At 67.1% G+C, this 109,544-nt stretch carries 94 protein-coding genes, 1 tRNA gene and 1 pseudogene (1 of these 96 only partly in view); 39 read left to right on the top strand and 57 right to left on the bottom strand.

Features of this window, described 5'->3' with window-relative positions; all coding sequences use genetic code 11:
- Positions 1 to 653, bottom strand: a 653-nt coding sequence (locus F627_RS0103485) for a transposase (RefSeq protein WP_019583289.1), incomplete at its 3' end; no start/stop codon positions are given.
- 93 nt (positions 654 to 746) lie between these two features.
- On the opposite strand from F627_RS0103485, the gene F627_RS0103480 reads away from it, so the two are divergent.
- The gene (locus tag F627_RS0103480; protein WP_019583288.1) at positions 747 to 1,016 is read left to right on the top strand and encodes a tetratricopeptide repeat protein; all 270 of its coding nucleotides are present in this window, start codon (positions 747 to 749) and stop codon (positions 1,014 to 1,016) included.
- A gap of 260 nt (positions 1,017 to 1,276) precedes the next feature.
- On the opposite strand, the gene F627_RS0103475 is transcribed toward F627_RS0103480, so the two are convergent.
- From F627_RS0103475 to F627_RS0103445, 8 genes and pseudogenes are all read right to left on the bottom strand, one after another.
- Positions 1,277 to 1,552 carry a BrnA antitoxin family protein gene (locus tag F627_RS0103475; RefSeq protein WP_018877646.1) on the bottom strand — a complete coding sequence of 92 codons (276 nt, stop codon included), beginning with the start codon at positions 1,550 to 1,552 and terminating at the stop codon, positions 1,277 to 1,279.
- Complete coding sequence (locus F627_RS0103470; RefSeq protein ID WP_019583287.1) at positions 1,527 to 1,838, bottom strand: BrnT family toxin; 312 nt, start codon at positions 1,836 to 1,838, stop codon at positions 1,527 to 1,529. The genes F627_RS0103475 and F627_RS0103470 overlap by 26 nt, the downstream gene beginning before the upstream one ends.
- 106 nt (positions 1,839 to 1,944) lie before the next feature.
- Positions 1,945 to 2,979 (bottom strand): transposase, encoded by a 1,035-nt coding sequence (locus F627_RS0103465; RefSeq protein WP_019583286.1) that lies wholly within the window; start codon positions 2,977 to 2,979, stop codon positions 1,945 to 1,947.
- A gap of 271 nt (positions 2,980 to 3,250) precedes the next feature.
- A pseudogene (locus tag F627_RS0103460) lies at positions 3,251 to 3,577 on the bottom strand (transposase); the annotation flags it as partial.
- A gap of 124 nt (positions 3,578 to 3,701) precedes the next feature.
- Positions 3,702 to 4,727 (bottom strand): RelA/SpoT domain-containing protein, encoded by a 1,026-nt coding sequence (locus F627_RS16220; protein WP_255349513.1) that lies wholly within the window; start codon positions 4,725 to 4,727, stop codon positions 3,702 to 3,704.
- 40 nt (positions 4,728 to 4,767) lie between these two features.
- Positions 4,768 to 5,751 carry an HNH endonuclease gene (locus F627_RS17115; RefSeq protein WP_196801151.1) on the bottom strand — a complete coding sequence of 328 codons (984 nt, stop codon included), beginning with the start codon at positions 5,749 to 5,751 and terminating at the stop codon, positions 4,768 to 4,770.
- Between the two features lie 451 nt (positions 5,752 to 6,202).
- Positions 6,203 to 7,441: a ribonucleotide-diphosphate reductase subunit beta gene (locus F627_RS0103450; protein ID WP_019583283.1), complete on the bottom strand. Its 1,239-nt coding sequence runs from the start codon at positions 7,439 to 7,441 to the stop codon at positions 6,203 to 6,205.
- A 109-nt stretch (positions 7,442 to 7,550) separates the two neighbouring features.
- Positions 7,551 to 10,445, bottom strand: coding sequence for a ribonucleoside-diphosphate reductase subunit alpha (locus tag F627_RS0103445; RefSeq protein WP_018866048.1), 2,895 nt, complete (start codon positions 10,443 to 10,445; stop codon positions 7,551 to 7,553).
- A 528-nt stretch (positions 10,446 to 10,973) separates the two neighbouring features.
- On the opposite strand from F627_RS0103445, the gene trxB reads away from it, so the two are divergent.
- The 5 genes from trxB to gloA all read left to right on the top strand — a co-directional run bounded on the left by trxB (position 10,974) and on the right by gloA (position 16,438).
- On the top strand, positions 10,974 to 12,089 hold the full coding sequence (gene trxB / locus F627_RS0103440; protein WP_019583282.1) for a thioredoxin-disulfide reductase: 1,116 nt from the start codon (positions 10,974 to 10,976) through the stop codon (positions 12,087 to 12,089).
- A gap of 4 nt (positions 12,090 to 12,093) precedes the next feature.
- Positions 12,094 to 13,332 (top strand): GNAT family N-acetyltransferase, encoded by a 1,239-nt coding sequence (locus F627_RS0103435; RefSeq protein ID WP_019583281.1) that lies wholly within the window; start codon positions 12,094 to 12,096, stop codon positions 13,330 to 13,332.
- A gap of 348 nt (positions 13,333 to 13,680) precedes the next feature.
- Positions 13,681 to 14,436 carry a leucyl/phenylalanyl-tRNA--protein transferase gene (gene aat / locus F627_RS0103430; protein WP_019583280.1) on the top strand — a complete coding sequence of 252 codons (756 nt, stop codon included), beginning with the start codon at positions 13,681 to 13,683 and terminating at the stop codon, positions 14,434 to 14,436.
- Between the two features lie 423 nt (positions 14,437 to 14,859).
- Entirely contained in the window at positions 14,860 to 15,534 is a 675-nt protein-coding gene (locus tag F627_RS0103425) for a hypothetical protein (RefSeq protein ID WP_026332013.1), read from the top strand.
- A gap of 403 nt (positions 15,535 to 15,937) precedes the next feature.
- Positions 15,938 to 16,438, top strand: coding sequence for a lactoylglutathione lyase (gloA, locus tag F627_RS0103420; RefSeq protein ID WP_019583278.1), 501 nt, complete (start codon positions 15,938 to 15,940; stop codon positions 16,436 to 16,438).
- A gap of 238 nt (positions 16,439 to 16,676) precedes the next feature.
- On the opposite strand, the gene F627_RS0103415 is transcribed toward gloA, so the two are convergent.
- From F627_RS0103415 to F627_RS0103395, 5 genes are all read right to left on the bottom strand, one after another.
- Positions 16,677 to 17,303 (bottom strand): peroxiredoxin, encoded by a 627-nt coding sequence (locus F627_RS0103415; RefSeq protein WP_018866042.1) that lies wholly within the window; start codon positions 17,301 to 17,303, stop codon positions 16,677 to 16,679.
- A 178-nt stretch (positions 17,304 to 17,481) separates the two neighbouring features.
- The gene (locus F627_RS0103410) at positions 17,482 to 18,138 is read right to left on the bottom strand and encodes a hypothetical protein (RefSeq protein WP_018876315.1); all 657 of its coding nucleotides are present in this window, start codon (positions 18,136 to 18,138) and stop codon (positions 17,482 to 17,484) included.
- Between the two features lie 169 nt (positions 18,139 to 18,307).
- On the bottom strand, positions 18,308 to 19,789 hold the full coding sequence (locus F627_RS0103405; protein WP_019583277.1) for a sigma-54-dependent Fis family transcriptional regulator: 1,482 nt from the start codon (positions 19,787 to 19,789) through the stop codon (positions 18,308 to 18,310).
- Between the two features lie 145 nt (positions 19,790 to 19,934).
- On the bottom strand, positions 19,935 to 20,939 hold the full coding sequence (gene cydB / locus F627_RS0103400) for a cytochrome d ubiquinol oxidase subunit II (protein WP_018866039.1): 1,005 nt from the start codon (positions 20,937 to 20,939) through the stop codon (positions 19,935 to 19,937).
- A gap of 3 nt (positions 20,940 to 20,942) precedes the next feature.
- Positions 20,943 to 22,349 carry a cytochrome ubiquinol oxidase subunit I gene (locus tag F627_RS0103395; RefSeq protein WP_018882803.1) on the bottom strand — a complete coding sequence of 469 codons (1,407 nt, stop codon included), beginning with the start codon at positions 22,347 to 22,349 and terminating at the stop codon, positions 20,943 to 20,945.
- Between the two features lie 368 nt (positions 22,350 to 22,717).
- Between F627_RS0103395 and F627_RS0103390 the strand changes: the two genes are divergently transcribed.
- The 3 genes from F627_RS0103390 (at position 22,718) to cydC (ending at position 27,491) form a co-directional block, all read left to right on the top strand.
- Positions 22,718 to 24,103, top strand: a complete 1,386-nt coding sequence (locus F627_RS0103390; RefSeq protein WP_018877664.1) for an NAD(P)/FAD-dependent oxidoreductase — start codon at positions 22,718 to 22,720, stop codon at positions 24,101 to 24,103.
- Between the two features lie 102 nt (positions 24,104 to 24,205).
- Complete coding sequence (gene cydD / locus F627_RS0103385) at positions 24,206 to 25,825, top strand: thiol reductant ABC exporter subunit CydD (protein ID WP_019583276.1); 1,620 nt, start codon at positions 24,206 to 24,208, stop codon at positions 25,823 to 25,825.
- Positions 25,818 to 27,491 (top strand): thiol reductant ABC exporter subunit CydC, encoded by a 1,674-nt coding sequence (cydC, locus tag F627_RS0103380; RefSeq protein WP_019583275.1) that lies wholly within the window; start codon positions 25,818 to 25,820, stop codon positions 27,489 to 27,491. Before cydD ends, cydC begins: the two co-directional genes overlap by 8 nt.
- Before the next feature lie 420 nt (positions 27,492 to 27,911).
- Here cydC and F627_RS0103375 read toward each other — a convergent pair.
- The 8 genes from F627_RS0103375 to F627_RS0103340 all read right to left on the bottom strand — a co-directional run bounded on the left by F627_RS0103375 (position 27,912) and on the right by F627_RS0103340 (position 35,288).
- Positions 27,912 to 28,002: transfer RNA gene (locus F627_RS0103375), tRNA-Ser, on the bottom strand.
- 93 nt (positions 28,003 to 28,095) lie between these two features.
- Positions 28,096 to 28,353, bottom strand: coding sequence for a carbon storage regulator CsrA (gene csrA, locus F627_RS0103370; protein WP_026279180.1), 258 nt, complete (start codon positions 28,351 to 28,353; stop codon positions 28,096 to 28,098).
- A gap of 68 nt (positions 28,354 to 28,421) precedes the next feature.
- Positions 28,422 to 29,666, bottom strand: coding sequence for an aspartate kinase (locus tag F627_RS0103365; RefSeq protein WP_018866033.1), 1,245 nt, complete (start codon positions 29,664 to 29,666; stop codon positions 28,422 to 28,424).
- A gap of 327 nt (positions 29,667 to 29,993) precedes the next feature.
- On the bottom strand, positions 29,994 to 32,603 hold the full coding sequence (gene alaS, locus F627_RS0103360; protein ID WP_019583274.1) for an alanine--tRNA ligase: 2,610 nt from the start codon (positions 32,601 to 32,603) through the stop codon (positions 29,994 to 29,996).
- Positions 32,604 to 32,790: 187 nt separating this feature from the next.
- On the bottom strand, positions 32,791 to 33,279 hold the full coding sequence (locus F627_RS0103355; RefSeq protein ID WP_026332012.1) for a regulatory protein RecX: 489 nt from the start codon (positions 33,277 to 33,279) through the stop codon (positions 32,791 to 32,793).
- Positions 33,254 to 34,300, bottom strand: a complete 1,047-nt coding sequence (recA, locus tag F627_RS0103350) for a recombinase RecA (protein ID WP_019583272.1) — start codon at positions 34,298 to 34,300, stop codon at positions 33,254 to 33,256. The genes F627_RS0103355 and recA overlap by 26 nt, the downstream gene beginning before the upstream one ends.
- Positions 34,301 to 34,444: 144 nt before the next feature.
- The gene (locus F627_RS0103345) at positions 34,445 to 34,978 is read right to left on the bottom strand and encodes a CinA family protein (protein WP_018877670.1); all 534 of its coding nucleotides are present in this window, start codon (positions 34,976 to 34,978) and stop codon (positions 34,445 to 34,447) included.
- A 7-nt stretch (positions 34,979 to 34,985) separates the two neighbouring features.
- Positions 34,986 to 35,288 (bottom strand): PilZ domain-containing protein, encoded by a 303-nt coding sequence (locus tag F627_RS0103340; RefSeq protein WP_019583271.1) that lies wholly within the window; start codon positions 35,286 to 35,288, stop codon positions 34,986 to 34,988.
- Positions 35,289 to 35,422: 134 nt separating this feature from the next.
- On the opposite strand from F627_RS0103340, the gene mutS reads away from it, so the two are divergent.
- Together mutS and fdxA are read left to right on the top strand one after the other, a co-directional pair.
- Positions 35,423 to 38,068: a DNA mismatch repair protein MutS gene (gene mutS / locus F627_RS0103335; RefSeq protein WP_019583270.1), complete on the top strand. Its 2,646-nt coding sequence runs from the start codon at positions 35,423 to 35,425 to the stop codon at positions 38,066 to 38,068.
- 453 nt (positions 38,069 to 38,521) lie between these two features.
- On the top strand, positions 38,522 to 38,845 hold the full coding sequence (gene fdxA / locus F627_RS0103330) for a ferredoxin FdxA (protein ID WP_018876291.1): 324 nt from the start codon (positions 38,522 to 38,524) through the stop codon (positions 38,843 to 38,845).
- Positions 38,846 to 38,915: 70 nt separating this feature from the next.
- On the opposite strand, the gene F627_RS0103325 is transcribed toward fdxA, so the two are convergent.
- Positions 38,916 to 40,442, bottom strand: a complete 1,527-nt coding sequence (locus F627_RS0103325) for a methyl-accepting chemotaxis protein (protein ID WP_019583269.1) — start codon at positions 40,440 to 40,442, stop codon at positions 38,916 to 38,918.
- Positions 40,443 to 41,058: 616 nt separating this feature from the next.
- Here F627_RS0103325 and F627_RS0103320 point away from each other — a divergent pair.
- The 4 genes from F627_RS0103320 (at position 41,059) to F627_RS0103305 (ending at position 43,764) form a co-directional block, all read left to right on the top strand.
- Positions 41,059 to 41,988 (top strand): hypothetical protein, encoded by a 930-nt coding sequence (locus F627_RS0103320; protein ID WP_019583268.1) that lies wholly within the window; start codon positions 41,059 to 41,061, stop codon positions 41,986 to 41,988.
- Positions 41,989 to 42,137: 149 nt separating this feature from the next.
- Positions 42,138 to 42,491, top strand: a complete 354-nt coding sequence (locus F627_RS0103315) for a hypothetical protein (protein WP_019558616.1) — start codon at positions 42,138 to 42,140, stop codon at positions 42,489 to 42,491.
- Positions 42,488 to 43,204: a C39 family peptidase gene (locus F627_RS0103310; RefSeq protein ID WP_019583267.1), complete on the top strand. Its 717-nt coding sequence runs from the start codon at positions 42,488 to 42,490 to the stop codon at positions 43,202 to 43,204. Before F627_RS0103315 ends, F627_RS0103310 begins: the two co-directional genes overlap by 4 nt.
- 80 nt (positions 43,205 to 43,284) lie before the next feature.
- Positions 43,285 to 43,764: a hypothetical protein gene (locus F627_RS0103305; protein ID WP_028484600.1), complete on the top strand. Its 480-nt coding sequence runs from the start codon at positions 43,285 to 43,287 to the stop codon at positions 43,762 to 43,764.
- Between the two features lie 29 nt (positions 43,765 to 43,793).
- Here the strand turns inward: F627_RS0103305 and F627_RS0103300 are convergent, their stop codons facing one another.
- From F627_RS0103300 to F627_RS0103275, 6 genes are all read right to left on the bottom strand, one after another.
- Positions 43,794 to 44,840 (bottom strand): transporter, encoded by a 1,047-nt coding sequence (locus tag F627_RS0103300; RefSeq protein ID WP_018876287.1) that lies wholly within the window; start codon positions 44,838 to 44,840, stop codon positions 43,794 to 43,796.
- Positions 44,841 to 44,959: 119 nt separating this feature from the next.
- Positions 44,960 to 46,306: a sigma 54-interacting transcriptional regulator gene (locus F627_RS0103295; protein ID WP_018876286.1), complete on the bottom strand. Its 1,347-nt coding sequence runs from the start codon at positions 46,304 to 46,306 to the stop codon at positions 44,960 to 44,962.
- Positions 46,307 to 46,674: 368 nt separating this feature from the next.
- On the bottom strand, positions 46,675 to 47,643 hold the full coding sequence (locus F627_RS0103290) for an arsenic resistance protein (RefSeq protein ID WP_018879578.1): 969 nt from the start codon (positions 47,641 to 47,643) through the stop codon (positions 46,675 to 46,677).
- Between the two features lie 33 nt (positions 47,644 to 47,676).
- Positions 47,677 to 48,066: a hypothetical protein gene (locus tag F627_RS0103285; protein ID WP_018866018.1), complete on the bottom strand. Its 390-nt coding sequence runs from the start codon at positions 48,064 to 48,066 to the stop codon at positions 47,677 to 47,679.
- 55 nt (positions 48,067 to 48,121) lie between these two features.
- Positions 48,122 to 49,012 carry an EamA family transporter gene (locus F627_RS0103280; RefSeq protein ID WP_018866017.1) on the bottom strand — a complete coding sequence of 297 codons (891 nt, stop codon included), beginning with the start codon at positions 49,010 to 49,012 and terminating at the stop codon, positions 48,122 to 48,124.
- A 40-nt stretch (positions 49,013 to 49,052) separates the two neighbouring features.
- Positions 49,053 to 49,559 carry a hypothetical protein gene (locus F627_RS0103275; RefSeq protein ID WP_019583266.1) on the bottom strand — a complete coding sequence of 169 codons (507 nt, stop codon included), beginning with the start codon at positions 49,557 to 49,559 and terminating at the stop codon, positions 49,053 to 49,055.
- A 123-nt stretch (positions 49,560 to 49,682) separates the two neighbouring features.
- On the opposite strand from F627_RS0103275, the gene F627_RS0103270 reads away from it, so the two are divergent.
- The 17 genes from F627_RS0103270 to F627_RS0103190 all read left to right on the top strand — a co-directional run bounded on the left by F627_RS0103270 (position 49,683) and on the right by F627_RS0103190 (position 68,216).
- On the top strand, positions 49,683 to 50,561 hold the full coding sequence (locus tag F627_RS0103270; protein ID WP_019583265.1) for a decaprenyl-phosphate phosphoribosyltransferase: 879 nt from the start codon (positions 49,683 to 49,685) through the stop codon (positions 50,559 to 50,561).
- Entirely contained in the window at positions 50,558 to 51,532 is a 975-nt protein-coding gene (locus F627_RS0103265) for a lysylphosphatidylglycerol synthase transmembrane domain-containing protein (RefSeq protein ID WP_019583264.1), read from the top strand. Before F627_RS0103270 ends, F627_RS0103265 begins: the two co-directional genes overlap by 4 nt.
- Before the next feature lie 375 nt (positions 51,533 to 51,907).
- Positions 51,908 to 53,206: an FAD-binding oxidoreductase gene (locus F627_RS0103260; RefSeq protein ID WP_019583263.1), complete on the top strand. Its 1,299-nt coding sequence runs from the start codon at positions 51,908 to 51,910 to the stop codon at positions 53,204 to 53,206.
- A gap of 5 nt (positions 53,207 to 53,211) precedes the next feature.
- Positions 53,212 to 53,964: an SDR family oxidoreductase gene (locus tag F627_RS0103255; protein WP_019583262.1), complete on the top strand. Its 753-nt coding sequence runs from the start codon at positions 53,212 to 53,214 to the stop codon at positions 53,962 to 53,964.
- A gap of 16 nt (positions 53,965 to 53,980) precedes the next feature.
- Positions 53,981 to 54,649 (top strand): HAD-IB family hydrolase, encoded by a 669-nt coding sequence (locus F627_RS0103250; RefSeq protein WP_019583261.1) that lies wholly within the window; start codon positions 53,981 to 53,983, stop codon positions 54,647 to 54,649.
- Positions 54,646 to 56,157 carry a glycosyltransferase family 39 protein gene (locus tag F627_RS0103245; RefSeq protein WP_019583260.1) on the top strand — a complete coding sequence of 504 codons (1,512 nt, stop codon included), beginning with the start codon at positions 54,646 to 54,648 and terminating at the stop codon, positions 56,155 to 56,157. The genes F627_RS0103250 and F627_RS0103245 overlap by 4 nt, the downstream gene beginning before the upstream one ends.
- A gap of 158 nt (positions 56,158 to 56,315) precedes the next feature.
- The gene (locus tag F627_RS0103240; RefSeq protein ID WP_019583259.1) at positions 56,316 to 57,275 is read left to right on the top strand and encodes an ABC transporter substrate-binding protein; all 960 of its coding nucleotides are present in this window, start codon (positions 56,316 to 56,318) and stop codon (positions 57,273 to 57,275) included.
- On the top strand, positions 57,275 to 60,184 hold the full coding sequence (locus F627_RS0103235) for an EAL domain-containing protein (RefSeq protein WP_019583258.1): 2,910 nt from the start codon (positions 57,275 to 57,277) through the stop codon (positions 60,182 to 60,184). Before F627_RS0103240 ends, F627_RS0103235 begins: the two co-directional genes overlap by 1 nt.
- 147 nt (positions 60,185 to 60,331) lie before the next feature.
- Complete coding sequence (locus tag F627_RS0103230) at positions 60,332 to 60,871, top strand: invasion associated locus B family protein (RefSeq protein ID WP_018877683.1); 540 nt, start codon at positions 60,332 to 60,334, stop codon at positions 60,869 to 60,871.
- Positions 60,872 to 60,910: 39 nt separating this feature from the next.
- On the top strand, positions 60,911 to 61,474 hold the full coding sequence (locus F627_RS0103225; RefSeq protein ID WP_019583257.1) for a Na+/H+ antiporter subunit E: 564 nt from the start codon (positions 60,911 to 60,913) through the stop codon (positions 61,472 to 61,474).
- Complete coding sequence (locus F627_RS0103220) at positions 61,471 to 61,797, top strand: monovalent cation/H+ antiporter complex subunit F (RefSeq protein WP_018877685.1); 327 nt, start codon at positions 61,471 to 61,473, stop codon at positions 61,795 to 61,797. Before F627_RS0103225 ends, F627_RS0103220 begins: the two co-directional genes overlap by 4 nt.
- Positions 61,787 to 62,083: a monovalent cation/H(+) antiporter subunit G gene (locus tag F627_RS0103215; protein WP_018866004.1), complete on the top strand. Its 297-nt coding sequence runs from the start codon at positions 61,787 to 61,789 to the stop codon at positions 62,081 to 62,083. The genes F627_RS0103220 and F627_RS0103215 overlap by 11 nt, the downstream gene beginning before the upstream one ends.
- Positions 62,080 to 63,075 carry a hydrogenase subunit MbhD domain-containing protein gene (locus F627_RS0103210; protein ID WP_018866003.1) on the top strand — a complete coding sequence of 332 codons (996 nt, stop codon included), beginning with the start codon at positions 62,080 to 62,082 and terminating at the stop codon, positions 63,073 to 63,075. The genes F627_RS0103215 and F627_RS0103210 overlap by 4 nt, the downstream gene beginning before the upstream one ends.
- Positions 63,072 to 63,500 carry an NADH-quinone oxidoreductase subunit K gene (locus tag F627_RS0103205; RefSeq protein WP_018866002.1) on the top strand — a complete coding sequence of 143 codons (429 nt, stop codon included), beginning with the start codon at positions 63,072 to 63,074 and terminating at the stop codon, positions 63,498 to 63,500. The genes F627_RS0103210 and F627_RS0103205 overlap by 4 nt, the downstream gene beginning before the upstream one ends.
- The gene (locus F627_RS0103200; RefSeq protein WP_018866001.1) at positions 63,497 to 64,981 is read left to right on the top strand and encodes a complex I subunit 5 family protein; all 1,485 of its coding nucleotides are present in this window, start codon (positions 63,497 to 63,499) and stop codon (positions 64,979 to 64,981) included. Before F627_RS0103205 ends, F627_RS0103200 begins: the two co-directional genes overlap by 4 nt.
- On the top strand, positions 64,981 to 66,501 hold the full coding sequence (locus F627_RS0103195) for a complex I subunit 5 family protein (RefSeq protein ID WP_018866000.1): 1,521 nt from the start codon (positions 64,981 to 64,983) through the stop codon (positions 66,499 to 66,501). Before F627_RS0103200 ends, F627_RS0103195 begins: the two co-directional genes overlap by 1 nt.
- Positions 66,498 to 68,216: a complex I subunit 5 family protein gene (locus F627_RS0103190; protein WP_019583256.1), complete on the top strand. Its 1,719-nt coding sequence runs from the start codon at positions 66,498 to 66,500 to the stop codon at positions 68,214 to 68,216. Before F627_RS0103195 ends, F627_RS0103190 begins: the two co-directional genes overlap by 4 nt.
- Positions 68,217 to 68,303: 87 nt before the next feature.
- Here the strand turns inward: F627_RS0103190 and F627_RS0103185 are convergent, their stop codons facing one another.
- Entirely contained in the window at positions 68,304 to 69,209 is a 906-nt protein-coding gene (locus tag F627_RS0103185) for an alpha/beta hydrolase (RefSeq protein WP_019583255.1), read from the bottom strand.
- A gap of 152 nt (positions 69,210 to 69,361) precedes the next feature.
- Between F627_RS0103185 and F627_RS0103180 the strand changes: the two genes are divergently transcribed.
- From F627_RS0103180 to F627_RS0103170, 3 genes are read left to right on the top strand one after another with little or no spacing between them, the layout of a single operon-like run.
- Positions 69,362 to 72,070 carry a cation-transporting P-type ATPase gene (locus F627_RS0103180; protein WP_019583254.1) on the top strand — a complete coding sequence of 903 codons (2,709 nt, stop codon included), beginning with the start codon at positions 69,362 to 69,364 and terminating at the stop codon, positions 72,068 to 72,070.
- Positions 72,071 to 72,091: 21 nt separating this feature from the next.
- Entirely contained in the window at positions 72,092 to 73,537 is a 1,446-nt protein-coding gene (locus tag F627_RS0103175) for a sialidase family protein (RefSeq protein WP_019583253.1), read from the top strand.
- Positions 73,513 to 74,445, top strand: coding sequence for an isoaspartyl peptidase/L-asparaginase family protein (locus tag F627_RS0103170; protein ID WP_019583252.1), 933 nt, complete (start codon positions 73,513 to 73,515; stop codon positions 74,443 to 74,445). The genes F627_RS0103175 and F627_RS0103170 overlap by 25 nt, the downstream gene beginning before the upstream one ends.
- 77 nt (positions 74,446 to 74,522) lie before the next feature.
- On the opposite strand, the gene F627_RS0103165 is transcribed toward F627_RS0103170, so the two are convergent.
- Both F627_RS0103165 and crcB read right to left on the bottom strand, forming a co-directional pair.
- Positions 74,523 to 74,939 (bottom strand): CrcB family protein, encoded by a 417-nt coding sequence (locus F627_RS0103165; protein ID WP_018879553.1) that lies wholly within the window; start codon positions 74,937 to 74,939, stop codon positions 74,523 to 74,525.
- On the bottom strand, positions 74,936 to 75,334 hold the full coding sequence (gene crcB, locus F627_RS0103160; RefSeq protein WP_018865993.1) for a fluoride efflux transporter CrcB: 399 nt from the start codon (positions 75,332 to 75,334) through the stop codon (positions 74,936 to 74,938). Before crcB ends, F627_RS0103165 begins: the two co-directional genes overlap by 4 nt.
- A gap of 179 nt (positions 75,335 to 75,513) precedes the next feature.
- Between crcB and ettA the strand changes: the two genes are divergently transcribed.
- Positions 75,514 to 77,181 (top strand): energy-dependent translational throttle protein EttA, encoded by a 1,668-nt coding sequence (gene ettA, locus F627_RS0103155; RefSeq protein WP_019583251.1) that lies wholly within the window; start codon positions 75,514 to 75,516, stop codon positions 77,179 to 77,181.
- 407 nt (positions 77,182 to 77,588) lie between these two features.
- Here ettA and F627_RS0103150 read toward each other — a convergent pair whose 3' ends face one another.
- Positions 77,589 to 77,903, bottom strand: a complete 315-nt coding sequence (locus F627_RS0103150) for a hypothetical protein (RefSeq protein ID WP_019583250.1) — start codon at positions 77,901 to 77,903, stop codon at positions 77,589 to 77,591.
- A gap of 96 nt (positions 77,904 to 77,999) precedes the next feature.
- On the bottom strand, positions 78,000 to 78,476 hold the full coding sequence (locus F627_RS0103145) for a hypothetical protein (protein ID WP_019583249.1): 477 nt from the start codon (positions 78,474 to 78,476) through the stop codon (positions 78,000 to 78,002).
- A 226-nt stretch (positions 78,477 to 78,702) separates the two neighbouring features.
- On the opposite strand from F627_RS0103145, the gene treY reads away from it, so the two are divergent.
- Genes treY through F627_RS0103130 form a run of 3 tightly spaced genes read left to right on the top strand, consistent with a single transcriptional unit; the run spans position 78,703 to position 85,012 of the window.
- Entirely contained in the window at positions 78,703 to 81,426 is a 2,724-nt protein-coding gene (gene treY / locus F627_RS0103140; protein WP_019583248.1) for a malto-oligosyltrehalose synthase, read from the top strand.
- On the top strand, positions 81,423 to 83,201 hold the full coding sequence (treZ, locus tag F627_RS0103135; RefSeq protein ID WP_019583247.1) for a malto-oligosyltrehalose trehalohydrolase: 1,779 nt from the start codon (positions 81,423 to 81,425) through the stop codon (positions 83,199 to 83,201). The genes treY and treZ overlap by 4 nt, the downstream gene beginning before the upstream one ends.
- Complete coding sequence (locus F627_RS0103130; RefSeq protein WP_019583246.1) at positions 83,198 to 85,012, top strand: glycoside hydrolase family 15 protein; 1,815 nt, start codon at positions 83,198 to 83,200, stop codon at positions 85,010 to 85,012. The genes treZ and F627_RS0103130 overlap by 4 nt, the downstream gene beginning before the upstream one ends.
- Positions 85,013 to 85,106: 94 nt before the next feature.
- Here F627_RS0103130 and F627_RS0103125 read toward each other — a convergent pair whose 3' ends face one another.
- The 23 genes from F627_RS0103125 to F627_RS0103005 all read right to left on the bottom strand — a co-directional run.
- Positions 85,107 to 86,153: an HlyD family secretion protein gene (locus F627_RS0103125; RefSeq protein ID WP_026332009.1), complete on the bottom strand. Its 1,047-nt coding sequence runs from the start codon at positions 86,151 to 86,153 to the stop codon at positions 85,107 to 85,109.
- Positions 86,137 to 88,212: a TolC family protein gene (locus F627_RS0103120; protein ID WP_026332008.1), complete on the bottom strand. Its 2,076-nt coding sequence runs from the start codon at positions 88,210 to 88,212 to the stop codon at positions 86,137 to 86,139. The genes F627_RS0103125 and F627_RS0103120 overlap by 17 nt, the downstream gene beginning before the upstream one ends.
- Positions 88,212 to 89,540, bottom strand: coding sequence for a glycosyltransferase (locus F627_RS0103115; RefSeq protein ID WP_018876257.1), 1,329 nt, complete (start codon positions 89,538 to 89,540; stop codon positions 88,212 to 88,214). Before F627_RS0103115 ends, F627_RS0103120 begins: the two co-directional genes overlap by 1 nt.
- Positions 89,541 to 89,545: 5 nt before the next feature.
- Entirely contained in the window at positions 89,546 to 90,814 is a 1,269-nt protein-coding gene (locus tag F627_RS17110; RefSeq protein WP_231366584.1) for a diguanylate cyclase domain-containing protein, read from the bottom strand.
- Between the two features lie 383 nt (positions 90,815 to 91,197).
- The gene (locus F627_RS0103095) at positions 91,198 to 91,764 is read right to left on the bottom strand and encodes an SgcJ/EcaC family oxidoreductase (protein ID WP_018876253.1); all 567 of its coding nucleotides are present in this window, start codon (positions 91,762 to 91,764) and stop codon (positions 91,198 to 91,200) included.
- Between the two features lie 97 nt (positions 91,765 to 91,861).
- Entirely contained in the window at positions 91,862 to 92,839 is a 978-nt protein-coding gene (locus F627_RS0103090) for a LysR family transcriptional regulator (RefSeq protein WP_018865985.1), read from the bottom strand.
- Between the two features lie 75 nt (positions 92,840 to 92,914).
- The gene (locus tag F627_RS0103085) at positions 92,915 to 95,236 is read right to left on the bottom strand and encodes a nitric oxide reductase activation protein NorD (RefSeq protein ID WP_019583241.1); all 2,322 of its coding nucleotides are present in this window, start codon (positions 95,234 to 95,236) and stop codon (positions 92,915 to 92,917) included.
- 18 nt (positions 95,237 to 95,254) lie between these two features.
- On the bottom strand, positions 95,255 to 96,058 hold the full coding sequence (locus F627_RS0103080; RefSeq protein WP_018865983.1) for a CbbQ/NirQ/NorQ/GpvN family protein: 804 nt from the start codon (positions 96,056 to 96,058) through the stop codon (positions 95,255 to 95,257).
- Between the two features lie 58 nt (positions 96,059 to 96,116).
- A complete protein-coding gene (locus F627_RS0103075) occupies positions 96,117 to 96,506 on the bottom strand; it encodes a hypothetical protein (protein WP_019583240.1) in 390 nt (129 codons plus the stop codon).
- Positions 96,503 to 97,138: a ParA family partition ATPase gene (parA, locus tag F627_RS0103070; RefSeq protein ID WP_018865981.1), complete on the bottom strand. Its 636-nt coding sequence runs from the start codon at positions 97,136 to 97,138 to the stop codon at positions 96,503 to 96,505. Before parA ends, F627_RS0103075 begins: the two co-directional genes overlap by 4 nt.
- Positions 97,139 to 97,197: 59 nt before the next feature.
- On the bottom strand, positions 97,198 to 97,479 hold the full coding sequence (locus F627_RS0103065; protein WP_019583239.1) for a 4a-hydroxytetrahydrobiopterin dehydratase: 282 nt from the start codon (positions 97,477 to 97,479) through the stop codon (positions 97,198 to 97,200).
- A gap of 35 nt (positions 97,480 to 97,514) precedes the next feature.
- Positions 97,515 to 97,937 (bottom strand): bacterioferritin, encoded by a 423-nt coding sequence (locus tag F627_RS0103060; RefSeq protein WP_018865979.1) that lies wholly within the window; start codon positions 97,935 to 97,937, stop codon positions 97,515 to 97,517.
- Positions 97,938 to 97,947: 10 nt separating this feature from the next.
- The gene (locus F627_RS0103055) at positions 97,948 to 98,262 is read right to left on the bottom strand and encodes a BMC domain-containing protein (protein WP_026181393.1); all 315 of its coding nucleotides are present in this window, start codon (positions 98,260 to 98,262) and stop codon (positions 97,948 to 97,950) included.
- 67 nt (positions 98,263 to 98,329) lie between these two features.
- Positions 98,330 to 98,623: a BMC domain-containing protein gene (locus tag F627_RS0103050; RefSeq protein WP_012982276.1), complete on the bottom strand. Its 294-nt coding sequence runs from the start codon at positions 98,621 to 98,623 to the stop codon at positions 98,330 to 98,332.
- Between the two features lie 31 nt (positions 98,624 to 98,654).
- Entirely contained in the window at positions 98,655 to 98,954 is a 300-nt protein-coding gene (locus F627_RS0103045) for a BMC domain-containing protein (protein ID WP_012982275.1), read from the bottom strand.
- Between the two features lie 41 nt (positions 98,955 to 98,995).
- Complete coding sequence (locus tag F627_RS0103040) at positions 98,996 to 99,328, bottom strand: carboxysome peptide B (protein ID WP_017940627.1); 333 nt, start codon at positions 99,326 to 99,328, stop codon at positions 98,996 to 98,998.
- Between the two features lie 4 nt (positions 99,329 to 99,332).
- A complete protein-coding gene (locus tag F627_RS0103035) occupies positions 99,333 to 99,584 on the bottom strand; it encodes a carboxysome peptide A (RefSeq protein WP_017940626.1) in 252 nt (83 codons plus the stop codon).
- Positions 99,585 to 99,601: 17 nt separating this feature from the next.
- Positions 99,602 to 101,017 carry a carboxysome shell carbonic anhydrase gene (locus F627_RS0103030; protein WP_019583238.1) on the bottom strand — a complete coding sequence of 472 codons (1,416 nt, stop codon included), beginning with the start codon at positions 101,015 to 101,017 and terminating at the stop codon, positions 99,602 to 99,604.
- 165 nt (positions 101,018 to 101,182) lie between these two features.
- Positions 101,183 to 104,128: a CsoS2 family carboxysome shell protein gene (locus F627_RS0103025; RefSeq protein WP_019583237.1), complete on the bottom strand. Its 2,946-nt coding sequence runs from the start codon at positions 104,126 to 104,128 to the stop codon at positions 101,183 to 101,185.
- A gap of 162 nt (positions 104,129 to 104,290) precedes the next feature.
- Positions 104,291 to 104,623 (bottom strand): ribulose bisphosphate carboxylase small subunit, encoded by a 333-nt coding sequence (locus tag F627_RS0103020; protein WP_018865976.1) that lies wholly within the window; start codon positions 104,621 to 104,623, stop codon positions 104,291 to 104,293.
- A 68-nt stretch (positions 104,624 to 104,691) separates the two neighbouring features.
- On the bottom strand, positions 104,692 to 106,113 hold the full coding sequence (locus F627_RS0103015) for a form I ribulose bisphosphate carboxylase large subunit (protein ID WP_018865975.1): 1,422 nt from the start codon (positions 106,111 to 106,113) through the stop codon (positions 104,692 to 104,694).
- 314 nt (positions 106,114 to 106,427) lie between these two features.
- On the bottom strand, positions 106,428 to 109,526 hold the full coding sequence (locus F627_RS0103010) for an efflux RND transporter permease subunit (protein WP_019583236.1): 3,099 nt from the start codon (positions 109,524 to 109,526) through the stop codon (positions 106,428 to 106,430).
- 13 nt (positions 109,527 to 109,539) lie between these two features.
- Positions 109,540 to 109,544, bottom strand: partial view of an efflux RND transporter periplasmic adaptor subunit gene (locus F627_RS0103005; RefSeq protein WP_018881619.1) — the 3' portion only. It continues 1,105 nt past the right edge of the window; only the last 5 of its 1,110 coding nucleotides appear in the window; its start codon lies off the right edge, out of view — the gene reads right to left on this strand; it ends in the stop codon at positions 109,540 to 109,542.

The following is a 109,544-nucleotide window of genomic DNA, read 5'->3' as shown; positions in this document are numbered from 1 at the left end:
CCCTGGCCCTCCCGGGCCAGTGCCCGGATGCGCTGCTGGATCGAGGTGAAATCGGAGGCCTCGGGCGCATCCGCCATCCCGGCGCGCACCGGGTTCAGATCCACGTAGCTCATGCAGGTCAGCACGGCCGCGTCGTCCAGCAGCGCCTGGCTCTTGTAGCGGCCTTCCCAGAAGCGGCCCTTGCAGCCATCCTCTGCATTCGCCCGCCGCGCCAGATGTTCGTTCAGGCTGCGCATGAACCACGACAGGTCCTGCAGTCGGTCCCGCCACTCGGCAATCTGTAGCTGCGCCCGCTCGCGCTCTGCCACCGTCTTGGTCTGCCCCGCCCGATAGCGGGCTACCAGCACCGGCAAGGAGAACAGCCGCTCCCAGCGCTCCATTACCTCGCCTTCGCTCCACGCCGCCGCCCGATCCGAATCCAGCCGCACCACCAGGTGATAGTGGTTCGACATCACCGCGTACGCGCACACGTCCAACGCGAACACGCCCTGCAGCTCACGCAGGCGCTCCAGCACCCAGCCGCGCCGGTGCTCGTAGTTCTTGCCCGAATAGGAATCCTCGCCACACAGGAACGCGCGGCGAACACAACGACAAATGCAGTGGTAGTACGGCGTCGTCTCGACCGAGACGAGCTCCTTCCTGGCTCGCGTCATCTCCGGACCCTCCCTGGTCCATGCACTCCCCCAAAAACCTAGACAGCCCGCCTCAGACCGTCAAGAAATCATGGGTGTCCCTTTCTTGCCCCGGTGAGCCCGGGCGCACTGTTTCCACCCTACGAGGCGCTCGGCGAGCTGCTGCTCGCACTGGACCGCCCGGACGAGGCGCTAACCGCGTTCGAGCAGTCCGACGGCATGTGGCCGGGACGTTACAACACGCTCTTCGGTGCCGTTCGTGCCGCCGAGGCAGCGGGTGATGCGGATGCGGCGGCACGCTGGGCGGCGCGGCTGCTGGAGATTGCGCCGAACACCGAGCGCAATACCATCGACCGAGCCCAGGTGCTGGCACGCCACGACTGAGCCGGTATCCGCGCTCGCGGTGTGATGCATCGAGGCCATCAATGCCTGGGACTCGGCGACGAGCCAGACCGGCCGCTGTTCCGGTGAGAACCCCAACTGAGAGACAGCGGCCGGTCGCCCACCACATGCTTGACGAAGACAAGAATCATGGGTGTCCTCTTCTTCCGGTTCGTGGCCAAAGAACCCATTCCAAGCCTCCAACAACTCCGGTTGCCGACGCTCGACAACCCCCGTATCTCCTCGCCCCGCTGTCATCGCCGTTAGCCCTTTTTGCGGGCCTCGTCCACGTCGTCCGCCAGCCACGCCTTGATCAGGGATTGGTAGGGCATGTCACGCTTGTTGGCTTCGATCTTGATGCGGTCGAGGAGCGACTCCGGCAAGCGCAGGGAGATCGTCCGGGTAGAAGGCTTGAGATTCGGGAGCTCAACCGCCGCGGCGCGGTTCCAATCGACGTAGTCGCTGGAATCATGACTCTCCCAGAACGCCCGCTCTTCTACCTCGTCCTGGAACTCAGGAATCTTCTTGGTCTTGCTCATAGATGGCTCGCTCTTTGCGGTGCATATCTCGGGCCGAAATCACACGGATTCTCGTGCTTCGCTCGCGCAGCGTGAACGTAATGTGCAGCCGGCGACCTTCATGAGTGATACCCAACGCGTGGTAGCGGGGCTCACTCCGACTGTGTACCACGTCCGCCAGAACCAGCAACGGGGTATTGAAGAACACCTGCTCCGCCTCTGACTGGCCCACACCATGTTTGTCCACGCTCTTCCGGGCATTTCCCTCGTCCCTGTCGAACCCGGTAATGTCCTTCCACTGGATCATCTGTGTATATTACCAACGTATACAGCCTGCCTCCAGAGACAGCCCGCTTTTCCGTGTATGCATGTCGGTCTGCAACGGCGCCAACCAGCGCGGAACAACCTGCGGCTTAAGGCGTACAAGCCCGTCCCCCCGCACCTGAAAAGAGGCCCGCCGACACCCCGAGACCCTTGATAAAACACCGACCTGCCGATACCGCCGCGCTCCTCATGCACTCCACTCGCCCCAGCGCTGCCACATGGTGGGTAGCCCGCCCCCTGCCGACATGCCGCACGAACTGCACCGGATCGATCTGGAGGCGCTCCAGGATCGGCGGTATATGCTCCGGGATGGCACCCCGCTTGTCCTCCCGGATCGCGCGCCCGGCCCAGTCCACCAGCTCCAGGTAGTCCTCCGTCGTAAACACCACCGCGTTAGCGTGCGGGTCAGCACCCTCCCGGCCCAGGACGCTCAGGCTGGGTTGGGCCTCGTCAGAACCCTCTCTCTCCTGCCTGTCGCACTTGGAAGCCAACATTCGGATACGTTGCTGGATCGAAGTGAAATCGGAGGCCTCGGGTGTGTCCGCCATCCCCGCGCGTACCGGGTTCAGGTCCACGTAGCTCATGCACGTCAGCACGGCCGCGTCGTCCAGTAGCGCCTGGCTCTTGTAGCGGCCCTCCCAGAAGCGGCCCTTGCAGCCATCCTCCGCATTGGCGCGCCGAGCCAGATGCTCGTTCAGGCTGCGCATAAACCACGAAAGGTCCTGCAAGCGCTCCCGCCACAGGGCGATCTGCGCCTGCGCCCTCTCGCGTTCGGCCACCGTGCTCGTCTGCCCCGCCCGGTACCGCGCCGCGAGAAGCGGCAGCGAGAATAAACGCTCCCAGCGCTCCATCACCTCGTCCTCGCTCCACGCCGTCGCGCGGTCCGAATCCAAGCGCACCACCAGGTGATAGTGGTTCGACATCACCGCGTACGCACACACGTCCACGGCGAACACGTCCTGAAGCGCGCGCAGACGCTCCAGCACCCAGCCGCGCCGGTGCTCGTAGTTCTTGCCCGAATAGAAATCCTCGCCGCACAGGAACGCGCGGCGCACACAGCGACAAATACAGTGGTAATACGGCGTCGTCTCGACCGAGACGAGCTCCTTCCTGGCTCGCGTCATCTCCGGACCCTCCCTGGTCCATGCACTCCCCCTGAAACCTAGTCCGACCCGCCCAGACCGTCAAGAATCATGGGTGTCCTCTTCTTTCCAAAGAAGATCATGGGTGTCCTTTTCTTCTCGTGGACTGAGAGCTTCCGCACCGGGACAGCCGGGAGATGAGATTATGGGTGTCCCCTTCTTCCCTCCTCAGAAACCCAACTGAGAGACAGCGGCCGGTCGCCCGCCACAGGCTTGACGAAGACAAGAATCATGGGTGTCCTCTTCTTCTGCGCCGATAGCGGGCTACCAACACCGGCAACGAGAACAGCCGCGCCCAGCGTTCCATCACCTCGCCTTCGCGCCATGCCGCCGCGCGATCCGCATCCAGCCTCACCACCAGGTGATAGTGGTTCGACATCACTGCATACGCACACACGTCCACCGCGAACACGCCCTGCAGCTCGCGCAAACGCTCCAGCACCCAGCCACGCCGGTGCTCGTAGTTCCTGCCCGAATAGGAATCCTCGCCACACAGGAACGCGCGGCGAACACAGCGACAAATACAGTGGTAATACGGCGTCGTCTCGACCGAGACGAGCTCCTTCCTGGCTCGCGTCATCTCCGAACCCTCCCTGGTCCATGCACTCCCCCTGAAACCTAGACAGCCCGCCTCAAACCGTCGAGAAATCATGGGTGTCCTCTTCTTTCTTCTTCATTATTGCTGCTCTCTTCTTCTACGATTTTCAGCTTTTTCCGCCTCCCAAAGATTCGTAAATCTCTTTTTTTGCTTGCATCAAAAGCCGAACAAAATCTTTTGCGTCAGAAAAATAATTCTTAAATGCCATTCTTATTTCTTCGCTTGAATCTGCCTTTACCAAAACTATATCTAGCTCTGGATTTTCATTTTCTAGCCTGAATAGGTCGTCTAGTGCATCAGTTGAGTCCCTATAAGACAAGACCTCCAAGTCTCCATTGGGCTTAAACACTAGAATGGTATTTCGATTTCTCGTGGCCTCAGTCTCAGCAGTGTTCAGGCCTGTCAGCGTCCGAATTAAATTCAGTTCATTGTCGAGGGCTTCAAATTCCTTCAGCAAATCACCGTCAGATAAATCCGGATGAGGACCCTTGTTATCTTCGTAAACCCTCGCCAAAATCTCACTTGCGAGCGACATGCAATTCAAATAACGCCTATCACCTTGCTGAAACTTTGGCTGGTTTTCCGTGATAAATCCAATAACCTCAACGGCCGTGGCCCAAGCATGCTGCACGAACGTCCTATACTGAATTTCGATCAATAACCCTCTATATTTGTCTCCGTTCTTGGAATTTACATCATAGGAATAGACATCATGAATTCCCCTGTATCCTGTGTCTTTCGGGCTCTTAATATAGTCATACTTATCACTCTCATTTTTCCGCTTATGCTTAAACCTTGCCTTGTGGAACTGCTTACGAAATTCATAAAGCTCGTCGACTGCATTAAAAATTAGCCTGCAGCCGGCAATATCGTCCATTCTGGACAATTCCATCTTCGGCAGGCGCTGTAATTTATTAAAAATTGTATTTCGACGCTTATGCCTCTGGGCAACTACAATCGACTGGTTTCTAGTCCTTGTTCGAAGACTTGCTTGAAAAGTATTAAGAACGGCTCGGTGGGCCGCTCGCCAATCCTCAATAGACCGAAGATCATCTGAGCTAGCCGTTCCCGCCCGGACGTTTGCGCCTGCTACATTTACGCGGCTCTTTGAGCCGCCGGGAAACTCAGACATATTCATCTTCCTAATGTGAATTGTTCGTCTCTCTTAGCGCTTAGCGCTCGTCACCACGCTCTCGTGGTGTGCATAGCAAGAAAGCATGGGTATATTTCAACTCTCGGATCTCACAGGGCGCAACTCGATACGCATACTCCACACCATCTTGAATCGCATGCACCAGCTCGTGACAGTTATGACATAAAGATACGAGATCCAGATCATTCTCACTCCCGAGCCGCTCATAAATCAAGTGATGGACACATTCTGCTGGCGCACCACAACTTTGACACACATAATCATCGCGCTCGAACATCCTTCGCCGTGTTCTTGCCCACTCATTCGACCGATAATAGGTTCCAAATTTGGATTTATCCGTTATTACCAAATCCCCCGTAGAAATCCTTTCCATAAGCTCGACTCTTCGTTTCTGCAGCTCTTCCGAAACGAAGGCTCGCTGCTCACGATACCAACGGCCCAACTCCTCCCGAACCGAACTTTCAAACGACTCATCGAACTCTGGACAATCATCGATATTTATTACGGAACTCTTAGGCACACTTCTCGTGTGTTTCCCACACGCAACACATTGCGCAACTAGCGCGACGGCGCCATTTCCATAAACGCGTTTTGTTAGCCGGGTCTTGTCATGCACGCATACGTCTGGAGACAACGGCTTTGCCGCAAACGATTCAAAATCGCGCACCGCCTTCTTATGGGCTGAACTAAGGTCGAAATCATCGTATCTCATTTCTTGCAAAACGAATCGATCTCTTTCAAGAAACCATTGATGTTTTTCCACATCGAATCGACAACCTAGCGACTCGTCAAATTCAGGAAACGTTCGCGAGTCTCTATGCTCTGATTTCTTCCCAGCCGGAATGCCGCGGCCACACTGCAAACATTGCTCCCAAACATGTGTTGAACCGCCCCTATACACTCTAATGCGAAGCTCAACGTTTTCGTGGTCACAAATTGGCCCTTCCGGAGGCCTCGGATTAGCCGCCTCGTAAGCGGCCTCCAGGCGTTCTCGTTCGGACACAAAGACATCGAAGTTTCTAGGCAAGAGCCTTTCAGAACGAAGGCTCTCGAGCGCCTCTAGCCCACTCCGAAGTTGATCAAGCAACCTTGCCTTAGCTGTCAACGGCGAATCTCGGAGCAGTTCTAGTTCATTACAGATCCGATGTTTCTTCTCGTGCAAAGCCCGAAGACGTAAAAGGTATCCATCTAAAGGGTTATTTTCAAACGGATAAGGCATTATAGTCAGTCCGAGAGTTGGTCCACACGCTTAGGTAATCCTTGGGTTTCCTATTCTTATCGGCGTCTCGATCTAGACGAGATCATTGCTGGCAGGAATCCAGGGGCAGGCCTTGTCTATTGCCCCTCATGTCCGAAGCGAGGGTACAAAAAAAGGCGCCAACGTTTGGCGCCCTCTTCTGTTGCTGCATGACCATTTCCCTGGCTCCGCTTCTTTGGGTCTCGGCCTCGCCGGGTCAGTCCCAGCTCAGCGCGCCCCCGGTCTGGTATTCGGTTACCCGCGTCTCAAAGAAGTTCTTCTCCTTCTTCAGATCGAGCACTTCACTCATCCACGGGAACGGGTTGTCGGCCCCCGGATACAGCTCGGCCAGGCCGATCTGCGCACAGCGGCGGTTGGCGATGAAGTGCAGGTATTCCTCGAACATCTGCGCGTTCATGCCGAGCACGCCGCGGGGCATGGTGTCGCGGGCGTACTGCGCCTCCAGCTCGACGGCATCCGAGATCAGGGTGCGCATCTCGTTCTTGAAGTCTTCGGTCCACAGGTGCGGGTTCTCGAGCTTGATCTGGTTGATCACGTCGATCCCGAAGTTCATGTGCATGGACTCGTCGCGCAGGATGTACTGGAACTGCTCGGCCACGCCGGTCATCTTGTTGCGCCGGCCCATGGAGAGGATCTGCACGAAGCCGACGTAGAAGAAGATGCCCTCGAACACGACGTAGAAGGCGATCAGTTCACGCAGCAGCTTCTGGTCCGCCTCCGGCGTGCCGGTGCGGAAGTTCGGGTCCGCCAGGTGCTTGGTGAACGGCAGCGCCCACTCGGCCTTGGTGGCCACGGAGGGCACCTCGCGGTACATGTTGAAGATCTCGCCTTCGTCCAGGCCCAGGGACTCCACGCAGTACTGGTAGGCGTGGGTGTGCAGCGCCTCCTCGAAGGCCTGGCGCAGCAGGTACTGGCGGCACTCGGGGTTGGTGATGTGGCGGTACACGGCCAGCACCAGGTTGTTCGCCACCAGCGAGTCGGCGGTGGAGAAGAAGCCTAGGTTGCGCTTGACGATGGTGCGCTCGTCCTCGGTCAGACCATTCGGGTCCTTCCACAGGGCGATGTCCGCGTTCATGTTGATTTCCTGCGGCATCCAGTGGTTGGCGCAGCCGTCCAGGTACTTCTGCCAGGCCCACTTGTACTTGAAGGGCACGAGCTGGTTGAGGTCCGCGTGGCAGTTGATGATCTTCTTGTCATCGACGCGGATGCGCTCGGCCCCCATCTCCAGGTTTTCCAGACCGGTGCCGGTCAGGGCGTCTTCGTTCGGCTCGGCCAGCGGCTGGCCGGCGTTTTCCGGGTCCGGCGAGACGCTGGGTGCGGCGCCGGCGGTGCTCATCAGCGCTTCGTTCTCCTGAAAGCCCATGCCGGGGCGGACGGCGGGTTCTTTCTGGCCTTCGCCTTTGATGGCTGCGATCGGATCGTCCCAGGAAAGCATAGTGTCCCCTCTTGTTTTCGGTGGCGGCCCGGCTCGGTGGTCGGGCCTTTTGTTCAGTGCGTTGTGATCGGTGCTTGGTGCGTATTCGGTGCCCGTGGGCGGGGCCGCCTTACTGGCAGGCCTCGCAGTCCGGGTCGAGGATGGAGCACGCCTTGGGCGCCTCGGGCTCGGCCGCCTGCTGGCCGCCGGAGACGGCGTTCAGCTTGTTGGCGCGCGAGGAGTCGGCCACGGTGCTCTTTTCCACGTGGGTCGCGCCCATGGAGCGCAGGTAGTAGGTCGTCTTCAGGCCGCGCACCCAGGCCAGCTTGTACAGGGCGTCCAGCTTGGGCCCGGAGGGCTCGGCCATGTAGAGGTTCAGGCTCTGCGCCTGGTCGATCCACTTCTGCCGGCGCGAGGCGGCCTCGACGAGCCAGCGGGTGTCCAGCTCGAATGCGGTGGCGTACAGGGCCTTGATGTCCTCCGGCACGCGGTCCAGCGGCTGCACGGAGCCGTCGTAGTACTTGAGGTCATTGACCATCACCTCGTCCCACAGCTCGCGGTCTTTCAGGTCGCGCACCAGGTACGGGTTGATCACGGTGAACTCGCCGGACAGGTTCGATTTGACGAACAGGTTCTGGTAGGTCGGCTCGATCGACTGGCTGACCCCACAGATGTTGGAGATGGTCGCCGTCGGCGCGATCGCCATGGTGTTGGAGTTGCGCATGCCGACCTTCTTCACCCGCTTGCGCAGCTTGTCCCACTCCAGGCGCTGGGTGGTGTCCATCTGCAGGTAGTCGCCGCGGGTCTCGGCCAGCTTGTCGATCGAGTCGATCGGCAGGATGCCCTGGCTCCACAGGCTGCCGGGGAAGCTCTCGTAGCGCCCGCGTTCCTCGGCCAGATCGGTCGAGGCCTTGATGGCGTAGTAGGACACCGCCTCCATGGAGGTGTCAGCAAACTCCACCGCCGCCTCGGAGGCATACGGCACGCGCAGCTTGTACAGCGCGTCCTGGAAGCCCATGACGCCCAGCCCCACCGGGCGGTGGCGCAGGTTGGAGCGCCGCGCCTGCGGCACGGAGTAGTAGTTGTAGTCGATCACGTTGTCGAGCATGCGCATGGCGGTGTTCACGGTCTGCTCGAGCTTGGGCAGATCGAGCTCGCCGGCCTCGTTCACATGCGCGGCCAGGTTGATCGAGCCCAGGTTGCACACCGCGATCTCGTCATCCGAGGTGTTCAGGGTGATCTCGGTGCACAGGTTGGAGCTGTGGACCACGCCGGTGTGTTGCTGCGGGCTGCGCAGGTTGCACGGGTCCTTGAAGGTCATCCACGGATGGCCGGTCTCGAACAGCATGCCGAGCATCTTCCGCCACAGGTCCACGGCCTTCATGGTCTTGTGCACGCGCAGCTCGCCGCGCGCGGCCTTCTCTTCGTATTCGCAGTAGCGCTTCTCGAACTCCGCCCCGACCAGGTCGTGCAGGTCCGGGGTCTCGTTCGGGGAGAACAGGGTCCAGTCGCCGTCCTCGGCCACGCGCTTCATGAACAGGTCGGGGATCCAGTTGGCGCTGTTCATGTCGTGGGTGCGGCGGCGGTCGTCGCCGGTGTTCTTGCGCAGCTCGATGAACTCCTCGACATCGATGTGCCAGGTCTCGAGGTAGGCGCACACCGCACCCTTGCGCTTGCCGCCCTGGTTCACGGCCACGGCAGTGTCGTTGGCGACCTTCAGGAACGGGACGACGCCCTGCGACTTGCCGTTGGTGCCCTTGATATGGGCGCCCATGCCGCGCACGCGGGTCCAGTCGTTACCCAAACCGCCGGCAAACTTGGACAGCAGCGCGTTGTCGCGGATGGCGCTGTAGATGCCGTCCAGGTCGTCCGGCACGCTGGTCAGGTAGCAGCTGGAGAGCTGCGGGCGCAGGGTGCCGGAGTTGAACAGCGTCGGCGTGGAGCTCATGAAGTCGAACGAGCTCAGCAGGTTGTAGAACTCGATCGCGCGCGCCTCGCGGTCGATCTCGTTGATCGCCAGGCCCATCGCCACGCGCATGAAGAATGCCTGCGGCAGCTCGAAGCGGGTGCCGTCAGAATGGATGAAGTAGCGGTCGTACAGGGTCTGCAGGCCCAGGTAGGTGAACTGCAGGTCGCGCTCGGGCTTGATCGCCGCGCCCAGCTTGTCGAGGTCGTAGCGGGTCAGCTCGCTGTCGACCAGCTCCAGGTCGGCGGCGCGGCGGATGTAGGCGCCGAAGTACTCGGCGTAGCGCTCGGCCAGCTGCGCCTGGGTGGCCTCTTCCGGGCGACCGTGCACGAAGCTCAGGGCCTCGCGGCGCAGGGCGTCCATCAGCAGGCGCGCGGTGACCTCGGAGTAGTTCGGCTCCTTCTCGATCATCACGCGGGCGGCCATCACCAGCGCGGTGGCCACATCCTTCTCGGCGACGCCGTCGAACAGGTTGCGGCGCGCCTCGGTCAGGATCTTCTGGCCGTCCACGTGCTCGATGCCGTCACAGGCCTCGGCGACGACCGCCTGCAGGCGCGCCTCGTCCAGCGGGGCCTGGGTGCCGTCGGCGCGGGTCACGTTCAGGCTGGCGGCAGCCTCCTGCTCTTCCGGGGACTGCTCGGCGGCCTCGGCGGCGCGCTTCTGCGCCTGCTGCTCGCGATAGATCACGTAGGCCCGCGCGACCTTGTGGTGGCCACCGCGCATCAGGGCCAGTTCCACCTGGTCCTGGATATCCTCGATATGCACCGTCATGCCCTGGGTGCCGGCGCGGCGGAACAGGCTGTCCACCACCTGCCCGGCCACTTCCTTGGACACCTCGTGGATGCGGCGGCTGGCCGCGGCATTGCCGCCCTCCACCGCGAGGAAGGCCTTGGTCACCGCGACCTCGATCTTGGAGGCGTCAAAGCCGGTCACCTTGCCATTGCGGCGAATCACCTGGTGCTGGCCCGGGCTGGTCGCCAGGACCTCGGCCGACGGTTCGGCCTGCGGCGGGTACTGGGTGCCCTCGGGGGCTTCGGCGGTGTAGGGTTCGCTGTTCATGACGGCCTCGCGCTGGTGTTGGATCGAACGTGAAGTACTATAGATCGGGGACCCGGAACTGCATAGCCACTAGATATAGTGGTTCGCGAAAGAACAAGCCGCGCACAACCCGTGAGCAAGCTGTGGATAAAAACGGCGATTCCCCGTCCTGCCGCCGTTCCCGGAGGGGCGCCCGGGTTATCCACCAAACGCCGATGTAGTGACTGCCCGGGCCGCGATCCGGCCCGCGCGATCATGAAAATGTTTTATCGACCGCGATTAACCAAATGCGTCCCGCCCTTCCCGCCGGCGCGGCGTTCCCCCGGTGCCCGTGACCGCGTTGGACAAAGCCGTCCGGCCTCCCAATAATCCCCGCCATATCGATCCCCGATCCGGGATGGCCCGCCAGCTGTGGGCGCACCCCGGATCCCGCTACCCGATTCATGGAACCCGGGCCCACGCCCGACGATCCGGTATCGTGTGCAGCACTCGCAGGGACGGCCCCGCCGCCCCCGCCACGGAATTCATTGTTGCGAGATGGAGAGCGCCATGAGCGACGCCAAGAAGTCCAAGAAGGACAAGAAGAACGCATCCGGCAAGGCCCAGGCCGAGACCCCGAAGATGGCCAGCGCCACCGGGGCCGTGCAGGCCGCCACCGGCGCCGTCCAGCTGGGCGGCGCCACCGAGTCCGAACCGAAAAAGGGCGGCAGCGGCAAGGAAGCGCGCCACTGCCCGCTCTTGATCCTGGGCTCCGGCCCGGCCGGCTGGACCGCCGCGGTCTACGCCGCGCGCGCCAACCTGAATCCGGTCGTGATCACCGGTCTGGAACAGGGCGGCCAGCTGATGACCACCACCGACGTGGACAACTGGCCCGGCGACAACGAGGGCGTGCAGGGCCCCGAACTGATGCAGCGCATGCAGAAGCATGCCGAGCGTTTCGACACCGAGGTGATCTTCGATCACATCCACACGGTGCAGCTGAAGGACAAGCCCTACCGCCTGATCGGCGACTCCGGGGAATACACCTGTGATGCCCTGATCATCTGCACCGGGGCCTCCGCGCAGTACCTGGGGCTGGAGTCCGAGACCACCTTCGCCGGCAAGGGTGTCTCCGCCTGCGCGACCTGCGACGGCTTCTTCTACCGCAACCAGAAGGTCGCGGTGATCGGCGGCGGCAACACCGCCGTGGAAGAGGCCCTGTACCTGTCGAACATCGCCTCCGAGGTCGTACTGGTGCACCGCCGCGATGCCCTGCGCGCGGAGAAGATCCTGCAGGACAAGCTGTTCGAGAAGGAAAAGAACGGCAACGTCACCATCGAGTGGAACCACACCCTGGACGAGATTCTCGGCGACGCGACCGGCGTGACCGGTGCCCGCCTGAAGCACGCCCAGAGCGGCGAGACGAAGGAGATCGACGTGATGGGCGTGTTCATCGCGATCGGCCACAAGCCGAACACCGACATCTTCCAGGGCCAGCTGGACATGGAGGGCGGCTACATCAAGGTGCAAAGCGGCCTGGAAGGCAACGCCACCGCGACCTCCGTACCGGGTGTGTTTGCCGCCGGCGACGTGATGGACCATGTCTACCGCCAGGCGGTCACCTCCGCCGGCACCGGCTGCATGGCCGCACTGGACGCGGAGAAGTACCTGGACAAGCTCGGTTGATCACGTGAGCGCCGAGGGCGATACCCAGGCACCGCACCCGCCGGAGAACGACTCGGGCGACGCGCCCGAACGTGTCGAACTGCGCGACGGCCTGGCCGACGTGGATCCGGCCGCCTGGGACGCCCTCACTGGCGGCACCGAGCCGTTCCTGCGCCACGCCTTCCTGGAAGGCCTGGAACGCCACGAGTGCCTGGGCCGCCAGTTCGGCTGGTTCCCGCAGCATGTGCTGATCTTCCGCGACGACCAGCTGGTCGCGGCCGCACCGGCCTACGCCAAGACCAACAACTACGGCGAGTTCGTGTTCGACTTCGCCTGGGAGAGCGCGTGGAACCGCCAGGGGCTCAACTACTACCCCAAGCTGGTCGTCTCCGTGCCCTACACCCCGGCCACCGGCCCACGCCTGCTGGTGCACCCGGAGGCGCCGGACTTCGATCACCTGCGCACCCTGCTCGTGCGCGCCCTGGTCACCCGCGGGCGCGAACTGAATGCCTCGGGCGTGAACATCCTGTTCCCCAACCAGGATGATCTGGACGTGACCCGCGAGCTGGGGCTGGCCGAGCGCATGGGCTGCCAGTACCACTGGACGAACGCCGACTACACAAGCTTCGACGACTTCCTGGCCGCGCTCAGCTCGAAAAAGCGCAAGAACATCAAGCGCGAACGCCGCCGCGTCAATGAGGCCGGCATCGAGTTCCGCACGCTGACCGGGGCCACCGGATCGCCCGAGGACTGGGCGCGCTTTCATCGCTTCTACGTCGACACCTTCGAGAAGCACATGGGCATCCCGACGCTGTCGGAGGCCTTTTTTGTGGAGACCGCTGCGGCGCTGGGCGACCAGGTGGTGCTGTTCGAGGCAAGACGCCCCGGCGAGACGGGGGACGACGAGACCATCGCCGCGGCGCTTTGCTACCGCAGCCACGACACCCTTTACGGGCGCTTCTGGGGCTGCACCGAGGAGCTGGCCGACCTGCACTTCGAGACCTGCTACTACCAGGGCATCGAATTCTGCATCCGCGAAGGCCTGGCCCGCTTCGAACCCGGCGCCCAAGGCGAACACAAGATCCCGCGCGGCTTCCTGCCCACGCCCACCTACTCCGCCCACATGATCCTGACCGAGGGCTTCGACCAGCCCGTCCGCGACTTCTGCGAACGCGAGGCCCAGATGATGCAGGCCCACTGCGAACGCCTGCACGAACACTCGCCCTACCGGCAGGTCCAACCCAACGATGCACCTCGCGCCTGAACCATCCCCCGTAGGAGGCCAGCCCTCTGGCCGATGGGGCCTATCCCTGCGCCCCATCGCGCAGGGGGCTGCGCTCCTACAACACCCCGCACGCCGGACCCAACCTGTAGGAGGCCAGCCCTCTGGCCGATGGGGCGTAGCCAATGCCGCAATCGCCGAGAGGGCTCGGCTCCTACAAGGCTTGGCATACCACCGGGGCCCGGGTCGCCCCGCAGAGACGATCTTCGTGGGAGCGGGCTCGCCCGCGAAGCCCCTGCCCGCGCGGGACACCGCCACAGGCCCTTCGCCTGCAAGCAGGCTCCTACATAACCCGGGCCTCCAATCTCGGGGCATGCACGGAAGCGCTCCATGAACTCCAGCCCGCAGATCACCCTGCCCTGGCTGGACCCGGAGCATCCGGAGGCGCCGTTCCCGGACCCGGCCCATGCCCTGGCCGAGCCGAACGGCCTGCTCGCGGCCGGGGGCGATCTGTCCGTGCCACGTCTGCTGAATGCCTACCGATCCGGGATCTTCCCCTGGTTCGAGGCCGGGCAGCCGATCCTGTGGTGGAGCCCGGACCCGCGCGCGGTGCTGGAGCCGGGCCACTTCCGCCTGCACCGCAGCCTGAAGAAGGCGATCCGCAACCGTGGCTACACGGTCAGCTTCGATCGCGCCTTCGAGGCCGTGATCGAGGCCTGCGCCGTGCCGCGCGACTACGCCGACGGGACGTGGATCACCGCCAGCATGCAGCAGGCCTACATCGCCCTGCACCGCACGGGGCACGCACACTCGGTGGAGGTCTGGGACGGTCCGCGCCTGATCGGCGGGCTCTATGGCGTGGCCGTGGGGCGGCTGTTCTGCGGCGAGTCCATGTTCTCGCGCGAGCGCGACGCCTCCAAGATCGCGCTCGCCTGGCTCAGCCGCCACCTGGTCGCCTGGGGCTGGCCGCTGGTGGATGTGCAGATGGAGACCGCCCATCTTCTCAACCTGGGGGCCGTGACCCTGCCCCGCCGCGAGTTCATCGCCCGCATCCGTGACATCGCGAACGAACCCGTCGAACCCGGCCCGTGGCAGACCGACCCTGCCCTGAGCCCCCTCGACCCCGGCTGGAACACCGCCGCATAACAACAGTGTCGCCCATGCTCTTTGTGGGAGCGGGCTTGCCCGCGAATGGCTTTTACCAAGTTCCGACGGGGGCAGGGGCTTCGCGGGCAAGCCCGCTCCCACAGGCCACTGCCACACCCCCCCCCGCTCCCTCCACAGAGCTCCCTCCCCGCTCGCCCCCGCCCCCGTCACTGCGAGGAGGCGCAGCCGACGTGGCAGTCTGCTGGGGGTATTCCGGCGCCGGGGGCTGCGTCGGGCGATTGCTTCGCGGCGCTCGCAATGACGGGATGGTGGAGCAACCGGGAACCCGTATGCCCGACACTGCGAGGCGCCCGCAGGGGCCGGGGCAGCCTCCGAAACCGGGCACGTCAGCCGGCGCACCCTTGGCCCCCGTTGCGGGTGCTTTATACTCCCGGCCACTGGGGAACCGAGCGGGAGATTCGGGTGGGCAAGGCAGATCAGGGGGAATGGCGAGCCATGGCGCTCAATGGGCTGCGGGCGGGCCTGATGCTGGCGCTGGCCGCAATCACGGCGGGCTGTGCGACGCTGGCGCCATCGCCACCCCAGGACCAGAGCAATATCTGCGAGATCTTCCGCGAGCAGCCGCGCTGGTACGACTACGCCCGCGACTCCGAACGCGAATGGGGCACCCCCATCGCCACACAGATGTCGTTCATCCAGCAGGAGTCCTCGTTCCGCAGCCACGTGCGCCCCGACCGCGAGCGGCTGCTGGGCTTCATCCCGTGGAGCCGGCCATCCTCCGCGCGGGGCTACGCCCAGGCGCAGGATCCGGTCTGGGGCGAATACCGCGAGGATGCCGGCAGCCGCTTCGCGCGGCGCACGCACATGAAACACGCCACCGACTTCATCGGCTGGTACAACGACCGCACCCGGCGCATGACCGGCGTACCGCTGTACAACGCGGAGCACCTCTACCTTGCCTACCACGAGGGCCAGGGCGGCTACAGCCGCGGCAGTTATCAGAACAAGCCGCAGGTGCGGGCCGCGGCGCGCCAGGTTGCCCAGCGGGCCGACCGCTACGAGTCCCAGCTGGCGAGCTGCGAATCCGAGTTCCGCTGCCGCCGCTTCTACCAGGTCTGGCCCTTCTGCCGCGGGTAGCCCGGTCGATAACGCCGGCTCCCGACCGGTAGATCCGGAATTACCGGTGCGCGGTTTCCGGGGCGACGATCCTTGTAGGAGCGGGCTCGCCCGCGAAGCCCCTGCCCGCGCCGGAGTCCATCGCAAGCCCTTCGCCTGCAAGCAGGCTCCTGCGCGGCCAGGCATGCGACCGGGGTCTGGTGGTCCATCATCCCGGCCACAGCGAAGCGCCGGGATTTCCCACCGCAGCCTCCAACGTCGGGGCAACCCGACAGACTGCCGCGTCGGCGGCGCCTCCTCGCAGTGACGGGGGAGTCGCGTTCCCGACCGCTCGATCTCAACACGTGACGGCGGCACTTGAGGGAACCCGGCCGGCCGTGTTCCAGTCTCCGGAGTACCCTCTTACGGACTACAAGGACGCACCATGAGCGACAATCCCACGGCCGGCTTTCGCTTCAACCACACCATGCTGCGCGTGAAGGATCCGCAGAAGGCGCTGGACTTCTACCAGCGCGTGTTCGGTATGCAGCTGGTGAAGACGCTGGACTTCCCGGAGTTCGAGTTCACGCTCTACTTCCTGGCGCAGATCGGCGAGGACGAACCGCAGCCGCCCAAGGACGCCGGCGAGGCCACCCGCTGGATGTTCAGCCAGCGCGGCATCCTGGAGCTGACCTACAACTACGGCACCGAGAAGGACGCCGGCTTCCACTACCACGACGGCAACGAAGAGCCGCAGGGCTTCGGCCACATCTGCTTTTCGGTCCCGGATCTGGACGCGGCCGTACGCTGGTTCGACCAGAATGACGTGGAGTTCGTGAAGCGCCCGGACGAGGGCGGCCTGAAGGACATCGCCTTCGTGAAGGACCTCGACGGCTACTGGATCGAGATCCTCGAACCCAGCCGTCTGACGGGGCTGGGGCGGTAGGCCCCACCACCAACCGAGCGGGTGGCGCCGCCAGGTGGTGCCCGCCACCGGCGCTGGCGGGGGCTTCGCGCGCGAGCGCGCACCTGCAGGGATGGGGCTAGCCCTGGCTCATCGGGCAAGACCAGCGATTCACCTCAACAAGCGCTGTACCCGGACATAAGAAAGGGCCCCATTACGGGGCCCTCCACTCTCCAGAGCGTTCCGGCGTTAGCGGCCGGTGCGATCGTCGCCCGATCGTTTAGACCTGGGTGTAGCGCAGGTAGGAGCGGATCTCCTCGAAGCCCTGCGGGAACTTCTTCTGCGCATCTTCGTTGCTGACCGTCGGCGGGATGATCACGCGAGCACCCGGGGTCCAGTCGGCCGGCGTCGCGATGCCGTGCTGGTCACCGGTCTGCAGCGCGTCGATCACACGCAGGATCTCGTCGAAGTTGCGGCCCACCGACATCGGGTAGGTCATCATCAGCCGGATCTTCTTGTTCGGGTCGATGATGTAGACCGAACGCACGGCGGCGGTCTCGCTCTCGCCCGGGTGAATCATCTCGTAGAGCTCCGAGATCTTCTTGTCGGCGTCGGCGACGATCGGGAACTCCAGCGTGGTGTTCTGGGTGTCGTTGACGTCCTCGATCCACTTGTTGTGCTCCTCGACCGTGTCGGTCGACAGCCCGAGCGGCTTGGTGTTGCGGTCCGCGAACTGCTTGGCCAGCTGCGCGGTACGGCCCATCTCGGTGGTGCACACCGGGGTGAAGTCGGCCGGGTGGCTGAAGAAGAAGCACCAGGAGTCGCCGATCCATTCGTGGAAGTCGATCTTGCCCTTGGTGGTGTCAATCTGGAAATTCGGTGCGGTATCGCCCAAACGCAGTGCCATGATGTACTCCTTGCTTTGAAAGTTTGATCGGGTCGTTCATGGGGTCGTGCCTCCATGTACGTCTTACTTTATCTGTCGACCCGAATATAGTGAATTACTTATTTCTTAACGCAACGATAGTTTTTCACTAAAGCGGGCCAGGCAAGACGGCCCCTGCCCCAGCCCGCTGACCACGGGCCTACATGCGACGGAACAAGTCCACCAGGTCTTCACGCATGTCCTGACGACCCATCTCCTCGGTCGTGAAGCCGTCGCCATCGAAGTTCACGCCCAGCATCACCGCCTGACCCGCCTCCAGGTCGGGCTGGAGCGCCACCATGCGGAGCCCTTCCAGATAGTCAGCCACCGCTTCGTCGGCCTCCGCGACAGCCTGGACCTGCTTCTGCATCCACGAGGAGATGTGCAGCACCAGGGTGCCGTCCCACTCCGAGGCGGCGAGCTCCTGCAGGTAGGCGTGGGCCAGCGCCACGTTCTCATCGCGATCCAGCTCGCCCCCCAGCGCCAGGTAGGCCACGTCCTTGTCCGCGGTCACATGCACCGCGGCGGCGGCATCCTCGCCGGAGCGCAGCGTCGCGATCTGGAAGCCCGCCCGCGGATCGGCCGAGAGCATGGATGCGCCCAGGCCACCCGCCAGGGCACCACAGATGGGTGACGGATTATTGATCACGGCCATCGAACCGGCGCCCATCTGGTTGACGATGGCCTGCCCGACCCCGGCACTGGCCATGGAGCGGATGGTCTGTTGCTCGCCAAACGAAAGGGGCTCGGCAGCGGCCAGCATCGGGGTCGCCAGGAGGGCGGCGGACAGGGAGAGGGTCATTGCGGTCTTTTTCATCAGAGACTCCGGTCTTTAAGCTGTATTGGAATATCGTGTTTTACTGATGCTTATGGCGGTATCTCACCACTCCCGTGCCTTGTGACAGGCAGTGGCCGGACGTCCGACCGCCCACGCGGACGTCGTTTAAACTCGGGCGAGACGCGTTACGCGGCCCGCCCGGGCACTTTCAGTCTTGCTCGTCGGCGTCGCCCTCCAGCTGGCTCAGACGGCGGTACAGGCTGCGCTCGCTGATCCCGAGGGTCCTTGCCAGCGCACGGCGGTCCCCGGGGTACACCGCAGCCGCGTGCCGCAGGTATTCGCGCTCGACCTCGTCCAGCGGGCGCAGTGACTGCGGATGCAGCAACCCTTCCAGTCCGCCAGTCCTGGCCCCGACCGGGGACGGACCGCCTTGCCGCACGCGGTCCGGCAGGTGTTCCGGACGGATCGCCTCGCCGTCTGCCAGCAAGGCCGCGCGCTCGAGGATGTTGCGCAGCTCGCGCACATTGCCGGGGAAGGAATACTGCTCGAGAACTCTCAGCGTCTCGTCTTCCAGGCGCGGTGGCACGACCAGATCCAGGCGCTCGCCAAGGGCCTCCAGCAGCAACGGGATGTCCTCCACCCGCTCGCGCAGCGGGGGCACCTCGATCGGAAAGGTGTTGATGCGGTAGTAGAGGTCCTCGCGAAACTCGCCGGCACGCACCATGGACTCGAGGTCGCGGTGGGTCGCGCAGACCAGGCGGAAATCCGCCCGCCGCGACTCGACGCCTCCGACCCGGCGATAGGCATGGGTCTCCAGCAGCCGCAGCAGCTTGACCTGCTGGCTCAGCGGGATATCCCCCACCTCGTCCAGGAACAGGGTGCCCCCGGCCGACGCCTCGACCAGCCCGGCCTTGGCCGACGCGGCGCCGGTAAAGGCACCGCGCTCGTGGCCGAACAGCTCGCTTTCGAACAGGGTTTCGGTCAGCCCCGAACATTCCACGGGCACGAACGGCGACTTGTGCCGCGGACTCGCCTCGTGAATCGCGCGGGCGATGAGTTCCTTGCCCGTGCCGGACTCGCCAAGCAGGAGGGCCGACGCATTGCTCGGCGCCACCCGGCTGATCATCCCCAGCATGGCATTGAAGGCCCTGGAGCGACCGACCAGCCCGCCGCTGCCCGCCTGTGGCGCGGACACCGGCAGGTGATGCAGGCGTTCGATCAGGTACCGGATCTCCCCGTCAGCATCCCGGATCGGCAGCAACTCGACGTCCACGTGCTCGCGCCCGGCCTCGGTGTGATGCACGTGCAGCACGCGTTCGCGGTGGCCACTGCCCAGCGCGGCCCGCAGGGGGCAGGACTCCCCCGCCTCGTCGCAGGGGCGGCGGAAGCCATGGGAGGCCTCGAAGCAGGTGCGACCGGAGCCATCGCGATCAGTCCCGTAGATGCGCTGGTAGGCGCCATTGGCCGCCAGGATCCGATAATCCGGGGACAGCAGGATGGCCGGTTCACGAAATACCTCCAGCACCTGGCGCAGGGTCCCCACGTGGGGGTCCAGGGGTGCCGTCTCCTTCTTCGGGATGCTGGTCACGTCGCCTCGCAACAAGGGGTCCTGGAAGGCGTATCCGACGCCGGAACCGACGCCGTCACGCTGTCCCATAGACACGTTCAGCCGAGCGATGTTCAACACCATGGCATCACCCCTTACTGGTGACCTGACGGCCCGCCATCCGGACCCTGCCCCGCTGCCGGCTCCCTGCAGCCGCGAGGATGGGTGTCCTGAATGGCGGACTCGCGCATTCCCGAACGGCCCTGTGGCACGCGCCGGACGCTCCCGCCTAGTGATACCCGGTCTCCGGGGTCACCTTTCCGCGGAAGACCCAGTAGGTCCAGGCGGTGTAGCCCAGGATGATCGGGATCACGAACAACGCCCCCACCAGAATGAACAGCTGCGCATCCGGCGAGGAGGCGGCATCCCAGAAGGTGTAGTCCGGCGGCACCACGTACGGCCACTTGCTCACCAGCAGTCCCAGGTAGGTGGTGATGAACAGGGCAATCGTGGCGACGAACGGGATCCCTTCATCTCGCCGGCGCACCGCGCGGATCAGGACCCAGGCGGAGAACAGCGCCAGCGCCGGGAGCACCCAGAGGTACTGCCAGGTCCCCATCCAGCGCTCCATCACCTTCGGGTCGATGAACGGGGTAATCAGGCTCACCGCGCCGAACACCAGCAGCACGACCGCCAGCATCCAGGGCGCCACCCGATAGGCAAAGGCCTGGGTATCACCCTCGGTCTTCACAATCAGCCAGGTCGCGCCCAGCAGGGCATAGCCCGCCAGCAGCCCGATGCCGGTGAGGACGGTGAACGGCGTCAGCCAGTCGAGCGGACCGCCGGCGAAGCTGAAGCCGTCCATCTCGAAGCCCTGGATATAGGCACCCACCACCGCGCCCTGGGCGAAGGCCGCCACCGCCGAGCCGATCGCGAAGGCGGCGTTCCACAGGCCCTTGGAGCGGTGCGCCTTGAAGCGGAACTCGAAGGCCACGCCGCGGAAGATCAGCCCCGCCAGCATCAGGAAGACCCCGATATAAAGCGCCGGCAGGAACACCGAGTACACCAGCGGGAAGGCGGCCAGCAGGCCCGCGCCGCCGAGGATCAGCCAGGTCTCGTTGCCGTCCCACACCGGGGCGACGGAGTTCATCATCACGTCGCGCGAGGTCTCCCCCGGGGCGAAGGGGAAGAGGATCCCCACCCCGAGGTCGAACCCGTCCATCAGCACGTAGGCGATCACGCCCACGGCAATGATGACGACCCAGATCAGCGTGATATCAATCGTGGTTTCCATCACTTAGCTCCTTGCACCGCTGACCGCGGCGTCATCGACGAAGGTGTCAGCGGCCGACAGCGGACGCTTGGCGTGCGCCGGCGCATGCACGGCATCGGCCGGTTCCGGGCCCTGACGCACGATGCGCACCAGGTAGTAGACGCCCCCGGTGAACACCGCCGCGTAGACCGCCACATAGCCGATCAGGGTGAACAGGGCCATGCCACCGGTCAGGGCCGGGGTAATGCCCTCGGCATGATTCATCACGCCGTAGACCAGCCAGGGCGCGCGCCCGGTCTCGGTCACGAACCAGCCCGCGACCACCGCCAGGAACGGCGCCGGGATCATCCAGGCCAGCCCCTTGAGGAACAGCGGCGAGGCATACATCCGGCGGCGGAAGCGCAGCCAGGCGCCCGCCAGCGCGAACAGGATCATCACCATGCCAATCGTGACCATGATGCGGAACGACCAGAAGGTGATGCCCACCGGCGGACGTTCCTCGGCCGGAACCTCCAGCAGGCCGGGCACTTCACCGTCGAGGTCGTGGGTGAGGATGAAGCTCGCCATCTTCGGGATACCGATCTCGAAGTGATTGGTCTCGTTGGCCGAGTCCGGGATCGCGAACAAGAGCAGCGGCGCCCCGCGCTCGGTCTCCCACACGCCTTCCATCGCCGCCACCTTGGTCGGCTGATGCTCGAAGGTGTTGAGGCCGTGGATATCACCGACCACCAGCTGCGCCGGTGCCGCGAACAGCAGCACCCACATGGTGGTGCCCAGGGCCTTGCGGTTCATCACCACGTCGCGCTGGCGCAGCAGGTACCAGGCGGAGACCCCGGCGACCACGAAGCCGGCGGTGAGCAGCGAGGCCAGCCCCATGTGGAAGAAGCGCGGCCAGAAACTCGGGTTGAAGATCGCCGTGATCCAGGACGTGACATGGAACACCCCGTCCTGCAGCTCGAAGCCGACCGGTGTCTGCATCCAGCTGTTGGCCACCAGGATCCAGAACGACGAGATGAAGGTGCCCAGCGCGACCATCAGGGCCGAGAACAGGTGCACGCCCTGCGGCACCCGGTCACGCCCGAACAGCAGCACGCCCAGGAACGCCGCCTCCAGGAAGAACGCGGTGAGTACCTCGTAGGACAGCACCGGCCCGAGGAAATTGGCCGTGGCATAGGAGAACGCACTCCAGTTGGTCCCGAACTGGAACGACATCACCAGGCCGGAGACCACGCCCATACCGAAGACCACCGCGAAGATCTTGATCCAGAACTTCGAGATCTGGGTATAGATCGTGTCACCGGTCTTCCAGGCGCGAAATTCCAGAAACGCGATAAACGAAGCCAGCCCGATCGTGAACACCGGGAAGATCGCGTGAAACGAAACCACGAACGCGAACTGGATTCGCGAGAGTAGTATGGGGTCGAGCTCCATGGCCTTTCCTCCGTTATCAGGGGCACGCCGGGATGACGTATCGATGAACCCCTAACAAGTACCGTGCCAGAGTTCCGGTCCGGACCCCGGCGGCGCGCTGCAGGCGACTGGCCCGTGTCTTGGCGCCTGGCCAACGCCCGCCAATGCCGCCCCGGGTCTGCCAGTTTTGGCAGCCAGACCGCAGATGACTGCCATTTATGGCAGGCCGTCACCACCAGCACGGGCGCCCAGGCCCCGACGGGGCGGTCTGCCGGTGTTGGCATGCAACTTGTAAGCATTCCGTCACACGAAGCGCCCGGCAGACGGCGCGACCCTCAGAACTGGCCCGCCCGGTCCCCGGAGCGGCAGACGGATACGCGGAGAGAGCCATGCATCAGCCCGAAGACCCGAAGCACCCCGAGATTGACCAGGCCCTGGCCCGGCAGGCCCGGGAGACCTTGCGAGGACTGTCCCGGCGCGATTTCCTGAAGATCGCCGGTGCCGCCGGCCTGATGTCGGCGACTGGCGTGCAGGCCGCCCCGGCCCGCGCGGCGGTCTCCAGCCAGGCGCGCATCGTGGTGCTCGGTGGCGGGGCCGCCGGCATGACCATGGCCGCCCGCCTGCGCGACCTGCTTGACGGCGCACGCATCACCATCGTCGAGCCCAGCGAGATCCATCATTACCAGCCCGGCTGGACTCTGGTGGCCGCGGGCGTTTATTCCGTGGGCGAGGTCCAGCGCCGCAATGAACGCTATATCCCGCGCGGCGTCGACTGGGTGCGCTCCGCGGTGGCGGCCATCGATCCCGCATCGCAACGGGTCGAGACCACCGACGGCGACCGGCTCGACTACGACTTCCTGGTGGTCGCCACCGGGCTGCACCTGGACTTTGAAGCCATCGAAGGGTTGCGCCGCGGGGATATCGGGCGTCCCGGCCTGACCAGCCTGTATGCCAGCGCCGAGGCCGCGCGCGATGCCTACGAACAGATCCATGCGTTCGGCGAGAACGGCGGGGTGGCGCGGTTTACCATCCCCAATACGCCGATCAAGTGTGCCGGGGCGCCGATCAAGGCGACCTTCATCGCCGATGACCTGCTGCGCTCGGCCGGTCAGCGCGCCGGGGCCGATTTCCACTACCACACGGGGTCGGACACCCTGTTCAGCGTGCAGCGCTTTGACCGCATGGTGCGCGACCTGTATGCAGAACGCGGCGTGAGCGTGAACGACGGAGGTGCCCTGGTGGCGGTGGATGTCGACGCCCGCCAGGCCCAGTTCGAGACCCGCGACGGCGGGCGCGAGACGGTGGACTACGACTATCTCCACGTGACTCCGCCGATGCGCGCGCACGACTTTGTGCGTGACGCCGGGCTGGCGGTGGAGGACGGTCCTCTGGCGGCCGGAGGCTGGCTGGCGGTGGATGACCGCACGCTGCAGCATACGGATTACCCGAACATCTTCGGCGCCGGCGACGTCGTCGCGACCGCGATCGGCAAGACCGCCTCCACCGTGCGCTCGCATGGCGCGGTGATGCCGGACAACCTGGTGGACGTGATCCAGGATCGCGAACCGTCGCGGCAGTTCGACGGCTACACCTCCTGCCCGCTGATCACCGAAGTGGGCAAGGCCGCACTGGTGGAATTCGATTACACCCTGCAGGAGGTGCCGACCTTCAGCTTCCTCGACCAGGGGGAACCCAGCTGGATGTGGTGGCGCCTGAAGGTGCATATGATCAAGCCGCTGTACTTCAACATGCTGCGCGGGCGCTACCTGCGCTAGTCAATGCCGCAACCGGGCGAAACAGGCGCCCCGCCGCCGGACCACCGTGCCGCGCCGGGGCCATGGCTGCGCGCACGGCAACGGCCACACCGCCACTGGCTGGTGCTCAGTGCCGCCAGCACGCTGGTGGCCACGCTGGCGACCATTGCGCTGGCGGGGCTCGTGGCCTGGGCGGTGCACGGCACGCTGTTCGCCGCCGCCCCCCCGTACCTGCCGGGCATCCTGCTGGGCGGCCTCGCCTTGCTCGGTCTGCGCTATGCCGCCCAGGCCCTGCGCGACCTGGCGGGACACCGCCTCGCCTTTGCGGTCAAGCAGCAGCTGCGCACCGATCTCCTGCAACAGGTCCGGCATGCCGGACCCGCGCGCCTGGCCGGACAGACCACCGCGGGCGCCTGGGCGGAGCAGTTCCAGACGCGGGTGGATGACCTGACCGGCTACTATGCGCGTTACCTGCCGGCCCGCCAGGCGGTCATCCTGACGCCACTGGCCATCCTGGCCGCGGCCTTCTGGCTGGACTGGCTCGCCGCCCTGCTGTTGCTGCTCGCCACCCCGCTGATCCCGGCCTTCATGGCGATCGTCGGCATGGGTGCGGAACAGATCCACCGGCGTCAGCAAGAGGAGGCCAACCGTCTGGCGGGGCACTTCCTCGACCGCATCCGCAGCCTGGACTGGCTGCGCCGGGCCCGCGCCATCACGGCCACCGAGATCGAGGTCGTCGAGCGCAGCCACCAGCAACGGCGCCTGACCATGCGCACCCTCCGGGTCGCATTCCTGTCCTCGGCGATCATGGAGTTCTTCAGCGCGGTCGCGATCGGCATGGTCGCGATCTACATCGGCTTCGCCCTGTTCGGCGCCATCGACTATGGCCCGGCCGGGGACATCACCCTGTTCACCGGGTTGTTCATCCTGCTGCTGGCGCCGGAGTATTTCCTGCCCCTGCGCCAGTTCGCCCAGAGCTACCATGACCGCGCCGGTGCGCTGGCCGCCGCCGAGAGCCTCGCTCCCGCGCTTGCTTCGCCCAACGGGGCCGAGGCTTCAGCCGCGGTCACCGAGGTCACCGGCGGGGACGAGACCGACCCCTTGCTGAAACTCGAGGATGTGATGGTGCACTACCCGGGTCAGCGCACACCGGTCCTCAAGCATCTCGACCTCGAGATTCAAGCGGGGGCGCATCTCGCACTGACCGGCCCCAGTGGCAGCGGAAAATCCACCCTTCTGGCGGTATGTGCCGGCTTTCTGCCCCCCACCGAGGGCCGCATTCAACGCCATGCCCGGGCCCGCCATTTCGCCTGGATCGACCAGGATGCCCATCTGTTCCACGGCAGCCTGCGCGAAAACCTGCAGCTGGCCCGCCACGCAATGATCCCCGATGCAGAGATGGCCACGGCACTGGAACAGGCCGGGTTACCCCTCGACGCGCCCGAGCTCCCCGACGGCCTGGACACCGCCATCGGCGAGGCCCGGCACGGCCTCTCCGGCGGCCAGGCCCAGCGGGTCGCCGTCGCGCGCGCACTGCTCTCCGGGCACCGCCTCTGGCTGCTCGACGAACCGACCAGCGCGCTCGACGTGGAGACCGAAGAGGCACTCCTGGACACGCTGTTCCGGCTGGCCGACACCCGTGGCCTGACGCTGGTGATCGCGAGCCATCATGCCGCCATCCACCGGCGCTGCCCGCAACAGCTGGAGCTGGCGCCGGTCACGCCGGAGACACCCCATGCGTGACGAAACCCGCGCCAACCTCGCCTTTCTGCACCGCGTCTTCCGCCGGCGCCGCGTCTGGTACTGGGGCGCCTGGGGCCTGCTGGCATTGACCTGGATCGCCGGGATCGCCCTGCTGGCGCTGTCCGGCTGGTTTATCACCGCGACCGCGCTGGCCGGCGCCGGACTTCTGGCCACCCTGGACCTCTACGTACCTTCCGGTGGCATCCGCACCGCCGCGATCAGCCGCACCCTGGCACGCTATTTCGAGCGTCTGGTCAGTCACGAGGCGGTGCTGCGCAGCCTGGCCGATCTGCGCGGCCACAGCTTCCGCGGGCTCGCCGCACTGCCCATGGCACGCGTTCGCGCCTACCGCAGTGGCGACCTGCAGACCCGCCTGACCAGCGACATCGACACCCTCGATGGGATGCCCCTGCGGGTGGTCGGACCGATGGTCGCCGCCGCCATCAGCCTCGTGGTCACGCTGGTCATCGCGATCTGGCTGGCGCCCTGGCCCGCCGCGGCCGTGCTCGCCGTCTCCGGTCTTGCAACACTTGCCGTCTCCGCGCTGCTCGCGCTGGCCGGGCAGCGCCGAAGCCATGCGCTGGTGCAGGCCCGGGCACGCGAACGCATCGGGCTGTTCGACTACATTGGCGGCCTGGCCGAGCTTCTGGCCTACAACCGGGCCCGCGAACACGAGGCCTCACTGCGCCGCGAGAACGCGACCTACGCGCGCCAGCAACGCGCCCAGGAGGCGTTCGGCGTTGGGTCTGAACAGGCCGTGCAGGCCGTGGTCGGCGCATCCGCGCTGCTGATGCTGGTCCTCGCCCTGGGCTGGTACCGCGACGGGACCCTGAGCGCGCCTGTGGCGGTACTGCTGCCGCTGATGACCCTGGGATTGGGCGAGGTCCTCGGCAGCCTGCCCGGGGCGTGGTGGCGTGCCGGCGAGAGCCTGAAGGCCGCCGGGCGCGTGCAGCATCTCGAAGCAGCCGGGCAGGCCCCGGCAGGGGCCGCACGCCCGGCCCCTGCCGGCCACGCCCCCGTGCTGCAGGCCCACGGCCTGACCATCGGCTTTCACCGCGAACGCCCGCTGCTCGGCCCCCTGGACCTCACCCCCGCGCGCGGCCGTCCGCTGGTGATCAGCGGGGCCAGCGGGCGCGGCAAGAGCACGCTGCTGGACACCCTCGCCGGCGAACTGCCGCCCCTGACCGGGCGCATCGCGCTTGGCGGCGACGATCTCGATCGAATCTCGGCCGACACCCGGTACCGCCATCTCAGCTACCTGCCTCAGGGGCTGCAACTGCCGGACACCTCCCTCCGCGACATCCTGGAGCCGCGTCACACACATCTCAGCGATGCGGCCCTGTGGGAGGCTCTGGAGCAGGTGGATCTGGCGGATGCCGTGCGTGGCACGGAAGAAGGCCTGCACTACCGCATCGGCGAAGCTGGCTCGTACCTCTCCGGCGGCCAGCGGCGCCGGCTCGCCCTGGCGGCGATCCTCCTTCAGGACCGTCCCGTCGTCCTGCTCGATGAACCCTTCGCCGGCCTCGACCCGAGGACCCTCGAGCGCGTACTGTCCCGCATCGGCCCGTGGCTGAACCAGCGCCAGTGCCTGCTCGTGACCCACGCCCCGGAATCCCTGCCGCGCGACTGGCCCCGCCTCGATCTCGGCCGCCCCGCCCCCTCCTGAACCCGGACCGAAGGGATACCCCGCAGTCGAAATGCGAACAGCGCCGCGCAGACCTCGTCGCCGGGGAATATAGAGAGTAAGGGTGTGACGGTCGGTTCCGCCGCCCGCCCTCCGGCGTGCTGGCCCCGCAGGGCGCCAATGGTCGAACCATCGTTCTCATATCTCGGGTTCGAATCCCGGAAACCTCGGGGGCCAGACGTGCAAAAGGGGCCACTTGGGCCCCTTCACAGGATTTGGCGGAGAGTGAGGATTACGCCCGGCTGCGCCGGTCGCCCTTCGGGCCGCCTTCGCTGCGCTGCGGCGTTCCGGTGTCGCTGCGCGCCACCGGTCGAACCATCGTTCTCATATCTCGGGTTCGAATCCCGGAAATCTCGGGGGCCAGACGTGCGAAAGGGGCCACTTGGGCCCCTTTGCGGTATTTGGCGGAGAGTGAGGGATTCGAACCCTCGATGGGCTTTTGACCCATACTCCCTTAGCAGGGGAGCGCCTTCGACCGCTCGGCCAACTCTCCGGAAACGCGGCACAGGATACGTTCTTGGGCAGCCAAATGAAAGGCCCGCAGGCGGTGATCCGCCTCCGGGCCCTGACATTGCCTGCCGAGGGTTCAGTCGTCGCGTGCGCCTGCGGCCACACCCCCGGCCCCGGTACTACCACCGCCACCGGAGTTCTCCCCGCCGCCGTCACCGCCGGCGACGTTCGATTCGCGCTGGATGCGCTGAAAGATCTCCTCGCGATGGACCGCGACGTCCTGGGGCGCGTTGATGCCGATGCGGACCTGATTGCCCTTGACCCCCAGGACGGTGACGGACACATCCTCGCCGATCATGAGGGTCTCGCCCACACGTCGAGTCAAAATGAGCATGCTCTTCTCCGCAGTGCCTGTGTCGGACGGAGTCGGTCGTCCGGTAACCGTTTTACGGTCTGTCATCCTTAACCGTCCTCCTGTTGACCGGCTGGGTCGTGTTCGAGTTCAAATGCATCGTGCAATGCACGTACCGCAAGTTCGAGGTACTTCTCATCCACCACCACGGAGATCTTGATTTCCGAGGTGGAGATCATCCGGATGTTGATGGTTTCGCGCGACAGGGCCTCGAACATCTTGCTGGCGATGCCGGCGTGCGAGCGCATGCCGACGCCCACCACCGAGATCTTCACGATGTGGGTGTCGCCTGCGACCTCGCGGGCGTTGAGGTCCCTGGCCGCCGCCTGCAGGATCTCGAGGGCCTTGTCGTAGTCGTTGCGATGAACCGTAAAGGTGAAGTCGGTGGTCTGATCCGCGCCCACGTTCTGCACGATCATGTCCACCTCGATATTGGCCTCCGCGATCGGGCCGAGGATGCGATGCGCGACCCCCGGCTGATCGGGGACGCCCTGAATCGTCAGCTGGGCCTCGTTCTGATTGAACGCGATACCCGCAACCAGCGCCTGTTCCACCTGCGCATCCTCCTCCGTGGTAATCAGGGTCCCCGGTCCTTCCTCGAACGAGGACAGCACTCGTAACGGGACGTTGTACTTGCCGGCGAATTCCACCGCCCGGATCTGCAGCACCTTGGAACCGAGGCTTGCCATCTCCAGCATCTCCTCGAAGGTGATGCTGTGCAACCGGCGGGCATTCGGGACCAGGCGCGGATCGGTGGTGTAGACGCCGTCGACATCCGTGTAGATGCGGCACTCGTCGGCCTTGAGCGCCGCGGCCAGCGCGACTGCGGTGGTATCCGAGCCCCCCCGGCCCAGGGTGGTGATCGCACCGTGTTCGTCCACGCCCTGGAAACCGGCCACGACCACCACGCGCCCGGCGTCCAGGTCGCCCCGCACGCGGGCATCGTCGATGCTGCGGATGCGCGCCTTGTTATGCGCGCTGTCGGTGCGGATGGTCACCTGCGCGCCGGTGTAGGAGCGCGCGTCGCAGCCGCGCGCCTCCAGCGCCATCGCCAGCAGCGCGATGGTGACCTGCTCGCCGGTGGACAGCAGCACGTCCAGCTCGCGGCCATCCGCCCGCGGGTTCAGCGCGTGGGCGAGCCCCAGCAGACGATCGGTCTCGCCGCTCATCGCGGAGACCACGATCACCAGCTGGTGCCCTTCCTCGCGCAGTTTCAGGGCGCGTTCCGCGACCGCCTGGATGCGTTCGGGCGAGCCCACCGAGGTGCCGCCAAATTTGAGTACCAGCAACGCCATTTGAAGATTCCGTTCCGTGCCCGGCCCTTGCGGCCGTCCGGACAGGGCGCACCCCATCCATTAGCGTTTACTTAAAAGGCCACCATTAGACAACAAAATATCCGTCGTTGCGAGGCCCGTCAGCGGCGGCGCTATCCCAAGGAGATCGCCGCGGCGCTGCGCGCCTCGCGATGAAAAGACCACCGTCGTTGCGAGGCCCCGTCAGGGGCCGCGGCAACCGCCGTCCGAAACCACCGGAACCACCCGCCTTCCAGCGCCGGGGCAACCCCTGGAGATCGCCGCGGCGCTGCGCGCCTCGCGATGACGGCTGCGCAGACTCGTGGCCGATCAGGCGCGTTCGCGTACCCAGTCGGCGACCGAGGCCAGCGCGGCATCCAGCTTGTCCGGGCTCTGACCGCCAGCCATCGCCATGTCCGGGCGGCCGCCGCCCTTGCCGTCCACCTGCGCGGCGACATGACCGACCAGGTCGCCGGCCTTGAACTGGCCGGTCTCGGCCTTGGTGACGCCGGCCACCAGGCTGACCTTGCCCTCGCCGGTGGCGGTACCCAGGACCACGACCGCCTTGCCGAGTTTCTGCTTGAGCTGGTCGACCATGTCGCGCAGGGCCTTGGGCTCCACGCCTTCGACCTTCGCGGCCAGCACCTGCACGCCGCCGACCTCCTGCGCCTGCGAGGCCAGATCGCTGCCGGCCTGGCTGGCCAACTTGCCCTTGAGCTGTTCGATCTGCTTTTCCAGTTCGCGCGAGCGCTCCTGCAACTGGGCGACCTTGTCGGCCGCCTCGCCACGCCCGGCGCGCAGGCGATCGGCGATCGCATCCAGGTACCCGAGCTGCTGGTCGACCCAGCGCAGCGCCACCTCGCCGGCCACCGCCTCGATACGGCGAATACCGGCCGCCACCCCGCCCTCGGAGGTGATGCGGAACAGGCCGATGTCGCCGGTACGATCCACATGCGTGCCGCCGCACAGCTCCACGGAGGTGCCAATCTTCAGCACCCGGACCTGATCGCCGTACTTCTCGCCGAACAGCGCGACCGCGCCGGACTCCATCGCCGACTCGATGTCCATCACGCGGGTATCGGTGGCCTCGTTGGCCAGGATCTCGGCGTTCACCTGGGCCTCGATGGCACGCAGCTGCTCGTCGGTCAGCGGCTCCATGTGGGTGAAGTCGAAGCGCAGGCGCTCCGGGTCCACCAGCGAACCTTTCTGCTGGACGTGGTCGCCCAACTGGTCGCGCAGGGCCTTGTGCAGCAGGTGGGTCGCCGAGTGATGGCGACGGATGTTCTCGCGGCGCGGGCCTTCGACCGCGGCCTGTAGCGTCTGGCCGACCTCCAGCGTGCCGGCGCGGACCTGGCCGACATGGATGTGCGCCGCGCCCTGCTTGCGGGTATCAGCGACCTGGAAGCGCACCCCGGAGCCACTGAGCGTGCCGACATCGCCCACCTGGCCGCCGGACTCGCCGTAGAACGGCGTGCGGTCCAGTACCACCAGGCCCTCGGCCCCGACCTCGAGTCGTTCGACCGGCTCGCCGTTCTGGTACAGCGCGACCACGCGACCCTCGTCGTCGACGGTCTCGTAACCGGAGAATGTGGTCTCGAGATCGACCTGCGGCAGGCCGCCGTCGTCCATGGAGAAGTGGCTGGCGGCGCGGGCCCGGGCGCGCTGGTCGGCCATCGCGGACTCGAAGCCCGCCATGTCCAGTTCCAGGCCACGCTCGCGGGCGATATCGCCGGTCAGGTCCACCGGGAAGCCGTAGGTGTCATACAGCAGGAAGATGGTCTCGCCCGGGATCACCTGGCCTTCGAGATCACGCAGGTCGTCCTCGAGGATCTTCATGCCCTTGTCGAGCGTCTCCAGGAACTTGCGCTCTTCCTTCTCCAGCACCTTCTCGACCTGCGCCTGCGCCTCGGCCAGCTCCGGGAAGGCCTCGCCCATCGCGCGCACCAGGTCGCCGACCATCTGATAGAGGAAGGCGTCCTGCGCGCCCACCTTGAAGCCATGGCGCGCGGCGCGACGGATGATGCGGCGCAGCACGTAGCCACGGCCCTCGTTTGACGGCAGCACGCCGTCGGTAATCAGGAAGGCGATGGAGCGGATGTGGTCGGCGATCACGCGCAGCGAGGCGGAATCGCTCTCCTTCGCCCCGGTCACGCGCGCGGCGGCCGCGATCAGGTCCTGGAACAGGTCGATCTCGTAGTTGGAGTGCACGCCCTGCAGCACGGCGGCCAGGCGCTCCAGTCCCATACCGGTATCGACGGACGGGCGTGGCAGCGGGTTCAGCGTGCCGTCCGCGTCGCGGTCGTACTGCATGAACACCAGATTCCAGATCTCGATGTAGCGATCGCCGTCCTCGTCCGGGGAGCCGGGCGGGCCGCCCTCGACCTCCGGACCGTGGTCGTAGAACACCTCGGTGCAGGGGCCGCAGGGGCCGGTGTCACCCATCTGCCAGAAGTTGTCGGAACCGCCATCGGGGTCGTCGCCGATGCGGATGATGCGCTCGGCCGGCACCTGGATCTCGTTCGCCCAGACGCTGTAGGCGTCGTCGTCGGTCTCGTAGACCGTGACCCACAGCTTCTCCGGCGGCAGGCCAATGGACTCGGTCAGGAACTGCCAGGCGTAGTGGATCGCGTCGCGCTTGAAGTAGTCGCCGAAGCTGAAGTTGCCCAGCATCTCGAAGAACGTGTGGTGGCGCGCGGTATAGCCGACGTTCTCGAGGTCGTTGTGCTTGCCGCCCGCGCGCACGCAGCGCTGCGTGGACACCGCCCGGGTATACGGACGCTTCTCGCGCCCGAGGAACACATCCTTGAACTGCACCATGCCCGCGTTGGTAAACAGCAACGTGGGATCATTGCCCGGTACCAGCGGGCTGGACGGCACGATCGTATGGCCATGCCCTTCAAAGAATTCGAGGAAACTCCGGCGAATGTCGGCGCTTTTCATGCGGTTCCGGTGAGCGTTGGGGTCAAACCCGGAATGCTATCACGCAAGCGCCCCAGCCGCGTATCGCCGGGCCCGCCTTCGGGCCATGCTTCCGGTGCTCGGGAAGTGCATTGTGGGAGCGGCCTTGGCCGCGAAAACGCCAGCATAACCATCGGCGGGAGCATTCGCGGGCAAGCCCGCTCCCACATCAATCCCTGGATGATGCGTCTTTCCAGGCGGCGAGGGCCTGGTGGGCGACGCCGCCGGGGAAGCCGCGGCCGGCCAGGTGGCGGAGCATGCGGGCCTCGTCCTCACGGGTCTCGGGGGGGTGGCGGAAGTGGCGTTCGAGCTGGCCGCGGGCCTGATCGGTCCAGTCGACCTCCAGGGCATCGAGGGCGGCATTGACGGTATCGCTGCCGATACCGTTGTGGGCGAGTTCGGCGCGGATGCGCTGTTCGCCGTAGCCCTGCTCCGTGCGGTGGCGGGCGATGAAATCCGCGTAGCGGGTGTCGCTCAGGTAGTCGAGCTCGCGCGCGCGCTCGAGCGCGGTATCAACCGCATCCCGCTCGAACCCACGCTCGGCCAGCTTGCGGCTCAGCTCCAACGCGGAGTGTTCGCGCCGGACCAGCAACCGCAGGCCCGCCTCCAGCGCGGCCTCGGGGTCGGCCGGGTCAGCCCTGCTCCTCGACCGGGGCATCGACCGGCTCGTCCTCCGCCGCGGCCTTGTTGCGCTTCGGCAGCAGGCGGTCGCGCAGGGTCTTCTCGACTTCCTCGGCGATGTGCGGGTTGTCCTTCAGGTACTGGCGGGCGTTTTCCTTGCCCTGACCAATCCGCTCGCCGTTGTAGCTGTACCAGGCACCCGCCTTGTCGATCAGGCCTTCCTTCACACCCATCTCGATGATCTCGCCGACCCGCGAGATACCCTCGCCATAGAGGATCTCGAAGTAGGCCTCCTTGAACGGGGGCGCCATCTTGTTCTTCACGACCTTTACGCGGGTCTCGTTGCCGATCACCTCGTCGCCCTTCTTGATCGCGCCGATGCGGCGGATATCCATGCGCACGGAGGAATAGAACTTGAGCGCATTGCCGCCGGTGGTGGTCTCGGGGCTGCCGAACATCACGCCGATCTTCATGCGGATCTGGTTGATGAAGATCACGAGCGTGTTGGAGCGCTTGATGTTGGCCGTGAGCTTGCGCAGCGCCTGCGACATCAGCCGCGCCTGCAGGCCGACGTGCGAATCGCCCATCTCGCCCTCGATCTCGGCCTTGGGCGTGAGCGCCGCCACCGAGTCGACGATCACCACGTCCACCGCGCCCGAACGCACCAGCATGTCGGCGATCTCCAGCGCCTGCTCGCCGGTATCCGGCTGCGAGACCAGCAGATCGTCCACGTTCACGCCCAGTTTCTCGGCGTAGGTCGGGTCGAGCGCATGCTCGGCGTCCACAAACGCGGCGGTACCGCCGGCCTTCTGCGCCTCGGCCACCACCTGCAGGGTCAGGGTCGTCTTGCCCGAGGACTCCGGGCCATAGATCTCGACCACGCGCCCGCGCGGCACGCCGCCAATCCCGAGCGCGATATCCAGCGCCAGGGAGCCCGTGGAGATGGCCGGCACATCCACCGCCTGCTGATCGCCCATGCGCATCACCGCGCCCTTGCCGAATTGGCGTTCGATCTGCCCCAGTGCGGCGGTCAGGGCCTTCTTGCGATTCTCGTCCACGGTTTGCCTCCCGATACTTGCAGCGATGGTTTCCGACCCGTTGCGGGCCGGATACGGGGCCGCAGTATCCCACAGGGCGGGGAACGACCCAACCCGGGATCCTGCGCGGATCAATGCCGGGCACGAAACCCGCCCCGAGCGGCGTCAGGCCGCCTCGTGGGCGAGCAGTTCGCTCAGGGCGTGGAGCATTGACTGCAGACGAACGGCGTGGCGTTCGCCGGGGAAATGGCGGGTCGCGACGCGCACCTCCTGGCCGCGCGTCTGCCAGCCGAAGCAGACCGTACCGACCGGCTTGTCCGCGGTCCCGCCACCGGGCCCGGCGATCCCGGTGACCGAGAGCGCATGATCCGCATCGCAGCGGGCCAGTGCGCCCTCGACCATCGCGCGGGCCACGGCCTCGCTGACCGCGCCGTGTTCCGCGATCAATTCGGCCGGGACCCCGACCATCGCCGTCTTGGCCGCGTTGGAGTACGCCACCCAGCCGCATTCGAACCATTGCGAGCTGCCCGGAACATCGGTCATCGCCTGGGCGATGCCGCCACCGGTGCAGGATTCCACGGTGCATAGACGCTCGCCCCGTGCCATCAGGCGCTCGCCCAGGTCGTACACCAGCGCGGAGAGGCCGGGGGCGTCGGTTTCCCCCGAAGTCAGGATCGTGCTGCTGGATGCGGCGGTCATGGCGCGATCATCCCTCCGTATCGAAGGCGACCGCAACCCGCCAGCCGCCGCCATCGGCTGGATCGACGGCGTCGCAGCGCACCACGCGGCCGTGGCGTTCCAACCCCGCCAGGCGGCCATCGGGACTTGGCACCACCACGCTGACATCGACCCCCGGGTCGGTCTCGCGCTGGACCACGAACGCACAGCCCGTCGCCGACAGGTCCTCCAGCCGCACCGCGACCGACTCGCCGCTGGAGCACCAGGTCATGCGCGCCTCGCCCTGCACCTGCATCCGCCGGTGATTGCGCCGATCCTCTTCCCCGATCATGTTCGCCCCTCCCTGACGTGGCGTCCGCCGCACGGCCTCGAGTGTGGCACAACATGCCAGGCCAGACCCACCTGCCATGTGGCGCGCTGCATCCGTATACTGCGCGTTTGCCCGGATCGAGCGCAGCCGAACCGATGAGCACCGCCGAACCCCTTTCCGCCCATACCCCGATGATGCAGCAGTACCTCGGCATCAAGGCCGAGTACCCGGACACGCTGCTGCTCTATCGCATGGGCGATTTCTACGAGCTGTTCTACGACGATGCCGAGCGCGCGGCCTCGCTGCTCGACATCACCCTGACCCGGCGCGGCGAGTCCGCCGGGCAGCCGATCCCCATGGCCGGGATCCCGGTGCACACCCTGGAGAGCTATCTCTCGCGCCTGCTGAAGCTGGGCGAGAGCGTGGCCATCTGCGAGCAGACCGGCGCGGTAGGCGCGCAGAAGGGCCCGGTCAAACGCGAGGTGGTGCGCATCGTCACCCCCGGCACGGTTACCGAAGAGGCCCTGCTGGAGGCCCGCAGCATCAACCGGCTGGTCGCCGTCTGCCCCGCCGGCTCGGCCGCAATCAAGGGCCGCAAGGAGGGCTACGGGATCGCCAGTCTGGAGTTCGCCAGCGGCCAGTTCCGCCTGCTGGAGGTGCGCGACGCGACCGAACTGGCCGCCGAGCTGGCGCGTCTGGACCCGGTGGAATGCCTGATCCCCGATCAGGCCGCGCCGATCCCCGGGATCGACGGATTCGCGCCACAACGCCACGCGGACTGGCACTTCGACGGCGTCTCCGCGCGGCGCGTGCTCACCACACACTTCGGCACCCGCGACCTCTCCGGCTTCGGCTGCGACGGCCTCGACCTCGGCATCGCCGCCGCCGGCGCCCTGCTCGCCTACGTGCAGAACCGCTATCGCGGCGATCTCGCCCACATCACCGGTCTGGCGCACGAACTGCGCAGCCAGATGCTGGTGCTCGACCCGGCCACCCGCCGCAACCTGGAACTGACCCGGACGCTCGGCGGCGAACGCCAGGGATCGCTGCTGGCCCTGCTGGACACCACCCGCTCGGCGATGGGTTCGCGCCGGCTGCTGCAGTGGCTGCACCAGCCGCTGCGCGACCGCGCCATTATCCGCGAGCGCCAGACCGCCATCACCGCGCTGCTGGAGGCCGGCGCCACCACGCCCCTGCGCGAGGCCCTGGCCGGTAGTGCGGATGTCGAACGCATCCTGTCGCGCATCGTCCTCGGCAGCGCGCGCCCACGCGACCTGACCGCCCTGCTCGCGAGCCTCGAACGCCTGCCGCCGCTGCACCAGGCCCTGACGCCCGTGGCCGGGAACAGCGACGCCCTGCAGGCCCTGCATCAGGCCCTGGCCCCGGAGGCCGACCTGAGCACCACTCTGGCCGCCGCGCTGGTCGAGGAGCCCCCGCTGCGCGTCACCGACGGCGGCATGATCCGACCGGGCTTCGATGCCGAGCTGGACCGCCTGCGCGCACTGGAGCACGACGCCGACTCGTTCCTGCGCGAGATCGAGGCACGCGAGCGCGAGGCCACCGGCATCCCCACCCTGAAGGTCGCCTACAACCGCGTGCACGGTTACTACATCGAGGTCTCGCGCACGCGCTCGGCGGAGCTGCCCGGACGCTTCATGCGCCGCCAGACCCTGAAGAACGCCGAGCGCTACACCACCGAGGAACTCAAGCGCTTCGAGGACGAGATCCTCTCCGCCCGCGAGCAGGCGATGGCCCGCGAGCGCGCCCTGTTCGACGGCCTGATCACCGAGCTTCAGGGCCGCGCCCCGCGCCTGCGCGCCATCGCCGACGCGCTCGCCGAACTGGACGCCCTCGCCTGCCTGGCCGAGCGCGCCCAGCGCCTGGACTGGCACTGCCCGGAACTGGTGGAGAATCCCGGCATCCGCATCGAGCAGGGGCGCCACCCGGTGGTGGAGGCCGGTCTGGACGCGCCGTTTGTCGCCAACGACACCGAACTGGACCCCGAAGAGCGCCGCCTGCTGGTGATCACCGGGCCCAACATGGGCGGCAAGTCCACCTACATGCGCCAGACGGCCCTGATCGTGCTGCTGGCCTGCATGGGCAGCTTCGTGCCGGCCGCGCGGGCGCAGATCGGGCCGGTGGACCGCATCTTCACCCGCATCGGGGCCTCCGACGACCTGACCTCCGGGCGCTCCACCTTCATGGTGGAGATGACCGAAGCCGCGAATATCCTGCACAACGCCGGTCCCGAAAGCCTGGTGCTGATGGACGAGATCGGGCGCGGCACCAGCACCTTCGACGGGCTGGCGCTCGCGCTGGCCTGCGCCGAACGCCTGGCGCGCCACAACCGCGCGCTGACCCTGTTCGCCACGCATTACTTCGAGCTGACCGCACTGGCCGAACGCGAAGCGGCCGTGGCCAACGTGCACACCGACGCCATGGAGCACGAACACAGCATCGTGTTCCTGCACCAGGTCCGCGAGGGGCCGGCCAACCAGAGCTACGGGTTGCAGGTCGCGCAACTGGCCGGGGTACCGGCCGACGTGCTGAAACTCGCCCGCACCCACCTGCGCGAGCTGGAGGACCGCGCCGCGGCCGCCGACTCGCCCCAGCTCGGCCTGTTCACCGCGCCGCCCGGGCCAGCGGCCGCCGAGCCGGAGCCCGAGGCGCGCCCCGCGCCGGCCCCGGAAGAACGCGCCCTGAAGGCCCTGTTCGACACCCTGGACCCGGACGAGATGTCCCCGCGCGAGGCCCTGGACGCGCTCTACCGCATGAAGGACGCGCTGCGCAACCCGGATTGACGCGCTCGTTGTGCGGTCCTGAAGGGGCCGTGGCAACCACTTTCGGAACCATCGGAATTCACCGAGGGACCCCGCGCCGGGGGTCCACCGAGAGATCGCCACGTCGCTTCGCTCCTCGCGATGACGGAGAAGGGGATGGCCGCTCCTGGCAATGATGGATTAAGGGGAGGGTTGCGCCCTGCGATGAGGGGTTGAGGAGTGACCACTCCTTGCGGTGACGAGATGGTTTCCCTGTCATTGCGAGGTCCCGGAAGGGCCGCGGCAATCGGTCCGCCGCTGGCGCGAAGCCCCCGAATGTGGCCAGGGTTCGCCCGGGATTCCCGACAGCCGCGGGGGAGGCGTTACAATGCGGCGAAATCCTGCCGGCTGTCGGTGCCACGGCCGGTTCACGCTCGGCCAGGGCGGTCAGCGGAAACGACCGGTCACAAGACTGAACAAAAAGGGAGAAACACCATGACGTTCGTCGTTATCGATAACTGCATCAAGTGCAAGTACACCGACTGCGTCGAGGTCTGCCCCGTCGACTGCTTCCACGAAGGCCCGAACTTCCTGGCCATCGATCCGGACGAGTGCATCGACTGCACCCTGTGCGAACCGGAATGTCCGGCCGAAGCCATACTGCCAGAGGACGACGTACCAGAGGACCAGATGCATTTCATCGAGCTGAATGCCGAGCTCTCGCGCACCTGGCCGGTGATCACCGCGCGCAAGGACCCGCCGGAAGACGCCGAGGAATGGGACGGCGTCGAGAACAAGTTGCAGTACCTGGAACGCTAATCCGGGAACGGACGGCTGCGGGCCCTCGCGCGTGCGGCCGTCTTAACCGCTTGCAAACGCCCGCCTGAGCTCAGGCGCGCTCGCCGTCGATCCGGAAACGCTCCATCCCCGCGCCCAGATCCTGGCTCAGACGCTGGAGCTGGTCCGCCACCTCGCGGCTGGCGACCGAATCCTCGGCCACCGCTCGGGCGACCTCCGACACGTGCTCCACATTCTCCGCGGTTTCGCCCGTCACGCGGGTCTGCTCCTCGGCGGCCAGGGCAATCTGGTCGTTCATCTGCCGGATATGGGTCACGGCGTCGGCAATAGCCTGCAGGGCATGCGTGGCCTCACGTACCCGATCCACCCCGGCCGCCGCCTGCTCGCCGGCCTCGCGGCTCGCCACCTCCGCGCGCCTGGCGCCTTCCTGCAGGCGTTCGACGATACCCCGAATCTCCTCGGTGGACTCACCGGTCTGCGAGGCCAGCCTACGCACCTCGTCGGCTACCACCGCAAAGCCACGGCCCTGCTCGCCGGCCCGTGCCGCCTCGATAGCGGCGTTCAGGGCCAGGAGGTTGGTCTTTTCGGCGACTGATTGAATAACCTCGAGCACACCGCCCACCGTCTCCGCCTGGGCCACGAGATCGCGCACCCCGGCGCCGGACGTCTCCACCTGCTGCGCCAGGGACTCGATCTTGGCAACCGTATCCTGCAGCTCCGCCCGTACACTACGCCCCTGTTCATCCGCGCTGCCGGTGGCCGCCGCGGCATCGCGGGCATGGCCCGAGACCTCGCGCGCGCTGGCCTCCATCTCGGTAACCGCCGATGCGATCTGATCGGTATTCGACTGTTGGCTTTGCGCCGCCTGTTCGCTGCGGTTGACCGTCGTCCCCAACCGTGCCGACATCTCCCCCAGGGCCGAGGCGGTCGCACGAGTCTCCAGCACCGCACGCCGCACCGCGCCGAGGTAATCGCCCAGTTGCCGGGCAATGGCGCTATGCCCCTGCGCCGCATCCAGGCTCAGGTTCACAACACCATCCCGGACCTGGAGCTGAGCAGTGATGGCATGCAGTTCCTCGGCTTCTTGGCCCTCGCGATGCAGCAGCCGGGCCATGTACACCAGCAAGCCGGTCTGGAACACCACGAACGCCGCGTGCAGCATCACCAGCCCCAGCCCGTGTGCGTGGCCCGCGTGCGGCGGGAAGACGTAAACCCCCACCCCGGCCTCCTGCAGGTAATGAAACGACAGGTGATGGACCGCGATCACGGCCGCGGCAAGTACCAATACACGCCAGTCGCGGTAGTAGAGCAGGAAGGCCAGCAGCACGAAGATCGCGAAGTGCATCTCGATCATGCCCTGCCCCTGATGGATCATCAGCGCCGCAAAGCCCATCAGGAAACCGCCATTCACCAGCCGGTTAAGAAGGCTCCCGGGTGATGCCCACAAAAGCGTCCCCGCGATGGCCAGCGCCGGCAGGCCGAACGCGAGCGCGGCGGTCAGGGTGCCGTGCCAGGCGGAAAGCCCCAGTGTCAGGATGAAGAGAAATCCCATGACCGCGACCATGATGCGATCGCCCTGGCGATGCAGACGGTCAAGGGTGAAGGCGTCGGTCGTCATGTCGTGAACCCAAGGCAGTGCCGAGCGCGGAATGCACCTCGGTCCAGATTACGGATAGAGCGGCGGGCACCGGCGCGGGTTCCCGATCCCGGGGCCCGGACGCACATAACGCCCTCCATATATTGCGATAACGGCACGCTGCCGGAAGACTTGAGCGCGCACGGCCCGCTGCAGTCGCCTGCCGGCATGCGGCATCGCTGCAAGACCCGGCGCGGTTTGCCAGCAGCTGCCGTACCGGAGTAGCGCGTCAGCGCGGCAGTCACTGCATCGGCTCCGCACAGCGCGCGGCCCGAGCACAAGTGCAAGACCCAGCCAGCCTCCCCGTGGAGATCCGGGGGCCATGTCTCGCTGGCGGATCAGTCCGGATTCACCCGCTTTTCTCATGTATTTCCGTCGCTTACGGAATTTGTCAACGCAAGCGACGTGAACCGGTGTTCCATCAGCGGTACAGATGACCCTGAGCGTAGCCAGTGAATGCATCCCAAGCCATTGAAATAAAAAAGAACTGACCATCTGGCCCAAGCCTTGCAGAAAATTGGACCGTAATGCCCAGTGCCAGGCACCGGGTCATTACGACGTCCACAAATGCAGTTCCGCTATCACAAGGAGATTCATCATGGACTTCAAAAAAACGCTTATTGCTTCCACGATCGCACTTGCCTTCGGCCTGAGTTCCGGTCTGGCACTGGCCAATCCGACCAACACGGCGGAAGGCGAGGTCGGCGACCAAACCGCTACCGCCTCCTCGACCGCCGACAATGGCGGCGCATCCGCGAACGAGAACTCGCTGGCGGTGGCGATCAATGACTCCGATCTGTCCGACAGTTCCGACAACAGCACCAGTGTGGCCGACTCCGGCAACACCACGGTCTCGGATTCGGGCAACGACAGCTCCGACAACAGTCTGAACATCGCCGACTCCGGCAACGACAGTTCGGACAACAGCACCAATGTGGCGGATTCCGGAAACACCACGGTCTCCGACTCGGGCAACGACAGTTCCGACAACAGCCTGAACATCGCTGACTCGGGCAACGACAACTCGGACAACAGCCTGAACATCGCCGACTCGGGCAATGACAACTCGGACAACAGCCTGAACATCGCCGACTCGGGCAATGACAACTCGGATAACAGCCTGAACATCTCCGATTCGGGCAACGACAGCTCCGACAACAGCTCGGCCAATGCCGACGACAACAGTGCCGCGGCCAACAACGGCTCCACTGCCAGCGTGACCCGCGATCAGAGCGACAACTCGGACAACAGCCTGGCGGTCATGGATTCCGGCAACAACACCGCCACCGACAGCTTCAACACCATGCTGCAGGTCAACGCGGTGGTGAGCCAGAACGAGCTGTCCGGCACGGTCACCGGGAACTATGTGGACATCGCCGAGGGTGCGCGCAACATCGCCCGCAACTCGATCGGTTCCGATTCCTTCGTGGCCCCCGCCGGCATCACCCAGGTCTCGCAGAACAGCGGGGCCAACAGCCTGACGCAACAGCAGGTATCGGTGCAGGCACACCTCAATCTGGGCAACTAGTCCGTGCCACGCGGCGGGTCCGAGACCCGTCGCGTCACGGCCCTGCACTGGAGAATCCGGTCATGCGCCTCCATCCGAGATATTCGCAATCCTTGTTCACCCGATCCTTGTTCACCCGATCCTTGTTCACCCGATCCTTGTTCGCTGCGATGCTGGGCACGCTGCTCCTGGCGGCCGGTTCCGCCAGCGCGGCCGACCCTCGCGACAGTCAAACAAACCTCGCCGCATCCGGCACGCTGGACCTTCAGGGCCTGACGACGGTGGATGCCGACACCCTCAACCAGCAACGGGCGCGCCAGGGGGTCAGCAACATCCAGCTGGGCCAGGTCCACTCCCAGATCGCCCTGCATGACAACGTCGTCATGGGCGGCCATGGCGGCACCAACCTGATCGCGCCGGGCGCGTTCGACAATGCCCGCGGGTTTTCCACCGTCATCCAGAACACCGGCCATAACGTGGCCATCCAGGAATCCATGATCGTGAACGTCACGATCCATCCGTGAACATGCGGCACCACCACCTTCTGCTTGCGCCGGGGATCCTGGTGCTTGCCCTGCTGGCACCCCAGGCGCTGCAGGCCCAGGCGGGCGGGGCGCAGGTTCCCGGGATGATTGGCAGCATGAACGTCCCGGTCGAGAGCATGAAGGCCCTGCGCTTTCGCTCGGTGGTCCCGCAGCAATACGACTTCAGCTGCGGCTCCGCCGCACTGGCCACCCTGCTCAGTTACCACTACGACCGGCCCACGGTGGAAACCACCACCTTTGACGGCATGTTCCGCCGCGGTGACCAGGACCTGATCCGGGCCCAGGGCTTTTCGCTGCTGGACATGAAGAACTACCTCGGGGCGGATGCCGGCCTGGCGGCGGACGGCTTCCGGATCGGCCTGGACGACCTGGAGGGGCTGGGCGTGCCCGCCATCGCGATGATCGAGACGCGCGGCTATCGGCACTTTGTGGTCATCAAGGGCCTGCGCGAGGGCGAGGTCCTGGTCGGGGACCCGGCCCTGGGATTGAAGAGCTACCGCCGACCCGAGTTCGAGGCGGTCTGGGTAAACGACATCCTGTTCATCATCCGCGAAGAGGTCGAGCGCGCCCGCGCGAACTTCAACGCCCCCCAGACGTGGGCCGCCATCACCCGCGCACCCGTCGAGGACGGCGTGGTGCGCCGCGACCTGGCCAGTTTCACCCTGAATCTGCCACGGGCCCGGGAATGGTAACGTCCATGGCCCCCATATCCCCGCAGCGATGCGATGCCTCGCCCCCCCGAGGGCCGCGGACCGGTTCGACGCTTGCCCGCCTGGCGCTTTGCATCCTCGCCGTCGGCCTGCCCGTCGCGGCCCAGGCACTGGAAACGCTTCCCGGCGCGGGTGACCCGCGGGTGGTCGCCGATGCGGTGCTGGCCGAGCAGCGCGGTGGCTTCTTCGGCCGCGACGGGCTGCAGATCGCGATCGGCCTGGAACAGATCACGGCCCTGAATGGCGAGATCCTGCACCAGAGCACGCTGCATCCACTGGGAACCCTTGGCGCCGCGACGAGCCACCCCTCCGCCGGTCGCATCACGATTCTCAACGCGACGGCGGGCCTCCCGGCACAGACGTTCGTCTCGGAAACGGCCAGCGGCCAGGGCTGGGTCACGACCATCCAGAACCAGCTGGACGGTCAGGCCATCCAGCACCAGACAATCCTGCAACTGGAGCTGCGCAACCTGCAGATGCCGCGCAGCGACCTTGGCCGGGCCCTGGAGCAGCAGCTAACCGACGGCGGTCGCGGCTGGTAGCCCCGCCGCCGTCGTTCGCGGCAGCGATCTCAGAAACGCATCGGCACCCGCACGGTCATCTGCACATCGGGCGCGGACTCGGTCACCCCCACCCCCAGCGAGAAGTTCAGGCTGGTGCGTTCAGTCAGGCGATGCGACACCCCCCAAAGCAGCGTCCCCACCTGGCGCCGACCAAACACGGGCTCCAGCCCGGGATCGTTCTCCACGCGGGTCCGAAACACCACGCTGTGGTCATAACCCAGGCTCATCGAGGTACGGTCATTCAGGCTGATGGCCATGCCGAGGCTGGCGCCGAAGGCGTCCCCCGGATCCACCGTGCCGTAGTCCGGACCCACATCCCGCTCGATATTCCACAGATAGCTGACGTTCGCGAACAGTACGGCGGGATCGGTCGGGTAGATCATGGTCACGCTGGGCTGCACGGCCCAGAAGCCGGATCCGGTGGGCTGTTCCAGGAAGATCTCGCCGAGCCGGTTCCCGTCCTCGTCCACGATCCGGCGTCGATCCACCGAGAACGGGTCCGTCCCGGTGCGGCTCTTTGCCTTCAGATTGCCGATAAAGAAAGGGCGCCCGCGATCGGCGGTGTTGAACTGGTAGGACAGCCCGAACTCGACATCCCCCAGGCCGCTGCCAGTGGACCCGGTCACCCGCTCCAGCTCCGTTCCTTCCAGGATGTCGCGCCGGCGCACCTGCTGTTCGCGGTAGACCCAGGGAATCTTGAGCCCGACCTCGAGCCGGTCGGTGAGCCCGTACCGCAATGCCACAGCGGCCGTCAGCGTGTCCCGTTCCGTCTCGCTGACATCGATCAGCCCGATCGCCAGGGCCGGGATGATGGTGAAGCCCTCGATCGAGACATCCAGCGCGCTGCTGTGCACATAGGCGAGCGAAGGCTCGATCACCCATTGCCCCTGCGGCGTCAGCATGCCGCGCTCCTCGAAGACCGTAACCTGCGGGCCCTGGTCCCTTGGCGCGTCCCCGACCGCCTCGCGGGGCTCCTGCGCGGCGACCGTGGCCGACAACCCCAGAAACAGCGGGACCAGCCCCGCCCCCCACCTCCCGACCCGGATCTTGTTCACGTGCGTTCTCCATGCCCCCTCGGGGCCGTGCAAACGGGAACACACCGGCCGCGCGCCCGACGGCGCACCGCGGCGTGCCCCCAGAACCGGGACCGCTCCATCGCGCCTGAACCCGGGGTTCAGTGCTTGGACGGACGCATCCCGTACTTGTCGAGCAGGCGATAAAGCGTCACCCGCCCTACTCCCAGCTCGCGTGCGGCGCGCGACAGGTTGTTGTCGCACTGCCCCAGCGCCCGCATCACCGTCTCGCGTTCCGCGCGGGCACGAGCCTGCGCCAGCGTCTCCCGGCCGCTGCCCTCGAGCGGCGCCGCAAGCCCCAGGTCCTCCGGCCGGATCAGGCGCCCGTCCGCCATGGTCACGGCCCGCTGAATACGGTTGACCAGCTCCCGGACATTGCCCGGCCAGCGATGGCTGTAGAGCGCCTGGATGGCCGCGCGGGTAAATCCGCGCAGACGCGGGTTCTGGCCACGAAACCGGTCGAAGTAGAAATGGGCCAGCTCCACCAGGTCGGCCCCACGCTCCCGCAACGGGGGCACGTCCAGCTGAATCACATTCAGGCGGTAATAGAGGTCTTCCCGGAATCGGCCGGCCTCTACGGCCTTGAACAGATCGACATGGGTCGCGGCCAGGACACGCACATCCACCTGGATCGGCTGCAGGCCACCCAGACGCAGCAGCGTCCCCTCTTGCAGGAAACGCAGCAGATTCACCTGCAGGTCGAGCCCCAGATCCCCGATCTCGTCCAGCAGCAGGGTCCCGCCATGGGCCAGCTCGAGCTGACCGATCTTGCGGCGGGTCGCTCCGGTGAATGCGCCGGCCTCGTGACCGAACAGTTCGGACTGGATCAACTGCGCCGGTAAAGCCCCGCAGTTGACCGCGACAAACGGACCCTCGCTGCGCCGCGACTGACGGTGCACCGTGCGAGCCGCAAGCTCTTTTCCGGTTCCACTTTCACCCTGGAAGAGCACCGGGGCGTCCGATCCCGCGACCCGGCTCAATTGCCGCGCAAGGGCCTGCATCGGAGCGCTGTGGCCGATAATGGGTCGGCCTTCGTCCCCCGATGGCAGGCCGGCGGCGGGCTCCGCGGGTGTCTCCAGAACGGCCATCCCGCAGGCGCGGCCCAGGGTCACTTCCAGGCGGGCCTGATCCAGCGGCCGGGTATGGAAGTCGTAGCAGCTGTCCCGGATCAGGTCGCGCAATTCCGGGCTCGGCAACAGCACCGGATCGACCAGGGCGATCCACTTCACGTGCTGGTGTGCGTGGACGAAGTCGACGAGCTGCGATGGCAGGGAGCGTCCCAGATCCAGAAGGCCGACCCGAACCCCGCCCAGATCGGGCCAGGGCCGGGGCATCGGGAACGTCAGGCGGCGCAGATGCCAGGCACTCGAAAGCTGCGGCACGGGAGTCCCGGGATGCCCGCCCATGTCCAGCCAGGCGACTTCACGGGGTGTGTCCGAGGAACACATCCGGTAGATCTCCGCACCAAAGTCCCGCGCGTCTCCTTCAGCGACGAGGATCCCGCTGCGCCTTACGGGCCACAAGGCCCCGTTGATCTTTCCTGATCCGGACATGGTCTTCCCCGCGTGTCCGAAAAAATCCCTGGCTCCCCGGTCCCGGAGAGACGCCCGTCACGTTTCGGAGTATAGGCCGGCATCGTCAAAAAACCGTGACAAACAGAAAACAGCAGGCCGCCGCCGCAGAAACCTGTCGAATTCACGACACCCGCGCCCTCGCCACGGCCGGCTCAACGCCTTCCCTCGGGCCGCGACGATCATCCAGACACAACCGGCATGGACCGCATGACGATGGCTTGCGGGCGGGCACACCCGCCCGATCAAGGCGCCGGCGCCCGGGCGGGAAACAGGTGCCGAGGGACCCACCACAGGTACAGGGCCATGCCGACCAACTCCACCAGCGACTGGAACACCACCACGACCACCGCCAACTCCAGTCCCTGCGGCAATGCCAGTGCGATCGGGAGCACAACGAAGGAGTTGCGCGATCCCAGGCTGAAGGCGAGCACCCGCCCCTGTGCGACCGGCAGGCCGAACGCTCGCGCCAGCGCCCGCGCCAGCAGCGCCGCAACCACCAGGAAACCGGAAAAGATCAGCAACAACGGCAGCAGGACACCGACCCCGTCGAGCACCGTCTGGACCTGGGATGCGGCGACGATCAGCACCACCAGGGCCAGCAGCGGCACCGGCAACCACCCCAGGCCGGCGATCACGCGCCCGCGACCGGGATCTTCCCCGGCCCAGCGTTCGGTCAGATACGCCAGAACCAGCGGGACCAGGATCAGGCCGGCAAAGGCCTTCAGCACGTCTCCGCCGGCCAGAACCAGGGTGAACTCGCCACCGAAGAGCCACCACAGGTAGAGCGGCAACAGGGCGAGCTGCAGCAACAGCGAAAGGGGAGAAAAGGCGATCGCCCGGCGCGTGTCACCCCCACCCAGATGGGTGAAAGTAATGAACCAGTCGGTGCACGGCACCAGCAGCACCAGCGCGATACCCAGCAGGACCGCCGGACCGCCCGGCGCGACCTGAAGGATCGCCCAGACCAGCAGCGGGATCACCACAAAATTACCGATCACCGCCGCCGCGAGCAGGCGCGGCTCGCGAAACGCCGCGCCCAGATGGTTTAGCGGCGTCTGCGTGAACGTGGCGTACAGCAACAGCCCCAGCACCGGCCAGAGCACGGCATCCAGCATCGCCCCGAACTCCGGCTCGGACAGGCCCAAACCGAGCCCCAGGGCAATCGCCACCAGGTAGATCAGTACCTGGTATTGCTCCAGCCGCGCGCGCATTCACCAACGCCGCTCAAGGGCGGCGCACAGGAACTACCAGAGCCAGGTCTCGGGCTGCTCGATGGCGCGGTTGTCGTTGTTGGCCAGCAGGCCCTTGATGCAGCGCACCAGCAGCCAAATGATCAGGGCCAGGAAGATCAGGAAGCCGATGCCGATGGGCGTGGTGATGGCTCCGATCACGGCAAACAGCAACCCGATCCAGAAGGTGCGGATCTGATAGGTGAAGTGGGAGACGCTGACGCTATCGGCCTCGCCACGCTTCATATAAGCGATGATCAGGCCGGCGATCGCGGTGAGCGCGGTCAGGAAGCTCACCAGGTACAGCACGTACACCACGGTGACCATCGTAACGTCCTTGCGCGGCCCGGCTGCGGGCTCGCTGACGTCGCTGCGCACGACTTCCGGCTTGGGATCTTCGGACACCTGGCACCTCCTGTGGGTTGGGTCACGCCGCCAACTTAACAGACTTGCCGGTTCCCTACCCGGGCCCGCCGAGCACGATGAGGACGATGCCCGCCAGGGCGAAGACGAAACCGGTCAGTTGCACCCGCGACATGCGCTCGGCCTGGAAAAAACGCGCCATCAGCGCGGTCGGGGCCGGCGACAGCGCCCCTGCCACCGCGATGATCGACAGCAGGCCCATGCGCACGGCCACGACAAAGGCGAGCGTCGCCGCGGCCTGGAACAGACCGGCCAGCGACAGCAGCACCAGCGTGGAGCGGCTCATCCCGGTCTGCGGCCGGCGCACCAGCATCACCGCCAGCAGCGCCAGCGCGCCCACCGCCGAGGTCGCCACCACCGGCCACAGCGGCGAGCCCGCCTCGGCCTCGTTCAGGAACACGAAGACCAGCCCGAAGCAGACGCCGGCGATGGTCGCGTCCACCAGCCCGCGCACCGGGTGCGCCCCCCGGGCCAGCGCCATCAGGCCACGCACGGGCTCGTCCAGGCGGCGTGGACTCGCCTTGCGCGAACCGCCGGAGATCATCCCGATCGCGATCACGATGGCCGCGATCCCGGCCAGCGCCAGCGGGCCCGGCTGCTCGCCCATCACCAGCCCGACCAGCAGCGGCACCAGGGCCGAGATCACGCCTGTCACGGCGGCGACCAGCCCCATCGAGCCCTCGGCCAGGCCGTGGTAGTAGGCCAGCAGCCCGAGGGCCAGGGCGAGCCCCGAGGCTCCGCCCCAGATCAGGGCCTGGGTCCCGGGCAAACCCGCCAGCGGGAGAGCGATCACCAGCAGGACGACGGTGGCCAGGATCTGCGAATAGCAGGCGACCACCAGCGCCGGGATGCGCCGGGAGGCCAGGCCGCCAAAGAAGTCGCCAGCGCCGAAGCCCAGGGCCGTCAGCAGGCCGAGGAAAAAGGCCATGTCAGCCCCGGCCCGGGCTCGGAAGCCTCATGCGCGTGGCTTACTCGACGGCCTCGGCGAGCAGGTCCTTCAGGGCCTCTTCGCTGCCGGCATGGCCAACACCGGTCACCACGCCCTCGCCATCCAGCAGGACCACGGTCACCTGTTCGCGCTCGTGCGGCAGGAAGCCGGCATCGGCCTCGCTGGAGGTCACCACGATGGAGTAGTCCCGCGCCTGCATGCGCGGCAGGACCACGTTCTGCATCGGCTGCGGCGGCATCTCGTGGATGTCGGCGATGTAGACGATCCCCTCGCGCTCGGCGGGGCTCATCTCGCTCAGGACCGCGTTGGCGACGCCGGCCGGGGCCGCCTCGACGGTCTTCAGGATTACGCGGGCATTGCCCGGCAGCTCGACCGGGTTCCCGTGCTGGTCATTCAGGCTGCGCTCGGGAAACGGCTGGCCCTCGGCGAACTCGGGCTCGGGACCACCGCCGGACATGCAACCGGCGACCAGTCCGGCCGTGGCGAGCAGGAAGAGGGGCAGAAAGGATCGGGCAACAAGCGACATGGCAGTTCTCCTGCAGATCGGAACATGGAAAGCGGCGCACCGCGGGTGTGCGCGACAGCGGCGCCGATGGTAACGCATCGAGTGCGTCAGTAGACTGCAACGACCTCCACGACCGACACCTGCATGCTGTATTCGCTGATCAAGCTGCTGCGCCCGCACCAGTACATCAAGAACGGGTTTGTGTTCCTCGGCGTGGTGTTCGCGCACGAATGGGGCGAGCCCGGCATGGTGCTGGCGGCCACTCTCGCCTTCCTCGCCTTCTGCGCGATCGCCAGCGCCGTGTACGTGCTGAACGACATCGTCGATGTCGAGGCCGACCGCCAGCATCCGACCAAGCGCGACCGCCCCATCGCCAGCGGCGCGATCAGCGTACCCACCGCATGGGCGATCTTCGCCACGGCGGCGATCCTCGCGCTGGTCCTCGCGGCGATGGTCAGCACCTGGGTCATCGCGCTGATCCTGACCTACCTGGTGCTGAACGTGGCCTATTCCTGGTCGCTCAAGCACATCGTGATCCTCGACGTGTTCAGCATCGCGGCCGGCTTCATGCTGCGCATCCTCGCCGGCACCCTGGGCCTGGGCATCGAGCCCTCGCAGTGGCTGCTGCTGTGCGGCCTGATGCTGACGCTGTTCCTGGGCTTCGCCAAGCGCCGCGCCGAGCTGGCCGATGACCGCATCGAGCGCAGTGACACGACCGAGGGGCCACGGCGCGTGCTCGATGACTACAGCGTGAGCCTGCTGGATCAGTTCATCTCCATCAGCGCCGCCTGCACCGTGCTCGCCTACGGGCTTTACACCGTCAGCGCGCAGACCATCGCACTGCACGGCACCGACGGGCTGATCTACACCCTGCCGTTCGTGATCTACGGCATCTTCCGCTACCTGTTCCTCCTGCACGCCCGCGGCGGCGGCAACGACACCTCGCGCGACCTGGTCACCGACCCCCACCTGCTGGCCACCGTCGCGGTGTGGCTGGGGGTCACCATCCTCGTGCTCGCATGAGCGCGGTGCATCTCTCGGGCTGGCGCCTGCGCGCGGTGGTGCTCTCGATCATCGTCGCCGTTGCGCTGTATCTCGGGGTCGCCCTGTGGGCCGGGGCGGACGAGGTGTGGCGCGCCCTGAAGCTGGTGGGCATCGGCGGACTGCTGCTGGCGCTGGGCCTGTCGCTGGTGAACTACAGCCTGCGCTTCACCCGCTGGCAGTTGTACCTGCGCACCCTCGGCCATGCCGTCCCGGCCCGCGCCAGCCTGCATATCTACGTGGCCGGGTTTGCCCTGACCACCACCCCGGGCAAGGCCGGCGAGGCCCTGCGCGGCGTGCTCCTGAAGCGCCGCCGGGTGCCCTACCCGGACAGCTTCGCCGCGTTCGTCTCCGAACGCCTGTCCGACCTGATCGCGGTGGTGCTGCTGTCCATGCTGGGCCTGACGCTGGTCGCACAGGGCACCTGGCTGATCCTGGTCGGCGCGGCCTGCATCCTCGCTGCACTGGTGGTGCTCGCCTGGCGCCGGCCGCTGGTGTGGCTGCAGACCCTGAGCGACCGGCCCGGCCGGCGCCTGTGGCGTACCCTGCACCACCTGGTCACCGTGCTCCTGCAGGCGCGGCGCTGTCACCGCCCCGCCCTGCTGGCCGGCGCAACGACCCTCAGCGTGATCGCCTGGAGCGCGGAGTCCCTGGCCTTCTGGTGGATCCTCAACGCCACGGGCTTCGAGGCCGGCTTCGCCTTTGCCGCCTTCGTCTTCGCGCTGGCCATGCTGGCCGGGGCGCTGAGCTTCCTGCCGGGGGGACTGGGCGGGACCGAGGCGGTGATGGTCGCCCTGCTGCTGTGGGCCGACATGCCGCCAGCCGACGCGGTCGCGGCGACCATGCTGATCCGCTTCACCACCCTCTGGTTCGCGGTGATCCTGGGCCTGATCGCGCTGGCCACCAACCCCGAGGCGCGCGGCCACGAACACCCGGAAGAGCACCATGCGTAGGCGCTTCGCTCTCACCACGTCATGGCGAAGCCCTGTAGGAGGCCAGCCCCCTGGCCGATGGGGTGCAACCAATGCCCCAATCGCCCGGAGGGCCGGGCTCCTACAGGTTCGAAGCCACAGAGCCGCAGGGTCCGCAAGATTCTCCTGGTGCCAGACCGACATCGTCGTGCGCAACCGACATTCCACAACCCCGTCATTGCGAGGCCCCGCAGGGGCCGGGGTACAAAAGCGCGTAGCGCGTCGAACGGCCGCAGGCCGGCCCGAAGGGCGAGTGCAGCGAGTTATCCCCCGATGCCGGGAACAGCTTCGGGAGATCGCCGCGGCCCCTGCGGGGCCTCGCAATGACGGGGACGGCTCGCCCGTCGGGGGGCGGGCATGACCGCCAGCTGGAACCGTATCCCGCGGGTCGAGCACGCCGCCGAGGTCGCGCTGGGCCGGCGCGGTCGGGCCTTGCCCGATGTGCCCCGGCCTCTGCTCGCCCATGGCCTGGGGCGCAGCTATGGGGATGTCTGCCTGAACCCGGGGGCCACCCTGCTGCATACGCCGGGGCTGGATCGCTTCGTGGCCTTCGACGCCGCCACGGGCCGGATCACCGCCGAGGCCGGGGTATCGCTGGATGCGCTGCTGCGCTTCGCTGTGCCGCGCGGCTGGTTCCCGCCGGTGGTGCCGGGCACGCGCTTCGTTACCCTCGGCGGCGCGGTCGCCAATGACGTGCACGGCAAGAACCATCACCAGGCCGGCAGCTTCGGCGACCACGTGCGGGCCCTGACCCTGCGCCGTTCCGACGGTCATGTGCTGGACGTCACCCCCGAGAACACACCCGACTGGTTCGCCGCGACCGTCGGCGGCCTGGGCCTGACCGGCCTGATCGAGACCGTGACGCTGCAACTGAGCCCGGTCCGCAGCGCCTGGATGCGCGCCTGGTCGCAGCGCTTCGACTCGCTGGACGCATTCTGGGAGCTGAATGCCCAGTCCGAGCGCGAGTGGCCCTACACCGTCGCCTGGATCGACTGCCTGAACCCGGGCCCCGGCGGGCGCGTCGGACGCGGCATTTACAGCGCCGCGCGGCACGCGACCGTGGCGCCCCGCCAAGAGGCCCCGCGCGAGCGCCGCCGCAGCATCCCGCTGGACCCGCCGGTGTCGCTGGTCAACCGTCTGACCCTGCGGGCGTTCAACCACCTCTATTACCGCCAGCCGGTGCATGCCACGCCGCGCGGGGTCCACCACCGGCCCTGGCTGTTCCCGCTGGACGCGATCCGGCACTGGAACCGGATCTACGGTCACAACGGCTTCTACCAGTACCAGTGCGTGCTGCCCCCGGCGGATGCAAGGGACGGCGTGCAGGCCCTGCTGGATGCGATCGCCGCCAGCGGCCAGGGTTCGTTCCTCGCGGTACTCAAGACCTTTGGAGAGCGCGCCGCGCCGGGGCTTCTGTCCTTCCCGCGCCCGGGCGCCACGCTCGCGCTGGACTTCCCGGAAAAGGGCCGCGACACCGAACGCCTGTTCGCGCGCCTGGACGCGATCGTGCAGGAGGCCGGCGGTGCCCTGTACCCTGCGAAGGACGCACGCATGCCGGCCGACGTCTTCCGCCAGGGGTTCCCCCGCTGGGAGGCCTTCGCCGAGTATGTGGACCCCGAATTCTCCTCCGGCTTCTGGCGCAGGGTGACTGCATGAACCCAATGAAGAACGTTGTCCTCTTTGGTGCCACCTCGGCCATTGCCACCGCAGTGGCCCGGGAGCTGGTGGATACCGGCGCGCGGCTGTTCTGCGTGGCCCGCGACGGCGACGCCCTGGAGGCCCTGCTGGCCGACCTGCGGGTGCGCGCCGACGACCCGGAGGGCAACCGCATCCTCGGTGCCCGCGCCGATCTGGCCGATATCGACGGGCACGCGGCGCTGTGGCAGCAGGCGCAGGAGGCCCTGGGCGAGGTGGACAGCGTACTGCTGGCCTGGGGCACCCTGCCGGACCAGGCCGCGTGCAACGCCTCGGTGGACGCGACCCTGCAGGCAATCCACGTCAACGGCACCAGCGCCATCGCCCTGCTCAACCGCATCGCCCCGGACTTCGAAGCCCGGGGCCGCGGCGTGATCGCCGCCATCGGCTCGGTCGCCGGGGATCGCGGACGCCAGAGCAACTACGCCTACGGCACCGCCAAGGGCATGCTTGCGATCTACCTGCAGGGGCTGCGCAACCGGTTGTTCTTCAGCGGCGTGGACGTGGTCACGCTCAAGCCCGGCTTCGTGCGCACCCCGATGACCGAGGGCCTCAACCGCGCCGGCGCCCTGTGGGCCGAACCGGAAACAGTGGCCCGCGGCATCGTCCGCGCCATGCGCCGTGGCCGCGACGTCGCCTACCTGCCCGCCAAGTGGTGGGTGATCATGACCATCATCCGCCTGATCCCCGAATACCTGTTCAAGCGCCTGAAGCTATAACCCTGAAGCCATAACGATGAACCGGAATGACACGCGGCAGATCGTGCTGTTCGACTTCGACGGCACCCTGACCCGGCGCGACAGCCTGTTCCCCTTCCTGCGCCACGCGCTGGGGACACCGGCCTTCCTCCGCCGCCTGCCGGACTGCCTCCCGGCGCTGACCGGCCTGGCGCTGAAGCGCCTGTCCAATCAGGATGCCAAGGAGGCGGTGCTGACCCATATGCTCGCCGGCGAGACCCTCGCCCACCTGCAGGCCAGGGGCCGTGAATTCGCCGACCGCGGCCTGGACCGCCTGCTGCGCCCGGCCGGGATGCGCGCCCTGCGGGCCCATCGCGACGCAGGCCATGACTGCGTACTGGTCTCCGCCTCGCTGGATGTCTGGCTGCAACCGTGGGCCGAGCGCTACGGGCTCACCGACGTGGTCAGCTCGCGCCTCGCGGTGGATGACGCCGGTCGCGTCACCGGGCGCCTGGACGGCACCAACTGCCGCGGCGCCGCCAAGCCGGCGGCGGTCGCCGCCTGGCTGGCCACCCTGCCCCCGGACGAACCGGTCGATCTGGTCGCGGCCTACGGCGACAGCGCAGCTGACCAGCCGCTTCTGGAGATGGCCGGCAGCGGCTACCGCCTGCGCCGGGGCCATTTCCGGCGCGTCCACGGGCCGTCGGTAGAGGGGGCCCCCGAGTGAACCCGACAACCGCCTCCTGGCCCTGGCTCGCCCGTCACTACGGCGCGATCCTGCTGGCCGTGCTGCTGGTCAAGATCGGCATGGCCTGGGCCCTGCCAATCACCGGCGACGAGGCCTATTTCCTGATCTGGGGACAGAACCCGGACCTCGGCTATTACGACCACCCGCCGATGATCGGCTGGTGGCTGGGCGCCATCCTGCCCCTGTCGGAGCACCCGCTGGCCATCCGTGCCCTGGGTATTTTCGTCTCCATGGCACCGGCGCTCGCGATCTTCCTCTGGTGGAGGCATACCGATCCAGTCCGCGCGCGCCTTGTGTCGCTGCTGGCGCTGTTCATGCCGCTGTTCTTCATCGCGGTGATCACCGCGACGGACACCCCGCTGATCCTGTTCAGCCTGCTGGCTACCGGCCTTGCCTGGCAGGCCCTGCGTACCGGCACCGCGCACTGGTTCCTGCTCGCCGGCCTGGCCCTGGGGCTGGCGTTCCTGTCCAAGTACTTCGCGGTCCTGCTGGGGATTGCGCTGGGACTGCACATCCTGCTGTTCGCGCGGCAGCACTGGCGCGGCCTCCTGCTGATCATCCTCGGCGTGGTGCCGGCGGTGGCGCTCAACCTGTACTGGAACTGGGGCAACTGCTGGTACAACGTGATGTTCAACATCGTGAACCGGCACGGCGACGGCGGCTTCGACCCCGGCAACTGGCTGACCTACGCAATCCTGCTGGTCTACCTGTTCACGCCCTGGCTGCTGTGGTTCTACGCGCGTCAGTGGCGGGCCCTGGCCGCCGGCATCCGCACGCACCAACTGGGCGTGTTCCTGTCCGCCGGACTGATCCCGCTGCTCCTGTTTGCCCTGCTCGCCCCGTTCAAGAGCATCGGGCTGCACTGGCTGGCCGCCTTCGCCCCCTTCCTGCTGCTGCCGGCGCTGTTCCTGAATGTGCGTGCACTGACCATCAGCGCCTGGCTCTCCGGGGCCCTCGCCGTGCTGCACGCGATCGCGATCCTGACGATCGCGCTGATGCCGGTGGAATGGCTGAAGGGCCAGGATCGCTACGCCGACGCGGTGTTCTACCTAGCGCCGGAATCGGTGGCCGCGGTGGTCAACGAATACGACGCCGACTGGCACGTCTTCACCCGCAGCTACTCGCGCTCGGCGGTGCTCGCCTACTACGCCGGGCGCGAGGTCGGCGTGTTCGGCCCCGGGTCCCACTACGGCCGCCAGGACGACCTGCTGACCGACTTCCGCGCCCTGGACGGGGCCAACCTGCTCTACGTCCCCACCCGCGGCGTGCTGGACCCGGCGCAGGTGGAGCCCTTCTTCGACGAGGTGCGCGTACGCGAAGTGACCATCCGCGGCGTCGAATGGACCCTCGCCGAAGGCCGCGGCTTCGACTACGCCGCCTACCACGACCAGATCCTGGAACCGGTGCTCGCCCGCTACTACGACTTCCCGCCTTGGCTGCCGGAGGGCCGCTGCGCCTTCACCGACCGCTACACGAACCGGGAATAAGACCCTGCGTTGACCAGGGAATGGTCCCCCCGGATACTGTTGTCCGTGAGCCATCGACTTCATCCAGGGAGGGGCGAGCGATGATCGCACCCGGAGCGGCGATCCCTGCCCGCCAGCGTAGAGCGAGCGCACGCACCCGCTGGCGCTGTGGTCTCGCCGTGCTCGTTCTGCTGCTGCCGCTGTTGCTGCTCGGCTGTGGTGGCTCCCAGGAGACCCCGCTGCGGGTGGCCACCATCGAGTGGATCGGCTACCACCCCCTCCACCTGGCCGCCTCCGAGGGCAGGCTTCCCATCGACGAAATTCGCCTCGCCCGCTTCAGCTCGAACGTGGAGTCCCTGCGCGCCTTTCGCAACGGCAATGTCGACGCCGCCGCCCTGACCCTGGACGAGGCTTTTCTGCTGCGCGCCGACGGCCACGATATCCGCGTCATCCTGCTGCTGGACTATTCCCATGGCGGCGACACCATCCTGGCGCAGCCGGGCATCACCCGCATGGCCGATCTGGAGGGCCGCCGCATCGGGGTCGAGAATGATGCCGCCACCGCCTACCTGCTCGCTCGCGGCCTGGAACACGGCGGCCTCGACCGCGAGAGAGTCGATATCGTGCGCGTAGATGCGGGGCGCCACGAGGAGGCCTTCCACGGCGGAGAGGTCGACGCCCTGGCGACCTTCGAACCGACCCGCACCCGGCTGCTGAATGCCGGTGCCGAGGAGTTGTTCGACAGCACCCGGATCCCGGGCGAAATCGTCGATGTACTGGTAGTTCAGCGCCAAGCGCTCGACGACCACCCGCGACATCTCCGGCAGCTGGTGGATGCCTGGTTTGGCACGCTCGAGTATCTGAATGCCGAGCCGGAACCGGCCAGGGCCACCATGGCCCGGTACAGCGACCTCAGCGCGGAGGAACTGGAGGGTGCGCTGGCCGGGGTCCGCTTCCCCTCGCGAGCGGAAAACTGCACAGCCCTGGCCGACGGCGGCGAGGCCCTGCGCGCCAGCAGCGAGCACCTGGCCACCCTGATGCAGCAGCAGGGACTGCTGGAGCGCGAGGTGAACCTCGATCGTCTGTTCGATGACCGCGTCCTGCAGGCGGCGGGCTGCCCGCCATCGGAAGACGGCTGATGTGGCAGGGCCTGTTCCGCTATCCGATCAACACCACGCTGCCGCTTTTCCTGCTGGTGGTGGCACTCATTCTCGGCACCCTCTACACCCTGACCCTGATCCACAACCAGCAGCGCAGCATTCTCGCGAACGCCGAACGCGAACTGGCGACCGAGATCAGCCGCATGCAGCGCATCGTCCAGAACCACCTGGCAAACAACGGCACGCAGGCCATTCAGGACGAGATCGCGGCGCTCAATGTCGATATCCGGGTCCGCCTGGCCGGGGTGGTCGATGAACGCCAGCACTACGTTGCCGCCCTGAACCGCGGCATGCGCGAACGCCCGCTCGCGGAGACCCTGGACGCCGAACCCATGGCCGCGCTGGCCGACCCGCTGCGCACGCTGCTGACCGACGCCCGCGACCGCCGCGCCGCCAAGGTGCGCCATGTCGCGGGCGAGAACACCCTGATCGCGGTGGCGCCGCTGCAGTTCACCGGGCCTCTGGTGGACCTGGGGCGCAGCCCCTCGGGCGCGGTCATCCTCGCATGGGATCTGTCGCTGCCTTTCCGGCAGGCGCGCACCGCGGCCCTGAACTCGGCGCTGCTGCTCGCGCCGATCCTTATCGCAGCACTCGCCGCGCTGTGGTGGCTGATCTACCAGGCACTGGGGCGGCGCCTGAGCCGCCTGAGCCGGACCGCGGAGCAGATCGCCGGTGGCGAGCACCACCAGCGTGCCGGGGTCACCGGGCGCGACGAGATCGGCCGCCTGGCACGCGCCTTCAACCGCATGGCGGATGGCCTGGTGCAGGAACAGGCGCGCCTGCGCGAGAGCGAGCAGCGGCTGTATCTGGCCCAGGCCTTCTCCGGGGTCGGCACCTGGGAATGGGATATCGCCAGCGGCGACCTGGTCTGGACCCGTCCGACCTACCAGCTCTTCAACCTGCCGGAGGACACCACCGAGGTCACCTTCGAGCATTACCTGGAGCGGATCCATCCCGACGACCGCGCGCGGGTCCAGGCCGCGGTAGAACAGACCCTCGAGCAGGGTACCGCATACAGCATCGAGCACCGCGTACTCACGCCGGACGGCGACGAACGCTGGCTGCTCGGGAGTGGCGACGTGCTGCGCGACGAGAACGGCGAGCCTCGGCGCATGTACGGCATCGTGCAGGACATCACCGCGACCAAGCGCGCCGAGGCGGCCCTGTTCCGCGAAAAGGAATATGCCCAGGTCACGCTCGCCTCCATCGGCGACGGCGTCATCACCACCGATACCCGGGGCCGAGTCACGTTCCTGAACCCGATCGCGGAGTACCTGACCGGCTGGACCACCGATGCCGCCACCGGTGAACCGCTGACGCGAGTATTCAACATCCTCAACGAGATCACCCGCAAACCGGCGGTCAACCCGGTCGAGCGTTGCCTCAAGGAAGGTCGGATCGTCGGACTGGCCAACCACACCATGCTGCTGCGCAAGGATGGGCAGGAATTCGCGATCGAGGACTCGGCCGCGCCGATCCGCGACCGGGACGGCGAGATCGTGGGTGTGGTGCTGGTGTTCCATGACGTGACCCAGGCGCGCGAGCTGGCCAACCAGCTCAGCTGGCAGGCCACCCACGATGCCCTGACCGGGCTGCCCAACCGCCACGCCTTCGAGCAGCGCCTGGAACAGCTGGCGCGCTACCCGGAAAGCCAGAAGGGGCACGAAAACCATACCCTGCTGTACATCGACCTCGACCAGTTCAAGGTCGTGAACGATGTCGCCGGCCACGTCGCCGGGGATCAGATGATCCGCCAGGTCGGCGAACTGATGCTGGATCAGGTGCGCGAAACCGACCTGCTCGCCCGCCTTGGGGGCGACGAGTTCGGCATCATCCTCACGCACTGCGACATCGCCCACGCCGACCGCATCGCCAACGCCATCCATACGGTCCTGGACGAACTGCGCTTTGCCTGGGAAGACCGCGTGTTCCGCATCAGCGCCTCCATCGGCATCATCGAGTTCCAACCCGGCGAGCGCAGCATGAACCAGCTGCTCGCCGATGCCGACATCGCGGTCTACGCGGCCAAGAACGCCGGCCGACGGCGCTCGCATATCTTCCGCCCGGAGGACCAGGACCTGCAGCAGCACCGGCGCGAGATGGACTGGGCCACACAGATCTCCGACGCCGTCGAACAGGGGCGCCTGGTGCTGTTTGCCCAGATGATTCACCCACTGGCCGAGCCCGACTCCGGCGCACCGCCCGCGGGACTCTCCTTCGAGGTGCTCGTGCGCCTGCGGAGCCAGGACGACGAGTTGATCCCCCCCGGGGTCTTCCTGCCGGCCGCCGAACGCTTTGACCTGATCTCCATCGTCGACCGCTGGATCATCACCCGGACCTTCTCCATGGTGGCTGACCACATCCGCCTGCACGGCCCGGCGAGCATCGAGCATTGCGCGGTCAACCTCTCCGGCGCGACCCTGAGTGACGAGACCCTGCTGCCATTCATCCGCAACCAGCTGAGCCTGCACCAGCTGCCTGGCGAGATTTTCTGCTTCGAGGTCACCGAAACCGCGGCGATCTCCAACCTGCAGGCGGCAATGCGCTTCATCCGCGAGTTGCGCGGCATGGGCTGTCGCTTCGCGCTGGACGACTTCGGCTCCGGGCTGTCGTCGTTCGCCTATCTGAAGACCCTGCCGGTGGACTACCTGAAGATCGACGGCAGCTTCGTGCGCAACATCGCCACCGACCCGGTCAATGACGCCCTGGTCGGCAACATCAACAACATCGGTCACCTGCTCGACAAGAAAACGATCGCCGAGTTTGCCGAAGACGAATCGACCATCGCCCGCCTGCGCGAGCTGAACGTGGACTTCGCCCAGGGCTACGGGCTGCACCGCCCGCAGCCCCTGGAGGAACTGTTTGCAATGCACAACCCACCGCGCTGACAGCGAGGCCTGCGAGACGCTCATCGGGCCCCTGTGCGGGGAACATGCATCAGTCAGGACGGTCTGTAGTTCTCCCGGCCACGGTTGCGACCGAGGGCCGCCATTGGCCATTCTGTACGGCTGAATACAAGTTCCGGAGCACACCGAATGACTATCCGCCCCCTGCGCGCGGGCCTGATCCCGGCCCTGTTTCTTCTCCTGCCCGGCCTGGCGCTGTCCCAGCAGGCCGATCCGCAGATGCAACAACAGATGCAGCAGCAGGAGCCGGAGACCACGATCCACCAGGACTGGGAGGTCGCCTGTATCGAGACGCCACAGGGCGAGCGTTGCCGGATGCAGCAGACGCTGGAGATCCAGGACGAGCAGGCGCAGGGGCTGTTCCTGCAGGCGACCGTACGCCGCGAGGGCGACCAGCACATCATCGAGATCCTGGTACCGCTGGGCGTCGACCTGCGCCCCGGCATCCGTATGCAGGTGGACGATGCGGGCGAAGAGATGGATGCGGGCTACGTGACCTGCGTGCAGCAGGGCTGCGTCGCCGGGCGCGAACTGAACAGCGAACAGATGAGCGCGCTGCGCGGCGGACAGGCCCTGACCGTCGCCTTCCGTGCCCTGCACCAGGAACAGCCGTTCGTGTTTGACGTATCCCTGATGGGCTTCACTGACGCCAGCAACCAGCTGCAATAACCGGCGGCGTCACCAGCGACCCCACCCAGCGATCACGCGATGGCGCGCGCCTCGGTCCCGTCCCATTCCGGCCGCAGATTTGCCGGTCGCGGCCGGTCGCGGGCACGGCGGGCACTGGCCACCGCCGCGGCCGCCGCACTGCTCTGGTGGGTCCTGGCCGGCAGCGCCGCCCTGCTGGAACCCCTGGCCCTGCTCGCAATCATCCTGGCCGCGGTCGCGAGCCTGCTGCTGCCGGCCGGACGGCCGCTGCCGTTGCGACCCGGCGCGCTTCCGGGCCTGCTGGGGTTCTTCCTGCGCAGCTCGTTCCTCGGCGGGCTGGACGTCGCCCGCCGCGCCCTGGACCCGCGCCTGCCGATCCAGCCGGACTTCCTGACCTACCGCACGGAACTGGCTCACGGCCCGCCCCTGACCCTGTTCATGGCGGTCGTCAGTCTGCTGCCCGGCACGCTCAGCGTACGCCTGGAGGGGCGCCTGCTGACCCTGCATGTGCTGGACCGGAACGCCGATACGCGGGCGGCTCTGATCGCCCTGGAACAACGGATCCGTGCGGCATTCCACGACCCGCGTGACCGCCGCGCCAGTGACGACGGAGCCGCTCCATGAGCCTCTTCTATTTGGCCGCCGCCCTGTTCCTGCTCGGCACCATACTGCTCGGACTGGTCCGCGTGCTGCGAGGCCCGGGTTCCGGCGACCGCATGCTGGCCGCACAACTGTTCGGCACCACCGGGGTCACGATCCTGCTGCTCCTGTCGCTGGCACTGGAGGAATCCGCCCTGGTGGACGTGGCACTGGTCTTCGCCCTGCTGGCCGTCGTGGCCGCAGTGGCCTTCGTCCGCCAGCACGGCCTGCCGGAACCACCGGATACCCCGATCCACCGCCAGCCGCCGGACACCCCCGGCCCCGAGAGGCGCCACGATGATCGCTAACGCACTGACCGTGATCCTGATCCTCGCCGGACTGGTGTTCTTCGCGGCCGGCACCGCCGGGCTGCTGCGTTTTCCCGATGTCTATTCGCGCCTGCACGCCCTGACCAAGGCCGACAACGTCGGGCTCGGGCTGGTGATACTCGGACTGATGTTCCAGGCCGGCGGACCGGCGGACATCCTGAAGCTGCTGCTGATCTGGGTGCTGGTACTGGCGGCGGGGACCACGGCCGCGCACATGGTCGCGCAACGCACCTGGACCCACGGGGAGTTCGAGTCGGACCGATGAACGCCCTGCTGGTCCTCTTCGATCTGGTCCTGCTGGCCGGCATCGTCGGGGTGGCCTGGCGCTGCCTGGCGAGCACCGACCTGTTCCGGGCCGTCGTCCTGTTCATCACCTTCGGGCTGCTGCTCGCGCTGGCCTGGGTGCGGCTGGAGGCGCCGGACATCGCGCTGGCCGAGGCGGCCATCGGCGCGGGCATCACCGGCGCCCTGCTGCTGGTGACGCTGGAGCGCCTGCGCAGCATCATGGCCGAACGCCGCAGCGGGCGGCCGCATACGCCACCGCCCGACCCCACCGGGCCCCATGCCCTGCTGCGCGCCCTGCATGACCCGCCGCCCGAACGCCGGACCTTCCTCCCCGCGCTGACCTTCGCCCTGGTGGTCGGCGGCCTGCTGGTGACCGCGCTGTGGCACCAGCCGCAGTCCGTCGGTCTGGAGCCGGTGGTGGATGCGCACATGGACGTCTCCGGGGTCGATCATCCGATCACCGCGGTGCTGCTGAACTTCCGCGCGTACGACACCTTCCTGGAACTGGCGATCGTGCTGATCGCGCTGCTGGGCGCGTGGTCCCTGGGGCGGCACGACCTGATCCCGGCCCGCCCGGCCCCGGGCCCAATCCTGCCCGGCACCCTGCGGCTGCTGGTACCGGTCGCGATCGTCACCGGGGTGTACGTGCTGTGGGCCGGGAGCCACGCCCCCGGCGGGGCCTTCCAGGCCGGGGCGATCCTCGGGGCAGCCGGCATCCTGCTGGTGCTGGCCCGGCCGCGGCAACTGCCGATGGCCCCCGGGGCGCCGCTGCGTCTGGGGATCACCGCGGGTGTCGCGCTGTTCCTGCTGGTGGGGACCTATGGTCTCGTCGCCGGGCACGGCTTTCTCGGCTACGCCGACGCGTGGGCCTATCCGCTCATCATCCTGATCGAGGTGGCGGCGACGCTGTCCATTGCCCTGACCCTGGTGGCCCTGTTCGTGGCCGGCCGCCCGGCCGGAGACGACACATGAACGGGCTGGCGGAGACCGTCGCGCACACCCTGGCCCCGGGCCTGCTGTATCCCACCGGGGGTGCGATCCTGTTCGCCCTGGGCCTGTACGGGCTGATCCGCCGCCACCACCTGGTACTGCGCATCCTGGCCCTGAACATCATGGGCTCGGGCGTATTCATGGTGCTGCTGGGTGTCGCCGCCCGCGGCGAGGGCCCGCCGGATCCGGTGGCGCAGGCGCTGACCCTGACCGGGATTGTGGTCGCGGTCAGTGCAACCGCCTTCGCCCTGGCCCTGGTGGTGCACCTGACGCGGCTGACCGGCCACGCAGTGATGCTGCCCGGGCCGCCCGATGACGACGCCCCGGTGGAGGACATCTCGCGCGAGGAGCACCACGCGGATGGGGGTCCGGCCGAATCGTCCGCCGGCGAGGACCGGTCGGCGTGATCCCGGCAAACCCCGAATGGCTCCCGGCGGGGAGCGCCGGACTGGTCGCGCTGTCTCTGGGAGTGGCCGTGCTGGCAACGGCATGGCCGCGCCAGGCCCACCGGATCGGCCTGCTGGGCGCGCTCGCGGTGACGGCCTGGGTGCTGGGTCTGAGCGCGACCTTCCTGCACGCCGGGCCGGACCCGGAGACCGCCGCGACGCGGGTGGCCCTGGGCGGCTGGGAGGCCCCGCTGGGGCTCATGCTGCAGCTGGACGGATTGTCCATGACCCTGCTGGTGCTTACCGCCGTAGTGGCCCTGGCCACCAGCCTCTACAGCCTCGGCTACGTGCACGACCGCATCGAGCGTCGCCAGTTCTGGCCCCTGTGGCTGTGGCTATGGGCCGGGCTCAACATGCTGTTTCTCTCCGGCGATGCCTTCAACCTGTACATCACCCTGGAGGTGGTGTCGCTCTCGGCCGTCGCCCTGGTGGCCTTCACCGGCACGGCCGCCGCGGTCTCCGGCGCGGTGCGCTACCTGCTGGTCAACATCCTCGGCTCGCTCAGCTTCCTGATGGGCGTGGTTCTGCTGTTCGGGGAACACGGGGTACTCGATCTGGTGCTGCTGGAGGCCCGTACCGAAGCGGGCCCGACGGAACGCATGGCGGCGGTGCTGATGACCGCGGGCCTGATGCTCAAGGCCGCCCTGTTCCCGCTGCATGTCTGGCTGGCGCCGGCCCATGGGTCAGCCCCGGCACCGGTCAGTGCGGTCCTCTCCGGGCTGGTGGTCACGGGATCGTTCTACCTGATCCTGCGGCTGTGGATGGGGGTGTTTGCCCCGCTGGCGACCCCGGCCTTCGGCATCCTGGTCGGCCTGCTCGGGGTGGGGGCGCTGATCTGGGGCTCGCTGCAGGCGCTGCGCGCGGGGCGGCTCAAATCCATCGTGGCCTATTCCACGGTCGCCCAGTTCGGCTATCTGCTGGTCGCCTTCCCCTTGATGCTGGTGGACCCGGGCGCCTGGCGGGTGGTGGTGTTCTTCGCGGTGGTCCATGCCCTGGCCAAGGCCTCGGTATTCCTCGCCGCGGGCACCCTGCAACACGCCGCCGGGCATGACCGCCTGGCCGAGCTGGGCGCGGTACTCCGGGCCCGGCCGCGCACGGTGTTCGCCCTGGGGCTAGCCGGGGTCAGCCTGATGGGGCTGCCGTTCACCGGTGGCTTCATCGCCAAGTACCTGCTGCTGGAGGCCGGCCTGGGCACGGTCCTCGCCGGCAGCCTGATCGGCGTGCTGTGGGTGCTGGCGATCGCCGGCGGCGGGCTGCTGGCGGCGGCCTACGTGCTGCGCATGGTGGCCCCGGCGTTTCATCGCGGCCGCCGCGACGCCGGCGAGGCAGTGTCGCCGTGGATGGACTGGGTCCCGCTGGCTCTGGCCACGGTCGCGGCGCTGGCCGGGCTGGCCGGCGTGCTGACGCTGAACACCCTTGCCCTGACCCCGGGGGCCCCGTGATGGACGGTGGCTGGCTGCTGCTCGCGATCCTGTTCAGCTCGCTGGGACCCGGCATCGCGATCTTCTTCCTGCCGGAGCACCGACAGGGCCTGCGCACCGCGCTGAACCTGGGCGGCGCCGGCACCAAGCTGGCGCTGGTCGGGGTGCTGCTGGCGGGTGTACTGCGCGGTGACGAATACCACTTCAGTCTGCCGCTGATGCCCGGCATCGACCTGGTGCTCGCGGCCGATGCGCTGTCGCTCCTGTTCGCCAGCCTTTCGGCCGTGCTGTGGTTCGTAACCACGGTCTACGCCATCGGCTACCTCGAGGGCTCACCGCGACGCAGCCGCTTCTTCGGCTTCTTCTCGCTGTGCGTCAGCGCGACGGTGGGGATTGCCCTGTCCGGGAACCTGATCACCTTCCTGATCTTCTACGAGATCCTGACCCTCGCGACCTGGCCCCTGGTGGTTCACCGCGGCACGCCGGCGGCCCTGCGGGCCGGACGCCTCTATCTCGGCTACACCCTGACCAGCGGACTGGTACTGTTCACGGCCATCGTCTGGCTCACGCTGCTGGCCGGGGCCGAGGGCTTCACCCCGGGCGGCTACCTTGAAGGCCTCGCGGAGACTCACTCGGTGACGCTGCAGGTCCTGTTCGTGCTGCTGATGGTCGGCTTCGGGGTCAAGGCCGCGCTGGTGCCGCTGCACTCCTGGCTGCCCATCGCCATGGTCGCGCCGGCGCCGGTCAGCGCGCTGCTGCACGCGGTGGCGGTGGTCAAGGCCGGGGCCTTCGGCATCATCCGCGTGGTCAACGATGTCTACGGGGCGGAACTGGCGATCGAGCTGGGCCTGACGGCCGGGCTGCTGGTGATCGCGGCGGTCACGATCATCTATGGCTCCATTCAGGCCCTGCGCACCGACGACCTGAAGCAGCGCCTGGCATTCTCCACCGTGAGTCAGGTCTCCTACATCATCCTGGGCGTCGCGCTGGCCGGGCCCCTGGGGGTCATCGGCGGGCTGGTACACCTGGTGCACCAGGGCATTACCAAGATCACACTGTTCTTCTGCGCCGGCAATTTCGCCGAGACCCTGGGCATCCATCGCATCAGCGAGCTCGACGGCGTGGGCCGGCGCATGCCGCTGACCATGCTGGCGTTTACCGCGGGCGCGCTGGGCATGATCGGCCTGCCGCCCCTGGCCGGTTTCGTGACCAAGTGGCACCTGGGGCTGGGGGCGCTGGAGGCCGGCATGCCCTGGATCCTCGGAGTGCTGGTCCTGTCGAGCCTGCTGAACGCGGCCTATTTCCTGCCCCCGGTGATCCGGGGCTGGCTGGGCGAGCGCCGCGAGCCGTGGCATGAACCCCTGCAGGCCCATGCCGGCCCGACCCGCTTCGAGACCCACTGGATGCTGCTGTTCCCGGTGGTCTTTACCGCCGCGCTGGGGCTCCTGGTCGGGCTGTTTGCCGGGCTGGGGCTGAGCCCGCTCGGCTGGGTCAGCCTGATCGTCCAGCGTGACTATGCGCTGCCGGAGTTCGGGCTGTGAGCGGGGCTGTGCTGCTGGCCGTCCCGCTCGCGCCGCTGCTGCTCGCGGTGTTCATTGGCCTGCGTCCGGGGCGGGCGCGGCTGAACCGCCTGGTGCCCTGGGCGGCGCTCCCCGGCCTGGCGCTGGCCGTCCTGGCCCCGCCCGGGCTGGAGGCGACCTTCTCCGGCCTGCTGATGGGCACCCACCTGGCGGTCGACCCGACCGGCCGGGCCTTCCTGGGCCTGACCGCGGGCCTGTGGCTGGCCGCCGGGCTGTTCGCGCTCTCCGATCGGCGCGACGATCCCCGGCGGCATCGCTTCTATGTGTTCTGGTTGCTGGCCCTGGCCGGCAACCTGGGCCTGATCCTGGCGCAGGACGCGATCGCCTTCTATCTGTTCTTTTCCCTGATGAGCCTGTCGGCCTACGGACTGGTGATCCATTCCGGCAAGCCGGAGGCCTGGCGGGCCGGACGGGTGTATCTGATCCTCGCGGTACTGGGCGAGGTGTTGCTGTTCGCGGGTCTGGTACTGGCTGTCCATGCGGCGGGGCAGTCCAGCCTGGCGGCCGTGGCCGCGGCGCGCCCCGAGGGCTGGGCATTGGTCCTACTGGTCCTGGGGCTCGGCATCAAGGCCGGCATGCTGCCGCTGCATTTCTGGCTGCCGCTGGCCCACCCGGCCGCTCCGGTACCCGCGAGCGCCGTGCTGTCCGGGGCGATGATCAAGGCCGGCCTGCTGGGCTGGATGCGCCTGCTGCCAATCGACGCCGCCGGCCACGCCGTGCTGGGCGAGGCGCTGGTCCTGCTGGGCCTGGCGGCGGCCTTCCTCGGCGTACTGGTCGGGGTGCTGCAGGTACGGCCGAAGACCCTGCTCGCCTACTCCAGCATCTCGCAGATGGGGCTGATGACCACGGGTATCGGCCTGGCCCTGCTCCTGCCCGAGGCGCGCGGCTGGCTGCTGGCAGCAGTCACGCTGTACGCCGTGCATCATGGTCTGGCCAAGGGGGCGTTGTTCCTGACCGCCGGCATGCAGCGGCAGTGGCCGGTCACCCGCCCGGCGCGGACCGCCTTTGCACTGTTCACGCTGTTGCCGGCGCTGGCCCTGGCGGGCCTGCCCTTCACCAGTGGCGCGCTGGCCAAGAACGCGTTGAAGGAGCCGCTGGCGGTGGGGGCCCTGTCGGGCTGGCTGGCCCATACCGAGTGGCTGCTGACCCTCGCGGCGGCCGGCACCACGGTGCTGCTACTGCGCTTCCTGTGGCGCTGGCGGGCGGATCTCGAGACCGCGGCCGACGGCCTCGACCGACCGCGCTGGTGGGCCTGGGGCGGCCTTTCGCTGATGGCACTCCTGCTCCCGCTCGCAACCTTGCTGGCCGGCCCCACGGCCCTGCCCCTGAGCGTCCATGACCTGTACGGCTCGTCCCTGCTGTGGCCGGTCATGCTGGGGCTGGGCCTAGCCCTTCTGGCCTGGCGCGGGGTTCGCGACCGCGAGACCCCGCGCGTGCCGGAGGGGGATCTGGCCGTGCTGGCCGAGGCCGCCTGGGACGGCGCCCGCCGCACTCGACGCCGCCTGGCATTGCCGGGGCCCTGGCCACCCCGGATACCGGCCCGCATGCGTGCGCTGCGCCTGGGCGCGCGCCGTCGCCTGGAGGCCGCCGAGCGCATGTTGACCCGCTGGGAGACCATCGGGCTGCTGTTTTCCGCAGCGATGCTCGGGCTCTACCTGACGCTGCTCGCCGGATAAGGCCGCCCTCGAGCGAGGCACGAAAAAGGCCGGCCCGGGACTGCCCCGGGCCGGCCTTCAGGCGCCGTTCCTATTGCGGGCTGGAGCTCAGTTCTGATCGATGAAGTCCGCGGTGAAGTCGGCCACGTCGTCCGCGAAGAAGTCACGGAAGAAGTGCCCCGCGCCGTCCACGGTCATCAGGGTGATGTCGCCGCGGTCCTTCACCGCCTCGACCTTCTCCGGCAGGTCCGGCACCACGTCGTCCTCGGAACCCGTGATCACCAGCGTCGGGATCTGCATCCCGCGGATCACCGTCGGGGTATCGTTCTGGCGGGTCGGCTCGTAGTAGCCGAGGAAAGCGCGCGGGGTCACGTCCAGCTCCTCGCAGTAGAGGAAACGCACATCCTCCATCAGGGTCTCTTCCTGGCCCATGCGCTGGAGCTCGCGGGCCTGATCCAGGAGCACCTGAAGCGGCATACCGCTTTGTTCCTCGTACTCGCTCGCAGCCTCGTCCTCGTCGAAGGTGGACGCGGCCACCAGCACCAGGGCGCGGATGCCGTCCGGGTCATGCTCGGTCAGGTAGCGGGCCACCTGGTTGCCACCGCGCGAGTGGCCAAACAGGGTGACCGGACCATAGCCCTCGTCCTGCAGCCATTGATGCCACAGGCTCAACTCCTGCAGATGGTCATCCACGCCGTGACGCACCGGGGCATCGCATTCGAACATCCCCTCGCGCGCGTCGATGCCGTAGCTCAGATTGACGGACAGCGTATTCAGGCCATGGTCCGCCAGCAGATCCTGCACCGCGGCCATCACCTCCATGCGCCCGTGCGCCAGGGTGCCGTGCAGCATCAGGACAACCCCGTCGGAGGGGCTCGCCCCCATGCCTTCCTTCATATGACCGATCAGGGTTCGGTCATCGTGTTCCAGCGTAACCTTCTCCGCCGCCATCACGTTCGAGGCCGCGACCAATCCGGCCACTGTCAGGGCAGCCGTGGCAATCCAGCGAGACATGGGAACCTCCTGTTATTGAGTCGTCTGGAAATAGACTCGTTCGCGCTGGGAAAATTCCACCCCGGCTGCGCGCCATGGCCTGACAGCGCGGGCCGCGCCGGCGCATGATAAGCAGGTCCGGATCCACTGGGTGATACATCTCCGGGAGACCCATGAGCGATCGCGACCCGTCACGCGACTGGCATGCCCTGAAGACCGACGAAGTGCTCCGGCGTCTGGAGACGGACGCGCACGGACTCGCCTCGTCCGCCGCGGAACAGCGGCTTCAGGATGTCGGCCCCAACCGCCTGCCGGAGGCCGCGCGCACCGGCCCCGTCCGGCGCTTCCTGCTGCAGTTCCACAATGTGCTGATCTACGTGCTGATCGCCGCGGCGGTGGGTACCGCGTTCCTTGGTCACTGGCTGGATACCGGCGTCATCCTGGGGGTGGTGCTGATCAACGCCATCATCGGCTTCATCCAGGAGGGCAAGGCGGAGAAGGCGCTGGACGCGATCCGCGGGATGCTCTCGCCCCGCGCCCAGGTCCTGCGTGACGGCCAGCGCCACAGTATTCCCGCAGAGACGCTGGTCCCCGGCGACATCGTGTATCTGCAGGCCGGGGACCGCGTCCCGGCGGACCTGCGCCTGACCGGGGCGCACAACATGCGCATCGACGAGGCCGCGCTGACCGGCGAGTCGGTCGCCAGCGACAAGCAGAGCGAGCCGGTGGCGGCCGCATCCGACCTTGGCGATCGCCGTTCGATGGCCTATTCCGGCACGCTGGTGGCCTTTGGCCAGGGCCGCGGGGTGGTGGTCGGCACCGGGGCCGATACCGAGATCGGCCGCATCTCCACCCTGATCGGCGAGGTGGAGACCCTGACCACCCCGCTGCTGCGCCAGATCGCCCAGTTCGGCCGCTGGCTGTCGGTGGCCATCGGCGTCCTGGCGGCGGCGACCTTCGCCTTCGGCTACTGGGTGCGCGACTACGACCTGGTGGAGACCTTCCTCGCCGCGGTCAGCCTGGCGGTGGCGGCGATCCCCGAGGGCCTGCCGGCGATCATGACCATCACCCTGGCGATCGGGGTGCAGCGCATGGCCACGCGCAACGCGATCATCCGCCGCCTGCCGGCGGTGGAGACCCTGGGCTCCGTCACCACCATCTGCTCGGACAAGACCGGCACCCTCACCCGCAACGAAATGACGCTGAAGAGCATCATCACCACGCAGGCGGAGTACGAGCTGGGCGGGGTCGGCTACGAGCCGCACGGCGGCATTACCCGCGACGGCCAGGAGGCGGACCCGGAGGCCGATCCCCTGCTGGCCGAGGTCCTGCGCGGCCTCCTGCTGTGCAACGATGCCGAGGTCTATCTGAAGGACGACCAGTGGACCATGGAGGGCGACCCGACCGAGGGGGCCCTGATCGTCGCCGCGATGAAGGGCGGGCTGGATCCGAAGGCGATCAACGAGCGCTTCGTGCGGGACGACGTGATCCCATTCGAGTCGTCCTACAAGTTCATGGCTACCCTGCACCATGACCATGAAGGCGGCGCCTTCGTCTTTCTCAAGGGGGCGCCGGAACGCGTGCTGGCCGTATGCAGCCAGCAGCGTACCGCCGATGGCGAGGCGCCCCTGGACGCCGAGCACTGGCAGCAATGGATGGACGGCGTCGCCGCGCGCGGCCAGCGCCTGCTCGCCCTGGCCACCCGGCGCATGGAGGATCACCGCCAGGAACTGGAGTTCTCCGACATCGAGGATGGCGGGCTCACCCTGGTGGCGGTCTGCGGGATCATCGACCCGCCACGCGAGGAGGCGATCGAGGCGGTGGCCCACTGCCAGGAGGCCGGCATCCGCGTGAAGATGATCACCGGCGATCACGGCGTGACCGCGCGCGCGATCGCCGACGAGCTGGGCATCAGTACCGAGGGCGGTGTGGTGGTCGGGCACGAGCTGGAAAGCGCCAGCGACGCGGAACTCGCGGAGCAGGTCCGCCATGTGGACGTGTTCGCCCGCGCCACGCCGGAGCACAAGCTGCGCCTGGTGCGCGCGATCCAGAGCCACGGCGACGTGGTCGCAATGACCGGCGACGGTGTCAACGATGCCCCCGCCCTCAAGCGCGCCGATGTCGGCGTGGCCATGGGCGTAAAGGGCACCGAGGCCGCGCGCGAGGCCTCGGAGATGGTGCTGGCCGACGACAACTTCGCCTCCATCGCCAACGCGGTGGAGGAAGGCCGCACCGTCTACGACAACCTGAAGAAGGCCATCCTGTTCCTGCTGCCCACCAACGGCGGCCAGGCCTTCACCATCGTCGCCGCGATCCTGCTCGGCCTCACCCTGCCGCTGACACCGGTGCAGGTGCTGTGGGTCAACATGGTCACCGCGGTCACCCTGGCCCTGGCACTGGCCTTCGAGCCCACCGAACCCGGCACCATGCAGCGCCCGCCGCGGCCACCCAACACGCCGCTACTGTCCGGCTTCCTGCTCTGGCGCATCGGCTTCGTCTCCGCGCTGCTGGTGGCCGGCACCTTCGGCCACTTCCTGTGGCTGGAGCAGCAGGGCGTGGCGGAGGAATTCGCGCGCACCGTGGCCATCAACACCCTGGTCATGGGCCAGCTGTTCTTCCTGTTCAACAGCCGCTACATCCTGGAACCGGCACTGAACCGGGCAGGCCTGTTCGGTAGCCGCCCCGTGCTGATCGCGGTCGGCGTGCTGATCGTGCTGCAGGGCCTGTTCACCTACGCCCCGCCGCTGCAGCTGCTGTTTGGCACCACCGCCATCGGGCCGGGGGAATGGCTGCGCATCCTCGCCTTCGGCCTGATCCTGTTCACGCTGGTCGAACTCGAAAAGACGCTGCTGCGCCGACGCGGTTTCAACCCCCACCAGTAGGGTATTCCCGGGAGGCTGCCCATGGCCGCGACAGACACGCCCGTAAATCGATACCCCGCCCCCAACGCCAGCGTTCATACGCCCCCTGCGCTGCACCCGACCAGGGCCTCGCTGGCCCCCCTGTGCGCGCTCGCCCTTGCCCTGTGGGGGCCAGCGGCCCTGGCGGGAGACGCACCCGAATCCCGGGTCGCCTGGGAGGAGCCGGTCGAGGTCGCGCGCGGCGAGGCCTTCCGCGGCCCCTGGCGCATGAACGCCTCGGATTTTCGCTATGTCGACGATGCCTCGGTGGCGATCAATGACCATGGCGACGCGCTGGTCGTCTGGGCCGACCAGGCGCAGCAGACCCTGTTCCTGCAGCGCTACGACCGCGACGGCCGGGCGGTCTTCGAGCGACCGACCCGGATCGGCGGCGTGCCGGGCACCTTTTCCTGGCTGCCGCGGGTCGCGGTCGAACCGGCGCCGGACGACGCCGACGCCTTCGACGTGCACCTGCTGTGGCAGGAGATCCTGTTTACCGGCGGCGACCACGGCGGCGAGATCCTGTACGCCCGATCCCGCGACGGAGGCCGCTCGTTCGAGGGACACCAGAACCTGTCCCGTTCGCGCGACGGTGCCGGCAAGGGCCGCATCACCGCCCAGCGCTGGGACAACGGCAGCCTGGACCTGCTGCTGACGACCACCGGCGAGGTGGTCGCGGCCTGGACCGAGTACCAAGGTCCGCTGCGCGTCACCTATTCGGCGGATCGCGGCGCGTCCTTCGCCGAACCCGTGACCGTCAACCCGGACAACTCTGTGCCGGCCCGCGCCCCGGCCCTTGCACAGACGCCGTCCGGTCGCGTGCTGCTGGCCTGGTCGGAGGGTGACAGTCCGTACGCGGACATCCGGATCGCCCACTCGAACAACCTGGACGCCGGCTTTTCCGAACCGGCCACCGCGCTGGAGCACCCGGGCCATGCCGACGCCCCGGTGCTGGTGGTGGACGCGGAGGGCGTTGTTCACCTGGCCTTCGGGGCGATCCCGGCCAACGATCTGGAGGATTACCGGCAGCCCCATTTCCGCCGCCTGCATGTCAGTCGCGCAGACGCCGACACCCTGGACTTTGCACCGCCTACCCGGATCGACGCGGATCAGTGGCCGGGCGGCTTCCCGAATCTGGCCCGGGACGACCGGTGTCTGTATCTGGTCTGGCAGCGCTATCCCCACCCGACCGATCGCCCCTGGGGCCTGGCTTTTACCCACGCGCCGCTGAAGTCCGCGCGGTTCGGGCCTGTCGAGGCGGTCCCGGGCACGCTCGACACCCCCTACAGCGGGGGCCTGCAGGGGCAGTTGAAACGGCGCATGGCGGTCAACCGCCACGGGGCTATCGCGATTGCTCAGAGCCGCTTCATCCCGGCAAGCAACAGCGACATCCTGCTGATCCGCGGCCAGATCGAGGAGGGCGGATGCCATCCGAACCCTTCTCGCTGATGATTCACGGCGGCGCCGGGCAGATCCGCGAGGCCGGGGATCCACAGACCGCCGGCCGCTACCACGCCGCGCTGCACGCGGTACTGGAGGCCGGTCGCGAGCGGCTGGCGCGGGGCGATACCGCCCTGGATACCGTGGAGTACTGCGCGGCGCGGCTCGAGGACAACCCGCTGTTCAATGCCGGCACCGGTGCCGTCCTGACCCGGGACGGGACCGTGGAACTGGATGCCGCGATCATGGATGGCGCGGCTCTCGCTGCGGGGGCCGTCGCGGCGGTTCGCGGCATTGCCAACCCGATCCGGCTGGCGCGAGCGGTCCTCGACGACGGGGAACATGTGCTGCTGGTCGCGGACGGCGCCGCCAGCTTCGCCCGCGAGATCGGGATGCCGCAGGTGGACGAGGAGACCCTGATCACCCCGCAGCGGCGGGAACAGCTGGAGCGCGCCCTGTGCCAGGGCCGGGTCACACTGGATCATGACGAACCCGCGCCCGGGACTATCGGCGCGGTCGCGCGCGATCGCCACGGCCATCTGGCCGCGGCCACCTCCACCGGCGGGATGACCGGCCAGCGCTCGGGCCGGGTCGGCGACTCGCCCATCCCCGGCGCGGGCGTGTACGCGGACGATGCCACCGCCGCCATCTCCGCGACCGGGCATGGCGAGCATTTCCTGCGCAGTGTGTTTGCCCGGGAACTGGCCGACCGTGTCGAGTATCTTGGACTGAGCGCCGCCGAGGCCCTGAACGCGAGCCTGCAGCGCCTGCGGGAGCGGCTCGCGGGCTACGGCGGGGCCATCGTGATCGACCGCAACGGGCGCTGCGCGGCCGGCACCACCACCCCGCGCATGCTCCACGGCTGGATCGAACACGCGGGCCCGAGCCGGACGCGCATCGAACCGCCGGCCGGTTGACCGGGCCACGCCAGCGACCGCGGAATCACCCGACGCGCGGGTCGTGAAACGGCGCTCAGTCTCACGCCCCGAGGGGTTCAACCCTGCGCCGCAGTGGCGTTCCAGCGCCGCCCCATGCGGCTGCCCAGCCACACCCCGACAATCCACAGCACCAGGGACACGCCCACATAAAGCCCGGCGCGGCCTGCAGCACCCGACTGCATCAGCCACAGGCTCTCGAGGCTGAACACCGAGAAGGTCGTAAAGCCGCCGCAAACCCCGGCCAGCATGAAATGACGAAACACCGGGTCGGCCGGGCGGCAGCCGCCCGGCGCGCTGATCACCGCATACAGCCCGATCAGCCACGACCCGGCCACGTTCACGGCCAGCGTGTCCCAGGGAAAGCCGGTCCCGGCCAGGTGCAGCCCGGTCCAGGAGACGCCGTAGCGCGCCATGCTGCCGAGCGCGGCCCCCAGCGCCACGAACAGCGAGAGCCGCAGCGAATACCCGGTCACGCCGCACCCCCTGCCAGACGGCCCAGCGCGTGCCCGATGGCCACCAGCGCCAGCCCCCCGCCCAGGGTCAGCAGGACGTAGACCAGCGCCGGGCGCAGCCCGTCCTGCTCCGCGACCCCGACCACCTGCAGGCTGAACGAGGAGACCGTGGTGAAGCTGCCGAGCACACCCACCACCAGCAGCAGCCAGAGCCCGGAGGCCAGCGCCGGCCCCGATGCCCATCCCAGCGCCAGCCCGATCAGCAGCGCACCGGAAGCATTCACCGCCAATGTCCCCCACGGGAAGCGGCCGCCCCCGGTGCGGTTGTCGATCCACTGCGACAGCCAGAAGCGCGCCAGCCCCCCCAGCGCACCCCCGGCTCCCACCAGCAACAGGCCCTCCCACCACGCGATCATGGCGCCATTGTCAGCGGCACCGCCCAACCTGTCGAGCACTCTGGCCGGCCAGCGCGCGGGCAGGCGTCGAAATCCGGCGGCATTCGGGCTTCACCCTCGTCAGAATGGTAAAGTGCGGGCGCAGTGCGGGCCGTCAGTGGCCCGCCCCTCATTCAAACCGCTTAGGTCGCAGGAGCATCATGGCGCAGTACATCTTTACGATGAACGGCGTGGGCAAGATCGTCCCGCCGAAGAAGTACATCCTCAAGGACATCAACCTGAACTTCTTCCCGGGCGCCAAGATCGGCGTGCTGGGCTACAACGGTGCGGGGAAATCCACCCTGCTGCGCATCATGGCGGGCGTGGACACGGACATCGTCGGCGAGGCGCGCCCGCAGCCGGGCATCAACATCGGCTACCTGCCGCAGGAGCCGCAGCTCGACGAGAGCAAGGACGTGCGCGGCAACGTCGAGGAGGCCGTAGCCCCGATCAAGGAGGCGCTGGCCGAGCTGGATCAGGTGTATGCCGCCTACGCCGAGGCGGATGCGGACTTCGACGCCCTGGCCGCCAAGCAGGGCGAGCTGGAGGCGAAGATCGAGGCCGCTGACGGCCACAACCTCGAGCGCAAGCTGGAGGTGGCCGCCGACGCCCTGCGCCTGCCGCCGTGGGATGCCGACGTGAAGACCCTGTCCGGCGGTGAGCGCCGCCGCGTGGCGCTGTGCCGTCTGCTGCTGTCCAGCCCGGACATGCTGATCCTCGACGAGCCGACCAACCACCTGGACGCCGAGTCCGTGGCCTGGCTGGAGCGCTTCCTGCAGGAGTTCCAGGGCACCGTGGTCGCCGTCACCCATGACCGCTACTTCCTCGACAACGTGGCCGGCTGGATCCTCGAGCTGGACCGCGGCCAGGGCATCCCGTTCCAGGGCAACTACTCGCAGTGGCTGGAACAGAAGGAAAAGCGCCTGAAGCAGGAAGAAAAGGCCGAGGCCGCCCGCGTGAAGGCGATGGAATCCGAGCTCGAGTGGGTGCGCTCCAACCCGAAGGGCCGGGGTGCCAAGAGCAAGGCGCGGCTGAAGCGCTTCGAGGAGATCGCCTCCACCGACTACCAGAAGCGCTCCGAGACCAAGGAGATCTACATCCCGCCGGGCCCGCGCCTGGGCGACAAGGTGCTGGAGGTGGAGAACCTGTCCAAGCACTTTGGCGACCGTGTGCTCTACCAGGGCCTGTCGTTCTCCGTGCCGCGCGGCGCGCTGATCGGTGTAATCGGCCCGAACGGCGTCGGCAAGACCACCCTGTTCCGCATGATTGCCGGGCAGGACCAGCCGGACGATGGCTCGATCGAGCTGGGCGAGACCGTGCAGCTGGCCTATGTCGACCAGAGCCGCGACGCGCTACAGGACGAGAAGACCGTCTGGGAGGAGATCTCCAACGGCCAGGACATCATCCAGGTCGGCAACTTCCAGATGCCCTCACGCGCCTACGTCGGCCGCTTCAACTTCAAGGGCACCGACCAGCAGAAGCGCATGAAGGAACTGTCCGGGGGGGAACGCAACCGCGTGCATCTCGCCAAGCTGCTGCAAAGCGGCGGCAACTTCCTGCTGCTCGACGAACCGACCAACGACCTGGACGTCGAGACCCTGCGCGCGCTGGAAGAGGCCCTGCTGGACTTCCCCGGCTCCGCGATCGTGATCTCGCATGACCGCTGGTTCCTGGACCGCATCGCCACCCACATCCTCGCGTTCGAGGAGGACGGCAACGTGGTGTTCTTCGACGGCAACTACCAGGAATACGAGGAAGACCGCCACAAGCGGCTGGGTGCCGAGGCCGACCAGCCGCACCGGGTCAAATACAAGCGACTCGCCTCCTGACCTACCCCCCGAAGGCCCGGCACCCGCCGGGCCTTCGGCTTTCCTGATTCGCAACGAGCGTCAGCCAGTGGCGAGGCCCATTCGGGGGCGTGCATGGCTCGCCCCGGATTGCGTTGATCCAGGCCGTAGCGCCCCCTCCGTCATCCCGGCCGTAGCGCAGCGGAGAGCCGGGATCTCCACACGCCGGTCCAGCCCCAACGTACGGGCACCCCATACCGTGGAGATCCCGGATAACCGCTGCGCGGTTTCCGGGATGACGAAACAGGGGACGGCTGCAGACCCGGGCCCGCACGGCCCTTGAGCCTGACTGACGCTCGTTGCTAATCAGGTCGGCCTTTTGCGGCCCGAAAGACCGCTATCCGTTCACGGGCAAAACCCGTTTCACTGGCGCCCGGCTGAACTCGAGGCTACGGGCCCCGCGGCCGGGTCTGCTCCACGAATTCCGTGGTGAATCCTTCCAGTTCCGCATCCTCGATCAGCCCTTCGCGGCGCAGGCACCGGAACTGATCCAGCGCCTTCGAGCGGGCATGGCCATCGAAGAGGAACGCCAGCCGCTTGTCACACTCGCGCACGTGCTGGTAAAGATCCAGAAAGCGTTCGTGGTTCGACCGGTCTTCCTGTTCCATCGTCGCCCGGCAATCGGCCAGGGCGCGCTCGCAGTAACGTTCCAGTGCGGTTTTCTTCAACTGGCTGAACCGTTTCCAGTCCGATTCCTTGATCATCCCGGAGGCCTCCTGAAATTCGACACGTCAGGTGGTCAGGGAGACGCGCCCCAACCGGGCGGAAATGATGCAGTGGTCGCAGCCGCCCCGCCAACCTTATCGGCGATCGCAGATCGCGGTCAGGCGCCCGTCCACCGGCTCGGCGGTCATGCCGGTATCGACGAACCGGCCCTCGGCCTGCAGTTCGCCACCGTCAATCCGGATCAGCGGCTCGCGCGCACCGCCGGCGACGCTGATCCACTGCTCGCCCATGCGCGTCCGATTGGCCTCCAGCACCTCGCCCCCCGCACGGACATCGCCAAACTGGGCCGAAATCGAATGCGTCAGCATCCCGGCGACCTCGTTGCGCGACGCAAACACCCGCAGCGGACCGCGATCGGTATCGGCACGCGCCACCAGCGTCTGGTAGCGATCATCCGCGTCACCGGAGAAATCGCAGACCTCCATCTCCAGCGCGTATTCCTCGCCATCCAGGACCAGGTTCGCGGCCTCGGCCGCTTGCGCATTCACGGAAACCAGAAAAACGGCCAACACCGACAGCAAACCGCCAGGCAATACCAGCGCACGACGCATGCGGGAACTCCTTTGCAGGGATGGGTACGGAAGGGAAGCTTACCCCATTCCACTGCGCACCCCCCGAGGCCCGGCAGGGGGTCGCGCTCAACCGCTGGCGCTGGGCCGATCGGTGCTTGCGGCCGGACGTGCATTCCCTTCCCCCGGAATCTGGTCCATATTCACATGACGCAGTCGCTGAGCAGGGCCCCGTTCGCGGGCCGGTCGGGCGTCGGGGCGGAGGGCGATGCAGGAATCCTTCGGCAGCACAGCAAGCGCGGACGCCGCCGAGCGCCGCGAAGGGCAGCGCGTGCAGCCCGAACGCATCGCGACCTGCCGCCTGCAGCTGCACCCGGGCTTCACGCTGGACGACGCCGCCGAGGTCGTCCCCTATCTGGCGCGGCTGGGCATCTCGCACGTGTATCTCTCGCCGATCCTGCAGGCGGTGCGCGGCAGCACCCATGGCTACGATGTCGTCGACCCCTCCCGGGTCAACGACGGACTCGGCGGCGAGGCGGCGCGCCAGCGCCTGTGCGCGGCGCTGGAGGCCGCCGGGATGGGGCTGGTGCTGGACATCGTACCCAACCACATGGCGGTGGCCGGAGACCAGAACCCGTGGTGGTGGGATGTGCTGGAGAACGGGCCGTCCAGCCGGTTCGCGATGCATTTCGACGTGGACTGGGAGTCTTCGGAGGAGCGCTGGCCCAACAAGGTCCTGCTCCCGGTGCTGGGTGATCATTACGGCCGCGTCCTCGAGGCCGGCGAGATCCGTCTGCAATACGATGGTGGACTGTTCGATCTTGCCTATTACGAGCACCGCTTCCCGCTGGATCCATCCTCGCTCAATGACCTGCTCGACCGCGCCGGTCGCGCCACGGGCATCGAGTTTCTGGGCTTTCTCGCGGAATCCTGCGCACGCCTCCCGCAGCCCCAGCTCACCGGGCGCGACTCGGTAGCACGCCGGCACCGCGACCAGGGCGTCATTCGCCAGTTGCTGGACGAAATCACCCGCGACGACCCGGCGGCCGCCGAGGCCATCGCGGCCGAGGTGGCCCGGATCAACGCCGATCCCGATGCGCTGGATGCCCTGATCGAGAAGCAGAACTACCGCCTCGCCTGGTGGCGCACGGCCGGACGCGACCTCGGCTACCGGCGGTTCTTCGACATCAACGACCTGGCCGGACTGCGCCAGGAGCGGGAGGACGTGTTCCGGGCCGTGCATGCACTGCCGGTGCGCTGGGTGGCGGAAGGCGCGGTGCACGGCCTGCGAGTCGACCATCCGGATGGCCTGCGCGATCCCGGGCAGTACTTCAGCCAGTTGCGCCGCGCCTGTCCGGGCACCTGGATCGTCGCCGAGAAGATCCTCGAGCCCAACGAGTCGTTGCCGCGCGACTGGCCAATCGCCGGCACCACCGGCTACGACTTCCTCAACCGCGTGCAGGGGCTGTTCGTGGACCCGGCCGGCGAGGCCCCGCTGACGCGGCTGTTCGAGGAACTCACGGGCGAAGACGCCGACTACCCGGGGCGGGTCTACGAATGCAAGCGCCTAGTGCTGAAGGACCTGCTCGGCAGCGAGCTGAACCGCCTGAGCTCGCTGTTCGTGGCGATCTGCGAGCAACACCGGCGCCACCGCGACTACACCCGCCACGAGCTGTACCTCGCCCTGCTGGAGGCAGCCGCCTGCTTCCCGGTCTACCGCACCTACCTCGCCCCGCGCGAAGGTGGCGTGACGGCGGCCGACATCGCCCGCGTCGAGACCGCGATCGAGCAGGCCGCCGCGCGCCGCCCGGAACTGGACAGCGAATTGCTGCAGTTCCTGCGTGACCTGCTCCTGCTGCGCATCCCCGGCGAGCACGTGACCGAGCTGGCCCTGCGCTTCCAGCAGCTGACCGGCCCGGCAATGGCCAAGGGCGTGGAGGATACCGCGCTGTACCGCTACCACCGCCTGACGGCCCTCAACGAGGTCGGCGGTGACCCCGGTCGCTTCGGGATAGCGGTGGACGAATTCCACGCGGCCAGCGCCCGCGCCCGGACGCTTCACCCGGAGGCGATGCTGACCACCTCGACCCATGACACCAAGCGCAGCGAGGACGTGCGCGCCCGCCTGCTGCTGCTTTCGGAGATCCCGGAGGCATGGGCCACAGGCGTGCGCGGCTGGATGCGCCAGAACGCTCGCCACCGCAACGGTGAATGGCCGGACCCGGCGATCGAGTATCTCTACTACCAGACCCTGGTGGGCGCCTGGCCGATCGACGTCAAGCGCATGACCGCCTACATGGAAAAGGCCGCACGCGAGGGCAAGCTGCAAACCAGCTGGACCCAACCACAGGAGGACTACGAACAGGCCCTGCGCGCGTTCGTGGCCGGGACCCTGGGCGACCCCGGGTTTCGCGAGGCGCTGGAGTCGTTCGTGCGGCCGCTGGTCGCTCCCGGCCGCACCAACAGCCTGGCGCAGACGCTGATCAAGCTGACCGCGCCCGGGGTCCCGGACCTCTACCAGGGCAGCGAGCTGTGGGACCTGAGCCTGGTCGATCCGGACAACCGCCGCCCGGTGGACTTCGCCACGCGTGCCCGGCTGCTGGAAGATCTCCAGCACCTGACCCCGGCGCAGATCCAGGCGCGCGCCGACGAGGGCCTGCCCAAGCAGTGGGTGGTGCAGCAGACCCTGGCCCTGCGCCGCCGTCACCCGGAATGGTTCGACCCGGATGCCGCGTACACCCCGCTGCGCGCCAGCGGCGAACGCGCCAGTCACGTGGTCGCCTACCTGCGCGGCAACGGCGCCCTGGTTCTGGTCCCGCGCCTGGTACTCGGACTCGCGGGCGACTGGCGCGACACCCGGCTGATGCTGCCCCCCGGCACCTGGCACAGCCACCTGTGCGGCGCGACGTTGCAAGGCGGCGAGCATCCGGTCGCGGAGATCCTGGCGGCGTTTCCGGTGGCTCTCCTCGAACGCGAGCAGGCCGCGCCATGACGACCGTGCGCGTGTGGGCCCCGGAGGCGAATCGGGTCGAGCTGGAGTGCGTTGACAATCGCATGCCGATGGACCACCAGGCAGACGGCTGGTGGTCGCTGGAGACAGAGCAAGTGGTGCACGGCAGCGACTACGCCTTCCGCGTCGACGGCAACGGCCCGTTCCCCGATCCGCGCTCCGCCTGGCAGCCCCAGGGCGTGCACGGCCCGTCGCGCTGGCTGGACCATGCCCGCTTCGACTGGCACGACGCCGGCTGGCAGGCGCCGCCGCTGGCCGCGGCGGTGATCCAGGAGATCCACGTCGGCACCTTCACCCCGGCGGGCAGTTTCGACGGCGTGACCGAGCGCCTGGACCATCTGGCCGAGCTCGGCGTGACCCATCTGGAACTGATGCCGGTGGCGGAGTTCCCCGGCGCGCGCGGCTGGGGCTACGACGGGGTGAACCTGTATGCCCCGCATCACGCCTACGGGGGCCCCGAGGGTCTGAAACGCCTGGTCGATGCCTGCCACCAGCGGGGCCTCGCGGTGCTGCTGGACGTGGTCTACAACCACCTCGGCCCGGACGGCAACTACCTGGCACAGTTCGGCCCGTATTTCACCGACCGCTACCAGACCCCCTGGGGCGAGGCGGTCAACCTCGACGGGCCCGACAGCGATGCCGTGCGCCGCTTCTTCATCGACAACGCCCGGATGTGGCTGCGTGACTATCACCTCGACGGCCTGCGCCTCGACGCGGTGCACGCGATCGTCGATACCTCGGCCACCCATTTCCTCGAGCAGCTCGCCGCCGAGGTGCAGCGCCTGGGGCGCGCGCTCGGGCGGCATCTGGTGGTCATCGCGGAGAACGACCGCAACGACCCGCGCGTGACCCGGCCGGTCGAGGTCGGCGGCTATGGCCTGGACGCGCAGTGGAACGAGGACTTCCACCACGCCCTGCATGCCCTGCTGACCGGCGAGTCCGACGGCTACTACGCGGACTTCGGACAGCTCGCGGATTTCGCCCGGGTGCTGACCCGGGGCCTCGCCTACGACGGCCGCTACTCGCACTACCGTCGGCGTACCCACGGCCGCCCGGCATCCGACCTGCCCGGGCGGCGCTTCATCGGCTGCCTGCAAAACCATGACCAGATCGGCAACCGGGCGCGCGGCGACCGCATCGGTGCGGAACTCGCCCCCGGCCTGCTGGAGATCGGGGCCGCACTGGTGCTGACCAGCCCCTTCGTGCCCCTGCTGTTCCAGGGCGAGGAATGGGCGGCCACAGCGCCGTTCCTGTATTTCACCGATCATGTCGATGCCGAGCTCGGGCGGGCGATTCGCGAAGGCCGCCGGCGCGAGTTCGCGGCCTTCCTGCGCGATCCCCGCGACATCCCCGATCCACAATCCCGCGAGACCTTCGTACGCTCCCGGCTGAACTGGGACGAGCGCGAACGCGCACCCCATGCCCGGATCCTGCGCTGGTATCGCGCGCTGATCGCCCTGCGCCACACCCACTGGACCTTCGCCGATGACCGCCTGGAGTCGATCGAGGTGCGCTTCGACGAAGCGGCGCGCTGGCTGGAGATACAGCGGCCGGGGCTGCTGCTGGCCTGCAATCTGACCCCGGCCCCGCAGCGCCTGCACTGCCCGGGGGCCCGGGGGCTGCACAGCCTGTTGTGTTCCGATGCGGGTATCGTGGTGGACTCGGATCGCCTGACCCTGCCCGGCGAATCCGTGGTCATCCTGGGGACTGACCGATCCACTTGGGCCACCTTGCGTGGCGAGGGAGTGATGCAGTGACGCTGTCCGACCGTCCCGTACAACGCATCGACGGCTACCTGCCCATCGAAGACCACGGCCTGATCGGGAATTGCACCACCGCCGCGCTGGTCGGCCGCGACGGCGCCATCCCCTGGATGTGCGTGCCCCGCTTTGACTCCGAGCCCCTGTTCTGCGCCCTGCTGGACCAAAAGCGCGGTGGTGCCTTCCGCGTGGCCCCGGAACCGCTGATCGCCTCGCACCAGCGCTACATCCCGGACACCGCCGTACTGATTACCGAGATGACCGGCCCGGAGGGCCGGGTTCGCATCACCGACTGCCTGCCCCTGCGCGCGGGGGCGGACCTTTCCGAGGACGCCCCCGCCGGGCGCAACGAGCTGCTGCGCCGGATCGAGGTGCTGGAGGGCCGGGTACGTCTGCGAGTGCAGATCGCGCCCCGCGGTGGCGCGACCGTTGCGCCGCATGGCGCCGGCCTGCGCCTGGCCCTGCACCACCAGCCGGAGCTGGACCTGGCGCTGAACACCTCCCTGCCACTGGAGGCGCTGGACAGCCTGCATGAACTCGAGGCCGGCGAGCAGCATCACCTGCTGCTCGGTTGGGGGCCGCACACGCACCGGTTCCAGGCCCGCACCCCGCAGGAACTGCTCGAGGCCACGCTGCTGGTCTGGAGACGATGGATGCGGCATTTCGATTATGAAGGTCCCCGGGAAGAGCTCGTCCGCCGCTCGGCGGTCACCCTCAAGCTGATGGACTACACCGCCACCGGGGCGATGATCGCGGCCCCCACCTCCTCACTGCCGGAGGCGATCGGCGGCCCCCGCAACTGGGACTATCGGTACGCGTGGATCCGCGATGCGGCGTTTTCGGTCTATGCGATGAGCGATATCGGCATGACCCACGAGGCCGCCGGTTTCATCGGCTGGGCCCTGGACGCGGTCGATCGCGCAGGCTGGCCACGGGTGCTGTACGACGTGGATGGCCAGCTCCCGCAACCCGAGCGCAGCGACCCCGAACTGGAGGGCTACCGCGGCTCGGGCCCCGTACGCTGGGGGAATGGCGCGGTCGAGCAGCGCCAGCACGACGTGTTCGGCGAGATCCTCGACTGCGCCTGGCGCTGGGTCCGCTGGGGCGGCACGCTGGACGATCACCTGTGGGGGCGCCTGCGGCGCCTGGTCGAATCCGCCAACACGGAGTGGAAAAACCCCGACCACGGGATCTGGGAAGTGCGCACGGCCGGGCGCCCCTTTACCTACTCCGCCGCCCTCTGCGCGGTCGCGCTGGAGCGCGGTGCCGCGCTGGCCGAGACCAATGGCATGGAAGGCAACAGCGCCCTCTGGCGGGCCGAGGCGCGGCAGATCCGCGAAGCGATCCTGGAGCAGGCCTGGGACCCCGAACTCCAGAGCCTCACCGAGCATCTGGGTGGCGGCGGCATCGACGCGAGCCTGCTGGCCCTGCCGGGACGCGGCGTCATCCCCCCGGATCACCCGAAGATGATCGCCACCACCGAGGCCGTCGTGCGACGCCTGGGTGCCGGAAACGGCCTGCTTTACCGCTATCTGCCGGAGGAATCCCCGGACGGGCTGCCCGGACACGAGGGCGCGTTCGTGCTGTGCAGCTTCTGGCTGGCCGACAACCTGCTGGGTCAAGGTCGCCTGGACGAGGCCCAGGCACTCTACGACTCGCTGTGCGAACGCAGCAACCACCTGGGCCTTCTGCCGGAACAGATCGACCCGGCCAGCGGGGCCTTCCTCGGCAACTTCCCGCAGGCCTTCAGCCACGTCGGCCTGATCGCGACCGGCATCCGGCTGGGCAGGGTCCAGAGAAAGAACTGACCCCGGGTGCACCCGCATGGGTCCAAGTCCCATCAGGGCGGCGTTGCATTCGACAACCTTGACGGCGCGAATGCCCGAAAAAATCCATGTTTCCCTAGAATTTGACCCGCAGAGGCAGGCGATCCACGCGCCATATCTCCGGCAATTCGGAGACCGGCTCAACAATCACCGGGACCGCGCTCTCGCCTCCACCCAGCCCCGACCGGAAGGCCGCCGGAAGCCGATCGGCCGCCCCAACGGTAGCTGTCACAGCAGCCCTTCGCCGCTCACCATCCGGAAGGATCAGGCTGACCTCGCGCCCCGGTTCCAGCCGCCGCTCCAGGTGGCGGGGCTCCACATACGCCACCACACGAAGCCGCGTCCCGCTATACCGCAGCAGGGGCGTGCCGACGGCCACGAATTGCCCTGGCTCTACCAGGATCTCCGTCACCACGCCATCCAGATCGGCCGTCTTGACCAGTTGGCGGCTTTCCTGCCGCACCTCCGCTCGCTCTCCGAGGAGGTCGTCATGTCGTAACTGGAGACTTTCCGGCCAGGATTCCACCGCATCACCCCGCGGGACACGCGCCAGATTGCCTTCCAGCTCGGCGAGACGCTCCTCCACGCGTGCCCGCTCCGCGCGGACCGGAAGGAGTTCACCACGACCCGCCGCCCCCCTGTCGATCAGGCGCTCCAGACGGCGTTCCTGCGCACGGAATTCGTCCAGGCTTTGCTGGAGCAGTTCGATCCGGCGCTCGAGGTCCGCGCCCTGTTCCTGCCCGGAAAGCCCCACCCGCTCGCGCATGCGCTCGAGGTCCTGTTCGATCTGCCGACCGCGGCGTTCCAACTGCGGACTGTGCTGTCGCACGACCACTTCCCCCCGGCTCACGCGGTCCCAGGGCTCGACGGCGATCGATTCCACAAAACCCGGAACCTCGGCCAGCAATTGATGCTGGGGGTACCAGACCAGAGCCGGGACCTCGGTCGATATGGCGTCGTTGACCAGCGTGTAAAGGAAGTACAGCACCGGGCTGGCCACCAGCAAAAGGATCAGATACCAGCGCAGCCGGAACGCGACCCGACGGGCGGGCCCGTAGCGCACCTTCATGCCGCCATCCTGATCTGACCGCCGGCGGCCGGTGGCATCAAAGCGAATCTTCATGGGCCCACATTTCCCTCAGGTACGAGTAGCTCTGGATCGCCACCGGAAGACGGAGGTGGTCCAGCCGTTCGGTCGCAGTGTCGAGAGTGCTCAGCATCGCGTCCCAGCCGTGATGGAACCAGCTGTTTTGCGGCGAGAGGATCGACTCCACACTCTGAGCCAGGGTGATCGTGAGCCCCGGCTTCCGCGCGAGCACGGGTTCCAGGCGGTGGACCATCCCATCGGCATGCGTCACGTAGGTCATCAGGGCAAGCTCCGTTGCCCCCACCTCGGCGAAGTCGCAAGCCAGGCAACGATCCGGGCCACCAAAGTCGCGCGGATGGGCACTCAGCCCCACCGGCCACGGGGAGGCTTCGACTGCGGCAGCGACCGTCTCCAGCCACTCCTCAATGAGTTCGTCACGCTCGTAGCCATGGCTGTCCAGCTGGTCGATCTCGATGTCCAGGTGCAGATCGGCGAAGTCGACCCCCTTCAGACGCTGGATGATACGGACCAGGTCATCCCGCGCTTCGGGCAACACCCAGGTGGGCTCGCCGAGCAACAACCCCACATCCACCTGCCGCTGCCGCGCCTGATGCAGGAAATCTGCCAGCACACCGGGATGCTCGCTGTATCGATCGATCTGTTCGCCATCCAGCGACAGCCATACACGCTCCACGCCGGCGCGGCGCAGCAAGCCCCAGAACTCGGGATCCTCGCCCTGAATGACGGGTTCGCTATCCCACAGATAGATTCGCCCCGCGTAGGGCAAGCGGGCGTCCGTTACCGGATCGCCGCCCAGCGTGGCGCGCGCCTGCCGGATGGGTTCCATTGGCCGGGGACGATCGCTGGCCAGGAGGTCGCAACCGATCTGCGCGCGCCAGACCTCCAGCGCGCTGTCGAGCCAGCCTCGCGCGGCCTGATAATATGCCTGCCGAGCGGGCATCACCTCTTCCCAGGGGACGCTCACACGGCTCTCCGCCCGTTCCTCCACCACCGCCAGCGCATGAGCCGCCGCTTCCATCTCCTGCAAACGGGAATCCAGTCGGCGCGAATGGACCTCCAGGCGCTGCCGCGCCAGATCCCTGCGCTGTTCTACGGCCTGGGTGGCCGATGTACGCTGGTGCCGGAGCTGCCGCTGTTCAGCCCTCAGTTCTCTCTGCAGGGCGTTGTCTCCACCCAGCGCGCGCAAGGGCACGGAGACGGACCAGACAACCTCCAACCCACTCCCCAGGCGACTAACATCGTCTTCGTAACTCGAGCTGTAACGCAGTTGGAGGTTCGACCGCACCGCGTGGAACCGGGTCAGGGACTCACGCTCCTCGACTGCGCGCAACTCTTCCTCCACCGCCAGGACTTCCGGTGCGGGGTCCATCCCGGGAGTACCGCAAGTCGCCTGGTGTGGATCAAACCATGCTGAGGTTGATTCCAGAGTAACCGGCCGGCCCAGGAGATTTTCCAGCTCCACCCGGGCCTCGTGCTCGTCCACCCGAGCCTCGTCCACGTCCAGGCGCGCGGCATCCAGGCTGCGCCGCAAACTCGCCGCCTCATCCGCGCGAATCAGCCGTTCGTCCCCGCGTTCCGCAAGGGTCCGTTCGAGATCCGGCTCGACGCTCAGCAGCGCCTGGCCCAGGGACTGGAGCTGGCGAGCATGCCAGACCCGCGCGTAGGACTCGGCCACGTCACGGCTCAGGGTCTGCAATGCTTCCTGATACCGGTACCAGGCGGCACCGGCCTCCCCACGGGCCTGCCATTCCGCCCTTCGCTGCTGTTCGTCGGTGCCCAGCAGCGGACGCTGTATCCCGATCGAACCGCTGGTGCCGCGATATCGCCGATTGAGCCCTTCGACCACCGGTTCGCGGTAAACCCCAGCGCCAGCGCTTCCGAAGAGCTCCCAGCCACCCTCCTGATGCCGGCGCTCCCGCAAGGCGTCCGCCTGCTCGAACGCGGCTTGCTCGGCCAGCAACGAGGGTGCCTCTTCGACCGCATCCAGCAGCCGGGGCAGGCTCTCCGCGCTGGCCATGACCGGCAGCCCCGCCATCAGCATGCACCCGAGCAGTATCCCGCCTCGCATCGCCATTACCGCTTGCTCTTGCGTAGTACCCACCAGGGGGCCATGGACGACTCCTGGCTCGAATGACGCCACCACTCGTTAATGATGGCGACCAACGACCACACCCGCATGCCCAATGCGAAAAAGGGAAACACGGGAATCAGCCAGGCCAGGCGGAGATCACGCCCGCGGCGTTCCGAAATGAACACCAGCGCGGTGATGTACATCAGGGCCGTCAGGATCGCGTAGAGCCCCATGATCAGTATGAACGTGGCCAGCACGACACCCGGATCGGCCATCACCACCAGCCACAGGGTGTACAGCACGATCAGCACCGGCATCACCATCTGGAACAGCATCCCGTACCAGACGCCTATGATTACATTCCACCAGCCCATCTGGCGCGGCGAAAAGGCGTTGCGATGCTTTCGCACATACATGAAGAACAGGTCCCCGTCCCAGCGCAGACGCTGTTTCAGGAATCCCACCAGGGTATCCGGGACATCTGTGTGCCCCATCGCCTGGGGTTCGAAGGGGATGTAGAACCCCGGGTGACGGCCAAAATACTGCTTCAGCCGCAAGGTCAGGTCGAGATCCTCCGCCGACCCCGTTGTCCACCCGCCCACTTTACGGACAAACTCGGTCCGGAAGACCCCGAAGGCACCCGAAATATTGTTGATGCCGCGGAACTCACCCAGGCCAACCTTGGCCAGGTGAATGGTGATCATATACTCCAGCGCCTGAAGGCGGGTCATCAGGTTTTGATTCCAGTTGCGAACGCGCAACGAGCCGGCCATGGCGATCACATTAGGATCGCGGAAATGGCCCGCTGCATGCAGGGCCATGCTGTTGTCGAACGAGGTATCGCCATCCACTGCCATCACGATTTCCCCGCGCGCCAACTGAAGCCCGGCGTTCAGCGACGAGACCCGACCACCCCGGGGTACCTTTGGCAGGATGATCAGCCGGCGGCTGGCGTAATGCTCTGCCTCGGGCTGGATATCGCGAAGCGCCTGCATGGTGGCCAGATTCTGATCAGCGCCATCCACCACCGCGATGATCTCGATCTGCCCCGGGTACACCTGCTCCAGCAGCGTGCGAATCGTCCCCTGTACCGACCGGCCTTCGGCATAGCACGTCACAATGCAGGTGATCCGCGGTGTGTACGGGTACTGGGTAGGAATCGCATAGATACGTCGAGTGTAGTGGCGCAGCACACCCAGCCAGATCATCAGGTTCAGCGGCAATTCCAGAAACACCACGAACGGGATGAACATGTACGCCAGCGTGAGGGCGTCCGACTCCAGGAACAACGTAGCCAGCAAGGCCCCGGCCTCGGTCGGAAGCGAAAGCATTTCGTTCATTGCGACCGCGAGACCAGTCGCGCCATGACCGCAGCCGCATCCTCGGCTTCCGCCATGCCCATAGAAGATTCGTGATACACGTTTCCGAGACGCCCCACATCCACCTGGGACACGACATCTTCCAGCAGCTCTCCGAGCCTTTTGGCCAGCACGTCGACGCCGCTCGCGGTCGTTTGTGGCAGAAACAGCCAGATGCGGTCGTCACCGGTACGGGTCATCAAATCCGTGGACCGAACCAGGGCCTTGACGCGTTCGGCGAAGGTGTCCACCAGTGCCACACCGCGCCCATGACCCAGCGCATCGATGACCCGGGCCATGCCGTTCAAATGCAGCAGGATCAGGCCAAATCCGATCTCGTCATGACGCTGCCGCAGCTTCAGCGACCAGTCCACGAAGAACTCGAAGTGTTCCGGCGCCACATGGTTGATCTCGTCGAAGGCTCCGTAGAGATCCCGCAGCTCCCCTGTCCGGGCCAGTAACCGCCCAGCCTCCGATAACCGGTAGCGGTAAATCCCCATGGGCTCAAGTTCATCGGGGTCATGGGCCTGGCCACACCCCATGCAGCGCGCCAGCACGCGGCCCTCCATGAACATATGCTGGCAACTGCCGCAGACGTGATTCTCCAGTGGTCGGTCATAGTCCTCGCCAATATGACGCAGGACCGCCGAACAGTTCGGGCACCGCAGCATGCCGCCATCCTGGAATAGACGCTGCGGCCCCACATGCCCACAGGCGAAGCAATGCAGTCCGGGCTCGGTGCGTATGTCGAGCGAGTCGCATTCCGGGCACACATCAACAAAACTCAGGTGCCCTTGCCGGCATCCCGGGCAAAGGCGTACGCGGTCGACCAGCTCCACACCTTCGAGAAGACGGCGTTGGCGCACCCCCCGCAACCAGAACTCGGGCGTATCTTCTTCGAGCAAAGCATCTAGGAGCGGATAGCGATACAGCTGCTGGGCATGCCAGTCCCGCACCGGCACCAGATGCAGGCCCGGGTGACTCCACAGCAAAGCCAGAAGCACTTCATCCTGACTCCGGGGGGGCCGCCCGCCATTGGCGGTTTCCAGGCGTGCTGCACAATCCACGATACGCTGGGAGGGCTCATCTACGGAGTGAAAGGGACCGTCGGACAGGGCCCGCGTCTCGGCATCGGCGTCGCCATGCAGCCAGAGCAACCGCATTCGGTCCTGTGGATGACACCGTAAGGCCCGCGCCACGGCTGCGGTGTCGGGCAGCGCATCCGCATCGATCACGAAGGCCATCATGCCGGCTCTATCGATCCGGCTGGCCTCGTAATCGGCTACGGTTTCGAAGGCGGTACATGCAAGCCCCGTTGCCAGTCGCTCCGCCAGCCCCGACTGCCGAGTAAAAACCACCAAATGGGGTGAAGTGCTTTCCCGTTGTGCCGACCCGTTTGTCATCCGTCCCGCCAGTCATGGCCCGATTGGGCGCCGTCCCCTGCCGTACGTTCAAGCGCCACGCCGGAAACGGGGCCACCCGACCGCGCGGTGTTTGCGCAGAAACGTGACGAGTATCACACACTGGTCATGCCGGAATACAGCCACCCCTCACAGAAAGCCACTAATCGAGAGGGAGACCGCCTACTCTTGCGAGCCCCAAAAGGCCGGGCACGGTCGCCCCGTGAAGACTAGTCGGTCGGCATCATCGAGGAGTGGTGGTGGACGATCTTCCACTCGCCGTCGCGGTTTTCGTAGACGAAGGTGTAGCGCGCGGGGACGTCCTTGGTCTCGCCGCCGTCGGTGACGCGGAAGGTATAGGTGCCGGCGTCGGTCAGCTTGTTGCAGCCGAGCTTCACGTTGCGGGTGTTGATCGTCCCGAAGGGCTTCTTCTCGAGGAAGTGCTCGAAGTAGTCCTGGATCTCGGCGTGCGTGGTTCGCGGGACGTTGGAGACCGTCGGCAGCAGGACCGCGTCCTCGGCATAGCGCTCGGTGACCTTGCGCGCATCCCCGGTCTGCAGGGCGTCGTTCCAGCCCTCGAACAGCTCCTCGGCCAGGCGGCGGGTCGCGGGGGCGCAGACCACGCAGCTCTCGTTCGGCGGGGTGTCGATGGCGCCGAACGCCGGATCGCCACCCGTCCCGGTCACCGGGTGGTGCTGGTCGCGATGCGAGGCGCTCAGGCTCAGGCGCGCGCGCGGCGACTCGTCGGCATTGATGAACTGGGTGCCGCTGATACGCGGCCGGCTGCTCGTGGTCACTGACTGATCTCCGCATACGGCCATTGCCGGCCGGATAAAACGTGAATTATAAGGGACCCTGGAGGGGCTGTCAGGGCGCCGGTCGCGGGCCGCCTGATCAGCTCGCCTGCGCCTTGAACGCGGCCAGCAGGTCCTCGACCTGACCGCGCACCCGCGCCTCGTCCTGGATGGCAAAATCCAGGAAGGTCTGGGCCACGACCGACAGAACCTTCTGCCTGGGGTGGACGATGTGCCACTGGCGGTGGATCGGGAAGTGCTCCACATCCAGCAGCGCGACCGGCCCCCCGGCCCCTTCCGCGCTGAGGGTATGCAGTGACAGCACCGCGATCCCCAGGCCCCCGATGACCGCCTGCTTGATCGCCTCGTTGGAGCCGAGCTCCATGCGCACGGTCGGGTTGATGCCGTGTTCCTGGAACAGCTTGAGGGTTGCCTCGCGGATGCCGGAACCCGGCTCGCGCATCAGGAAGGTCTCCTGCTCCAGGCGTTCGATCGGGATGTTGCGCTGCCCCGCCAGCGGGTGGTCGCGGCTGGCCATCACCACCAGGGGGTTCGGCGCGAACGGATACACCGCGATATCGGTCAGCCGCTCGGGCACGTGCCCGATGATGTACAGGTCATCGTCGTTGCTGGCCAGGCGATCCAGCACCCGGTCGAAGTTGCTGACCTCCAGCGACAGCTCGATATCCGGATAGCGCTTGGCGAACTGCCCGAGGATCGTGGGCGCGAAGTACTGCGCCGTGGTGATGACCGCCAGGCGCAGGCGCCCGCGCTTCAGCCCGTGCATCTCCGCGAGCTTCATCTCGAGATTGGTCAGCGCCCCGAGCATCTCGCGGCAGGTGTCGTACAGCAACAGCCCGACCTCGGTCGGGAAGGCCTTGCGTCCGACGTATTCGAACAGCGGCAGGCCGAGCGCACCGGAGAGCTTCTTGATCTGGATGGAGACGGTCGGCTGGGTCAGATAGAGCTCTTCCGCCGCCCGGGTGAAACTGCCCAGGCGCACGATCGCCTCGAACACCTGCAACTGGCGCAGGGTCGCATGCCGGATCAGATGCGCGGGCAGCTCGGACTTCAACATCACCTGCGGAAGGCTGGACTCCTTCGGCGGTGTCGAGCTGCCCCCCGTCTTGGCCATGCGAGTACCGTGTGCGCCCTAACGGGTCAGGCCGGCGTACAGCATCGGCAGCTTTTCCGGGAGCCGCTCGATGTGGTCCAGCACCATGAAGTGCTGCGCACCGAAGATGCGTTCCACGTACTCATCGGCCTGCGGATCCAGGCTGATGCAGAAGCTGTAGACGCCGTTCTTGCCCACCTCTTCCACCGCGCGCTTGGCATCCTGGCGCAGGTACTGCGGATCGCGCACATCGGTATCCGCCGGCTCGCCGTCGGTCACGATCAGCAGCAGCTTTTTCTGCGTGCCCTGCTGGTGCAGCAGGTGGCCGGCGTGCCGGATCGCCGCGCCCATGCGCGTGGACAACTGCCCCTTCATCCCGGCCAGCCGCGCCCGGGCGTGATCATCGTAGGGGGCATCGAAATCCTTGAAGCGGTAATACTCGACATCATGACGGCCATCGGAGGCGAAGCCGTGGATCGCGAAAGGGTCGCCGATCTTCGAGATGGCCCCGCCCAGCAGCGCGGTGGCCTCGCGCGCCAGCTGGACCACGGTCGTCTCGCCATCGGCGAGGGGCTCGTTGGTGGACTCGGACAGATCCAGTAGCACCAGCACGGACAGGTCGCGCACCTGACGGATATTGCGGACGTAGATCCGCTCGTCCGGCTGGCGGCGCATGCGCAGATCGATCTGCGCCTCGACGAGGGCGTTCACGTCCAGTTCGTCGCCCTCGGCCTGCTTGCGCATGCGCTGCACACCCTGCGGCTGCATCGCCTCGATCAGGAACTTCAAACGCGAGATCAGCGGCTTGTGCTTTTCGTTGATGGCATCGATCTCTTCCACGTCGCCCTTCTTCGGACGCCGCTCCAGCAGGGTGACCCAGTGCGGCCGTTCCAGCTGCATCTGGTAGTCCCACTCGTGGTAGTGGTAGGGCAGCGAGATCGGCTCCTTGCCCTCCTGCTGGTTGATGCTTTCGTCTTCACCGTCGCGGAACCACTCAGTCGCCAGCACCATGATCATCTGGGCATCATCCCCGGCCCCGGGGACATCCAGGGTGTTGATCATCTCCATGGGTGTGACGTAGACGCGCTCCTGGTTCGAGCCGCTGGCCATCAGCGTCTCGAAGTCGTCTTCCTCGCGGCCGAAGGCCCAGATATAGCGGTTGTCATCGCGGTAGAGCACATCCGGGGCCACCTGCCGCGGATTCATGTAACCCTTTTCCGGAAACTCGGGCGCCAGGGCTTCGGCCAGCTCGCGCGCCAGACCCGCGGCCTCGAGGTCCTCCGCCCGCTCCGCCAGGGCCGCGCGCGCCTTGCCCACAAACGGGTGGTCGTCGCGGTAGTCGGGGTCCAGCAGGGCCCGCGCGGTGCGGGCCAGCAGCGCCTGCGGGGCGTCACCGTCATCCGGCGTCGCGGTGTGCAGGGGGATCCACAAGTTGCGCAGGCCGGGGAAGCCGCGCGTCGCCAGGCCCTCGACCCGTGCATCCTCGAACAATTCGGTCAGCACCCCGATAACGCCCCGCGGGGCCTCCTCCGGCTGCATCTCGCGGGTAAAGACCACGTGCGCCGCCGCATGCGCCGCCGCAGCACGATAGAGATCCAGACCGGTCAGACCCTCCCAGTCGTCGAAGGCGTCCGGCAGGAAGATCGTGAAGCCCTCGATGTAGGGCTTGTAGCCCTCGCGCGACTCGAAGTCGCCACTGGTGGGGCGCATGAAGAAGTCGCGCGCCCACAGAGAGCGCAGATAGAGGTTGATGCGGCGCTGGACATCCACGAACAGTGTCCCGCGGCGTTCCTTCTGGAACACCGAACGGGACTCCGGCGACTCCAGGCCGAAATAGGCAATCTGAGCCTCCAGGTCCGTGCGGTGGGCCTGCGCCCCCCAGCTCGCCCAGCGACGCAGCCCCCCCAGCGTGAGGTGGGAGAGGAGTTCGTCGAGGTGTTCCAGCATCGGGCGTACGCCGCGCGGCGCCTGCCCCAGCAGGTTGTCCACCAGGCGCAGATAGCCCGAGAACAAACCCTGGTCCCCCAGTCGCCGCGCGGCGATGGGGCTGGTGGAGATCAGCAGGGTGATAACCGCGGCACTGGTCTTGGAGTACATCTTGATCGCCGAGCTGACCAGCTCGCCGACCGCGTCCTCGCCCAGTTCCTGCGCCACATCCGGCGTCTCCTGGACGAAGGCGATCACCATCTCGGAGCCGCGCCCGAGCGAGTGCAGGCTGCGCGCCCCTTCCAGGTAGTAGCGCTTGAGGCCCGCGGCACTGAACGCACGCGAAGCCTCCTGCCACGAGGCCTCGAGCACCTCGGCCGCCTGTCCCCCGAGGTCTTCGAGGAGGTCCTGGTAGTCCTCCAGATGGATGCTCATCGTATCCCGCGCGGGCGTCTAGAAGAACGTCGTGACGGCGGAGTCGAGGGCGTCGCGCATGTCCGGGTCATCCGTGATCGGGCGCACCAGCGCCATACGGCAGGCGGCCAGCGGGGCCACCCCGTTGGCAATCAGCGATGCCGCGTACACCAGCATGCGGGTCGAGATGCCCTCGTCCAGACCGTGCCCCTTCAGGTTGCGGGCACGCTCGGCCACGCTGACCAGTTTCCCGGCCATGTCCTCGTTGATCCCGCCCTCGTGCGCCACGATGCGCGCCTCGGTCTCGTGATCGGGGTAGTTGAAGTCCAGCGCGCCGAAGCGCTGCTTGGTGGACTCCTTCAGATCCTTCATCAGGCTCTGGTACCCGGGGTTGTAGGAGATCACCACCTGGAAGTCCGGGTGCGCCTCCACCATCTCGCCCTTCTTCTCCAGGGGCAGGACGCGGCGGTTGTCCGTCAGGGGGTGGATGACCACGGTCGTGTCCTGACGCGCCTCGACGATCTCATCGAGATAACAGATCGCACCATGCCGTGCCGCCTGGGTCAGCGGCCCGTCCTGCCAGCGCGTTCCGTCGGCGTCCAGCAGGTAGCGCCCCACCAGATCCGACGCGGTCATGTCCTCGTTGCAGGCCACGGTGATCAGGGGCTTGCCCAGCTTCCATGCCATGTGCTCGACAAAGCGCGTCTTGCCGCAGCCAGTCGGTCCCTTGAGCATCATGGGCATGCGCACCGAATAGGCCGCCTCGTACAGCTCCACCTCGTCCGCGGTCGGCTGGTAGTACGGCTCTTCGGTGATCAGGTGATCGCGTAGTTCGTCCTGCATCTTTTCGACTCCTCAATCAGAAAGGCCGGGGCAAGCCCCGGCCGCCGGAACGCAGCCCTCAGTCGGGCCAGATCCGCTCGGGATGCAGTTCGGTTCCGGTGTTGTCCGCCTTGGGCGTCTTCTTTGCCGCCGGCTTATTCGCTGCGGCCGACTTCCGGCTGGTGGACGTGGACTGCGCCGATGCGCCGGACTTGGGCGTGGCGGCCGGCTTCTTCCGCGTGGTCGTGCGCTTGCGCGCCGGTGCCTTGCGGGTTGTGGTGGCCGCCTTCTTGGTGGCAGCGGTCTTGGTGCTGGCCGCGGCCCGCGGCTGGCTGCTCGCCGGCTCCTGGCTGGTGTCCTTCTGGGCCGAGGCTTCGGGCTTGGCGGCCGCGTCCTGGCTCTTATCCTTGTCCTGATCCTCGCGTGCACTGCGCACGCCGGCTGCCAGCTTGTCTTGCAGATTGCTCATTGCGACACCTCCTCGATGATGGCTTCGATCTCCGCCGCCGCGGCCTCGCCGGGCTTGCCCAGATCAAAGACGGAACAGCCCTCGAGCGCCGAGCGCCGATAGATGGCCCGCCGGCGCAGCGTCTGCTCCAGGGCGGGGATGTCGATCTCCATCAGTGCATGCTTCATCGCGCGCGACAGCGCACTGCGGACCTCGAGCTGATTGACCACGATAAACGGGCGCAGGCTGGGGTTCTTGAGGCGCGCCTCTTCCAGCCCCCGGCCCATCCGCACACTGCCCCACAGATCGACCGGAGACGGCAGTACGGGGATCAGCACCTCGTCGGACGCTGCAAGCGCGCCATTGACCGCACCGCCCTCCAGGGTCGGCGGGCAGTCCACCACGATGTGCTCGTAGTCCTTGCGCAGCGCTTTCAGCTCCCGATCCAGGGGCCCGGCCACCGCGAAGACCGATGCGGGGAACGGACGTTCATCCGAGGCCATGCGGGCCCACTGTGCGGCCGAGCCCTGCGGGTCGGCATCGACCACCAGGGTGCGACCCCGGCGCGCAAGCCCGGCCGCCAGATTCATGGTCAGGGTGGTCTTGCCGGTACCGCCCTTCTGATTGACTACCGCGATTACCCTCGAACCCACGCAACAGCCTCCTGCGGAAGGGGCCGGGACGGCCCCGGCCCGTCAAGTATGCCCCCGGCTCAGCCGGTGGTGGCAGCGGCCAGGCGATCGACCTCCAGGGCAAAGGCCTTGTCGCCCTCTCCCAGTTGCTCGCCGTTTCGGGCGTCAATCGTGATGTTCACGTACGTGGTTCCGAAGCTGATGTTCGGATGATACCCGTCCTGTTCGGACAGCTCGGCCACGCGGTCGAGAAACTCCCGGGTGATGCCGTAGCGCTCGAACGTGAACTGCTTGCTCATGGACGCCGAGGTCCCCTTGCCGGGCTCCCACCCGGCCGGAACCACCAGATCGGTATCCGCCATTGCCTACTCCGCTCGTCTTGCCGCGTCCGCGTGCATCACGCGGGACTGCCCTGGGCGTCGATCTCGCGCACGTGTTCCAGCTCATCCTCAAGGATGCTCTCGAACAACGCGGCATCGTCCACCGCGCCTACGCGCCGGCAGTAGACAGCAGCCTCGTCATACAGACGGACTGCCTCCATCTCCAGCTCGCGGTTGCGGGCCATCAGCTCGGCCATGGAGCGGCCAAGCCGGACCGGCGCCAGCTGGCTGCCGTTCGGGGCGACCCCGTAGTGAAACATGCGGGTCATGAAGCGATCCGCATGATCCAGCTCTTCCTGGGCATCCCGACGCAGGCAGTCGCTCACGTCATTCATACCCCACATCGCGGTCAGCCGCGCCTGGGCCAAGTACTGCTGAACCGCCGACAGCTCGTGCGCCACCGCGCGGTTCAGGTATCCCACGATCCGTGGATCGGACATGGATGTCGCCTCAGCTGGCCGAACCGCTGGCGGTCGGGGCCGTCGGCAGGATGCCTTCCACTTCGGAATGCACACGCGCAATGATGTGCGCGGCCACCAGGCCGTCACCCACGCGTTCGCAGGAATCCGCACCCGCACGCACGGCGGCGTTCACGGCGCCGGTTTCGCCACGGACCAGCACGGTCACGTAGCCACCGCCGACAAACTGACGACCGATCAGGCGCACTTCGGAGGCCTTGGTCATCGCATCCGCGGCCTCGATCGCTGGGACCAGACCGCGGGTCTCGATCATGCCAAGGGCCACACCAGAAATTTCGCTAGCCATCATCTACCTCTTCTTGAAAAAAGCCGCCGGGACCCACCGGGACCCGACGGCGTTCGACTACCGCGAGTTACGGCTTTTCCGGGAGGATGTTTTCCACCTCGGAATGGACGCGAGCAATGATGTGCGCGGCCACCAGGCCGTCACCCACGCGCTCGCAGGAATCCGCGCCGGCACGCACCGCGGCGTTCACGGCGCCGGTTTCGCCACGGACCAGCACGGTCACGTAACCACCGCCCACGAACTGACGACCAATCAGGCGCACCTCGGAGGCCTTGGTCATCGCGTCGGCGGCTTCGATCGCCGGCACCAGACCACGGGTCTCGATCATGCCGAGGGCCACACCAAAGTTTTCGCTAGCCATTACTCAACTCCTATCAAGCGTTACAGATGAATTACTTTTCAACCTGCTCGGGCAGGATGCTTTCCACTTCGGAATGCACGCGGGCGATGATGTGCGCGGCCACCAGGCCGTCACCCACACGCTCGCAGGAATCCGCACCGGCGCGCACGGCGGCGTTCACGGCACCGGTTTCGCCACGGACCAGCACGGTCACGTAGCCACCGCCCACGAACTGACGACCGATCAGGCGCACTTCGGAGGCCTTGGTCATCGCATCCGCGGCTTCAATCGCCGGCACCAGACCACGGGTCTCGATCATGCCCAGCGCCACACCAAAACGTTCAGTTGCCATTGTCTTCTCTCCTGGAGTTACAGTTTTTCAAAAAATGACGCTCACGCCGCCTTGCGGGAACCAGCAGAGCGCTGTGCATCGGTCTGGTCTCGTCCTGCCTCGTCCTTCGACCCTTCCGTCTTCTTTCCACCATCGTCCCAGTGGTCGATGATGCCGCCGATCGTCAGATCGGTCTGAATACTGTTGTCGTCCAGCGCGTAGCGCGCGGCCGAGCCACTGATGGTGAACACCCAGTTGCCCGGATGCGCCCCGACAGTGTCCACCGCCACGTTCAGGGCCCCTTTCTGGTCCACCAGCACGCGCAGCGACATGGTCTTGAGCCCGTCCACGCGACGGGTCACCACCAGTTCGTCCTGCACCTGCATGATTTCCATGGAGCTACTGCTCCTCCCAGTAATCGATGATCCCGACGATCGTCGCGTCACTGGGATAGGACTTGTCACCGGCCGCCTCACGTGCCGCCGAGCTACCGACTACGATCACCCAGTCACCCGGTACGCAGCCGACCGCGTCCACCGCGACGGTGCGCGGACCACCGGCCTTCTCCTGGACCACCAGCAACGGCCGGTGCCCCAGATCGCGGATGCGGTTGGTCGAAACCAGGGTCTTCTCAACCTTGCAGATCTTCATTCCCGTTCCCGTGTGCGTCAGGCGGCCAGCGGTTCCAGACGGCTTCCGCTACGCTTGTCGCGGATCACCATGTGGCAGCCAATCAGGCCCTTCTCTGCCAGGTCGCGATAGCGATCCATGATCTGGTCGCGGATGCGACGGCAGCGTGCCTCCACCCGTTCCCGCGATCCCGGCACCTTGCGGTCGTAGCGGTAATGAATCACCACCGGCACCGGCAGGCCGCGCTCGACATTCAACTTCCGAAAAATCTTGTTCACCCCGACGTCCGTACCTTCGGAGCCCTCTTCCATCGTCTCCAGGTGCGCGAAGTATGCGAAGTTGCGCACCTGCATCTCCTCGATCTCCTGGCCGACGATGATCACCCGTTCCCGGTGGCCCACGTCGGCGTAGTGCCCGCCGTGGTACCGCGCCACATAGTCGAGCTGCGAAATATTGTTCAGCAGCAGCCGCGAGATCAGCCGCAGCATGCCCTCGTGCGGGGCGCCGTTCCCGCGTCCCCAGCCCTGCTGGTGGATCGCATCCTGGATCGCCTGGTACACCCGCAGCGACGCCGCCTGTTCGTCCAGTCCCTGCGTCTCGCGGTACAGCTGCGCGCTGTCCACGAAGCGGTACAGGCTCATCCGCGTGTCGGCGTCCGGGATGTGGATCTTCACCGCATCCGTGTCCGTATCCACGCCGATCAGCAGCGTGTCCACCGAGGCCCCACAGCAGTAGGTGTTCTCGATCGCCTGGCGAAACGCGCGCAGCTGGTGCAGCGCGCCATCGGCCGCGTCGCGTTCGCTGTTTCCGTGCGCCGCGCAACCCTGATGCAGCGGATCCGCGCCACTGTAGTGGTAGGCCGCGATCTTCAGATAGCGGCTGGGGACATCGGCCGTCGTCGGCCGCCCCTCGCGGAAGCGCAGCAACTCGCGCTTAGTCCAGTGGCGCACATCCTCTTCGATGTCGAACTGCGCGCCGGCATAGCTCTTCACCCGTACCGCCAGATCCGGAAGGCGCAGGATGAAGCGCCGCAGGCCCAGCAGACGGCCATCGGAACAGGGCGAGATGTCCACCTCGTGAAAGTCGCAGTCGAGGAAATACGCGATCGCGCTTTCCGCCTCCGCGACCAGGTCATCCCGACCCGCCCAGTACTCGTTCACCACCTGGTCAAACAGCTCGAACGTCCCGTGCAGGTACAGCTCCCGCGTGTCCAGGTCGTTGATCCAGGCATCTTCCAGCGCCTTCTCCGGCAGGCGGTAACCCAGCTGCTCCTGCACAATCGCCTGGGCCCGTTCCTCGAAGTCGCGCTCGTGTTGCAGCGCGTGCACTTCCTTCAGGACCGGCACCAGCTGCGCAAAGCGCTCGCGGAACCCCCGTTCGAAGGCATGCAGCCGCTCGTTCATCGCCACATCCGCCAGCGGATGGCCCGGCTGCAGCTCCCGGGTCGCCTCCATACCGGCCGAGCCGGTCGGCGCCGCCGGTGGCACGGCGGAAACGGGCGCCGCCGGGGACGGGGACGCCGCGCGCGCAGCCACCGCCCGGGACTTCGCGAACCGCGAACCCGGGGTGCTGTTCTTGCGACGACCTCGCACCATGGCGTCCTGTGCCCTCGCCCGGCCTTAGCCGCGCGCCCCGCCGGACAGCGTCACCAGGGAACCGGCGTCGCTGTTCCCGGAGGAACCCGTGATCTTGCTCGGCGGCACGTCCTTGCGTTCGAGTTCGCGATTCACGTAGGCACTGCGGCCTTCGCCGCGCGGATTGCCCTTCTGGGTCGCGTTACGGCGCGTGGAAAAGCCCTCGGTGCCGGTGACCCGGTCGCCGCGCTGCCAGTCATCGCCGGTAATGGAGACGCCATTGCTGCTGCCGTTCACGGTCACACGATCGGCGCCGATCTTCTGGCCTTCCTCGACCGGGGCCGCCGCGACGGCCTGCTGGCCGCCGTTGTAGCGGAACTCCTCGGTACCGGACACCAGCCCCATGGCCTTGTTGATCGAACCGGTCAGGCGCCCGCTCGTGCCATAGGCAGTGCCGGTAACGCGCTCGCGGCGTTCCGCTGCCGACCGGGCGGGCGTCGCCACGCTGAACCCGGCGTTCGGCATCGGACGCTCCGCCGCCTGCGGTGCCGGCTGAGCCGGAGCCGCAGCCTGCATCCCTTCCGGGCGCAGACGTGGATGCAGACTGCCGGCCGCGCTGGCGCAGGTCTGGGCAAACTCGTTGGCACCCACATACGGGGCCCCCGAGACATCCTGACAGGCACCGCGCTCGGTACCGGTCACGCGTTCGTCGTAACCCGGCTGGCTGCCGGAGACCGGATGGGCCGGCGTCGAATGACGCTCCGCCACGCGGGTCTCGGCGACCTGCCCGTCCTGCGGCGCGCAGAACTGGTCGTACTGGTCGGGCCCGATGTACGCCGTGCCGCTGACCGGCTTGCAGGCGCCGTATTCGTCACCCGTCACGCGAGCGGAACGACCCACCGCCGTCCCGGACACCGACTGCTGGTTCCAGGTACGGCCGACCGTCACCTTTTCCGGCGCCGCATCCGGACGCTGGCCGCCGCAGAAGGCGTCATAATGTTCGGAGCCGGCGTACTCGGTGCCGGTGATCGGCTTGCAGCCGCCGTACTCGTCACCGGTGACGTGGATGGAATGATCCACCTGGGTACCGGACACCTCGCGACCGCGCAGGGTATGCATCACGCCGACCTTGGGCACGCCTCCGGCTGCCGGACGATCACAAAGATCCCCGAAGTCGGACTTGTTGTAGTACGGCGTACCGGTCAACGAGGCACAGGAACCGCTCTCGTCGCCGGTGACCTTGGGGCTGCGGCCCACGGCCACGCCGGTCACGCTCTGGTCTTCCATGGTATGCGACTCCTGCACCTTCGCCGGCGTCGGCTCCGGGCGGGTGCCGCAAAAGCCCTGGAACTGCTCGGTGCCAAGATATTCGGTTCCGGTGACCGGCTTGCAGCTGCCGTACTCATCACCCGTGACGTGGACGGAGCGCCCGACTTCGGTACCGGTCAGTTCACGACCGCGAAGGGTATGCATCACGCCGACCTTCATCGGCGCTCCGTTCGGCTTTCCCGTGCTGCAGGGGACCTCGCTGGCGGCCGTGTTCAGGTACTCCGTACCGGTCACGTCGCGGCAGGACCCGGATTCGTCACCGGTCACCTTGGGGCTGCGCCCGACGGACGTCCCCGACACGCCTTCACCATGCCGCGTCACCATCACGGTGGTGCGCGCCGGACCCGCCTGCGGGCGGGTGCCGCAGAAGCCTTCGTACTGCTCGGTACTGAGGTATTCGGTACCGGTGATCGTCTCGCAGGAACCCCGCTCGTCACCCGTCACGCGGGTCGAACGTCCCACCTCGGTACCGCTCACGGACTGGCCATGCGAGGTATGCGAGGTGCCGACCTTGGGCGGGTTGCCCGTCGGGCGCACGCCGCAGTAGCGCTCGTAGTGCTCCAGGCCCAGGTACTCGGTGCCGGTGATCGACGAGCAGCTGCCCGCCTCGGTCCCGGTCACGCTGGAGGTACGCTCCACCTGGGTGCCGCTAACATGGCTGCCCGCCAGCGTCGTGCCTTCCTCGACCTTCGGCGGGGCTTCGCCCTCGGCCGGACGCGGACGTCCGCAGGGGCGGCCCGGCTCGGAGGAGCCGCGCCCCAGCTTGCAGAGTTCCTCGCGCCGCTGGCGCGCCACTTCGCGCGTGGACATGCCCTTGCGCTTGGCGGCCTTCCAGGCACCTTCCTGCGGCAGCGTGCCCCGGGCCTGTCCGCTCTTGAAGCGGCGGCGCAGGGCCTGCTTACCGTTTTGCGCCATCGCATCACGGCGGGCCATGCAGATCGCACGGACCTCGGAGATCATCGGGTGCGGACCGGCGGCCTCGCCTCCGGACTCGACCTTGTCGCACAGCTGATCGAGACCGCTCTCGACCACGGCATTCTCTTGCGACGGGGCCGTGTCGCGGGCCTCTTCACGCCCGGACTTCTCGCCCTTGCAACCGCAGCCGCAGTCTTTCTTCGCATCGCTGCGCTCGGACGCGGTCGGCTCGGTGCCCTTGATGCGGTCTTCCCGCCGGGGCTCCGGCGCCACGGCCTTCTTGCCGTCGGTCGACAGGGCCTGGCGGCGCAGGCGGCAAATCTCGCGACCGCTCATGTTCGAGCAGTCGACCTCGACGTTCTGCGACTGGGCCAGTGCGTCGAGCTGGCGCGAACGCTCGGCGCCGGCGCGGGCCATGCCGCCGGATACCTGCGCTCGCGTGTTGGTGCGGCCTACGGCCTTTTTGCCCTGGCGCGCCATCTTCTGGCGGCGCTCGAGGGCGGCCTGGCGGCCGTTGGAGGCACCCGCGTGCGCGCCCGGCTCGGGGCGGCGCTCGGGGGTGGTGTCGCGGGTCTCGAAGGAGACCGGCGACGACGATTCGCTGGAGTGCGTCTCCGGCTCCCGCGCCTGGGGTGCCGGGGCGGGTTCCGCTTTCGCCTGGCGCGCCTGTTGCGCAGCCGCGGCGGAACGGCTGTTCCCCTTGTTTTGGCCGGTCGACTTCACGGCAGCCTTGCCATTACGAGACATGGCCTTGCGCCGTTCCAGGGCACGTTCGCGCCCCGAGAGACCTTCAGACGCAGATGTCGGATTACTCATGGCACTTCCTTACAGTTGGCGGCAGCAACGGTAAATAACGCTGAACTGAACTGCCGGGCCCGCAACCGGGCCCGGCAGGCACCGGGGCCTCTCTTAACGACCGCGGTCGACCACGAAGGCCATGCCCTGACTCTGGGCGTAGTTATCGTAGGCGATGAAGCGAACCATCATGCCCGGGTTGGAGCGGCGGCATTCTTCGATTTCCTGAAGGACCGCTTCCACGGACTGTTCGCCGAAAAACGGCAGTTTCCACATGTACCAGTAATGGGACATGGCGTTTTCCTTCTCGGAATATTCCACCGCCGGGTTCCAGCCCTGGGCGAGGCAGTATTCAATCTGCTTGCGCACCTGATCGGCGTTCATCTCGGGCAGGTAGGAGAAGGTCTCGTACTTCTGTACCGGCTTGAAGTTCTGAATATCGGACATGTCGGTAATCCTATGCTCTTGTTCTGTCAGGGTGCGGGCGACCCGTCAGGCCGCCCGCACTCGGGCGATCACTTGTGCTGGGTATCCAGCTTGTCGACGGTATCGAACTCGAACTTGATCTCCTTCCAGGTCTCCATCGCCACCTTCAGCTCGGGGCTGTGCTGGGCGGCCTGGGTGAGGATCTCCTTGCCTTCCTTTTCGATCTCGCGACCTTCGTTACGCGCCTGCACACAGGCTTCCAGCGCAACGCGGTTGGCCGTCGCACCCGGGGCGTTGCCCCACGGGTGACCCAGCGTACCGCCACCGAACTGCAGCACGGAGTCGTCGCCGAAGATGGAGACCAGGGCCGGCATGTGCCAGACGTGGATACCACCGGAGGCCACGGCGAACACGCCCGGCATGGAGCCCCAGTCCTGATCGAAGAAGATGCCGCGCGAGCGGTCTTCCGGCACGAAGGATTCGCGCAGCAGGTCGATCCAGCCCAGAGTCGCGGCGCGGTCACCTTCCAGCTTGCCGACCACGGTACCGGTGTGCAGGTGGTCACCACCGGACAGACGCAGGATCTTGGCCAGCACACGGAAGTGGATACCGTGCTTGGGATGGCGGTCGAGCACCGCGTGCATGGCACGGTGGATGTGCAGGAGCATGCCGTTGTCGCGGCACCAGTTGGCCAGGCCGGTGTTGGCGCAGAAGCCGCCGGTGATGTAGTCGTGCATGATGATCGGCGCGCCAATCTCCTTGGCGAACTCGGCACGCTTGTACATCTCTTCCGGGGTCGGCGCGGTGACGTTCAGGTAGTGACCCTTGCGCTCGCCGGTTTCGGCTTCGGCCTTTTCGGTCGCTTCCTGCACGAACTCGAAACGATCACGCCAGCGCATGAACGGCTGCGAGTTGATGTTCTCGTCGTCCTTGGTGAAGTCGAGGCCGCCACGCAGGCACTCGTACACGGCACGGCCGTAGTTCTTCGCGGACAGACCCAGCTTCGGCTTGATGGTGCAGCCCAGCAGCGGACGACCGTACTTGTTCATCTTGTCGCGCTCGACCTGGATACCGGAAGGCGGACCACCACAGGTCTTCACGTAGGCCATCGGGAAGCGCACGTCTTCCAGGCGCAGGGCACGAATGGCCTTGAAGCCGAACACGTTGCCGACCAGCGAGGTGAACACGTTCACCATCGAGCCTTCTTCGAAGAGGTCGATCGGGTAGGCGATGAACGCGTAGAAGGACTCGTCGTCACCCGGGACGTCCTCGATCATGTACGCCCGACCCTTGTAGTAATCCATGTCGGTCAGGAGGTCGGTCCACACCGTGGTCCAGGTACCGGTGGACGACTCGGCCGCCACAGCGGCTGCCGCTTCTTCGCGGTCGATGCCCGGCTGCGGGGTGATCTTGAAACATGCCAGCAGATCGGTATCCAGCGGCATGTATTCCGGCATCCAGTATGTTTCGCGGTAATCCTTGACACCCGCGGAGTACTTCTTGGCGGCCATGTGGCTTTCTCCTACGCGTTGGTTAATCGTGACGGTCGACTAGATTAGGGAGGGCAATCACTAATAACAAATAAATAATCTAGATACGACCAATAGACTATCGTTTATATAAAAGCCGGGCAGCGGGAGGGCCGCTGACCGGCAGGGGTTCGGTTCGCAGCGGCGCGGCCAGACCGGAATCCGTCGCTCGCGCCGCAATGCGGATTGCGATTGTAGTCCAAGACCGTAGTCCGTGCATGCCTTTGTCGCGACGGATTGCACAGACGGCTTCACCGACCGCCCGGACCCCGACGCCCGGGTCGGGGCGGACGGCTTCAGGAGGCGGCGTCCGCAGCGGGCTCGGCGCCGCTGGCCGTCTGGTGATCACGGGCCAGGTAGAGGTAGATGGCCGGCACCACAAACAGGGTGAACAGCGTGCCAATCGCCATGCCGCTGGCGATCACCAGCCCCATGGCGAAACGCGAGCCGGCGCCAGCCCCGGCGGCCATCAGCAGCGGCACCATAGCTACCACCGTCGCCGTGGTGGTCATCAGGATCGGGCGCAGACGCAGGGACGCGGCCTCCTCGATGGCCTCGCGCAGGCTGCGCCCCTGACGCTGCAGCTGGTTGGCGAACTCCACGATCAGGATGCCGTGCTTGGCGATCAGTCCGATCAGCGTCAGCAGGCCAACCTGGGTATAGATGTTCAGCGAGGTCACCCCGAGGCTGATGAAGATCAACGCCCCCGCGATCGACATCGGCACCGTGGTCAGGATGATCAGCGGGTCGCGGAACGACTCGAACTGCGCCGCCAGGACCAGGAAGATGACCAGCAGGGCAAAGAAGAAGGTGACCACGAGGTCCCCGCCCTCGGCCTTCAGCTGGCGCGACTGGCCGGCGTAGTCGACACTGACGTCCGGCGGCAGGACCTCCGCGGCGATCTCGTCGATGATGTCCAGCGCCTCGCCCAGGGTTACGCCCGGGCGCGGGACGCCGGAAAGCGTCACGGCGTTGAGCTGCTGGAAGCGCTTCAGCGAGCGCGGGGTCACCGTCTCCTCCAGCGTCACGATGCTGGACAGCGGGATCGGCTCGCCATCGCGGGTCCGGGTGAACAATTCCTCCAGCTGCTCCGGATTCAGGCGCTCGCTGCGCTGCACCTGCGGGATCACGCGGTAACTGCGGTTCTCCATCGCGAAACGCCCGGCAAAGCCACCGGACAGCATGGTTGCGAGATCGGCATTCAGCGTGGCCATGTCGATGCCCAGCTGGGCGGCGCGCTCGCGGTCGATCTTCAGGTCCACCTGGGGCTGGTCGAAGTCGAGATCGGTATCCATGAAGATGAAGCGCCCGGTCTCCATCGCCCGACCCACGATCTCGTCGGCAAACTGCTCCAGCTCCTCGAACGAACCAGTCGACCCGAGCACCACGCTCACCGGCGCGCCATCGCCCGGGGTGGGCAGCTGCGGCGGCTGGATGGCGAACACCTCCAGCGCCGGGATCCGGTCCAGACGCGGCTGCAGCTCTTCCTCGAGGATGGTCTCGGTATCCCGCTCGCGCTGAGCCCAGGGCGCGAGCACGAAGCCGCCCAGGGCCTGGTTGCTGGCACCGGCGATGCCCGGGCCCCCACCGAAGCCGTTCACGATGAAGATGTTCTCGAGTTCGGGGATCTCGTCGAAGAAGCGATCGGTCAGCGCGGTGTTGCGCTCCAGCCAGTCCAGGCCCATGTAGGCGTCGCCCTCCATGATGGAGAACGCGAAGCCCTGGTCCTCCGGCGGCTCCAGCTCGCTCTGCGAGGTCACGAACAGGAAGTAGCAGGACACCAGCACGATGGCCCCGAACACCGCAATGGTGAAGCGGTCGTTCAGCGCCCCGTGCAGGCGCCGGCGATAGCGGCCCTGCAGGGACTCGAAGCGCGCATCCAGCCAGCTTTCGATGCGCCCGCGCTTCTCCACGGCCCCATCGCGCAGGATCTTGGAGCACATCATCGGCGACAGCGTGATCGCGACGATCCCGGAGATGACTACGGTCGCCGCCAGGGTGAAGGCGAACTCGATGAACAGGGTCCCGGTCAGCCCGCCGATGAAGCCCAGGGGCAGGAACACGGCCACCAGCGTGGTCGACATCGCGACAATCGGCCAGGCCAGCTCGCGGGCGCCCTGGATCGCCGCATCCATGCGCGACATCCCCTCCTCGATATGCCGCGAGATGTTCTCCAGCATGATGATCGCGTCATCCACCACGATGCCGATCGCCAGCACCATCGCCAGCAGCGTCAGCAGGTTCAGCGAGAACCCCATCAGCAGCATCAGCATGAAGGTGCCCACCAGGGACAGCGGCACCGCCACCGCGGGAATCAGCACACTGCGCAGCGAGCCGAGGAACAGGTAAATCACCACCAGGACGATGGCCAGGGCGAGCCCGATGGTGAGCAGCACCTCGTCGATCGCGCTCTGGATATAGTCGGTGGAGTCATAGACGATCTCGCCTTCCAGCCCCGACGGCAGCCGCGGCAGGATGCGCTCGTCGAAGACGTCACGCACCTCGGCGATCACGTCCAGCGCGTTCGCGTCCGGCGCCAGCTCGATGCCCACGAAGGTCGCCGCCTGGCCATTGAAACGCACCGAGGTGTCGTAGCTCTCCGAGCCCAGCTCGACCTCGGCGACATCGCCCAGACGGACCAGGTCGCCGTCGGTCTCGAACAGGATCAGCTGCTCGAACTCCTCCGGGCGCTGCAGGTCGGTGTCCGCGGTCAGGTCCAGCCCGACCATCGAGCCGCGGGTCTGCCCCACGGCGGAGAGTACGTTGTTGCGCTCCAGGGCCTCGCGCACGTCGCGCCCGGTTACGCCGAACGAGGCCATACGGTCGGCATCCAGCCAGGCACGCATGGCGAAGCTCTGGGCGCCCAGGATCTCGGCGCGCTGCACCCCGTTGACCGTGGCCAGCTCCGGCTGCACCTCGCGGATCAGGTAGTCCGTGGTCTGGTTGTTCGATAGCCGTTCGGAGTAGAACGACATGTACATCGCCGCCACGTCCTGCCCGACCGAGAGATCCACGACAGGGTCCTCGGCCTCGGCCGGCAAATCGCTGCGGATCTTGTCGACCTGCGCCGAGATCTGGGTGAGCGCCTCGTTGGGGTCGTAGTCCAGCTCCAGGTGGGCCTCGACGATACTGATGCCGGCACGGCTGGTGGAGACCAGATAGTCGATCCCCTCGGCCTCGGCCACCTCGCGCTCCATCGGCGTGGTGATGAACCCCTGCACCAGATCGGCATCGGCGCCGATGTACGCGGTGCTGATGGTCACCACCGCGTTCTGCACCTCGGGAAACTGGCGCACGTTCAGATCGAACACCGCGCGCACCCCGAACAGCAGGATGAACAGGCTGACCACCGTGGCCAGCACCGGCTTCTGGATAAAGATGTCGGTAAAGCGCATGGCCGGGCCCCGCTCAGC

It is taken from the genome of Thioalkalivibrio sp. ALE16 (genome assembly GCF_000381305.1).
In the GTDB taxonomy this organism is placed as follows: Bacteria; Pseudomonadota; Gammaproteobacteria; order Ectothiorhodospirales; family Ectothiorhodospiraceae; genus Thioalkalivibrio.
Note: the sequence above shows the minus strand (reverse complement) of the source record. Positions and strands in the feature narration are given on the sequence as shown.

Excerpts from the sequence above, each read along its gene's own strand:
- F627_RS0103475 (WP_018877646.1), bottom strand. The coding sequence starts at position 1,552 with ATGAGCAAGACCAAGAAGATTCCTGAGTTCCAGGACGAGGTAGAAGAG.
- F627_RS0103470 (WP_019583287.1), bottom strand. The coding sequence starts at position 1,838 with ATGATCCAGTGGAAGGACATTACCGGGTTCGACAGGGACGAGGGAAAT.
- F627_RS0103465 (WP_019583286.1), bottom strand. The coding sequence starts at position 2,979 with ATGACGCGAGCCAGGAAGGAGCTCGTCTCGGTCGAGACGACGCCGTAT.
- F627_RS16220 (WP_255349513.1), bottom strand. The coding sequence starts at position 4,727 with ATGTCTGAGTTTCCCGGCGGCTCAAAGAGCCGCGTAAATGTAGCAGGC.
- F627_RS0103450 (WP_019583283.1), bottom strand. The coding sequence starts at position 7,441 with ATGCTTTCCTGGGACGATCCGATCGCAGCCATCAAAGGCGAAGGCCAG.
- F627_RS0103445 (WP_018866048.1), bottom strand. The coding sequence starts at position 10,445 with ATGAACAGCGAACCCTACACCGCCGAAGCCCCCGAGGGCACCCAGTAC.
- trxB (WP_019583282.1), top strand. The coding sequence starts at position 10,974 with ATGAGCGACGCCAAGAAGTCCAAGAAGGACAAGAAGAACGCATCCGGC.
- aat (WP_019583280.1), top strand. The coding sequence starts at position 13,681 with ATGAACTCCAGCCCGCAGATCACCCTGCCCTGGCTGGACCCGGAGCAT.
- gloA (WP_019583278.1), top strand. The coding sequence starts at position 15,938 with ATGAGCGACAATCCCACGGCCGGCTTTCGCTTCAACCACACCATGCTG.
- F627_RS0103415 (WP_018866042.1), bottom strand. The coding sequence starts at position 17,303 with ATGGCACTGCGTTTGGGCGATACCGCACCGAATTTCCAGATTGACACC.
- F627_RS0103410 (WP_018876315.1), bottom strand. The coding sequence starts at position 18,138 with ATGAAAAAGACCGCAATGACCCTCTCCCTGTCCGCCGCCCTCCTGGCG.
- F627_RS0103405 (WP_019583277.1), bottom strand. The coding sequence starts at position 19,789 with ATGGTGTTGAACATCGCTCGGCTGAACGTGTCTATGGGACAGCGTGAC.
- cydB (WP_018866039.1), bottom strand. The coding sequence starts at position 20,939 with ATGGAAACCACGATTGATATCACGCTGATCTGGGTCGTCATCATTGCC.
- F627_RS0103395 (WP_018882803.1), bottom strand. The coding sequence starts at position 22,349 with ATGGAGCTCGACCCCATACTACTCTCGCGAATCCAGTTCGCGTTCGTG.
- F627_RS0103390 (WP_018877664.1), top strand. The coding sequence starts at position 22,718 with ATGCATCAGCCCGAAGACCCGAAGCACCCCGAGATTGACCAGGCCCTG.
- cydC (WP_019583275.1), top strand. The coding sequence starts at position 25,818 with ATGCGTGACGAAACCCGCGCCAACCTCGCCTTTCTGCACCGCGTCTTC.
- csrA (WP_026279180.1), bottom strand. The coding sequence starts at position 28,353 with ATGCTCATTTTGACTCGACGTGTGGGCGAGACCCTCATGATCGGCGAG.
- F627_RS0103365 (WP_018866033.1), bottom strand. The coding sequence starts at position 29,666 with ATGGCGTTGCTGGTACTCAAATTTGGCGGCACCTCGGTGGGCTCGCCC.
- alaS (WP_019583274.1), bottom strand. The coding sequence starts at position 32,603 with ATGAAAAGCGCCGACATTCGCCGGAGTTTCCTCGAATTCTTTGAAGGG.
- F627_RS0103355 (WP_026332012.1), bottom strand. The coding sequence starts at position 33,279 with ATGCCCCGGTCGAGGAGCAGGGCTGACCCGGCCGACCCCGAGGCCGCG.
- F627_RS0103345 (WP_018877670.1), bottom strand. The coding sequence starts at position 34,978 with ATGACCGCCGCATCCAGCAGCACGATCCTGACTTCGGGGGAAACCGAC.
- F627_RS0103340 (WP_019583271.1), bottom strand. The coding sequence starts at position 35,288 with ATGATCGGGGAAGAGGATCGGCGCAATCACCGGCGGATGCAGGTGCAG.
- mutS (WP_019583270.1), top strand. The coding sequence starts at position 35,423 with ATGAGCACCGCCGAACCCCTTTCCGCCCATACCCCGATGATGCAGCAG.
- fdxA (WP_018876291.1), top strand. The coding sequence starts at position 38,522 with ATGACGTTCGTCGTTATCGATAACTGCATCAAGTGCAAGTACACCGAC.
- F627_RS0103325 (WP_019583269.1), bottom strand. The coding sequence starts at position 40,442 with ATGACGACCGACGCCTTCACCCTTGACCGTCTGCATCGCCAGGGCGAT.
- F627_RS0103320 (WP_019583268.1), top strand. The coding sequence starts at position 41,059 with ATGGACTTCAAAAAAACGCTTATTGCTTCCACGATCGCACTTGCCTTC.
- F627_RS0103315 (WP_019558616.1), top strand. The coding sequence starts at position 42,138 with ATGCTGGGCACGCTGCTCCTGGCGGCCGGTTCCGCCAGCGCGGCCGAC.
- F627_RS0103295 (WP_018876286.1), bottom strand. The coding sequence starts at position 46,306 with ATGTGTTCCTCGGACACACCCCGTGAAGTCGCCTGGCTGGACATGGGC.
- F627_RS0103290 (WP_018879578.1), bottom strand. The coding sequence starts at position 47,643 with ATGCGCGCGCGGCTGGAGCAATACCAGGTACTGATCTACCTGGTGGCG.
- F627_RS0103280 (WP_018866017.1), bottom strand. The coding sequence starts at position 49,012 with ATGGCCTTTTTCCTCGGCCTGCTGACGGCCCTGGGCTTCGGCGCTGGC.
- F627_RS0103275 (WP_019583266.1), bottom strand. The coding sequence starts at position 49,559 with ATGTCGCTTGTTGCCCGATCCTTTCTGCCCCTCTTCCTGCTCGCCACG.
- F627_RS0103270 (WP_019583265.1), top strand. The coding sequence starts at position 49,683 with ATGCTGTATTCGCTGATCAAGCTGCTGCGCCCGCACCAGTACATCAAG.
- F627_RS0103265 (WP_019583264.1), top strand. The coding sequence starts at position 50,558 with ATGAGCGCGGTGCATCTCTCGGGCTGGCGCCTGCGCGCGGTGGTGCTC.
- F627_RS0103260 (WP_019583263.1), top strand. The coding sequence starts at position 51,908 with ATGACCGCCAGCTGGAACCGTATCCCGCGGGTCGAGCACGCCGCCGAG.
- F627_RS0103255 (WP_019583262.1), top strand. The coding sequence starts at position 53,212 with ATGAAGAACGTTGTCCTCTTTGGTGCCACCTCGGCCATTGCCACCGCA.
- F627_RS0103250 (WP_019583261.1), top strand. The coding sequence starts at position 53,981 with ATGAACCGGAATGACACGCGGCAGATCGTGCTGTTCGACTTCGACGGC.
- F627_RS0103235 (WP_019583258.1), top strand. The coding sequence starts at position 57,275 with ATGTGGCAGGGCCTGTTCCGCTATCCGATCAACACCACGCTGCCGCTT.
- F627_RS0103230 (WP_018877683.1), top strand. The coding sequence starts at position 60,332 with ATGACTATCCGCCCCCTGCGCGCGGGCCTGATCCCGGCCCTGTTTCTT.
- F627_RS0103225 (WP_019583257.1), top strand. The coding sequence starts at position 60,911 with ATGGCGCGCGCCTCGGTCCCGTCCCATTCCGGCCGCAGATTTGCCGGT.
- F627_RS0103220 (WP_018877685.1), top strand. The coding sequence starts at position 61,471 with ATGAGCCTCTTCTATTTGGCCGCCGCCCTGTTCCTGCTCGGCACCATA.
- F627_RS0103215 (WP_018866004.1), top strand. The coding sequence starts at position 61,787 with ATGATCGCTAACGCACTGACCGTGATCCTGATCCTCGCCGGACTGGTG.
- F627_RS0103210 (WP_018866003.1), top strand. The coding sequence starts at position 62,080 with ATGAACGCCCTGCTGGTCCTCTTCGATCTGGTCCTGCTGGCCGGCATC.
- F627_RS0103205 (WP_018866002.1), top strand. The coding sequence starts at position 63,072 with ATGAACGGGCTGGCGGAGACCGTCGCGCACACCCTGGCCCCGGGCCTG.
- F627_RS0103195 (WP_018866000.1), top strand. The coding sequence starts at position 64,981 with ATGGACGGTGGCTGGCTGCTGCTCGCGATCCTGTTCAGCTCGCTGGGA.
- F627_RS0103185 (WP_019583255.1), bottom strand. The coding sequence starts at position 69,209 with ATGTCTCGCTGGATTGCCACGGCTGCCCTGACAGTGGCCGGATTGGTC.
- F627_RS0103180 (WP_019583254.1), top strand. The coding sequence starts at position 69,362 with ATGAGCGATCGCGACCCGTCACGCGACTGGCATGCCCTGAAGACCGAC.
- F627_RS0103175 (WP_019583253.1), top strand. The coding sequence starts at position 72,092 with ATGGCCGCGACAGACACGCCCGTAAATCGATACCCCGCCCCCAACGCC.
- F627_RS0103170 (WP_019583252.1), top strand. The coding sequence starts at position 73,513 with ATGCCATCCGAACCCTTCTCGCTGATGATTCACGGCGGCGCCGGGCAG.
- crcB (WP_018865993.1), bottom strand. The coding sequence starts at position 75,334 with ATGATCGCGTGGTGGGAGGGCCTGTTGCTGGTGGGAGCCGGGGGTGCG.
- ettA (WP_019583251.1), top strand. The coding sequence starts at position 75,514 with ATGGCGCAGTACATCTTTACGATGAACGGCGTGGGCAAGATCGTCCCG.
- F627_RS0103150 (WP_019583250.1), bottom strand. The coding sequence starts at position 77,903 with ATGATCAAGGAATCGGACTGGAAACGGTTCAGCCAGTTGAAGAAAACC.
- F627_RS0103145 (WP_019583249.1), bottom strand. The coding sequence starts at position 78,476 with ATGCGTCGTGCGCTGGTATTGCCTGGCGGTTTGCTGTCGGTGTTGGCC.
- treY (WP_019583248.1), top strand. The coding sequence starts at position 78,703 with ATGCAGGAATCCTTCGGCAGCACAGCAAGCGCGGACGCCGCCGAGCGC.
- treZ (WP_019583247.1), top strand. The coding sequence starts at position 81,423 with ATGACGACCGTGCGCGTGTGGGCCCCGGAGGCGAATCGGGTCGAGCTG.
- F627_RS0103125 (WP_026332009.1), bottom strand. The coding sequence starts at position 86,153 with ATGAAGATTCGCTTTGATGCCACCGGCCGCCGGCGGTCAGATCAGGAT.
- F627_RS0103120 (WP_026332008.1), bottom strand. The coding sequence starts at position 88,212 with ATGGCGATGCGAGGCGGGATACTGCTCGGGTGCATGCTGATGGCGGGG.
- F627_RS0103115 (WP_018876257.1), bottom strand. The coding sequence starts at position 89,540 with ATGCTTTCGCTTCCGACCGAGGCCGGGGCCTTGCTGGCTACGTTGTTC.
- F627_RS17110 (WP_231366584.1), bottom strand. The coding sequence starts at position 90,814 with ATGATGGCCTTCGTGATCGATGCGGATGCGCTGCCCGACACCGCAGCC.
- F627_RS0103090 (WP_018865985.1), bottom strand. The coding sequence starts at position 92,839 with ATGTTGAAGTCCGAGCTGCCCGCGCATCTGATCCGGCATGCGACCCTG.
- F627_RS0103085 (WP_019583241.1), bottom strand. The coding sequence starts at position 95,236 with ATGAGCATCCATCTGGAGGACTACCAGGACCTCCTCGAAGACCTCGGG.
- F627_RS0103080 (WP_018865983.1), bottom strand. The coding sequence starts at position 96,058 with ATGCAGGACGAACTACGCGATCACCTGATCACCGAAGAGCCGTACTAC.
- F627_RS0103075 (WP_019583240.1), bottom strand. The coding sequence starts at position 96,506 with ATGAGCAATCTGCAAGACAAGCTGGCAGCCGGCGTGCGCAGTGCACGC.
- F627_RS0103065 (WP_019583239.1), bottom strand. The coding sequence starts at position 97,479 with ATGGCGGATACCGATCTGGTGGTTCCGGCCGGGTGGGAGCCCGGCAAG.
- F627_RS0103060 (WP_018865979.1), bottom strand. The coding sequence starts at position 97,937 with ATGTCCGATCCACGGATCGTGGGATACCTGAACCGCGCGGTGGCGCAC.
- F627_RS0103055 (WP_026181393.1), bottom strand. The coding sequence starts at position 98,262 with ATGGCTAGCGAAATTTCTGGTGTGGCCCTTGGCATGATCGAGACCCGC.
- F627_RS0103050 (WP_012982276.1), bottom strand. The coding sequence starts at position 98,623 with ATGGCTAGCGAAAACTTTGGTGTGGCCCTCGGCATGATCGAGACCCGT.
- F627_RS0103045 (WP_012982275.1), bottom strand. The coding sequence starts at position 98,954 with ATGGCAACTGAACGTTTTGGTGTGGCGCTGGGCATGATCGAGACCCGT.
- F627_RS0103040 (WP_017940627.1), bottom strand. The coding sequence starts at position 99,328 with ATGGAAATCATGCAGGTGCAGGACGAACTGGTGGTGACCCGTCGCGTG.
- F627_RS0103035 (WP_017940626.1), bottom strand. The coding sequence starts at position 99,584 with ATGAAGATCTGCAAGGTTGAGAAGACCCTGGTTTCGACCAACCGCATC.
- F627_RS0103030 (WP_019583238.1), bottom strand. The coding sequence starts at position 101,017 with ATGGAGGCGACCCGGGAGCTGCAGCCGGGCCATCCGCTGGCGGATGTG.
- F627_RS0103025 (WP_019583237.1), bottom strand. The coding sequence starts at position 104,128 with ATGTCTCGTAATGGCAAGGCTGCCGTGAAGTCGACCGGCCAAAACAAG.
- F627_RS0103020 (WP_018865976.1), bottom strand. The coding sequence starts at position 104,623 with ATGTCCGATATTCAGAACTTCAAGCCGGTACAGAAGTACGAGACCTTC.
- F627_RS0103015 (WP_018865975.1), bottom strand. The coding sequence starts at position 106,113 with ATGGCCGCCAAGAAGTACTCCGCGGGTGTCAAGGATTACCGCGAAACA.
- F627_RS0103010 (WP_019583236.1), bottom strand. The coding sequence starts at position 109,526 with ATGCGCTTTACCGACATCTTTATCCAGAAGCCGGTGCTGGCCACGGTG.